The sequence below is a fragment of the Burkholderia sp. WTPI3 genome (assembly GCF_021483755.1).
Taxonomy (GTDB): domain Bacteria; phylum Pseudomonadota; class Gammaproteobacteria; order Burkholderiales; family Burkholderiaceae; genus Burkholderia.
The window spans coordinates 1-110875 of record NZ_JAGIXF010000019.1 but is presented as its reverse complement, the minus strand read 5'-3'; the positions used below and the strand labels follow the sequence as shown (position 1 = coordinate 110875).

At 65.6% G+C, this 110875-nt stretch carries 109 protein-coding genes, 1 tRNA gene and 4 pseudogenes; 43 read left to right on the top strand and 71 right to left on the bottom strand.

Annotation, left to right across the window (positions count from 1 at the left end; genetic code table 11):
• Positions 1-72: 72 nt before the first annotated feature.
• On the bottom strand, positions 73-849 hold the full coding sequence (locus J7024_RS13395; RefSeq protein WP_124828585.1) for an enoyl-CoA hydratase: 777 nt from the start codon (positions 847-849) through the stop codon (positions 73-75).
• A gap of 129 nt (positions 850-978) precedes the next feature.
• On the opposite strand from J7024_RS13395, the gene paaN reads away from it, so the two are divergent.
• The 5 genes from paaN (at position 979) to paaK (ending at position 6603) form a co-directional block, all read left to right on the top strand.
• Positions 979-2685, top strand: a complete 1707-nt coding sequence (gene paaN / locus J7024_RS13390) for a phenylacetic acid degradation protein PaaN (protein ID WP_124828586.1) — start codon at positions 979-981, stop codon at positions 2683-2685.
• Positions 2686-2772: 87 nt separating this feature from the next.
• Positions 2773-3975, top strand: coding sequence for a 3-oxoadipyl-CoA thiolase (pcaF, locus tag J7024_RS13385; protein ID WP_124828587.1), 1203 nt, complete (start codon positions 2773-2775; stop codon positions 3973-3975).
• A 45-nt stretch (positions 3976-4020) separates the two neighbouring features.
• Positions 4021-4812, top strand: coding sequence for a 2-(1,2-epoxy-1,2-dihydrophenyl)acetyl-CoA isomerase PaaG (paaG, locus tag J7024_RS13380; RefSeq protein WP_124828588.1), 792 nt, complete (start codon positions 4021-4023; stop codon positions 4810-4812).
• 1 nt (position 4813) lies between these two features.
• Positions 4814-5266: a hydroxyphenylacetyl-CoA thioesterase PaaI gene (gene paaI / locus J7024_RS13375; RefSeq protein WP_124828589.1), complete on the top strand. Its 453-nt coding sequence runs from the start codon at positions 4814-4816 to the stop codon at positions 5264-5266.
• A gap of 38 nt (positions 5267-5304) precedes the next feature.
• A complete protein-coding gene (gene paaK, locus J7024_RS13370) occupies positions 5305-6603 on the top strand; it encodes a phenylacetate--CoA ligase PaaK (RefSeq protein WP_124828590.1) in 1299 nt (432 codons plus the stop codon).
• A gap of 135 nt (positions 6604-6738) precedes the next feature.
• Here the strand turns inward: paaK and mltA are convergent, their stop codons facing one another.
• Entirely contained in the window at positions 6739-7863 is a 1125-nt protein-coding gene (gene mltA, locus J7024_RS13365) for a murein transglycosylase A (protein ID WP_233409941.1), read from the bottom strand.
• Positions 7864-7891: 28 nt separating this feature from the next.
• On the opposite strand from mltA, the gene J7024_RS13360 reads away from it, so the two are divergent.
• A complete protein-coding gene (locus J7024_RS13360) occupies positions 7892-8035 on the top strand; it encodes a hypothetical protein (RefSeq protein WP_014898203.1) in 144 nt (47 codons plus the stop codon).
• A gap of 15 nt (positions 8036-8050) precedes the next feature.
• Here J7024_RS13360 and apaG read toward each other — a convergent pair whose 3' ends face one another.
• Positions 8051-8425 carry a Co2+/Mg2+ efflux protein ApaG gene (apaG, locus tag J7024_RS13355; RefSeq protein WP_014898204.1) on the bottom strand — a complete coding sequence of 125 codons (375 nt, stop codon included), beginning with the start codon at positions 8423-8425 and terminating at the stop codon, positions 8051-8053.
• 177 nt (positions 8426-8602) lie between these two features.
• Between apaG and rpe the strand changes: the two genes are divergently transcribed.
• The 8 genes from rpe to J7024_RS13315 all read left to right on the top strand — a co-directional run bounded on the left by rpe (position 8603) and on the right by J7024_RS13315 (position 15915).
• Positions 8603-9289: a ribulose-phosphate 3-epimerase gene (gene rpe, locus J7024_RS13350; RefSeq protein WP_011883156.1), complete on the top strand. Its 687-nt coding sequence runs from the start codon at positions 8603-8605 to the stop codon at positions 9287-9289.
• A 4-nt stretch (positions 9290-9293) separates the two neighbouring features.
• Complete coding sequence (locus tag J7024_RS13345; protein ID WP_124828592.1) at positions 9294-10049, top strand: phosphoglycolate phosphatase; 756 nt, start codon at positions 9294-9296, stop codon at positions 10047-10049.
• Between the two features lie 358 nt (positions 10050-10407).
• Positions 10408-11901: an anthranilate synthase component I gene (gene trpE, locus J7024_RS13340; protein ID WP_124828593.1), complete on the top strand. Its 1494-nt coding sequence runs from the start codon at positions 10408-10410 to the stop codon at positions 11899-11901.
• A 12-nt stretch (positions 11902-11913) separates the two neighbouring features.
• Positions 11914-12513: an aminodeoxychorismate/anthranilate synthase component II gene (locus tag J7024_RS13335; protein WP_124828594.1), complete on the top strand. Its 600-nt coding sequence runs from the start codon at positions 11914-11916 to the stop codon at positions 12511-12513.
• Positions 12514-12526: 13 nt separating this feature from the next.
• Entirely contained in the window at positions 12527-13558 is a 1032-nt protein-coding gene (gene trpD / locus J7024_RS13330; RefSeq protein ID WP_124828595.1) for an anthranilate phosphoribosyltransferase, read from the top strand.
• A gap of 29 nt (positions 13559-13587) precedes the next feature.
• A complete protein-coding gene (trpC, locus tag J7024_RS13325; RefSeq protein WP_124828596.1) occupies positions 13588-14373 on the top strand; it encodes an indole-3-glycerol phosphate synthase TrpC in 786 nt (261 codons plus the stop codon).
• Positions 14373-14999, top strand: coding sequence for a CYTH domain-containing protein (locus tag J7024_RS13320; protein ID WP_124828597.1), 627 nt, complete (start codon positions 14373-14375; stop codon positions 14997-14999). Before trpC ends, J7024_RS13320 begins: the two co-directional genes overlap by 1 nt.
• A 13-nt stretch (positions 15000-15012) precedes the next feature.
• Positions 15013-15915, top strand: a complete 903-nt coding sequence (locus J7024_RS13315) for a uracil-DNA glycosylase (protein ID WP_234745116.1) — start codon at positions 15013-15015, stop codon at positions 15913-15915.
• 121 nt (positions 15916-16036) lie between these two features.
• Here the strand turns inward: J7024_RS13315 and J7024_RS13310 are convergent, their stop codons facing one another.
• From J7024_RS13310 to J7024_RS13295, 4 genes are all read right to left on the bottom strand, one after another.
• Positions 16037-16633: an FMN-dependent NADH-azoreductase gene (locus J7024_RS13310; protein WP_124828599.1), complete on the bottom strand. Its 597-nt coding sequence runs from the start codon at positions 16631-16633 to the stop codon at positions 16037-16039.
• Between the two features lie 146 nt (positions 16634-16779).
• Positions 16780-18579, bottom strand: a complete 1800-nt coding sequence (locus tag J7024_RS13305) for a M61 family metallopeptidase (RefSeq protein ID WP_175752594.1) — start codon at positions 18577-18579, stop codon at positions 16780-16782.
• Between the two features lie 115 nt (positions 18580-18694).
• Positions 18695-19423: a DsbC family protein gene (locus J7024_RS13300; protein WP_124828601.1), complete on the bottom strand. Its 729-nt coding sequence runs from the start codon at positions 19421-19423 to the stop codon at positions 18695-18697.
• A 90-nt stretch (positions 19424-19513) separates the two neighbouring features.
• On the bottom strand, positions 19514-20692 hold the full coding sequence (locus J7024_RS13295; protein WP_124828602.1) for a UbiH/UbiF family hydroxylase: 1179 nt from the start codon (positions 20690-20692) through the stop codon (positions 19514-19516).
• A 247-nt stretch (positions 20693-20939) separates the two neighbouring features.
• Here J7024_RS13295 and ychF point away from each other — a divergent pair, with 247 nt between their 5' ends.
• Positions 20940-22034, top strand: a complete 1095-nt coding sequence (gene ychF / locus J7024_RS13290) for a redox-regulated ATPase YchF (protein WP_124828603.1) — start codon at positions 20940-20942, stop codon at positions 22032-22034.
• 788 nt (positions 22035-22822) lie between these two features.
• On the opposite strand, the gene gabP is transcribed toward ychF, so the two are convergent.
• The 3 genes from gabP to J7024_RS13275 all read right to left on the bottom strand — a co-directional run bounded on the left by gabP (position 22823) and on the right by J7024_RS13275 (position 26358).
• Entirely contained in the window at positions 22823-24214 is a 1392-nt protein-coding gene (gabP, locus tag J7024_RS13285; protein WP_175786984.1) for a GABA permease, read from the bottom strand.
• A gap of 462 nt (positions 24215-24676) precedes the next feature.
• Positions 24677-25021 carry an MmcQ/YjbR family DNA-binding protein gene (locus J7024_RS13280; RefSeq protein ID WP_124828605.1) on the bottom strand — a complete coding sequence of 115 codons (345 nt, stop codon included), beginning with the start codon at positions 25019-25021 and terminating at the stop codon, positions 24677-24679.
• Positions 25022-25110: 89 nt separating this feature from the next.
• On the bottom strand, positions 25111-26358 hold the full coding sequence (locus tag J7024_RS13275) for an MFS transporter (RefSeq protein WP_234745115.1): 1248 nt from the start codon (positions 26356-26358) through the stop codon (positions 25111-25113).
• A gap of 193 nt (positions 26359-26551) precedes the next feature.
• Here J7024_RS13275 and gcvA point away from each other — a divergent pair, with 193 nt between their 5' ends.
• The 3 genes from gcvA to ettA all read left to right on the top strand — a co-directional run bounded on the left by gcvA (position 26552) and on the right by ettA (position 29719).
• Positions 26552-27469: a transcriptional regulator GcvA gene (gcvA, locus tag J7024_RS13270; protein ID WP_175751112.1), complete on the top strand. Its 918-nt coding sequence runs from the start codon at positions 26552-26554 to the stop codon at positions 27467-27469.
• Between the two features lie 84 nt (positions 27470-27553).
• The gene (locus J7024_RS13265) at positions 27554-27862 is read left to right on the top strand and encodes a DUF3761 domain-containing protein (protein ID WP_124828608.1); all 309 of its coding nucleotides are present in this window, start codon (positions 27554-27556) and stop codon (positions 27860-27862) included.
• Between the two features lie 189 nt (positions 27863-28051).
• Positions 28052-29719, top strand: coding sequence for an energy-dependent translational throttle protein EttA (gene ettA / locus J7024_RS13260; protein WP_059236395.1), 1668 nt, complete (start codon positions 28052-28054; stop codon positions 29717-29719).
• A 62-nt stretch (positions 29720-29781) separates the two neighbouring features.
• On the opposite strand, the gene J7024_RS13255 is transcribed toward ettA, so the two are convergent.
• From J7024_RS13255 to J7024_RS13240, 4 genes and pseudogenes are all read right to left on the bottom strand, one after another.
• Positions 29782-30405 carry an HAD family hydrolase gene (locus J7024_RS13255; protein WP_124828609.1) on the bottom strand — a complete coding sequence of 208 codons (624 nt, stop codon included), beginning with the start codon at positions 30403-30405 and terminating at the stop codon, positions 29782-29784.
• Positions 30402-30610, bottom strand: a pseudogene (locus J7024_RS13250) (cysteine hydrolase); the annotation flags it as partial. The gene J7024_RS13255 and the pseudogene J7024_RS13250, both read right to left, overlap by 4 nt.
• Before the next feature lie 12 nt (positions 30611-30622).
• Positions 30623-32437 carry an aminopeptidase P family protein gene (locus J7024_RS13245; protein ID WP_124828610.1) on the bottom strand — a complete coding sequence of 605 codons (1815 nt, stop codon included), beginning with the start codon at positions 32435-32437 and terminating at the stop codon, positions 30623-30625.
• An 18-nt stretch (positions 32438-32455) separates the two neighbouring features.
• Positions 32456-32710, bottom strand: a complete 255-nt coding sequence (locus J7024_RS13240; RefSeq protein ID WP_096504391.1) for a hypothetical protein — start codon at positions 32708-32710, stop codon at positions 32456-32458.
• A gap of 171 nt (positions 32711-32881) precedes the next feature.
• Between J7024_RS13240 and J7024_RS13235 the strand changes: the two genes are divergently transcribed.
• From J7024_RS13235 to J7024_RS13205, 7 genes are all read left to right on the top strand, one after another.
• Positions 32882-33643 carry a response regulator transcription factor gene (locus J7024_RS13235; RefSeq protein WP_124828611.1) on the top strand — a complete coding sequence of 254 codons (762 nt, stop codon included), beginning with the start codon at positions 32882-32884 and terminating at the stop codon, positions 33641-33643.
• A gap of 26 nt (positions 33644-33669) precedes the next feature.
• Positions 33670-34968 carry a glutamyl-tRNA reductase gene (hemA, locus tag J7024_RS13230; RefSeq protein ID WP_124828612.1) on the top strand — a complete coding sequence of 433 codons (1299 nt, stop codon included), beginning with the start codon at positions 33670-33672 and terminating at the stop codon, positions 34966-34968.
• Positions 34969-35049: 81 nt separating this feature from the next.
• Entirely contained in the window at positions 35050-36132 is a 1083-nt protein-coding gene (prfA, locus tag J7024_RS13225) for a peptide chain release factor 1 (RefSeq protein ID WP_124828613.1), read from the top strand.
• A 7-nt stretch (positions 36133-36139) separates the two neighbouring features.
• Positions 36140-36982 (top strand): peptide chain release factor N(5)-glutamine methyltransferase, encoded by an 843-nt coding sequence (gene prmC / locus J7024_RS13220; protein WP_124828614.1) that lies wholly within the window; start codon positions 36140-36142, stop codon positions 36980-36982.
• Between the two features lie 67 nt (positions 36983-37049).
• Positions 37050-37361 carry a Grx4 family monothiol glutaredoxin gene (grxD, locus tag J7024_RS13215; protein WP_006753626.1) on the top strand — a complete coding sequence of 104 codons (312 nt, stop codon included), beginning with the start codon at positions 37050-37052 and terminating at the stop codon, positions 37359-37361.
• Positions 37362-37375: 14 nt separating this feature from the next.
• The gene (locus tag J7024_RS13210; protein ID WP_124828615.1) at positions 37376-37972 is read left to right on the top strand and encodes a UbiX family flavin prenyltransferase; all 597 of its coding nucleotides are present in this window, start codon (positions 37376-37378) and stop codon (positions 37970-37972) included.
• 220 nt (positions 37973-38192) lie between these two features.
• Positions 38193-38984 (top strand): DODA-type extradiol aromatic ring-opening family dioxygenase, encoded by a 792-nt coding sequence (locus J7024_RS13205; protein WP_124828616.1) that lies wholly within the window; start codon positions 38193-38195, stop codon positions 38982-38984.
• A gap of 121 nt (positions 38985-39105) precedes the next feature.
• Here J7024_RS13205 and J7024_RS13200 read toward each other — a convergent pair whose 3' ends face one another.
• The gene (locus tag J7024_RS13200) at positions 39106-40704 is read right to left on the bottom strand and encodes an APC family permease (RefSeq protein ID WP_124828617.1); all 1599 of its coding nucleotides are present in this window, start codon (positions 40702-40704) and stop codon (positions 39106-39108) included.
• Positions 40705-41125: 421 nt separating this feature from the next.
• Between J7024_RS13200 and J7024_RS13195 the strand changes: the two genes are divergently transcribed.
• Positions 41126-41329 (top strand): cold-shock protein, encoded by a 204-nt coding sequence (locus J7024_RS13195; RefSeq protein WP_006477070.1) that lies wholly within the window; start codon positions 41126-41128, stop codon positions 41327-41329.
• Between the two features lie 124 nt (positions 41330-41453).
• Here J7024_RS13195 and J7024_RS13190 read toward each other — a convergent pair whose 3' ends face one another.
• The 3 genes from J7024_RS13190 to J7024_RS13180 all read right to left on the bottom strand — a co-directional run bounded on the left by J7024_RS13190 (position 41454) and on the right by J7024_RS13180 (position 44945).
• Positions 41454-42704, bottom strand: a complete 1251-nt coding sequence (locus tag J7024_RS13190; protein ID WP_124828618.1) for an Hsp70 family protein — start codon at positions 42702-42704, stop codon at positions 41454-41456.
• A gap of 193 nt (positions 42705-42897) precedes the next feature.
• On the bottom strand, positions 42898-43503 hold the full coding sequence (locus J7024_RS13185) for a nitroreductase family protein (RefSeq protein ID WP_124828619.1): 606 nt from the start codon (positions 43501-43503) through the stop codon (positions 42898-42900).
• Positions 43504-43661: 158 nt separating this feature from the next.
• On the bottom strand, positions 43662-44945 hold the full coding sequence (locus tag J7024_RS13180; protein ID WP_124828620.1) for an MFS transporter: 1284 nt from the start codon (positions 44943-44945) through the stop codon (positions 43662-43664).
• Positions 44946-45164: 219 nt separating this feature from the next.
• Between J7024_RS13180 and J7024_RS13175 the strand changes: the two genes are divergently transcribed.
• Together J7024_RS13175 and J7024_RS13170 are read left to right on the top strand one after the other, a co-directional pair.
• Complete coding sequence (locus tag J7024_RS13175; RefSeq protein WP_124828709.1) at positions 45165-45788, top strand: TetR/AcrR family transcriptional regulator; 624 nt, start codon at positions 45165-45167, stop codon at positions 45786-45788.
• A gap of 78 nt (positions 45789-45866) precedes the next feature.
• Positions 45867-46439 (top strand): DUF1415 domain-containing protein, encoded by a 573-nt coding sequence (locus tag J7024_RS13170; RefSeq protein WP_124828621.1) that lies wholly within the window; start codon positions 45867-45869, stop codon positions 46437-46439.
• A gap of 55 nt (positions 46440-46494) precedes the next feature.
• Here the strand turns inward: J7024_RS13170 and J7024_RS13165 are convergent, their stop codons facing one another.
• The 3 genes and pseudogenes from J7024_RS13165 to J7024_RS13155 all read right to left on the bottom strand — a co-directional run bounded on the left by J7024_RS13165 (position 46495) and on the right by J7024_RS13155 (position 49195).
• Positions 46495-47349 carry a class I SAM-dependent methyltransferase gene (locus J7024_RS13165; RefSeq protein ID WP_124828622.1) on the bottom strand — a complete coding sequence of 285 codons (855 nt, stop codon included), beginning with the start codon at positions 47347-47349 and terminating at the stop codon, positions 46495-46497.
• An 88-nt stretch (positions 47350-47437) separates the two neighbouring features.
• Positions 47438-48571 carry a methyltransferase gene (locus J7024_RS13160; RefSeq protein WP_124828623.1) on the bottom strand — a complete coding sequence of 378 codons (1134 nt, stop codon included), beginning with the start codon at positions 48569-48571 and terminating at the stop codon, positions 47438-47440.
• A 130-nt stretch (positions 48572-48701) separates the two neighbouring features.
• Positions 48702-49195, bottom strand: a pseudogene (locus J7024_RS13155) (LEA type 2 family protein).
• A 644-nt stretch (positions 49196-49839) separates the two neighbouring features.
• Here J7024_RS13155 and J7024_RS13150 point away from each other — a divergent pair.
• Positions 49840-52023, top strand: a complete 2184-nt coding sequence (locus J7024_RS13150; protein ID WP_234745114.1) for a M1 family metallopeptidase — start codon at positions 49840-49842, stop codon at positions 52021-52023.
• A 112-nt stretch (positions 52024-52135) separates the two neighbouring features.
• Here J7024_RS13150 and J7024_RS13145 read toward each other — a convergent pair whose 3' ends face one another.
• Positions 52136-53056: a LysR family transcriptional regulator gene (locus J7024_RS13145; protein ID WP_124828626.1), complete on the bottom strand. Its 921-nt coding sequence runs from the start codon at positions 53054-53056 to the stop codon at positions 52136-52138.
• Positions 53057-53215: 159 nt separating this feature from the next.
• Between J7024_RS13145 and J7024_RS13140 the strand changes: the two genes are divergently transcribed.
• Positions 53216-54193 carry a quinone oxidoreductase family protein gene (locus tag J7024_RS13140; protein WP_234745113.1) on the top strand — a complete coding sequence of 326 codons (978 nt, stop codon included), beginning with the start codon at positions 53216-53218 and terminating at the stop codon, positions 54191-54193.
• Positions 54194-54216: 23 nt separating this feature from the next.
• Positions 54217-54369 (top strand): DUF1427 family protein, encoded by a 153-nt coding sequence (locus J7024_RS13135; RefSeq protein WP_096504356.1) that lies wholly within the window; start codon positions 54217-54219, stop codon positions 54367-54369.
• A gap of 41 nt (positions 54370-54410) precedes the next feature.
• On the opposite strand, the gene J7024_RS13130 is transcribed toward J7024_RS13135, so the two are convergent.
• Together J7024_RS13130 and J7024_RS13125 are read right to left on the bottom strand one after the other, a co-directional pair.
• A complete protein-coding gene (locus J7024_RS13130) occupies positions 54411-55439 on the bottom strand; it encodes a transporter (protein ID WP_124828710.1) in 1029 nt (342 codons plus the stop codon).
• 183 nt (positions 55440-55622) lie between these two features.
• Positions 55623-56582 carry a phage tail protein gene (locus J7024_RS13125; RefSeq protein WP_234745112.1) on the bottom strand — a complete coding sequence of 320 codons (960 nt, stop codon included), beginning with the start codon at positions 56580-56582 and terminating at the stop codon, positions 55623-55625.
• 121 nt (positions 56583-56703) lie between these two features.
• Between J7024_RS13125 and J7024_RS13120 the strand changes: the two genes are divergently transcribed.
• From J7024_RS13120 to J7024_RS13100, 5 genes are all read left to right on the top strand, one after another.
• A complete protein-coding gene (locus J7024_RS13120) occupies positions 56704-57549 on the top strand; it encodes a M15 family metallopeptidase (RefSeq protein ID WP_124828629.1) in 846 nt (281 codons plus the stop codon).
• Between the two features lie 301 nt (positions 57550-57850).
• Positions 57851-61789, top strand: a complete 3939-nt coding sequence (tssM, locus tag J7024_RS13115; RefSeq protein WP_124828630.1) for a type VI secretion system membrane subunit TssM — start codon at positions 57851-57853, stop codon at positions 61787-61789.
• Positions 61786-62775 carry a type VI secretion system-associated protein TagF gene (gene tagF / locus J7024_RS13110; RefSeq protein ID WP_124828631.1) on the top strand — a complete coding sequence of 330 codons (990 nt, stop codon included), beginning with the start codon at positions 61786-61788 and terminating at the stop codon, positions 62773-62775. The genes tssM and tagF overlap by 4 nt, the downstream gene beginning before the upstream one ends.
• A 4-nt stretch (positions 62776-62779) precedes the next feature.
• A complete protein-coding gene (locus J7024_RS13105) occupies positions 62780-63730 on the top strand; it encodes an OmpA family protein (protein ID WP_124828632.1) in 951 nt (316 codons plus the stop codon).
• 134 nt (positions 63731-63864) lie between these two features.
• Entirely contained in the window at positions 63865-64440 is a 576-nt protein-coding gene (locus J7024_RS13100) for a DUF3592 domain-containing protein (RefSeq protein WP_124828633.1), read from the top strand.
• A gap of 251 nt (positions 64441-64691) precedes the next feature.
• On the opposite strand, the gene tssA is transcribed toward J7024_RS13100, so the two are convergent.
• The 9 genes from tssA to J7024_RS13055 form a co-directional block, all read right to left on the bottom strand.
• Positions 64692-65813, bottom strand: coding sequence for a type VI secretion system protein TssA (tssA, locus tag J7024_RS13095; protein ID WP_234745111.1), 1122 nt, complete (start codon positions 65811-65813; stop codon positions 64692-64694).
• Between the two features lie 39 nt (positions 65814-65852).
• Positions 65853-68519, bottom strand: coding sequence for a type VI secretion system ATPase TssH (gene tssH / locus J7024_RS13090; RefSeq protein ID WP_124828635.1), 2667 nt, complete (start codon positions 68517-68519; stop codon positions 65853-65855).
• Between the two features lie 44 nt (positions 68520-68563).
• Complete coding sequence (gene tssG / locus J7024_RS13085; protein WP_124828636.1) at positions 68564-69664, bottom strand: type VI secretion system baseplate subunit TssG; 1101 nt, start codon at positions 69662-69664, stop codon at positions 68564-68566.
• The gene (gene tssF / locus J7024_RS13080) at positions 69628-71463 is read right to left on the bottom strand and encodes a type VI secretion system baseplate subunit TssF (RefSeq protein WP_124828637.1); all 1836 of its coding nucleotides are present in this window, start codon (positions 71461-71463) and stop codon (positions 69628-69630) included. Before tssF ends, tssG begins: the two co-directional genes overlap by 37 nt.
• Positions 71464-71540: 77 nt before the next feature.
• Positions 71541-72026, bottom strand: a complete 486-nt coding sequence (gene tssE, locus J7024_RS13075) for a type VI secretion system baseplate subunit TssE (RefSeq protein ID WP_124828638.1) — start codon at positions 72024-72026, stop codon at positions 71541-71543.
• Between the two features lie 62 nt (positions 72027-72088).
• Positions 72089-72592 (bottom strand): Hcp family type VI secretion system effector, encoded by a 504-nt coding sequence (locus J7024_RS13070; protein WP_006477093.1) that lies wholly within the window; start codon positions 72590-72592, stop codon positions 72089-72091.
• A 70-nt stretch (positions 72593-72662) separates the two neighbouring features.
• Complete coding sequence (tssC, locus tag J7024_RS13065) at positions 72663-74153, bottom strand: type VI secretion system contractile sheath large subunit (RefSeq protein ID WP_006751237.1); 1491 nt, start codon at positions 74151-74153, stop codon at positions 72663-72665.
• 15 nt (positions 74154-74168) lie between these two features.
• Entirely contained in the window at positions 74169-74684 is a 516-nt protein-coding gene (gene tssB, locus J7024_RS13060; RefSeq protein ID WP_044845930.1) for a type VI secretion system contractile sheath small subunit, read from the bottom strand.
• A gap of 44 nt (positions 74685-74728) precedes the next feature.
• Positions 74729-75361: a tetratricopeptide repeat protein gene (locus tag J7024_RS13055; RefSeq protein ID WP_124828639.1), complete on the bottom strand. Its 633-nt coding sequence runs from the start codon at positions 75359-75361 to the stop codon at positions 74729-74731.
• A 376-nt stretch (positions 75362-75737) separates the two neighbouring features.
• On the opposite strand from J7024_RS13055, the gene tssJ reads away from it, so the two are divergent.
• The 3 genes from tssJ to icmH all read left to right on the top strand — a co-directional run bounded on the left by tssJ (position 75738) and on the right by icmH (position 78577).
• Complete coding sequence (tssJ, locus tag J7024_RS13050; protein WP_124828711.1) at positions 75738-76349, top strand: type VI secretion system lipoprotein TssJ; 612 nt, start codon at positions 75738-75740, stop codon at positions 76347-76349.
• Positions 76350-76451: 102 nt separating this feature from the next.
• On the top strand, positions 76452-77798 hold the full coding sequence (tssK, locus tag J7024_RS13045) for a type VI secretion system baseplate subunit TssK (protein ID WP_124828640.1): 1347 nt from the start codon (positions 76452-76454) through the stop codon (positions 77796-77798).
• Positions 77795-78577, top strand: coding sequence for a type IVB secretion system protein IcmH/DotU (icmH, locus tag J7024_RS13040; RefSeq protein WP_096504317.1), 783 nt, complete (start codon positions 77795-77797; stop codon positions 78575-78577). The genes tssK and icmH overlap by 4 nt, the downstream gene beginning before the upstream one ends.
• Before the next feature lie 76 nt (positions 78578-78653).
• Here the strand turns inward: icmH and J7024_RS13035 are convergent, their stop codons facing one another.
• From J7024_RS13035 to J7024_RS13025, 3 genes and pseudogenes are all read right to left on the bottom strand, one after another.
• Complete coding sequence (locus tag J7024_RS13035) at positions 78654-78977, bottom strand: DUF7716 domain-containing protein (RefSeq protein ID WP_175751107.1); 324 nt, start codon at positions 78975-78977, stop codon at positions 78654-78656.
• A 204-nt stretch (positions 78978-79181) separates the two neighbouring features.
• Positions 79182-79404, bottom strand: a pseudogene (locus J7024_RS13030) (transposase); the annotation flags it as partial.
• A gap of 151 nt (positions 79405-79555) precedes the next feature.
• Positions 79556-80356, bottom strand: a pseudogene (locus J7024_RS13025) (type VI secretion system Vgr family protein); the annotation flags it as partial.
• Positions 80357-80776: 420 nt separating this feature from the next.
• On the opposite strand from J7024_RS13025, the gene J7024_RS13020 reads away from it, so the two are divergent.
• Positions 80777-81577 (top strand): transporter substrate-binding domain-containing protein, encoded by an 801-nt coding sequence (locus J7024_RS13020; protein WP_124828643.1) that lies wholly within the window; start codon positions 80777-80779, stop codon positions 81575-81577.
• A gap of 81 nt (positions 81578-81658) precedes the next feature.
• Here the strand turns inward: J7024_RS13020 and J7024_RS13015 are convergent, their stop codons facing one another.
• Positions 81659-81862, bottom strand: a complete 204-nt coding sequence (locus tag J7024_RS13015) for a hypothetical protein (RefSeq protein ID WP_124828644.1) — start codon at positions 81860-81862, stop codon at positions 81659-81661.
• 346 nt (positions 81863-82208) lie between these two features.
• Entirely contained in the window at positions 82209-82751 is a 543-nt protein-coding gene (locus J7024_RS13010; protein WP_175858436.1) for a hypothetical protein, read from the bottom strand.
• Positions 82752-83214: 463 nt separating this feature from the next.
• On the opposite strand from J7024_RS13010, the gene J7024_RS13005 reads away from it, so the two are divergent.
• The gene (locus tag J7024_RS13005) at positions 83215-84237 is read left to right on the top strand and encodes a sensor histidine kinase (RefSeq protein WP_390678825.1); all 1023 of its coding nucleotides are present in this window, start codon (positions 83215-83217) and stop codon (positions 84235-84237) included.
• A gap of 1 nt (position 84238) precedes the next feature.
• The gene (locus tag J7024_RS13000; RefSeq protein WP_124828647.1) at positions 84239-84973 is read left to right on the top strand and encodes a LytR/AlgR family response regulator transcription factor; all 735 of its coding nucleotides are present in this window, start codon (positions 84239-84241) and stop codon (positions 84971-84973) included.
• 185 nt (positions 84974-85158) lie between these two features.
• Here J7024_RS13000 and J7024_RS12995 read toward each other — a convergent pair.
• The 7 genes from J7024_RS12995 to J7024_RS12965 form a co-directional block, all read right to left on the bottom strand.
• A tRNA-Thr gene (locus J7024_RS12995) sits at positions 85159-85234 on the bottom strand.
• A 19-nt stretch (positions 85235-85253) separates the two neighbouring features.
• Positions 85254-85781, bottom strand: coding sequence for a ClpXP protease specificity-enhancing factor (locus tag J7024_RS12990; protein ID WP_124828648.1), 528 nt, complete (start codon positions 85779-85781; stop codon positions 85254-85256).
• A gap of 71 nt (positions 85782-85852) precedes the next feature.
• The gene (locus J7024_RS12985; protein WP_006400565.1) at positions 85853-86464 is read right to left on the bottom strand and encodes a glutathione S-transferase N-terminal domain-containing protein; all 612 of its coding nucleotides are present in this window, start codon (positions 86462-86464) and stop codon (positions 85853-85855) included.
• A 94-nt stretch (positions 86465-86558) separates the two neighbouring features.
• Positions 86559-87317 carry a cytochrome c1 gene (locus J7024_RS12980; RefSeq protein ID WP_175761248.1) on the bottom strand — a complete coding sequence of 253 codons (759 nt, stop codon included), beginning with the start codon at positions 87315-87317 and terminating at the stop codon, positions 86559-86561.
• A gap of 21 nt (positions 87318-87338) precedes the next feature.
• Positions 87339-88721, bottom strand: a complete 1383-nt coding sequence (locus J7024_RS12975; RefSeq protein WP_124828650.1) for a cytochrome b — start codon at positions 88719-88721, stop codon at positions 87339-87341.
• Positions 88721-89341: a ubiquinol-cytochrome c reductase iron-sulfur subunit gene (gene petA, locus J7024_RS12970; protein ID WP_124828651.1), complete on the bottom strand. Its 621-nt coding sequence runs from the start codon at positions 89339-89341 to the stop codon at positions 88721-88723. The genes J7024_RS12975 and petA overlap by 1 nt, the downstream gene beginning before the upstream one ends.
• A 218-nt stretch (positions 89342-89559) precedes the next feature.
• Complete coding sequence (locus J7024_RS12965; RefSeq protein WP_124828652.1) at positions 89560-90306, bottom strand: Nif3-like dinuclear metal center hexameric protein; 747 nt, start codon at positions 90304-90306, stop codon at positions 89560-89562.
• Between the two features lie 21 nt (positions 90307-90327).
• Between J7024_RS12965 and J7024_RS12960 the strand changes: the two genes are divergently transcribed.
• Positions 90328-91533, top strand: a complete 1206-nt coding sequence (locus J7024_RS12960; RefSeq protein WP_124828653.1) for a S1C family serine protease — start codon at positions 90328-90330, stop codon at positions 91531-91533.
• A 193-nt stretch (positions 91534-91726) separates the two neighbouring features.
• Here J7024_RS12960 and tatC read toward each other — a convergent pair whose 3' ends face one another.
• The 26 genes from tatC to thiE form a co-directional block, all read right to left on the bottom strand.
• On the bottom strand, positions 91727-92509 hold the full coding sequence (tatC, locus tag J7024_RS12955; RefSeq protein ID WP_124828654.1) for a twin-arginine translocase subunit TatC: 783 nt from the start codon (positions 92507-92509) through the stop codon (positions 91727-91729).
• Between the two features lie 41 nt (positions 92510-92550).
• Complete coding sequence (gene tatB / locus J7024_RS12950) at positions 92551-93084, bottom strand: Sec-independent protein translocase protein TatB (protein ID WP_124828655.1); 534 nt, start codon at positions 93082-93084, stop codon at positions 92551-92553.
• 25 nt (positions 93085-93109) lie between these two features.
• Positions 93110-93340, bottom strand: a complete 231-nt coding sequence (gene tatA, locus J7024_RS12945; protein ID WP_124828656.1) for a Sec-independent protein translocase subunit TatA — start codon at positions 93338-93340, stop codon at positions 93110-93112.
• A gap of 93 nt (positions 93341-93433) precedes the next feature.
• The gene (locus J7024_RS12940) at positions 93434-93799 is read right to left on the bottom strand and encodes a histidine triad nucleotide-binding protein (RefSeq protein WP_124828657.1); all 366 of its coding nucleotides are present in this window, start codon (positions 93797-93799) and stop codon (positions 93434-93436) included.
• Between the two features lie 29 nt (positions 93800-93828).
• Entirely contained in the window at positions 93829-94221 is a 393-nt protein-coding gene (locus J7024_RS12935; protein WP_096504261.1) for a DUF4870 family protein, read from the bottom strand.
• Between the two features lie 71 nt (positions 94222-94292).
• Positions 94293-94658, bottom strand: coding sequence for a phosphoribosyl-ATP diphosphatase (locus tag J7024_RS12930; protein WP_044845953.1), 366 nt, complete (start codon positions 94656-94658; stop codon positions 94293-94295).
• The gene (gene hisI, locus J7024_RS12925; RefSeq protein WP_124828658.1) at positions 94655-95071 is read right to left on the bottom strand and encodes a phosphoribosyl-AMP cyclohydrolase; all 417 of its coding nucleotides are present in this window, start codon (positions 95069-95071) and stop codon (positions 94655-94657) included. Before hisI ends, J7024_RS12930 begins: the two co-directional genes overlap by 4 nt.
• A complete protein-coding gene (gene hisF, locus J7024_RS12920) occupies positions 95071-95844 on the bottom strand; it encodes an imidazole glycerol phosphate synthase subunit HisF (protein ID WP_096504259.1) in 774 nt (257 codons plus the stop codon). Before hisF ends, hisI begins: the two co-directional genes overlap by 1 nt.
• Before the next feature lie 121 nt (positions 95845-95965).
• Positions 95966-96721, bottom strand: coding sequence for a 1-(5-phosphoribosyl)-5-[(5-phosphoribosylamino)methylideneamino]imidazole-4-carboxamide isomerase (gene hisA / locus J7024_RS12915; protein WP_124828659.1), 756 nt, complete (start codon positions 96719-96721; stop codon positions 95966-95968).
• 310 nt (positions 96722-97031) lie between these two features.
• Positions 97032-97673 carry an imidazole glycerol phosphate synthase subunit HisH gene (gene hisH, locus J7024_RS12910; protein ID WP_124828660.1) on the bottom strand — a complete coding sequence of 214 codons (642 nt, stop codon included), beginning with the start codon at positions 97671-97673 and terminating at the stop codon, positions 97032-97034.
• Positions 97670-98290, bottom strand: a complete 621-nt coding sequence (locus J7024_RS12905) for a YchE family NAAT transporter (RefSeq protein ID WP_124828661.1) — start codon at positions 98288-98290, stop codon at positions 97670-97672. Before J7024_RS12905 ends, hisH begins: the two co-directional genes overlap by 4 nt.
• Before the next feature lie 60 nt (positions 98291-98350).
• Positions 98351-98938, bottom strand: a complete 588-nt coding sequence (gene hisB / locus J7024_RS12900; RefSeq protein ID WP_006477126.1) for an imidazoleglycerol-phosphate dehydratase HisB — start codon at positions 98936-98938, stop codon at positions 98351-98353.
• Between the two features lie 65 nt (positions 98939-99003).
• Positions 99004-100077 carry a histidinol-phosphate transaminase gene (hisC, locus tag J7024_RS12895; RefSeq protein ID WP_124828662.1) on the bottom strand — a complete coding sequence of 358 codons (1074 nt, stop codon included), beginning with the start codon at positions 100075-100077 and terminating at the stop codon, positions 99004-99006.
• Between the two features lie 120 nt (positions 100078-100197).
• The gene (hisD, locus tag J7024_RS12890; protein WP_124828663.1) at positions 100198-101514 is read right to left on the bottom strand and encodes a histidinol dehydrogenase; all 1317 of its coding nucleotides are present in this window, start codon (positions 101512-101514) and stop codon (positions 100198-100200) included.
• Positions 101515-101538: 24 nt separating this feature from the next.
• The gene (hisG, locus tag J7024_RS12885; protein WP_006751807.1) at positions 101539-102192 is read right to left on the bottom strand and encodes an ATP phosphoribosyltransferase; all 654 of its coding nucleotides are present in this window, start codon (positions 102190-102192) and stop codon (positions 101539-101541) included.
• The gene (murA, locus tag J7024_RS12880) at positions 102189-103538 is read right to left on the bottom strand and encodes a UDP-N-acetylglucosamine 1-carboxyvinyltransferase (RefSeq protein WP_124828664.1); all 1350 of its coding nucleotides are present in this window, start codon (positions 103536-103538) and stop codon (positions 102189-102191) included. The genes hisG and murA overlap by 4 nt, the downstream gene beginning before the upstream one ends.
• A gap of 13 nt (positions 103539-103551) precedes the next feature.
• Positions 103552-103791, bottom strand: a complete 240-nt coding sequence (locus J7024_RS12875) for a BolA family protein (protein ID WP_006477131.1) — start codon at positions 103789-103791, stop codon at positions 103552-103554.
• Between the two features lie 50 nt (positions 103792-103841).
• Entirely contained in the window at positions 103842-104681 is an 840-nt protein-coding gene (locus J7024_RS12870) for an ABC transporter permease (protein ID WP_233409937.1), read from the bottom strand.
• Complete coding sequence (locus J7024_RS12865; protein WP_124828665.1) at positions 104678-105604, bottom strand: ABC transporter ATP-binding protein; 927 nt, start codon at positions 105602-105604, stop codon at positions 104678-104680. The genes J7024_RS12870 and J7024_RS12865 overlap by 4 nt, the downstream gene beginning before the upstream one ends.
• A 191-nt stretch (positions 105605-105795) precedes the next feature.
• The gene (locus tag J7024_RS12860; RefSeq protein ID WP_124828666.1) at positions 105796-106071 is read right to left on the bottom strand and encodes an STAS domain-containing protein; all 276 of its coding nucleotides are present in this window, start codon (positions 106069-106071) and stop codon (positions 105796-105798) included.
• On the bottom strand, positions 106068-106697 hold the full coding sequence (locus tag J7024_RS12855; protein WP_124828667.1) for an MlaC/ttg2D family ABC transporter substrate-binding protein: 630 nt from the start codon (positions 106695-106697) through the stop codon (positions 106068-106070). The genes J7024_RS12860 and J7024_RS12855 overlap by 4 nt, the downstream gene beginning before the upstream one ends.
• A gap of 110 nt (positions 106698-106807) precedes the next feature.
• Positions 106808-107716 (bottom strand): MlaA family lipoprotein, encoded by a 909-nt coding sequence (locus J7024_RS12850; protein WP_124828713.1) that lies wholly within the window; start codon positions 107714-107716, stop codon positions 106808-106810.
• A gap of 32 nt (positions 107717-107748) precedes the next feature.
• Complete coding sequence (gene mlaD / locus J7024_RS12845; protein WP_124828668.1) at positions 107749-108300, bottom strand: outer membrane lipid asymmetry maintenance protein MlaD; 552 nt, start codon at positions 108298-108300, stop codon at positions 107749-107751.
• Positions 108301-108324: 24 nt separating this feature from the next.
• A complete protein-coding gene (gene mlaE / locus J7024_RS12840; RefSeq protein WP_096504237.1) occupies positions 108325-109092 on the bottom strand; it encodes a lipid asymmetry maintenance ABC transporter permease subunit MlaE in 768 nt (255 codons plus the stop codon).
• Positions 109089-109910 carry an ABC transporter ATP-binding protein gene (locus tag J7024_RS12835; RefSeq protein ID WP_124828669.1) on the bottom strand — a complete coding sequence of 274 codons (822 nt, stop codon included), beginning with the start codon at positions 109908-109910 and terminating at the stop codon, positions 109089-109091. Before J7024_RS12835 ends, mlaE begins: the two co-directional genes overlap by 4 nt.
• An 84-nt stretch (positions 109911-109994) precedes the next feature.
• Positions 109995-110875 (bottom strand): thiamine phosphate synthase (thiE, locus tag J7024_RS12830; protein WP_234745110.1); only part of this gene is annotated, 881 nt, incomplete at its 5' end.

The following is a 110875-nucleotide window of genomic DNA, read 5'->3' as shown; positions in this document are numbered from 1 at the left end:
ATCTCAGCATCGCGAGATCGCGCCGGCGACTGCTGCCCGCCGCTCGCGCTGCAACGCCCCGCCGCAGCCGAATCAGCGGTTCTTGAACTCCGGCTTGCGCTTCTCGACGAATGCGGCCATCCCTTCCTTCTGATCTTCCGTCGCAAACAGCGAATGGAACAACCGCCGCTCGAAATGGACGCCTTCGGCCAACGTCGTTTCGTACGCGCGGTTCACCGACTCCTTGACCATCATGACTGCCGGCAGCGAAAACTCGGCGATCGTCGTCGCAGCAGCAATCGCCTCGTCGAGCAGCCTGTCGGCCGGCAGCACACGCGACACGAGCCCCGCGCGCTCCGCCTCGGCTGCATCCATGAAGCGCGCGGTCAGACACATGTCCATCGCCTTCGCCTTCGACACCGCGCGCGGCAGACGCTGCGTACCACCGGCACCCGGCATCACGCCCAGCTTGATCTCTGGTTGGCCGAACTTGGCGGTATCCGCCGCGAAGATGATGTCGCACATCATCGCAAGCTCGCAGCCGCCGCCGAGCGCGAAACCCGACACGGCAGCAATGATCGGCTTGCGGATCTCGCGGATGGCCTCCCAGTTGCGGGTGATGTAGTCGCCGCGGTAGACGTCCATATAGGAATAGGTCGCCATCATGCCGATGTCGGCACCGGCTGCGAATGCCTTCTCGCTCCCCGTCACGACGATCGCACCGATGCCGTCGTCCGCATCGAACGCCCGCAGTGCGGCGCCCAACTCATCCATTAGCGCATCGTTCAGCGCATTCAGCGCCTTCGGACGATTCAGCGTGACCAGCCCGACTCGCCCCCGGGTCTCCACCAGGATGTTCTCGTAAGACATCTATTTCTCCTCGATCAATGAAATGAGAAACGCCTCGCACATGCGAATAGTTTGATGCTACCATTCTCCGACCAACCGGTCGGTTAATTAATCGATCCAATTCCTCTCAACGTCCATCAGGCCGCCGTCATGACCCATGCACTGTTCACGAAGCACGAAGACACGCTGAAACACGCCCTCGCCGCCATCGAGAGCCGCGGGTACTGGAGCCCGTTCGCCGAAATGCCGAGTCCCAAAGTGTACGGGGAAAGCGCCAACGCCGATGGTGAGGCCGCATTCAAGGCGCATCTCGACAACACGTTCGCACTCGACCAGCCGGCGTCCGGCGAGACGGTCGGCGCGGAGCAATCGCCGTACGGGATCAAGCTGGGCATCCGCTATCCGAAATCGACGCCCGACGAGCTCATTGCCGCGGCAACCGCCGCTCAACGCGTGTGGCGCGAAGCCGGCCCCACGGCCTGGATCGGTGTCAGCCTCGAAATCCTCGCCCGCCTGAATCGCGCGAGCTTCGAAATTGCCTATAGCGTGATGCACACCACCGGCCAGGCATTCATGATGGCGTTCCAAGCCGGCGGCCCGCACGCGCAGGATCGTGCGCTCGAAGCAGTGGCCTACGCATGGGACGAGCTGCGCCGTATCCCGGCCGACGCGCATTGGGAAAAGCCGCAAGGAAAGAACCCGCCGCTCGCGATGCACAAGCGCTACACGATCGTGCCGCGCGGCACCGGTCTCGTGCTCGGCTGCTGCACGTTCCCGACGTGGAACGGCTACCCCGGCCTGTTCGCGGACCTGGCGACCGGCAACACGGTGATCGTCAAACCGCATCCGGGCGCGATCCTGCCGCTCGCGATCACGGTCCGCATCGCGCGCGACGTACTGCGCGAAGCCGGCTTCGATCCGAACGTCGTCACGCTCCTCGCGACCGAGCCGAACGACGGCGCACTCGTGCAGGATCTCGCACTGCGCCCGGAAATCAAGCTGATCGACTTCACGGGCAGTACGCAAAACGGCACGTGGCTCGAACGCAACGCTCATCAGGCGCTGGTGTATACGGAAAAGGCAGGCGTCAACCAGATCGTGATCGACTCGACCGACGACCTGAAGGCCGCGGCCAAGAACATCGCGTTCTCACTTGCGCTGTACTCCGGTCAGATGTGCACTGCGCCGCAGAACATCTACGTGCCGCGCGACGGCATCCGCACTGCGGACGGCCACGCGAGCTTCGACGAAGTCGCCCAGGCAATCGCCCTCTCCGTACAAAAGCTCACCGGCGACCCGGCACGCTCGGTCGAACTGATCGGCGCGATCCAGAACGACGGCGTGACTGCGCGCATCGACGACGCCCGCAAGCTCGGCCGTGTGCTCGCCGACAGCCAGGCGCTTCAGCACCCCTCGTTCCCTGACGCCCGCGTGCGCACACCGCTCGTGCTGCAGCTCGACGTGGCCGACCGCGAAAAATTCACGCAGGAGTGGTTCGGCCCGATCTCGTTCGTGATCGCGACCGACTCGACCGCACAGTCGCTCGATCTCGCCGGCGAGATCGCCGCCGAGCACGGCGCACTGACGCTCTCCGTCTACAGCACCGACGACAGGATTCTCGACGCCGCGCACGATGCAGCAGTACGCGGCGGCGTTGCGCTGTCGATCAACCTGACGGGCGGTGTGTTCGTGAACCAGTCGGCCGCGTTCTCCGACTTCCACGGCACCGGCGCGAACCCGGCCGCCAACGCGGCGCTGGCCGATCCGGCATTCGTCGCCAACCGGTTCCGTGTGGTTCAAAGCCGCGTCCATGTTGCGCCGAAGGCAGCGCCTGCGGAAGCCGGCCAAACGGCATAACCCGAATGGCCGACGTGCAAACGCCGCCACGTTCTCTACCATGAACGAATCCGCCAACCGGCGAGTTCGTTGCCCATCGATACGCCCATGACTGACGCCTACATCTGCGACGCGATTCGCACCCCCATCGGCCGCTACGGCGGCGCCCTGAAAGACGTTCGAGCCGACGATCTCGGCGCGGTGCCGCTCAAGGCGCTGATCGAACGCAACAGCAACGTCGACTGGTCGGCGATCGACGACGTGATCTATGGCTGCGCGAACCAGGCCGGCGAGGACAACCGCAACGTCGCGCGCATGTCCGCACTGCTCGCGGGTCTGCCGACTGCCGTGCCCGGCACGACGCTGAACCGCCTGTGCGGCTCGGGCATGGACGCGGTCGGCACGGCCGCGCGCGCAATCAAGGCAGGCGAGGCACGCCTGATGATCGCGGGCGGCGTCGAAAGCATGACGCGTGCGCCGTTCGTGATGGGCAAGGCCGCGAGCGCGTTCGCGCGCCAGGCCGCCATTTTCGACACGACGATCGGTTGGCGCTTCGTCAATCCACTGATGAAACAGCAATACGGCGTCGATTCGATGCCCGAAACGGCCGAAAACGTCGCGCTCGACTACAACATCAGCCGCGCCGACCAGGATCTGTTCGCGCTGCGCAGTCAGCAGAAGGCCGCCCGCGCCCAGCAGGACGGCACGCTCGCCGCGGAAATCGTGCCGGTCACGATTGCGCAGAAGAAAGGTGACGCGCTCGTCGTGTCCCTCGACGAGCATCCGCGCGAAACGTCGCTCGAAGCGCTCGCGAAACTGAAAGGCGTCGTGCGCCCGGACGGCTCGGTGACGGCCGGCAATGCGTCGGGCGTCAACGACGGCGCGTGCGCGCTGCTCCTCGCCAACGCGGAAGCCGCCGAACAGTACGGGCTGCGCCGCCGCGCACGCGTCGCCGGCATGGCGACCGCCGGTGTCGAACCGCGCGTGATGGGCATCGGCCCCGCGCCGGCCACGCAGAAACTGCTACGCCAGCTCGGTATGACGATCGACCAGTTCGACGTGATCGAGCTGAACGAAGCATTCGCGTCGCAAGGTCTCGCGGTGCTGCGCATGCTCGGCATCGACGACGACGATCCGCGCGTGAACCCGAACGGCGGTGCGATCGCGCTGGGCCATCCGCTCGGCGCATCGGGCGCCCGGCTCGTAACTACGGCGCTTCACCAGCTCGAGCGTACGGGCGGCCGCTTTGCGCTCTGTACGATGTGTATCGGCGTCGGCCAGGGCATCGCGATCGCGATCGAACGCGTGTAACCGTCGCGCCGCGCGCCTATAACGAAGTCATGAAGGAGACACTGCATGTCATATCAGGCGATCCAGTTGGATATCGATCAGGCTGCCCGCGTGGCCACGATCACGCTCAACCGTCCGGACAAGCTGAACAGCTTCACGCGGGCGATGCACCGCGAACTGCAGTCGGCACTCGATGAAGTCGAAGCAGCCGGCGCGCATGCGCTGATCCTGACGGGTGCAGGGCGCGGCTTCTGCGCGGGCCAGGATCTGGCCGACCTCGACTTCACGCCGGGAGCCGCCACCGACCTCGGTACGCTGATCGAAGAGCACTTCAATCCGCTGATCCGCCGCCTGCAGCGCATGCCGATTCCGGTAATCGCCGCGGTCAACGGCACGGCGGCCGGCGCCGGCGCGAATCTCGCGCTCGCATGCGATCTAGTGTTCGCCGCGCGCTCGAGCAGCTTCATCCAGGCCTTCGTCAAGATCGGGCTCGTGCCCGATTCGGGCGGCACATGGTTTCTGCCGCAACGCGTCGGCATGGCGCGCGCACTCGGGCTTGCTCTCACCGGCGACAAGCTCGGCGCCGAACAGGCCGAGAAATGGGGCTTGATCTGGCGCGCGGTCGACGACGACGCGCTCGCCGCGTCGGCCCGTCAGGTCGCGACCCAGCTCGCGCAGCAGCCGACGCTCGCGATTGCATCGATCAAGCAGTCGATGCGCGACAGCGTCACGAACACGCTCGACCAGCAGCTCGACCTGGAACGCGACCTGCAACGCAAGCTCGGCCAGTCGCACGACTACGCGGAAGGCGTCCAGGCATTCATCGAGAAGCGTGCACCGCGCTTCGAGGGGCGTTGACATGACAAACGCCACCAACACGCTCGACCCCGATTCGCTCGCCCTCGCCACGGCGCAGGCCATGTACGACGCGGACGCCTGCAGCCGCGCTTTCGGGATGGAAATCGCCGAGGTGCGTGCCGGGTACGCCCGCCTGCAGATGCGCGTGCGGCCGGAGTTCCTGAACGGGCATCAGACCTGCCACGGCGGAATCATCTTCACGCTCGCCGATTCGACCTTCGCGTTCGCATGCAATTCGTACAACCTGAATACCGTTGCGGCCGGCTGCTCGATCGAATACCTGCGCCCCGTACACGGCAACGACTTGCTGACGGCCGAGGCGATCGAGCAGACGCGCAGCGGCCGGCACGGGATCTACGACATCCGCGTCACGAACCAGGCCGGCGAAACCGTCGCGATGTTTCGCGGCAAATCGGCCCAGATCAAGGGCACGGTTCTTCCGGAAGATCGCTGACGTCCACGGCTCGCTCACAACAAACACTGGAGACACGCATGACAACCCCGCTACCGCTCGAGCCGATCGAGACCGCCTCACGCGACGAGCTGACCGCGCTGCAGCTCGAACGCCTGAAGTGGTCGCTCCGGCATGCGTATGAACATTCCCCCGTCTATCGCCGCAAATTCGACGAAGCGGGCGTGCACCCCGACGACCTGAAGACACTCTCCGACCTGTCACGCTTCCCGTTCACGACCAAGAGCGACCTGCGCGACAGCTATCCATTCGGAATGTTCGCGGTGCCGCAGGACCAGATCTCGCGCATTCATGCGTCGTCGGGCACGACCGGCAAGCCGACCGTCGTCGGCTATACGGCGCGCGACATCGACACGTGGGCGAATCTCGTCGCGCGCTCGATCCGCGCGGCCGGCGCGCGCCGCGGCGACAAGGTCCACGTCAGCTACGGCTACGGGCTGTTCACCGGCGGGCTCGGCGCACACTACGGCGCCGAACGCGCGGGGTTGACGGTGATTCCGTTCGGAGGCGGCCAGACCGAGAAGCAGGTGCAACTGATCCAGGATTTCCGTCCCGACATCATCATGGTGACGCCGAGCTACATGCTGTCGATCGCCGACGAGATCGAGCGGCAGGGCCTCGATCCCGCGCAAAGCTCTCTGCGCATCGGTATTTTCGGCGCGGAGCCGTGGACGAACGACATGCGCGTCGCGATCGAGCAGCGGATGGGAATCGACGCGGTCGACATCTACGGGCTGTCCGAAGTGATGGGCCCCGGCGTCGCTTCGGAATGCGTCGAGACCAAGGATGGCCCGACCATCTGGGAAGACTACTTCTACCCGGAAATCATCGACCCCGAAACCGGCGAAGTGCTTCCGGACGGCGAACTCGGTGAACTGGTCTTCACGTCGCTGACGAAGGAAGCACTGCCGATCATCCGCTACCGCACCCGCGACCTGACGCGGCTGCTGCCCGGCACCGCGCGCACGATGCGCCGGATGGAAAAGATCACCGGCCGCTCGGACGACATGATGATCGTGCGGGGGGTCAACGTCTTCCCGACGCAGATCGAGGAGCAACTGCTGAAGCAGCGCGCACTCGCCCCGCACTATCAGATCGTACTGACGAAGGAAGGCCCGCTCGACGTGCTGACGCTCAACGTCGAACCGTGCCCCGAAACGGCCCCGGACACGGCGGCGATCGACGCGGCCAGGCAGGCGCTCGCGTACGACGTCAAGTCGCTGATCGGCGTGACGGCCGTGATCAACGTGCTGCCCGTCAACGGGATCGAGCGCTCGGTCGGCAAGGCGCGTCGCGTCGTCGACAAGCGCAAGGGCTGACGCACGCCGCGGCACGCCGATCGCACGGCGCAATATTCCGCACCCCAAGAAAAAACAGCCCGATCGGGCAGGCCGATCGGGCTGTTTCGTTTTGACGTGCCTACCATACGTCGTATCGGCCGGCACCACCGCGCATCACGAGTTCGGGAACAGCAGCCACATCCGGCCGATCTGCTTCATCCGCCCGGCCAGATCGCCAGCGTCGTCGCCGAGCCCCCAGAAATAGTCGGCCCGCACGCCGCCCTTGATCGCAGATCCCGTGTCCTGCGCGAACACGAGCCGGTTCATCGGCGTATTCGTGAGCGGACGCGTGGTCTGCAGGAACACGGGCGTACCGAGCGGAATCGACGACGGATCGACCGCGATCGAGCGCTCGGGCGTGAGCGGCACGCCGAGCGCGCCGATCGGACCGTCCGCGCCGCCGTGCGGCGCATCCTCCTTGGTCGGCATGTCGCGGAAGAACACGAATCGCGGATTGGTGTCGAGCAACGCGTCGACGCGGGTCGGGTTCGCCTTCGCCCAGGCCTTGATGCCCTGCATCGTCGCCTGCGCAGGCGTCAGCTCGCCGCGATCGAGCAGCCACCTGCCGATCGAACGGTATGGCTGGTTGTTGGTGCCGCCAAAACCGACCCGCATCACCGAGCCGTCGTCGAGCAGCACGCGCCCAGAGCCCTGCACCTGCAGGAAGAACGCTTCGATCGGATCGTCGACCCACACGAGTTCGTTGCCGTTCAGGATGCCGGCGCGCTCGAGCTGTGCGCGAGGCGGCAGCGCGGCGCCGGCACGATAGCCGGCAGGCCAGCGGTAGAGCGCGTACTGATACGGACCGCGACGCACGCGGGAACCGTGCAGCAACGGTTCGTAATAACCGGTCACGAGCCCGTCGAGCGTGCCGTCGGTATTCGCCAGTTGAAACGGCGTGAAATACGTTTCGAAGAAAGCGCGCGCGCTGCTGACGTCGAGCTCGTCGAGGCGGTCGACGGCCGCGCAAGCGCGCTGCCACGCCGGCTGGCGCGCGAGCCGCACGCAGTTCTGCCGCAACGCGGCCGTAGCGCCGATCAGCGAATCGTCCTGCCAGCCCGGCACCTGCTGCCAGGCAACCGGCGTGAGCCGCTTCGCGGCGATCTGCCCCGGCACGATCGCCGCGCCAGTCGGCGGCTTCAGCGCGGACGTCCGTGTCGGCGCGACGCCACATGCGGCAAGCAGTACCGCCGCTGCGGCTGCCGCCATCCAGCCGGCCACCCGGGGCCCAAACCACATACAATGTCCGTTCTTGATGGAAACCGCCATGTCAGATTTTCTCGACCAATATCCGATGCTCATCTTCGCGCTCGAAGCTTTCGTAGCGCTTGCTCTGCTGATCTTCATCGTCGTGTGGACGTCGTCGGGCAGGAAGAAGCACGCCCGCAACAACGACCGCCAGCCGCGCTGACCCGCGCCCGCACGCTCAATGCAGCGTGCGCGGCATGTGCAGCGCGAACTCGTCGACCGGCGCGTCGAACCGCTCGCCATCCTCCGCCACGCAGAAGTACGCGCCACGCATCGTGCCGACCGGCGTCGCGATCACGGCCCAGCTCGTGTATTCGAACTGTTCCCCCGGCTGCAGCAGCGGCTGATGCCCGACGACGCCGAGCCCTTTCACTTCCTGCACGTGGTTGTCGCTGTCCGTGATGATCCAGTGACGCGCGATCAGTTGCGCCGCGACCTGTCCCGTGTTGCGGATCGTCAGCGTGTACGCGAATGCGTATTGACGTCGATCGGGGTCGGATTGTTCCGGCAAGTAGCTGGTTTTCACCGAAACGGTGAATTGATACTGACTCATGGTGTTTCCGCTGTAGGTAACCGCCCGCGCCGACTCGAGCGGCGGGGCCGCGGGCGCGCCGCACTGGTTCGGCATTCTATGCGGAATCGGGCCGCAACCGCACGGCCTGTCGCCGCGCACCGGGTCGCCGGACGGTAGAATGGCGGTTTTGCGCCGCAGCGTCCCCGCTCCCCTGTCATGACTCAATTCCGCATCGCTCCCAGCATCCTGTCGGCCGACTTTGCACGGCTCGGCGAAGAAGTCCGCAACGTGGTCGCCGCCGGCGCCGACTGGATTCATTTCGACGTGATGGACAACCATTATGTGCCGAACCTCACGATCGGCCCGCTCGTCTGCGAGGCGATCCGCCCGCACGTGCAGGTGCCGATCGACGTGCACCTGATGGTGCGCCCGGTCGACCGGATCGTGCCCGATTTCGCGAAGGCCGGCGCCAACCTGATCAGCTTCCACCCGGAAGGCTCCGATCACATCGACCGTACGCTGTCGCTGATTCGCGATCACGGTTGCAAGGCCGGGCTCGTGTTCAATCCGGCCACGCCGCTGAACTACCTCGACCACGTGATGGACCGCCTCGACTTCGTGCTGCTGATGTCGGTGAACCCGGGCTTCGGCGGCCAGTCGTTCATTCCGGAAACGCTGAACAAGCTGCGCGAAGCGCGCGCCCGCATCGACGCGTACACCGAGCGTACCGGCCGCGAGATCCTGCTCGAAGTGGACGGTGGCGTGAAGACCGACAACATCGCGGAAATCGCAGCGGCCGGCGCGGACACGTTCGTCGCAGGTTCGGCGATCTTCGGCAAGCCCGATTACCGCAAGGTAATCGACGAGATGCGCGCCGCGCTCGCGACCGTCGAGCGGAGCTGACGCCGTGGCCGATTCCTCGCTGGCCGGTCACGCACCGGTCGAAGCCGACGGCCCGATCCGTTTCGCGGCGCCGCGCATCGACGCGGCGCTGATCGACCTCGACGGCACGATGGTCGACACGGTCGACGATTTCACGGCAGGGCTGAACGGGATGCTCGCGCAGCTCGGCGCACCGGCCACGTCGCGCGACGAGGTGATCGGCTACATCGGCAAGGGCTCCGAGCACCTGATCCAGAGCGTGCTGAAGCCGCGCTTCACGCCCGACGAAGCGCACGCGCGCTTCGACGACGCGTTCGCGATCTACCAGACCGAATACGCGAAGATCAACGGCCGCCACACGCGCCTCTACCCCGAGGTTGCCGCCGGCCTCGACGCATTGCGCGCGGCAGGCATCCGGCTCGCGTGCGTGACGAACAAGCCGCACCGGTTCGCAGTCGAGCTCCTCGAGCAATACGGACTGATCGATCGCTTCGGGATCGTGCTCGGCGGAGACAGCGTCGCGCGCAAGAAGCCCGATCCGCTGCCGATGCTCACGGCGTGCGATGCACTCGGCGTCGCGCCCGACGCAGCGGTCGCTATCGGCGACTCGGAAAACGATGCGCTGGCGGGCCGAGCGGCCGGCATGGCGACACTGACGGTGCCGTACGGCTACAACCACGGCAAAGCTATACAAACGATAAATTCGGATGGTATAGTCGATTCGTTGCTGGTCGCAGCTCGCGCGATCACCGCGCACAACGCCGGCCGGCCAACCATCTGATTATTTCTTCCATCCGCATGTTTCTGAATAAAAAACGGAGTCTGAGCAGCATCGACCGGGGAGCCTGGCCCTGGCGTCGCTGGTCGCGCTAACCTCTTCGATGAGGTACGCTGAAGCACGTCTTCAGCACCGTTTTTTATCTCGCTGCGCATCCGCGCTTCGACCGTCGCACTACCTCGAGTTCTACCGCGCCCGAACGCTTGCGTTCAGGATCGGCCGCAGGCTCGCGACGTTCACGCCCGGAGTGCCGGCCGGCAACAGGCACTTCTCGATCGACCGCCCTTTCGCCGACGGCAGCCCGCGCAGCGTCAAGTGATCCCTGGCGCACTCCGCCGCTCGTCCCGAACAGGACCGGAACATGACCGAACTCGAATTCCAATCGCTTGCGAACGAAGGCTACAACCGCATCCCGCTGATCGCGGAAGCGCTCGCCGACCTCGAAACGCCACTGTCCCTCTACCTGAAGCTGGCCCAGCCCGAACGCGCGGGCGCCAACTCGTTCCTGCTCGAATCGGTGGTCGGCGGCGAACGCTTCGGCCGCTATTCGTTCATCGGCCTGCCCGCACGCACGCTCCTGCGCACCCGCAACGGCGTGTCGGAAGTGGTGCGCGACGGTCAGGTCGTGGAAACCCACGACGGCGATCCGTTCGAATTCATCGAGTCGTTCCAGGCGCGCTTCAAGGTAGCGCAGCGTCCTGGCCTGCCGCGTTTTTGCGGCGGCCTCGCCGGCTATTTCGGCTACGACGCGGTGCGCTACATCGAAAAGAAGCTCGCGAACACCGCGCCGCGCGACGATCTCGGCCTGCCCGACATCCAGCTGCTGCTGACCGAGGAAGTCGCGGTGATCGACAACCTCGCCGGCAAGCTCTATCTGATCATCTACGCAGACCCGGCCCAGCCTGAAGCCTATACGAAAGCGAAGCAGCGCCTGCGCGAGCTCAAGCAGCGCCTGCGCACGACCGTGCAGCCGCCCGTGACGTCGGCAAGCGTGCGCACCGAGACGTTCCGGGAGTTCAAGAAGGAAGACTATCTGGCCGCCGTGCGTCAGGCGAAGGAATACGTCGCGGCCGGCGAGCTGATGCAGATCCAGGTCGGCCAGCGACTGACGAAACCGTACCGCGACAATCCGCTGTCGCTGTATCGCGCGCTGCGTTCGCTGAACCCGTCGCCGTACATGTACTACTACAACTTCGGCGACTTCCACGTGGTTGGCGCGTCGCCGGAAATCCTGGTACGCCAGGAAAAGCGCGGCGACGACCAGATCGTCACGATCCGCCCGCTCGCCGGCACGCGTCCGCGCGGCAACACGCCCGAGCGCGATGCGGAACTCGCGACCGAGTTGCTCAACGATCCGAAGGAAATCGCCGAGCACGTGATGCTGATCGACCTCGCGCGCAACGATGTCGGCCGCATCGCCGAAATCGGCTCGGTGCAGGTAACCGACAAGATGGTGATCGAGAAGTACTCGCACGTGCAGCACATCGTCAGCTCGGTGGAAGGCAAGCTGAAGCCCGGCATGACAAACTACGACGTGCTGCGCGCAACGTTCCCGGCCGGCACGCTGTCCGGCGCGCCGAAGGTGCGCGCGATGGAGCTGATCGACGAGCTCGAGCCGATCAAGCGCGGGCTGTACGGCGGTGCCGTCGGCTACCTGTCGTTCTCCGGCGAAATGGATCTCGCGATCGCGATCCGCACGGGCCTGATCCACAACGGCAACCTGTACGTGCAAGCGGCAGCCGGCGTCGTCGCCGACTCGGTGCCCGAATCCGAATGGCAAGAGACCGAGAACAAGGCGCGCGCGGTGCTGCGTGCGGCCGAACAGGTCCAGGACGGCCTCGATAGCGACTTCTGACGGAGACTGACCATGCTGCTCATGATCGACAACTACGACTCGTTCACCTACAACCTGGTCCAGTACTTCGGCGAACTGGGCGAGGACGTGCATACGTACCGCAACGACGAAATCACGCTCGACGACATCGCGCGCCTGAATCCCGACACCATCTGCCTGTCGCCGGGCCCGAGCAACCCGCAGCATGCGGGCATCACGCTCGATGTGCTGCGCGAATTCGCGGGCAAGAAGCCGATCCTCGGCGTCTGCCTCGGCCATCAGGCGATCGGCGAAGCATTCGGCGGCCGCGTCGTGCGCGCGAAGACCATCATGCACGGCAAGGTAAGCCGGATCGAAACGGATTGCCGTGGCGTGTTCGCGGATTTGCCGAAGCATTTCGACGTCACGCGCTATCACTCGCTCGCGATCGAACGCGAATCGCTGCCCGACTGCCTCGAGGTATCCGCATGGACCGAAGACGGCGAAATCATGGGCGTGCGTCACAAGGCGCTGCCTATCGAAGGCGTGCAGTTCCACCCGGAATCGATTCTCTCCGAGCACGGCCATGCGCTGCTCGAGAATTTCCTGAAGCAGCATCGCGCAGCGTCCCGTGCGGCCGCGCCGGCCGCCTGACGGGAGACGCACGATGACGATTACCCCGCAGGAAGCGCTGCAACGCACGATCGAACACCGCGAAATCTTCCACGACGAGATGCTGCACCTGATGCGGCTCATCATGCGCGGCGACATGTCACCCGTGATGGCGGCCGCGATCATCACCGGATTGCGCGTGAAGAAGGAGACGATCGGCGAGATCGCCGCCGCCGCGACCGTGATGCGCGAATTCGCGCATCACGTCGAAGTGCAGGACAACTCGAACTTCGTCGACATCGTCGGCACGGGCGGCGACGGCGCGCACACGTTCAACATCTCGACCGCGTCGATGTTCATCACTGCAGCGGCCGGCGCGAAGGTCGCGAAGCACGGCAACCGCGGCGTATCGAGCAAGTCCGGCAGCGCCGACGTGCTCGAGGCGCTCGGCGTGAACATCGACCTGCAGCCCGACCAGGTGGCCGCGTCGATCGCCGAAACCGGCATGGGCTTCATGTTCGCGCCCAACCATCATCCGGCGATGAAGAACATCGCGGCCGTGCGCCGCGAACTCGGCGTGCGGACGATCTTCAACATCCTCGGCCCACTGACCAACCCGGCCGGCGCGCCGAACCAGCTGATGGGCGTGTTCCACCCCGACCTCGTCGGCATTCAGGTCCGCGTGATGCAGCGTCTGGGCGCGCAGCACGTGCTCGTCGTGTACGGCAAGGACGGAATGGACGAAGTGTCGCTCGGCGCCGCGACGCTCGTCGGCGAATTGCGCGACGGCAAGGTGCACGAATACGAAATCCATCCGGAGGACTTCGGCCTGCAGATGGTGTCGAACCGCACGCTGAAGGTCGAAAATGCCGAGGAATCGCGCACGATGCTGCTCGGCGCGCTGGACAACCAGCCGGGCGTCGCACGCGAGATCGTCACGCTGAACGCGGGCACCGCGCTCTATGCGGCCAATATCGCGGAATCGATCGCAGACGGCATCCAGCTCGCCCGCGAAGCAATCGCGAGCGGCAAGGCTCGCGCGAAGGTCGACGAACTCGTGCGCTTCACGCAGCAGTTCAAGCGTTGACTCCCCTTACGAATCAGGCAGGAACCCACATGAGCGACATTCTCGACCGAATCATTGCCGTCAAGCGCGAAGAAGTCGCGGCGGCCATGCGCAGCACGCCGCTCGAGGCACTGAAACTGGAAGCATCCGCGCGCGATCTGCGCGATTTCGTCGGCGCACTGCGCGCGAAGAACGCGGCCGGCAACGCGGCAGTGATCGCGGAAGTCAAGAAGGCGAGCCCGTCGAAAGGCGTGCTGCGCGAGCATTTCGTGCCGGCCGACATCGCACGCTCGTATGCGACGCACGGCGCCGCGTGCCTGTCGGTGCTGACCGACGAACAGTTCTTCCAGGGCAGCGTCCGCTATCTGCAGGAAGCACGTGCGGCCTGTATGCTGCCGGTGCTGCGCAAGGACTTCATCGTCGATGCGTACCAGATCCTCGAAGCGCGCGCGATGGGCGCCGACGCGATCCTGCTGATCGCGGCCGCGCTCGACACGCCGCTGATGCAGGAACTCGAAGCGTATGCCCACTCGCTCGGCCTCGCGGTGCTCGTGGAAGTACACGATCGCAACGAGATGGAACAGGCGCTGACGCTGAAGACGCCGCTGCTCGGCATCAACAACCGCAACCTGCGTACGTTCGAGACGACGATCCAGACCACGCTCGACATGCTCGACATGATTCCGGCAGACCGGATGGTCGTGACCGAGTCGGGCATCCTGTCGCGGACCGACGTCGACACGATGCGCGCGGCGAACGTCAACGCGTTCCTCGTCGGCGAAGCGTTCATGCGTGCCGAGCAACCGGGCGAAGAGCTCGCGCGGATGTTTTTCTGATGGCGATCGAAAAGGAAATCAAGCTCGCGCTGCCGGCCGGCCAGGCCGACGCGGCGCGACGCTTTTTCGAGACGCTGACCGGCGAACCGGGCGACGTCATCGCACTCGCGAACGTCTACTACGACACGCCCGATCTCGCGCTCGCCCGTTCGAAGAGCGCGGTGCGCGTGCGCCGCACGCCGCACGGCTGGCTGCAGACGTTCAAGACGGTCGGCAGCGCGCAAGCCGGCCTGCATCGCCGCCATGAATGGGAACTGCCGGTCGCCGGCGACGCGCTCGAAATCGACGCGCTCGTCGCCGCATGTGACGTGCCGGAGGCCGCCATCGCGCTGCGCGACGCGGCAACCGCGCTGCACGCGCTGTTCCGGACGGATTTTTCGCGTACGCTGTGGCGTATCGCAATCGCCGGCGCAACCGTCGAAGCCGCGGTGGACGTCGGCGAGATCGTCGTCCAGACAGACAACGACACGCGCCGCGAACCGATCAGTGAAATCGAACTCGAACTGATCGACGGCCCGGAAGCGGCGCTCGCGACGCTCGCCGCCGAACTGCAGCAAGCGCTGCCGGGCCTCACCCCCGAAAACATCAGCAAGGCGCAGCGCGGCTACCGGCTGCGCGCGCAATAAACACGCATCACGCATGGCAACCCGCAAGACTCTCCGCACGCCGCAGCAGGCGTCGCTGTTCGACGATCTCGTGCCGGAAACGGCACGCGACGATGTTCCCGCTCCGCCGTCCGAGCCGCTGTCAACTGCGCGCAAGCCGGCGAAGAAAGCCGCGGCAGCCGCCCCGACTCCCGCTGCGCGCCCTGCCGCCGTGGACGTCCCGCACCTCGCCGCCCAATTCGACGCGCTGCCGGCCGTCTGGCGCGACGTGCTGAAACCCTTCACCGACAGCGACGCATACACGCCGCTGTGCCGCTTCGTCGACGACGAGCGCGCGGCCGGCAAAACGGTCTACCCGACCGACGTGTTCCGCGCGCTGCGCCTGACGAGCCCGGACGACGTGAAGATCGTGATCCTCGGCCAGGACCCTTACCACGGCGACGACCGCGGCACGCCGCAGGCGCATGGCCTTGCGTTCTCGGTGCCGCCGGCAGTCCGCACGCCGCCGTCGCTGCGCAACATCTTCAAGGAAATCGCCGCGAATTTCGGCCACGACACGCCGCGTCACGGTTGCCTCGACACTTGGGCGCGCCAGGGCGTGCTGCTGCTCAACACCGTGCTGACGGTCGAGCGCGGCGCGGCCGCGAGCCATGCGAAGCGCGGCTGGGAACAATGCACGGACACGCTGATCCGCGAACTCGCCGGCCGTCATCGCGGGCTCGTGTTCATGCTGTGGGGTGCGCATGCGCAGGCGAAACGCGCACTGTTCGATGCGAGCGCGCATTGCGTGCTCGAGGCACCGCATCCGTCACCGCTGTCCGCGCACCGCGGCTTCCTCGGATGCCGCCACTTCGCGCTTGCGAACGACTATCTCGTCAAAGCTGGCCGCTCGCCGATCGACTGGCGCCTGCCGGAAGTGGCCGAAACGCTCGCGTAGCGGTCTCCCCGCTTTTCAGCATTCGGCTTTCGCCGCACCACGCAAAAACGCCGCGCCCCTTTCGGGACGCGGCGTTTTTTTCACCGGGCGACTCAACGGGTGCGACGCACCCGCATCGACCTTACGCTGCAGCGATGGCTTCGCGTGCGCTGGCAAGCGCGGCGCTCTGCGCATCCGGCCCGAGGTTCAGGCCTTCTGCGTGGATGAAGTTCACGTCGGTCAGGCCGATGAAGCCGAGGAACGAGCGCAGGTACGGCGTCTGGCTGTCGTTCGGCGTACCCAGGTACTTGCCGCCGCGTGCCGTCACCACGTGAACCTTCTTGCCCTTGATCAGGCCTTCCGGACCGTTCTCGGTGTAGCGGAACGTGACGCCGGCACGTGCGATCCAGTCGAAATACGTCTTCAGCTGCGACGACACGCCGAAGTTGTACATCGGTGCGCCAATCACGATGATGTCGGCGGCTTGCAGTTCGGCGATCAGCGCATCGCTCTTCGCGACGATCGCATTCTGTTCCGCGCTACGCTTGTCGGCCGGCGTGAAGAACGCGCCGAGCACCGATTCGTCAAGGTGCGGCAGCGCGTCAGTCAGCAGGTCGCGAACCACGACCTTCGAACCGGGGTTCGATTGTTGCAGCTTTGCCGTCAGTTCGTTGGACAGCAGCGTGGACTGCGCACCTTGCGAGCGCGCGGCGGAATTGATTTGCAGAATGGTCGTCATGTCAGGCTCCAGTTAGGTTGCGCTTCGGTAGCGCGAGTGAAGCCATTGTGCGTGTCCGCATGGCCGCGAAAAAGCGGGTTGCGGGCGACGGATTGTTGCAGCAGCAGAACAATCCGTGGTCGCGCCCCGAAACCCGCCCTCCGCGCTCAGCCCTTCAGCCAGGCTTCCCGGGCCTTGTATGCGGCGGCCGGTTTCGCCGCCGCCGTCAGCCGGTAGCGTGTGACTTCCGGCCCGTCCAGCTTCAGTTTGGCGGTCCGCAGCTCGTCGCGACGGAATGCGTGGATCTCGACCTTGTCGCCCGGCCGGTAGCGCGCAAGCAGCGTGTCGAGGTTCGTGCCCGTGACGCGCAGCCCGTCGAGCGCGATCAGCGTATCGCCCGCCGACAGTCCGGCGCGATGCGCTGCGCCGCCTTCGTAGACGGCCGCCAGCGTGCAGTCCGCGCCGCCGCGCAGGCGTGCGCCGATGGTCGGCTTTGCGGCCGCACCGTGCGCGAGTTCGGGCGTGAGCGTCACGCCGAACGGCGCGAGCAGTTCGCCAAGCGGCAGGTCGCGCGTGCCGTGCACGGCGTCGGCGAACAGGCGGCCGAGCGTGACGCCCGTCGCTTCCTCGATCAGCGTCTCGACCTCGTTTTCCTCGACGCCCGCCTGCTTGCCGCGATAGAAATCGCGGCCGTAACGTTGCCACAGCAGACGCATCACGTCGTCGAGCGACTTGCGGTTGCGGGTCTGTGCGCGAATCGCGAGATCGAACGCGAGCGCGACCAGCGAACCCTTCGTGTAGTAGCTGACGATCGCGTTGGTCGCGTTTTCGTCCTGGCGGTAGTACTTGATCCACGCGTCGAACGAGCTGTCCGCGACGCTCTGCTTCAGGCGCCCGGTGCCGCGCAGCACGCCGCCGACCGTGCGGCCGAGCGCCGCGAAATATTCGTCCTGCGACATCAGCCCGCTGCGCACGAGCATCAGGTCGTCGTAATACGACGTGAAGCCCTCGAACAGCCACAGCAGCGACGTGTAGTTTTCCCGCGCGAGGTCGTACGGTACGAACGCGGCCGGCTTGATGCGCTTCACGTTCCACGTATGGAAGTACTCGTGGCTGCAGAGGCCGAGATACGTGCGATAGCCTTCCGTCGTTTCGGGCCGCCCCTTCACCGGCAGATCGGTGCGATTGCAGATCAGCGCGGTCGATGCGCGATGCTCGAGGCCGCCGTAACCGTCGCTGACCGCGAGCGTCATGAACACGTAGCGCTCCATCGGCGCTTGCTTCGATTTCGGCTCGAACAGTGCGATCTGCGCTTCGCATACGCGCTTCAGGTCGGCGCGCAGCCGCTCCATGTCGAGTTGCGTCACGCGCCCGGCGATCACGATGTCGTGCGGCACGCCGTGCGCATCGAACGTCGCCAGCGCAAATTCGCCGATCGTCACCGGATGGTCGGTGAGCTCGTCGTAGTTCGATGCGCGATACGCGCCGAAACCGTAGCGTTTGGTGCCGCGCGCCTCGGGCAGCGAGGTGCCGACGCGCCACGTGCGGAATGCCGGGCCGGCCGGCTTCGCGATGTCGACTTCGCACGGCGCATCCTCGCGGCCGGCGACGCTCAGGAACACGGCCGTCGCGTTGAAGAAGCCTCCCGATTCGTCGAGATAGGCGGAGCGCACCGACAGGTCCCACGCGTACACGTCGTAGCGCAGCGTCAGCGTGCCGTTCACCGGCGCGGCCTGCCACGTGTTCTTGTCGGTCTTCGCGATCCGCACCTTGCGACCGGCGTCGTTGAACGCGGCGAGCGTCACGATGTTGCGCGCGAACTCGCGCACGAGATAGCTGCCCGGAATCCACACCGGCAGCGAGAAGCACTGGCCCTCGGGATCGGGATCGGCAACCGTCACCGACACTTCGAACAGGTGCGCGGCGAGATCTTTCGGGACAATCGAATAGCGGATCGGCTGGGTCATCGTGGCAATCGGTCGAAAATCGAACGGAATACGGCGGCGGAAACGAAGAGAGGCGCCGGCAGGTACCGCGGGCGCCCCTCGCTGGCCAGACCATGCGGCCCGGCTTGTCGGTCGGTTACTTGCTCGACGCGAGCGCCTGGTTGAGCTGCTCGGCCGACACCGCGCCCGGCAGGCGGCGGCCGTCGGGCAAGAAAATCGTCGGCGTGCCCGTGACGTTCATCCCGCGGCCGAGCGCGAGATTCTTGTCGAGCGCGCTGGTATCGCAGTTGCCGGCACCGGACGGCGTGCGATGGTCGAGCATCCAGCTCTGCCAGGTTTTCGCGCGATCGGTCGCGCACCAGATCGCCTTCGACTTCAAGGTCGAATCCGGCGACAGCACCGGGTACAGGAACGTGTAGACGGTCACGTTGTCGATCGACTGCAGCGTCGTCTCGAGCCGCTTGCAGTACGGGCAGTTCGGATCGGAGAACACCGCGATCTTGCGCGCGCCATTGCCCTTGACGACCTTGATCGCGTTCGCGAACGGCAGGCTCGTGAAGTCGATCCTGTTGAGATCGGACAGGCGCGCGTCGGTCAGGTTCTTGTGCGTCCTGGTGTCGACGAGATCGCCGAGCAGCACGTAGTCGCCGGCTGCATCGCTATAGATGATCTGCGAGCCGAGGTTCACTTCGTACAGCCCCGCGACCGGCGATTTCGACACGCTCTTGACCGGTGCGTCGCTGCCCAGACGCGCTTGCAGCGTCGCTTTCAGCTTGTCGGTGGTTTGGTCGGCCTGCGCGGTGCAGCCAAGCGTCGCCATCGTGACGGCCAGCGCCAGCGACGCGATGCGGATAGTTTTTTTCATCCAGTCGTTCCTTCAGCTCAATCGGAGTGCACGGCACAGTGTACGCCGTAACGGAACCCTGTCCGACCGGCACCGTGCGTGAAGGTTCGCTCAACCGAGCGCGGCCGACACGAGCCAGCGCTTCACGAGCGGTTGCGCGCCGACGAACGCCATGCCCGCGTTGCGCACCGCCTTCGCGAACGAACCCGGCACCGCGAACAGCCGCTGCAGCCCGTCGGTCGCGACCATCAGCGCGCGGATGTCCTCGCGGCGCGAACGCTCGTAGCGGCGCAGCAGCACGGTATCGCCGAGGTTGCGGAAGCTTTCCTTGTTTGCGATCGCATCGGCGAGCGCCGCGACGTCCCGCAGCCCGAGGTTCATCCCTTGCCCGGCGAGCGGGTGGATCAGGTGCGCGGCATCGCCGACGAGCGCGACGCGCGGGGCGATCAGCTTGTCGACGGTCTGCAGCGCGAGCGGGAAGCCGGCGGCCGGCGTCACGCATTCGAGCGTGCCGACCTGGCCGTGCGACACGCGCTCGACTTCGGCAGCGAGTTGCGCGGGATCGAGCGCGAGCAGTTCATCCGCGTGCGCGGTGTGCGCGGACCACACGAGCGACACATGGCCGTCCGGCAACGGCAACAGCGCAATGATCTCGCCTTCATGAAACCACTGGCAGGCCGTCTCGCGGTGCGGCAGCGACGCCTTGAAGTTCGCGACGATGCCCGTCTGCCGGTAATCGCGCCGCTCGATCTTGGCCCCCATTTGGGAACGCACCCACGAATGGGCACCGTCCGCGCCGACCACGAGGTCCGCTTCGAGCACCTGCCCCGACGACAGCGTGAGCACGGCCGCGTCGTTGCGCACGTCGAAGCCTTGCGCACGCGCATCGAACCACGTGAGATTCGGCTGGAACCGCAGCGCGGCATCGAGGGACGCCTCGATCAGCGACGATTCGGCAATCCACGCGAGTTGCGGCACGGACGCCTGGTACGCGGAGAAATGCAGTTCCGCGTGCGCATCGCCGTACACGCGCATGTCGTACACCGGCGCAAGCCGGCCGTGGTCCAGCGCCTGCCAGACCCGCAGCCGCTCCAGCAATGCCTGCGAGCTGGACGACAGGGCATAGATGCGCGTGTCGAACGCGAGATCGGCGGGGCGCGGCGCGGCCGGCTGTGCCAGCAACGCGGTCTTGTAGCCGGACTGGGTCAGCGCGAGCGCGGCTGTCTTGCCGACGAGCCCGCCGCCGACCACGGCGACGTCGAAGATAGGGTGGGCAGTCATGGCGGGCATTATAGCTGCGGGGCCAATCCCTTACGCGGCCGGACTTTGCGGGAAATCAGCAGAATCGCGGGCGCGGCCGGCAGCGCGGCGGCCCGTCGCATCGGCCGTTCGGGTCGAGCCCGGAAACCGGTGCGCCGGCACGGTACAATAGCGCCTCTGAACGTCGGCTCGCCGCGCCCCAAGCGCCGGCCGTCCCTATTTTCCCGCGCCGCCGTGCATTGTCCGGCCGCGCCGCCTCACCCGTTCGAAGGATTCCATGAGCCTCAAATGCGGCATCGTCGGCTTGCCCAACGTCGGCAAGTCCACCCTGTTCAATGCGCTGACCAAGGCCGGCATCGCCGCCGAGAACTACCCGTTCTGCACGATCGAGCCGAACGTCGGCATCGTCGAGGTGCCCGACACGCGCCTGAAGGCGCTGTCCGAAATCGTGAAGCCCGAGCGCGTCGTGCCGGCCGTCGTCGAATTCGTCGACATCGCGGGCCTCGTCGCGGGCGCGAGCAAGGGTGAAGGCCTCGGCAACCAGTTCCTCGCGAACATCCGTGAAACCGATGCGATCACGCACGTCGTGCGCTGCTTCGAGGACGACAACGTCATCCACGTCGCCGGCAAGGTCAGCCCGATCGACGACATCGAAGTGATCAACACCGAACTCGCGCTCGCCGACCTCGGCACCGTCGAGAAGGCGCTCACGCGCTACTCGAAGGCTGCGAAGTCGGGCAACGACAAGGAAGCGGTGAAGCTCGCCGCGGTGCTCGAGAGGGTGCGCGCGCACCTCGACCAGGGCAAGGCCGTGCGCGGCCTCGATCTGTCGGACGACGAGCAGGCGCTGCTCAAGCCGTTCTGCCTGATCACCGCGAAGCCGGCGATGTACGTCGCGAACGTGAAGGATGACGGCTTCGAGAACAACCCGCACCTCGACGTGGTGCGCAAGTACGCGGAAAGCGAGAATTCGCCGGTCGTCGCGGTATGCGCGGCCATCGAAGCGGAAATCGCCGATCTCGACGATGCCGACAAGGAAGCATTCCTCGCCGACATGGGCATGGAAGAGCCGGGCCTCGACCGCGTGATCCGCGCGGGCTTCAAGCTGCTCGGCCTGCAAACCTACTTCACCGCCGGCGTGAAGGAAGTGCGCGCGTGGACGATCCATATCGGCGACACCGCACCGCAAGCGGCAGGCGTGATCCACACCGACTTCGAGCGCGGCTTCATTCGCGCGCAGACGATCGCGTTCGACGACTTCGTCACGTACAAGGGCGAACAGGGTGCGAAGGAAGCCGGCAAGATGCGCGCCGAAGGGAAGGAATACGTCGTGCACGACGGGGATGTGATGAACTTCCTGTTCAACGTCTGATGCATCGACAGACACTGCTTCTCGCAGTGTCGCCGCACCCAGGAAAGGCCCGCTGAAGTAGCGGGTCTTTTTTCATTCCGCTAACCCGTCCTGAAATAGGTTGACACTTTTTCGCCGAAGCGAAGAGGTACCAAGTGGAGCAAGGGATCAAGCGGGCCAGCGGAACTACCGCCTGGCTTTAAAATTGTCGGCTGGCGCCGGACCGGCAAATGCATTCGTCGACACCAGCACGAACAAACCGATCATGGCCCGTCCCACTGCGCCCTCTGTTGTGGCTGAAACGGCGCCGATTCGAGCCGATGCCGATTGGCAAGGCCGTTCGAACGGACGGGTGCCAGGAAACGCCCGTTCTCGTCTCGCGGCTGAATCCAGACGAGCTGACTCATGTGTGAACACCACGCCAGCATCATCGCTCTGATTCGCCGAACGCAGCGCGGACCAGCCCGCTTCACTCAAGCGCATGCTCTCATTCGCCATCGGTCACCCTCCCGGCACGACCGCTAATCGCGAGTCGACTTCATCATTCACTTCGGTTGTCGAAGCAAACAATGTATGAAGTTGCCGTTGCCGTGCCGATGAAATCAGACGAGTTCGATTTTTGTAAGTCCAGATGTCGATGACACGCCATGTTGCGGAACGGCCTGCATCGCCAGGGGCAAGCACATCTGCTTACTCGCGAAAGACAAATGGCCCGACCGGCACATGCCGATCGGGCCATTTCACGGCGGGCCCCCCCGCGCCGGCCGGCAGCGAACGCTCAGAGCAGCCGCCGCTCCGTCACGTCGTCGTTACATCGCCGACACCCGCCGCCCCGCACCCGCTTGCGCGTCGCGGCCGCGTTTGTTCAGCCACGAAGCAAACAGCACGATCAGCGCGAGCACGGCCGTCGCACCGACTTCCATCCGGTGCTCCTCGCTGACGAACATCACGGTCAGCGTGCCGCAGATGAACAGGATTACAGCCCACGTGAGCCACGGGAACAGCCACATCCGCAGCGTCAGGTCCGCGCCGCTCGATTCGAGCGTCTTGCGCATCCGCAACTGCGAGATCGCGATCACGAGATACACGAGCAGCGCAATCGCACCCGACGTCGCCAGCAGGAAGCCGAACACCTGCTCCGGCATCAGGTAGTTCGCGATCACGGTCAGGAAACCGAATGCGGTCGATGCCAGCACGGCCGCACGCGGCGTGCCGGTCGCATCGGTGCGATGCAGGAAGGCCGGCGCGTCCTTGCGCTTGGACAGCGAGAACAGCATCCGCGACGCGGTGTACAGCGCCGAATTCAGGCAGCTCGCGACCGACACGAGCACGATCACGTCGATGATCGCCTTCGCGTTCGGAATGCCGATCAGCTCCATCGCGCGCTGATACGAGCCGTGCTGCGGCAGCAGCGGATCGTTCCACGGCACGATGGCCGCAACGACCAGAATCGAGCCGAGATAGAACAGCGTGATACGCCAGATGACCGAATTCGTCGCGCGCACGATCTGGCGTTGCGGATTATCCGATTCGGCGGCCGCGATTGTCACGATCTCGGTGCCGAGGAACGAGAACATCGTCGTCAGCATCGCCGCAAGCACGGCGCTCGCGCCGTTCGGCATGAAGCCGTGGTGCGCAAAAAGGTTCGACACGCCCGACACGGCCGGTGCCGGCACGATGCCGACGATCGCCGCTCCGCCGATGCACAGGAACACGACGATCGCGACGACCTTGATCAGCGCGAACCAGAATTCGAATTCGCCGTAGTTCTTGACCGAGAAAAGGTTGGTGATCGTCAGCAGCAGCGTGATGCCGAGCGCGAAGATCCAGGTCGCGATGCTCGGGAACCACGCGTTGAGAATGGTAGCGGCGGCCGTCGCCTCGATTGGGATCACGAGCACCCAGAACCACCAGTACAGCCAGCCGATCGAGAAGCCGGCCCAGTGGCCGATCGCGCGATCGGCATAGGTCGAGAACGAACCGCTGTCCGGATGCGCAACGGCCATCTCGCCGAGCATGCGCATCACCAGCACGACCAGTACGCCCGCGATCGCATACGCGAGGATCGAAGCCGGGCCGGCTTCCGCGATCGCATGGCCGGAGCCGACGAACAAGCCCGCGCCGATGACGCCGGCAATCGACATCATCGTCACGTGACGCTGCTTCAGACCGGTGCCGAGGCCTGTCTTGCTTCCACTCATGTGTCTCTCTCCAAAAAACGGTTCCGGTACGACCGGTAGTCGCTGAAGGCGGCGCGGGGAGTTATCGTTGTCGAATCCGGCTGCCCGCCGCGCGTGCGCGGCATACGGGCATGGAGCCAGATCAAGCCTGTTCCGGTGGGTGCGCGACGCAGTCTGCGAAGCTGCGGGTGCGATGCGGCGCACGGGGCGCCGACGCATCGCGTGCGCCCTTTTCGTCGGCTGTGTCGGTCAGCCGCCTTCGAAGCGAAGGAGTGTAAGCATCAAACGGTTCTTCACTAAGAACCAATTGAAGAATTTCGATAGAACCACTTGTTGCATCGATGCGAAACGATGCAACGCCTGGTCCAGTCTGGCCCCTGATTGTGGGCCGCTGGAGCGACCGATTGCCGTCGGCCGGCATCGCCGCGATCGCGTAGCACCAGTGACGTTCGCGTGTCCCGCAGCGCGCGCCGCACCACGCACTCAGTTCGCGCCGCCCGCCCCTTCGTCCTGCCACTTGGCCGGCACGATTGCACGCCATTCTCGCAGAAGCAGGTTTTTCACGGCGTCGGGATGCGCCGCCGACAGGCGCACCAGCACGATCGGCCAGCCTGCATAGTGATCGGTCATGTAATACACGTCGGGCTCCGATTCGATCAGCCACGCGCGCTCATCGGGGCCGACGCCCTTCACGACGAGCGTGTCGCCGTCCTCGCGCAGGCGCGCGAGCATCTTGCCCTTCACCCTGAGTGCGGGCGTGCCGTACGACGTGCCTTCCTCGACACCCCGCCACGCGAGCACGATCCGCCGGACTTCGTCGAATGTCACGATGCGCCTCCGTGCGTCGATGATCGACGTCCCGGCCACCGTAGCGGAAATCACCGGCAGCGCCTAGCCGACGGCCGCGCCTGATTCGTCTAGCGACCGGCCGCGCGCGCGGCCACCGATGCGCGCCCGGTGGCGGCAACGATCGCGAACGCAATCGCATTCGCGGCGGCGCTCGCAAGGATCGGCACGAGGTAGCCGCCGCCTGCGTCGTAGATGAAACCGGCCGCGGCCGGCCCGATCAGCGTACCGAACGCGACGCTCGTGTAGAGAATGCCGATGATCGCGCTGACGTTGCGCCCGCCGAAGTAGTCCATCACGACGGCGGGCAGCACGGCAACCCAGCCGCCGTAGAACACGCCGAATACAAGGGCGAACGCGGCAAGCGTCGCTACGGTGCCGGCGCCGGCCCATGCGACAAGGGCGACGGCCATGCCGGCGAACATCGCGAGCAGCGATGCGCGACGACCGAAGCGATCGGCGAGGCCGCCGAGGAAAAAGCGTCCTGCCGTGCTGCCCACGCCGATCGCACCGAGCAGCAATACCGCCGTGGACGGCGCGACGCCGTGATCGAGCGCGTACGGCACGAGGTGCACGAACGGCACGAAGACGCCGAACGAACAGACGCGGCACGCCGCGTAGAGGCTCGCGAACGGCCGCGACGTGACGGCCTCGCGCACGGTCGCCGCGGCGGCACCGCGCCGATCCTCGCCCGCCGGCGCACGCGCCGCATCGCCATCGGGCGACAAACCGCGCCCGCGCGGGTCGTTCTCGATCAACAGCGACATGCCCGCGCCCACCACAACGGCGATCACGGCCAGCGCGACATACGCGCCACGCCAGCCGACGTGCGCAATCAGCGCGGATGCGAGCGGTGGCATCACGAGCGTACCGACACCGATCCCTGCGACCGCGAGCCCCGACGCGAAGCCACGCCGGCGCACGAACCAGCGTTGCACCGCGCCGACGGCCGGCACGTACGCGCAGCCGACACCGAGGCCGACACCCAGCCCGTACGCGACATAGACCTGCAGCAGCGTATGCGCGGCACCGGCGGCCGCAAGCCCAGCGGCCGTCAGCAGCATCCCGACGACGGCAAGCCGCCGCGAGCCGAAGCGATCGGCGAGCGGGCCGCTGACGATGCCGAAACCGAAATACAGGAAGCCCGCCAGCGAAAACACGAGCGAGATCCGCCCGCGCGACGCGGCGAAATCCCGCTGCAGCGACTCGACGAACGCACTGAACGAGTACGCGCAGCCAAATCCGACGAACGTGACGGCGAACGCGGCTGCCACCACATACCAGCCGTAGAAGACGCGCGATGCTCGCGGGCGGTTCATGACATTGCTCCTGTCGGTGACGCACCGGCCGCCGGGCGGCGTCCATTTGCGTCGTGGATATAGTTGAACTATGTTGATCGCACAGGCTGCGAGAAGCCTCGCCATGGCAATACGATCTTCTGCAACAACGGTACTCGCGCCTGCTCATCGTCTCAAACGATATTTCGTCGGTCTTTCAATTTAGAAAAACTTAATGAAACGTTCCCGCTTGCCGCCGCTGAATGCGCTGCGTGCATTCGAAGCGGCCGCCCGTCATCTGTCGGTGAAATCCGCGGCCGAGGAGTTGTCGGTCACGCCCGGCGCGGTGAGCCAGCTGATCCGCACGCTCGAGACGCATCTCGGCGTGGAGCTGTTCGAGCGCGTGAACCGCGGCATCCTGCTGACGGCCGCGGGCCGCGACTACCTGCCGCCTGTGCGCAACGCGTTCCGGCAGATCGCCGACGCCTCGCAACGCGTATCGGGCGCCGCCGACAGCGGCGTGCTGACGGTGAGCGTCACGCCGTTTTTCGCGTCCGCGTGGCTCGTGCCGCGCCTCGCGCAGTTCCGCGACGCATGCCCGGACGTCGATCTGCAGATCGTCACGAGCCACGCACTCGCGGATTTCTCGCGCGACGGCGTCGACGTCGCAATTCGCCACGGCCTCGGCCGCTACCTCGGGCTGTGCAGCGAACGTCTGCTGACGGTGGAGATCGTCGCGCTCGCGGCGCCCGATCTCGTCGCGCGGCTGGGCATGCCGGCGACGCCCGCCGACCTGACCGGCTGGCCGCACCTGCACGACGCCGAGCGCAAAGGCTGGCACATCTGGTTCGACGCGCAGCGGATCGACGACTTCGGTCCGCCGCGCGGCCCCGCGTTCGACGATTCGGGCCTGTTGCTGCAGGCGATCCTCGCCGGCCAGGGCGCCGGGCTGCTGCCGGCGGCGATGGTGCGCAACGAGCTCGCGAGCGGCCGGCTCGTGCAGCTTGCCGATATCGCATGGCTCGACGATTTCGCTTACTACCTCGTCTATCCGCCACATCACGCGGAACGCACGAAGGTCGCTGCGTTCCGCAGATGGATTCTCGACGCCGCGCGGGCCGACGGCGCCGCATCGATGACGGGCGCGGCGTAGCGGCAACAACGACAGGCTGCCGATCGGCTAACATGCGGCGCGGGCCGCCAGCCCGCGATCGACAAGAACATGCGGAGAGAGACCATGCCTGCCCTGCTGCGCCGCGCAACGCACATCGCGACCCTGTCGGCCGCGCTGTTCGTCGCATGCGCCGCACTGCCGACTCCGGCACACGCGTACCGCGCATCACCCGGCTACGGCAACGAAGCCGACCTCGACCGTCACGACACGTACCGCAATCGCGACGGCGACACCGTGCATGCGCCGGCCCATTCGAAATCGGGACGCGCGCCCGACGGCGCGAGCGCGCGCTGCCGCGACGGCGCGTACAGCTTCAGCCGCCATCGGCGCGGCACCTGCTCGGGGCACGGCGGCGTCGCCGCGTGGCTGTGAACGCGGGTCGGCCGAATGGCCAGTGCGGTGTCAGCGACAGCCGGCGGCGAAGTACAATACGCGCTCGCGTCGCCGCACGCGGCGACACCGCCGCGCCCTGCGCGGCACGCTCCGTACCGAATCACCCGATGCCGCCACGCCCGCGCGCGCTGCGCGGCAGTCTCAACCATTTCTGACTTTCACATCCAAATGGCCCAATACGTTTTCACGATGAACCGGGTCGGCAAGATCGTGCCGCCCAAGCGCCAGATCCTGAAGGACATCTCGCTATCGTTCTTTCCCGGCGCGAAGATCGGCGTGCTCGGCCTGAACGGCTCGGGCAAGTCGACGCTGATCCGCATCATGGCGGGCGTCGACAAGGACATCGAAGGCGAAGCGACGCCGATGCCGAACCTGAACATCGGCTACCTGCCGCAGGAGCCGCAGCTCGACCCGACGAAGACGGTGCGCGAAGCCGTCGAGGAAGGCCTCGGCGACCTGTTCCAGGCCAACAAGAAGCTCGAAGAGATCTACGCCGCATATGCGGAACCGGACGCCGATTTCGACGCGCTCGCGGCCGAGCAGGCGAAATACGAAGCGATCCTCGCATCGAGCGACGGCGGCAGCCCCGAGCAGCAGCTCGAAGTGGCGGCCGACGCACTGCGCCTGCCGGCGTGGGACGCGAAGATCGAGCATCTGTCGGGAGGCGAAAAGCGCCGCGTCGCGCTGTGCAAGCTGCTGCTCGAGAAGCCTGACATGCTGCTGCTCGACGAACCGACCAACCACCTCGACGCCGAATCCGTCGACTGGCTCGAGCAGTTCCTGGTGCGCTTCCCGGGCACCGTCGTCGCCGTCACCCACGATCGCTACTTCCTCGACAACGCAGCCGAGTGGATTCTCGAACTCGACCGCGGCCACGGCATTCCGTGGAAGGGCAACTACAGCAGCTGGCTCGACCAGAAGGAAGAGCGCCTGAAGCAGGAAGAAGCGTCGGAATCGGCACGCCAGAAGGCGATCAAGAAGGAACTGGAGTGGGTGCGCCAGAACCCGAAGGGCCGCCAGGCGAAGTCGAAGGCGCGCATCGCCCGCTTCGAGGAGCTGAGCAGCCAGGAATACCAGAAGCGCAACGAAACGCAGGAAATCTTCATTCCGGTCGGCGACCGCCTCGGCAATGAGGTGATCGAGTTCAAGAACGTCAGCAAGGCGTTCGGCGACCGCCTGCTGATCGACAACCTGAACCTGAAGATTCCAGCCGGCGCGATCGTCGGCATCATCGGCCCGAACGGCGCCGGCAAGTCGACGCTGTTCCGGATGCTGACCGGCAAGGAACAACCGGATTCGGGTGAGGTCGTGATGGGCCCGACCGTGAAGCTCGCGTATGTCGACCAGAGCCGCGACGCACTCGACGGCTCGAAGACGGTGTTCGAGGAAATCTCGGGCGGCGCCGACGTGCTGACGGTCGGCAAGTACGAAACGCCGTCGCGTGCGTACATCGGCCGCTTCAACTTCAAGGGCGGCGACCAGCAGAAGATCGTCGGCAACCTATCCGGCGGCGAACGCGGCCGTCTGCACCTCGCGAAGACGCTGATCTCCGGCGGCAACGTGCTGCTGCTCGACGAACCGTCGAACGACCTCGACGTCGAAACGCTGCGCGCGCTGGAAGATGCGCTGCTCGAATTCGCGGGCTCGGTAATGGTGATCTCGCACGATCGCTGGTTCCTCGACCGGATCGCGACGCATATCCTCGCGTTCGAAGGCGATTCGCAGGTCACGTTCTTCGACGGCAACTACCAGGAATATGAAGCCGACAAGCGTGCGCGCCTCGGCGAGGAAGCCGCGAAGCCGAAGCGCCTGCGCTACAAGCCGATCAGCCGTTAAGCGGCGTGGGCCCGACATCCGGCCGCGCGACAACGCGGGCCGGATGCCGAAAGCGGCCGCCCCTATGCGAGCGCGCCCAGTTCGCGCAACCGCGCCGCGGTCGTCGCCGCGCTCGTGTGATGAATGCCGTGCCAGCCGAGCGCTGTCGCAGCCGCGGCGTTCTTCGCGTTGTCGTCGATGAACACGAGTTCGTGCGGCGCGATGCCCGGCAGGTACGGATCGATCCGCGCATGCATCGCGCGATAGATCGCCGGATCGGGTTTCACGAGCTTCACGCGCCCCGACACGACGATGTCCTTGAAGCGCCGCAGGATCGGGAAGTTGTCCCATGCATACGGGAAGGTCTGCGCGGACCAGTTCGTCAACCCGAAGAGCGGCATCCCCTGCCCGTCGAGCCGCTCGACGAGTGCCGCACCGTCGTCGAGCACCCCGCCGATCATCTCGTGCCAGCGCGCGTAGAACGCGCGAATCAGTGCCTCGTGCCCGGGAAACTTCGCGACGAGTTCGCTCGTCCCTTCGTCGATCGTCTGGCCGCCGTCCTGACGGACGACCCACTCCATCGCGCAAACGTGCGTCAGAAACCAGCGACGCTCGACCTCGTCCGGAATCAGTTGCCGGTACAGGTACTCGGGGCTCCAGTCGATCAGCACGCCACCGAAATCGAACACTACCGCCTTGATTGTCATGCGAACTCCGTGGCAAGCACGTCGGCGAGCGGGCGCGGCGTCACTGCGTTGCCCGACAGCGAGTTGTTTTCCCAGATGAAGTGACTATGCGCGACGATCTGCGCGGCCGACAGATGCGCATGCTCGTTCGTCGTATACAGATCTCGGACACGACGGTCGCCCGGTAGCCGAGCAGTGCCGGCCGTCGTCCGGCCGGCGTTGCGCATTGCGCGTTGCGTCAGATCGGTTGCGTGCGTGCGTCGAGCCACGCCTTCGCGTCGCCGCTCACGTGCCGGCCGACGCGCTCGCGCACCGTCGCGTGGTACGCGTTCAGCCACGCGCGCTCTTCCTCATGCAGCATCTCGACCAGCACGCAGCGCGTGTCGATCGGGCACAGCGTCAGCGTCTCGAACGCGAGGAAGTCGCCGAACTCGGTCTGCCCGCCCGCGCGGTTCACGACCAGGTTCTCGATCCGGATGCCCCACTTGCCGGGCCGGTACACGCCCGGCTCGATCGACGTGATCATCCCCTCTTCCATGGCCGTGTACGGTTCGGCCGGCGCATAGTGCGAGATGACCTGCGGACCTTCGTGCACGTTCAGGAAATAGCCGACGCCGTGCCCGGTGCCGTGGCCGTAGTCGAGCCCGGCCGCCCACATCGGCGCACGCGCGATCGCGTCGAGCATCGGCGAGCGGATGCCGCGCGGAAACCGTGCACGCGACAGCGCCATCATCGACTTCAGCACGATCGTGAAATCGCGGCGCTGCAGGTCGCTGACCGTGCCGACCGGCACCACGCGCGTGATGTCAGTCGTGCCGGTCGTGTACTGGCCGCCCGAATCGACGAGCAGCAGGCCGTCGCCGGCGATCGTTGCATGCGACTCGGCCGTTGCGCGGTAGTGCGGCATCGCGCCGTTCGCGTTGAAGCCGGCGATCGTCGCAAAGCTCGGCGATACATAGCCGGGGCGGCGGGCGCGCGCGGCCGTGAGTTGCTCGTCGATCGTCAGCTCGGTGATCGTCTCGCGGTTCACGGCCTGCTCGAACCACGCGAAGAATTCGGCGAGCGCAGCACCGTCGTGCTCCATCGTCACGCGCACGTGCTCGATCTCGGCGGATGTCTTGCGCGACTTCGCGAACGTCGACGGATTCACGGCCTCGACCAGCTTCACACCGGCCGGCACTGCCTCGAGCGTGCCGAACGTCACGCGGCGCGGATCGATCAGCAGCGTTGCACCGTCGGGCAGCGCCGCGAGCGACGCGCGAGCCGCGTCGTATGCACGGACCTCGACGCCGTCCTGCGCGAGCGACGCGGCGAGCGCCGGCGACACCTTGCCGTCGGCGACGAACAGCGTCGCGCAATCGGGACCGATCATCGCGTGCGCGACGAACACGGGGTTGAAGTTGACGTCGGCGCCGCGCAGGTTGAACAGCCATGCGAGATCGTCGAGCGTCGACACGAAATGCCATTGCGCCCCCTGCGCGTGCATCGCGCGGCGCACTTCGGCGAGCTTGGTTGCGCGCGTCGCATCGGCCTGCGGTGCCACGTGCTCGAACACGGCGTCGCCGGGCAGCCCCGGCCGCTCGGGCCAGATCGCGTCGAGCAGATCGCAATCGGTACGCAACGCGATGCCGCGCGCACTCAACGCGGCCGTCAGCGCGCGGGCCGCGGCGACGCCGAGCACGGCGCCGTCGACGCCGACCGTCGCACCGGCCGGCACATTCTGCGCGAGCCAGTCGACGTGCGGCGCGCTCTGCTGGCCGCCCATCATCTTCATCAGCTGGACGCCGGTGCCCGCGAGCTGCGCCTCGGCCTGCACCCAGTAACGGCTGTCGACCCACAGGCCCGCGAAATCCGCAGTCACGACCAGCGTGCCGACCGAGCCCGTGAAACCGGACAGCCAGCGGCGTGCCTGCCAGCGTTCGGGCAGGTACTCGGACAGGTGAGGATCGGCGGACGGCACGAGATAGGCGGCCAGGTCCTCGCGGACCATCGCGCCGCGCAGCAGCGCGATGCGAGCCGGCACCGACGAGACTTCGGGGAGACGGGCATTCATGATTTCACCTGAGGGCATTCAGCGACGGGCCGACAGTGCGACCGTCACGGCTACGGCAAGGAACGCGACGCCGGTGCAGACCGGCCATTCGAGCGTCTCGCCATCGTAAAACAGTCCCGAGAGATTGCCGGCGATGCGCGCGATGACCGCGCCCGCGATGCCGACCAGCACCGCGATCCACCATGCCGGCCGCCCCGTGCGCCGCATCGGATGCAGCCATCGGCCGAACAGCCCGACGGCCGCTCCCAGGACAAGGATTCCAAACCAGTTCATTCGACGCCTTCTATAAATTCAGATTCGTCCCATAGGCGTGAACGTTGCCAGCGGCTAGCATCGATTCATCCATCGAACCCTGGACCAGCCGGGCGCCGCGAACATTCGAGTGTAGGGGCCGAGCCGACATTATGGCAAGCGCGCACCGGCAGCCGTACTGAAGAAATCCACATGCGAATCGCCCTGATCGATCCCGAGGTACGTCATGCTGCGCTCCTGAACCGCCTGCTCTTCGCCGGCGGTCACGTGTGTCATGCGTTTTCGTCCAGCGCGGCGTTTTTCGCGTGGCTCGCCAACGATACCTGCGACATGCTGATCACCGGCAGCTGGGCCGGCGATCAACCGGCCGAGGAAGTCATTCCACGGGCGCAGATGGTCCTGCCCGGGCTGCCGGCCATCGCCGTGATGCAACTGCCGCGCGAAAGCGAAATCGTGTCCTGCCTGCACGCGGGTGCCGACGATTGCCTGGTGCGCCCGGTGAGCGGGCCCGAGCTGCTCGCGCGGGTCAATGCGCTGAGCCGCCGCGCCGGGGTGCGGCGGCCGCCGAACCGTTCGCGCGAAATGTATGGAGAATACGCGTTCGATGCGACCCACGGCATCGTGCGCTTCGGCGACGCAGCCGTCGCGCTCACGCCGAAGGAATTCCGCTTCGCGCAATTGTTGTTCGCGAACCTGTCGCGGCCCGTGTCGCGCGCCCATATCCTCGAGACGGTCTGGGGGCGCCGCCGCGACATGAAGTCGCGTACGCTCGACACGCATGCGTCCCGGCTGCGCAGCAAACTGCAACTGCTTCCCGAACACGGCTACCGGCTCCTGCCGCTCTACGGCTATGGCTATCAGCTCGATCGCGTGCCGATCGAGCCCCCAAATTCGAGGCCACGCCACGCTGATGCTCAGTATGCCGCGGGTGAGGAAATCGCCGAAACGCTATAATATGGGGCTAAACGATAGCCCTCGATATGCAACTCCTCACGATCGGAATCAATCACCACACTGCGCCTGTCGCCCTGCGCGAACGCGTGGCGTTTCCGCTCGAGCAAATCAAGCCGGCTCTCGTCACGTTCAAGAACGTGTTCCTCGGCCCCCAGGCGCCCAACGCGCCTGAAGCGGCGATCCTGTCGACCTGCAACCGCACCGAGCTCTATTGCGCGACCGACGACCGGGCCGCGCGCGAAGGCGCGATTCGCTGGCTATCCGAGTATCACCAGATTCCCGTCGACGAGCTCGCGCCGCACGTGTATGCGTTGCCGCAGTCGGAAGCGGTCCGGCACGCGTTCCGCGTCGCATCGGGCCTCGATTCGATGGTGCTCGGCGAAACGCAGATTCTGGGCCAGATGAAGGACGCGGTGCGCACCGCGACGGAAGCCGGCGCGCTCGGCACCTATCTGAACCAGTTGTTCCAGCGCACGTTCGCCGTCGCGAAGGAAGTGCGCGGTACGACCGAGATCGGCGCGCAGTCGGTGTCGATGGCCGCCGCAGCGGTCCGTCTTGCGCAGCGTATTTTCGAAAAGGTGTCGGATCAGCGCGTGCTGTTCATCGGCGCCGGGGAGATGATCGAACTGTGCGCCACGCATTTCGCCGCGCAAGGCCCGCGTGAACTCGTGATCGCGAACCGCACCGCCGAACGCGGGCAGCGGCTTGCCGAACGCTTCAACGGCCGCGCGATGCCGCTGTCGGATCTGCCGACCCGCATGCACGAATTCGACATCATCGTGTCGTGTACCGCGTCGACGCTGCCGATCATCGGCCTGGGCGCGGTCGAGCGCGCGGTGAAGGCGCGCCGCCACCGGCCGATCTTCATGGTCGACCTTGCGGTGCCGCGCGACATCGAGCCGGAAGTCGGCGAGTTGAAGGACGTATTCCTCTATACCGTCGACGATCTCGGCGCGATCGTGCGTGAAGGCAACGCATCACGCCAGGCCGCGGTCGCGCAAGCCGAGACGATCATCGAGACGCGCGTCCAGAATTTCATGCAATGGCTCGATACGCGCAGCGTCGTGCCGGTGATCCGTCACATGCATACGCAGGCCGACGCGCTGCGCCGCGCGGAAGTCGAGAAAGCGCAGAAGCTGCTCGCGCGCGGCGACGATCCGGCCGCCGTCCTCGAAGCGCTGTCGCAGGCGCTGACCAACAAGCTGATCCACGGCCCGACGAGCGCGCTCAATCGCGTGAACGGCGCCGATCGCGATTCGCTGATCGACCTGATGCGCGGCTTCTACCAGCACGCGCCGCGCTCGAACGACCAGTCCGGCCACTAGCGCCGGCCGGTTGCCCTGCCGCCGGCCGCGAGCCGGCCTATCCTTTCCGAATATCCTTGCCCGGGAGCGTCGCTCCACACCATGAAGACGAGCATGCAACGCAAGCTCGACCAGCTGTCCACCCGGCTGGCCGAACTGAACGACCTGCTGAGCCGCGAAAACGTAACGGCCGACCTCGACCAATACCGCAAGCTGACGCGCGAACACGCGGAACTCGGCCCGGTCGTCGAGCAGTACGCGCTGTGGCGCCAGTCGCGCAGCGACGAGACAGCCGCGCAGGAGCTGCTCACCGATGCGTCGATGCGCGATTTCGCCGAAGACGAGATTCGCAGCGCGCGCGAGCGCATGGTCCGCCTCGAAGGCGAGTTGCAGAAAATGCTGCTGCCGAAGGACCCGAACGACGACCGCAACATCTTCCTTGAAATCCGCGCGGGCACCGGCGGCGACGAATCGGCGCTGTTCGCGGGCGACCTGTTGCGCATGTACCTGCGCTTCGCGGAGCGCCAGCGCTGGCAGGTCGAGATGATGTCGGAAAGCGCGTCGGACCTCGGCGGCTACAAGGAAGTGATCGTGCGGATCGCCGGCCAGGGCGCGTATTCGCGCCTGAAGTTCGAATCGGGCGGCCATCGCGTGCAGCGCGTGCCGGCGACCGAGACGCAGGGGCGCATCCACACGTCCGCGTGTACGGTCGCGGTGATGCCGGAAGCCGACGAGATCGGCGAGATCGAAATCAATCCGGCGGACTTGCGCATCGATACGTTCCGCGCGTCGGGCGCAGGCGGCCAGCACATCAACAAGACCGACTCGGCGGTGCGCGTCACGCACATCCCGACCGGTATCGTCGTCGAGTGCCAGGACGACCGCTCGCAGCACAAGAACAAGGATCGCGCGCTGAAGGTGCTCGCCGCGCGGATCAAGGACAAGCAGTATCACGAGCAGCACGCGAAGGAAGCCGCGACACGCAAGAGCCTGATCGGCTCGGGCGACCGCTCGGAACGGATCCGCACGTACAACTTCCCGCAGGGCCGGATGACCGATCACCGGATCAATCTGACGCTGTATCGCCTCGAGGCACTCATGGACGGCGATCTCGACGAACTGATCGGCGCGCTCGTCACCGAACACCAGGCCGAACTGCTTGCGTCGCTCGGCGACGCCGACTGAGGCCGCGATGTCCGACGTTACCGCCGACCAACTGCTGCGGGCTTCGCCGCTCGACGCGGTCGATGCGCGCGTGCTGCTCGCGTACGCGCTCGGCTGGACGCGCACGCAGCTGATCACGCGCGGCGACGCCCCGCTCGAGCCCGCCGCGATCGAACGCTATCGCACGCTCGAAGCACGTCGCATAGCCGGTGAGCCGGTCGCGCAGCTCGTCGGCATGCGCGAATTCTTCGGCCGGCCGTTCGACGTGACGCCCGACGTGCTGATCCCGCGCCCCGAAACCGAACTGCTCGTCGAAGCCGCGCTCGATGCGATCGACGGACGGCCGCATCCGGCCGTGCTCGATCTCGGCACCGGCAGCGGCGCGATCGCCGTGTCGATCGCGGCCGAACGCCCCGACGCGCGCGTGTGGGCGCTCGATCGTTCGCCGGCCGCGCTCGACGTCGCGCAGCGCAATGCGGACAAGCTGCTCGACGCGCACCGCCCCGGCGGCCCGCTGCACTGGCTGCAAAGCGACTGGTACGCAGCGCTCGACCCGGTGCTCGCGTTCGACACGATCGTCAGCAACCCGCCTTACATTGCACAGCACGACCCGCATCTCGCGCAGGGCGACCTGCGTTTCGAGCCGCGCGGCGCACTCACCGATGACGCCGACGGCCTCAGCGCGATCCGCACGATCGTCGCGGGCGCCGGCGCCTACTTGAAACCGGGCGGCACGCTCTGGATCGAGCACGGCTACGACCAGGCCGAAGCCGTACGCGCGCTGCTCGTGTCGCGCGGCTTCGTCGCGGTCGAATCGCTCGCCGACCTGGCCGCGATCGAACGCACGACAGGTGGCCGCCTGCCCGGCTGATGGTCGGCCCGTGCGGTTGAAATCCGCTATCATTTCGTTCTAACGCCCCGCAAACGCAAGGTCAGTCATGGACACCCAACAACGTATCAAGCAAATCGTCGACGAAAACCAGGTCGTGCTCTTCATGAAGGGCAACGCGCAATTCCCGATGTGCGGCTTTTCGGGCCGCGCCGTGCAGGTGCTGAAAGCCTGCGGCGTCGACCAGTTCAAGACGGTCAACGTGCTCGAGGACGACGAAATCCGCCAAGGCATCAAGGAATTCTCGAACTGGCCGACCATCCCGCAGCTGTACGTGAAGGGGGAATTCGTCGGCGGCTCGGACATCATGATGGAGATGTACCAGTCGGGCGAACTGCAGCAACTGTTCGCCGCCGCGTAATACCCATCTTTCCGATGGCATCTCCCAGCGCGCCGCCACGTCGGCTGATCGTCGCGATCACCGGCGCCACCGGCGCGGTCTACGGCGTCCGGCTGCTCGAACTGCTGCGCGCCGCCGGCGGCGTCGAAACGCATCTGCTGGTTTCGAACGCCGGCTGGCTCAACATCCAGCATGAACTGAAGTTGTCGAAGGCCGACGTCGAAAGCCGTGCGGATGTCGTGCATTCCGTGCGCGATGTCGGCGCGACAATTGCGTCCGGTTCGTTCGCAACCGACGGAATGGTGATCGCGCCCTGCTCGATGAAGACGCTCGCGAGCGTCGCGCACGGGCTGTCGGACAACCTGATCACGCGCGCGGCCGACGTCACCCTGAAGGAACGTCGCCGTCTCGTCCTGATGGTGCGCGAAACGCCGTTCAACCTCGCCCATCTGCGCAACATGACGGCCGTGACCGAAATGGGCGGCATCGTGTTTCCGCCGCTGCCGGCGTTCTACGCAATGCCGAAGACGATCGAGGAACTCGTCGACCAGACCGTCACGCGCGTGCTCGACCTGTTCGCACCCAACACGCCGATGACGACGCCGTGGGCCGGCATCCGCCCCGCGCAGTAAGCCGCCGCACGCACCCTATGGGCGCCATCGCGCGCGCATCTTCGTCGATTCAACCGTCTATCGGCTCGAACCCTCAGCCACGAGGCCACTCGGGCTTCCGTGCGCCCGGAATCTCCTCAATTATCAACACATACGATTCAATCAAATTCCTCCGAACGCGTTTATCAATGCTCGATACACGCCTATAGTCACAGGCAACTCGTTCTCGCAGGCTTCCCTGATGAACCGCTTGCCCTCGCTCTACCTGTCTCACGGCGCCCCCACGCTGCCGATCGACCCGACGCTGCCGTCCGGCGCATTCACGCACCTCGGCGCCGAGCTGCCGCGCCCGCGCGCGGTGCTGATGCTGTCCGCGCACTGGGGCACGCAGCAGCCGGTCGCGAGCGTCACTGCGCACCCGGAAACGATCCACGACTTCTACGGCTTTCCGCAAGCGCTGTACGAGATCCGCTATCCGGCCCCTGGCGCACCCGATGTGGCCGAGCGGGCAGCCGCACTGCTGAACACGGCGGGCATCGCGACCGCGACGACCGAGCACGGCCTCGACCACGGCGCATGGGTGCCGATGCTGCTGATGTTCCCGGAAGCCGACGTGCCCGTCGCGCAGTTGTCGATCCAGCCGCGTGCGGACGCGGCCCATCACTTCGCGCTCGGCCGTGCGCTGCGACCGCTGCGCGACGAAGGCGTGATGGTGATCGGCTCCGGCCAGATCACCCACAACCTGCGCGCGGCCGATTTCGGCGCGGCGCCGGAAGATGCGGATCCGCGTGTCGCCGAATTCACCGACTGGTTCGAGGCGAGGCTTGCCGTGCACGATGTCGACGCGCTGCTCGACTATCGCCGGCAGGCGCCGCATGCGGCGCTGATGCACCCGACCGACGAGCACCTGCTGCCGGTGTTCACCGCGCTCGGCGCGGCCGACGACGATTACCGGCTCGGAATCCAGTCGCTCGGCACGTACCAGCGCGTGCTCGCGATGACGAACTACGTGTTCGCCAGCGCGGCCGCCTGAGTCCCGCCGCACCGTCGGCGCGCCCAAGCGCACCCAAACAAAAAGCCCGCCTGAGCAATGCTCAGGCGGGCTTTTTTGGCGCTTCCTGCCGCTGCCGATTCCAGCGGCAGGTCGGGTGTCGTCAGGCACCGACCCCTTCGAGGATCTCGTCGTGCGACTCGCGCTCGTCGAGATACTGGGTCCGGTAGCCCGTGTTCACGCCCCAGAAGTAGAACACCAGCGCGATCGCCGCGACGACCAGCATGTCCCAGCCGTACGGCAGATAGCCGAGGCCGCCGAATTCCTTGCTGCCGATCACCGACAGCACGGCCATCGTCGGCAGGTAGGCGACCAGCCACCATGCGGCCTTCAGGTCGGCACCCCAGCCGGTCCAGCCCGAGCGCGCCTGGAAGAAGAAGTACACCGGCAGCGCAACGACCATCAGCAGGATGATTTCGCCCGTCAGCGGCCACTTGGCCCAGTACAGGATCAGCGACGCGCAGACGAATGCGAACGGCGCGATCAGCGTCATCAGCGGGATCGACAGCGGACGCTCGATGTCGGTTGCCGAACGGCGCAGCGCCATCAGGCTGATCGGGCCGGTCAGGTACGAGATGACCGTTGCGACCGAAATCACCGCCGCGAGCGAGCTCCAGCCGCGGAAGAAGAACAGGAAGATGAACGACACCAGCAGGTTGAACCACATCGCCTGACGCGGCACGCCGTAGAGCGGATGCACGTTGCCGAACATCTTCGGCATCGTGTTGTTGCGCTCCATCGCGTAGATCATCCGGGTGGTCGTCGCCATATAGGTCGTGCCGGTGCCGCTCGGGCTGACGAACGCGTCGACGTAGAGCAGGATCGCGAGCCAGTTCAGGTTCAGCGCGATCGCCAGCTCGGCGAACGGCGACTTGAAGTTGAAGTGCGACCAGCCCTGCGCGACGTCGAGCGGATTCACCGAGCCGATGTACGCCATCTGCAGCAGCACGTAGATCACGAGCGCGATCAGGATCGACGAGATCACCGCGAACGGCACGCTGCGCGACGGATTGCGCGCTTCACCGGCCAGGTTCACCGGACTCTGGAAGCCGTTGAACGCGAACACGATACCGCTCGTCGCGACCGCAGTCAGCACGGCCGACCAGCCGTACGGCGCGAAGGTCGCATTCGATGTGGTGCCGAGGTTCTCCGAATGGAAGCTCGTCAGCATCAGGCCGAGGATCGTGAGGCCGGGGATCAGGAACTTGAAGATCGTGATCGTCGTGTTCGCTCGCGCGAAGGCCTTCACGCCCCAGTAGTTGAGCATGAAGTAGATGACTACGAGCACGGCCGACAGCAGCAGCCCTGGTACCGTCAACTCGCCGTTCACGAACAGCGCATGCGCCCATGGATACGGCCACGTGCTCATGTACTGGATCGACGCCTCGGCCTCGATCGGGATCACGGATACGATCGCAATCCAGTTTGCCCACGCGCTGATGAACCCCACCAGCGAGCCGTGCGAGTAGCGCGCGTAGCGCACCATGCCGCCCGACTCCGGGAACATCGCGCCCAGTTCGGCGTACGTCAATGCAATCGCGAGAATCACGACCGCGCCGATGATCCATGCGCAGATCGCCGCCGGACCGGCAATCTTGGCGGCCTTCCAGGCGCCGAACAGCCAGCCCGAGCCGATAATCGAACCCAGCCCCGTCAGCATCAATGCAAACGGGCCGATGTTCCGTTGAATAGAACTCTTCACATCCTCTCCTGTGTCTCAAAAAGCATGGTCGGCCCGCAGTCCGGGATCGGCTCGGACAGCACCGCGCACGCATTCTTGGGGGGACCCGTCATCCGATCGGGGCAACCGGGTCCGCGCGGCGCGTAGTTTAACGGTTGCACCTGCAAGTTGGCGGCAAAATCGTTCGGCCCCTACAAAAAATCCGCATCGCGTGCAAGCTTTGTAAACCTGAGCTCCGCAATAACCCTGACAGTATGGAAATACGGTTGACCGCCGATCCAATAAGCCGTATAAATGACTTTGCAGGATTTCAAGCGGCGAGTGAATTGGTTCTTTCGTAGTTCGCCCATCAACGGTACTCCGGTTGGTCCTATTACCCCCTTCCTTGATTTTCCGCACCCATGGGCCTCGGCCCCGTTTTATTTTTTTAGGAACAAGTAACATGGCAACCGGTACCGTCAAGTGGTTCAATGACGCAAAGGGCTTCGGCTTCATCACCCCGGAAGGCGGCGGCGACGATCTGTTCGCGCACTTCTCGGAAATCCGCGTCGAAGGCTTCAAGACGCTGCAAGAAAACCAGAAGGTTGAATTCGAAGTGAAGACGGGCCCGAAGGGTCTGCAAGCTGCGAACATCCGTCCGGTCTAAGTTCGGCGCGATATTTCGTGTAAAAAAGCCCCGCTTCGGCGGGGCTTTTTGTTTTCCGGCGCGCCAATCATGGCGCCGCCGATAATCCGAACGGCCGTCGGCCGTGTTGGATTTTTGCACACGTTCAGCCGAACAGCCGTTGCGCGTGAATGCCGAGCCCCGTCGCGACACTCGCGAGACGGTCGCCGAACACCGGCTGCGCGTCCGGGAACGCGCCCGCCAGCGCGCCCGACAGGAACGCGAGGCCGGTCGAGCCACCGGTAAAATACAGCGCGCCGACGTCGCGCGGCGCGACGCCCGCGAGCCGCACCGTCTCGCGCGCGGCCTCGACGATGCGCGCGGTGTCGTCGACGCTCGCATCGACGAGTCGATCCGCATCGAACGCAATCTGCAGATCCTCTTCCACGTCGTTCAGGTCGATCATCGTCTCCCCGCCCGCCGCAACGCCGATCTTCGCCTCTTCCGCGCGCGCCATCAACGCATGCCCGAGCCGCTGCTCGACCACACGCGTGAGCCGGTCGTACTGCCGGACCTCACGGTACAGGTGCTTCATCAGCTTCAGCTCGCCCAGCCGCTTCGGCGTGTAGACCGTGTTGATCAGGTGCCAGGTTGCCAGATCGAAGTAGATCCGGTTCGGCAGTTCGCGCCCTTCGGGATCGAGCGAGCGATAGCCGAACGCGGGCAGGATTGCCGCGAGCTCGACGCGCCGGTCGTAATCGGTGCCCGCGACGTGCACGCCGTGGTGCGCGAGCACGTCGTCCTTGCGCTCGAGGCGCGCCATCCGCTCCGGGCCGACCCGGACCAGCGAGAAGTCCGACGTACCGCCGCCGATGTCGGCCACCAGCACGAGCCGCTCGGCCTGCTGGCGCGACTCGTAGTCGAACGCGGCCGCGATCGGTTCGTACTGAAAATGCACGTCCTTGAAACCGACCGACTGCGCGGCCGCTTCGAGCTGATTCTGCGCGAGGCTGTCGGCGCGCGGATCGTCGTCGACGAAGAACACCGGCCGGCCGAGCACCGCACGGCCGATCGGCGCGCCCGTGCGTGTCTCGGCCTTGCGCTTCAGGTGCGTCAGGAAGCGCGCGATGATCTCCGTGTACGCCATCGCGCTGCCGTCGCCGAGATCGGTCGTGGTCTCCGCGAGCGGCGACCCGAGGATGCTCTTCATCGAACGCATCAGGCGGCCGTCGAAGCCGTCGATATAGGACGCCAGCGCCGCACGGCCATACTCGACCGTCTGCTCGTCGTTGTTGAAGAAGATCGCGGTGGGCAGGGTCAGGTGGTCGCCCTCGACGGGCGCGAGGCGCATGCCATCACCATCGGGCAGCGCCACGGCGGAATTGGACGTGCCGAAATCGATCGCGCAGTAAGTCATGGGAAGGTGCCGCAGCATGGCCGGCGCGAAAACGGAAAGGACGGGCTTTTTATCATGAAGCCCGCCGGATCACAACCGGGGACGACCGCCGGTGCCGCGCGACCGGCTCGCGGACACCGCGATCGCGCACGGGTAACGCGCGGCCGCGGCAGGCGCGGACGGGTGCGAGGTGCGGGTCCGCCCGCTTGCGGAATCAGGCTGCGGCGTCGAAGCCCTTCTTCCATGCACCCGCGTAGACGACTTCGCCGAGCGCATGCCGCGTGCGCGGCGCCTTTTCGCGGTCGCGCAGCACCGGATCGAGCTTGTCGACGTTGCCGTAATGGCCGAGCGAGATGAGCGCCGGAATCGCGACATCGGCCGGAATCTCGAATGCATCGCGGAACGCCTTCGGGTCGAAGCCGCTCATCTGGTGCGCGGCGAGGCCCAGCGCGTACGCCTGCAGCACCAGCGACATCGCAGCCGCGCCCGCGTCGTACAGTGCCGTCGGCGCCGGCTCGCCCTTCGACGTGAGCGTATGCGCGGTCACCGCGATCAACACCGGCGCCGGTGCGTTCCAGCCCTGGTTGAACGGCACCAGCGTCGCGAAGGCGCGCTTGAATGCAGCTTCGTCCTGGGTGCGATCGAACACGATGAAGCGCCACGGCTGCGCGTTGTAGGCGGACGGCGCCCAGCGCGCGGCTTCGAGCACCGCATGCAGATCGGCGGCGCCGACCGGCTCGTCCGAATACGCGCGCGGACTCCAGCGGCCCGCGATCAGGTCGTGGATCGAAACAGTGGTGGGTGCAGGTTTGACGGACATGCGGTTCCTCGCTGACATCGATGAAGGGGCGCGAACGCCCGGCGAACCGCAAGCATAACCGCTTGAGCCGCCACGCGCCCACCGATCCCCCGCAATGCAAATCACCGATCCTGCATTGACCGGCCACGCCCCGCACGCGGCCGGCCGTGCGGCTGCGTTCAGGCGGCCTGCGCCGCCGCGCGGGACGAGCCGCGATTGATTCGCAGCACGATCAGCGCACCGACGATGCACAGCCCGCCCGAGATCATCGACGCGACCGTGTAGGTGCCGAGGCTCGCGCGCAGCAGCCCCGCGCCGAGCGCCGCGAACGCCGCGCCGAGCTGGTGGCCGGCGACGATCCAGCCGAACACGACCGGCGCGGCGGCCTTGCCGAACACGTCGGTGGCGAGCCGCACGGTCGGCGGCACGGTCGCGATCCAGTCGAGCCCGTAGAACATCGCGAACAGCGGCAGCCCGAAAAAATCGATGCCGAACGCATGCGGCAGGTAGATCAGCGACAACCCGCGCAGCCCGTAGTACCAGAACAGCAGCACGCGGTTGTCGTAGCGGTCGGACAGCCAGCCCGACAGCGTCGTCCCGAACAGGTCGAACACGCCCATCGCGGCCAGCAGCGACGCGCCCTGCACTTCGGTCATCCCGTAGTCGCTGCACATCGCGATCAGGTGCGTGCCGACATAGCCGTTGGTGCTCGCGCCGCAGATGAAGAAGCTGAAGAACAGCAGCCAGAAATCGCGCGAGCGGCTTGCCGTCAGCAGCGTGCGGAACGCGACCGCCAGCGGGTTTTCCTTCGTCGCATCGGGCGCGGGAGGCGCGTCGGCCGACTCGCCGTACGGGCGCAACTGCACGTCGGCCGGCCGCTCCGGCAGCAGGAACGCCACCAGCGGAATCACGATCGCGGCCGCCACCGCGACGACCAGCACGACCGGCCGCCAGCCGTGGTGCTGCGCGATCGCCGCGAGCATCGGCAGGAACACGAGCTGGCCGGTGGCCGTACTCGCGGTCAGGATCCCCATCACGAGGCCGCGCCGCGCATGGAACCAGCGCGTGACGAAGGTCGCGGACAGCGTCAGCGCGACGACACCCGTCGAGCAGCCGACCATCAGGCCCCAGATCAGCACCATCTGCCAGCTCTGCGTCATCAGCGACGACAGCGCGACGCCCGCGCTCATCGTCACCAGCGCGGTCAGGATCGTCGGACGCAGCCCGAAACGCTGCATCGCCGCGGCCGCGAACGGGCCCGTCAGGCCATACAGCGCGATGTTCACCGAAATCGCCAGCGAGATCGTCGCGCGGCTCCAGCCGAGCTCGCGCTCGAGCGGCACCATCAGCACGCTCGGCGTCGCGCGCGTGCCGGCCGCCGCCAGCAGGATCAGGAAAACCACCGCCGCCGCGAGCCATCCGTAGTGGAAGCGCCCTCTGCATCGTGTCACTGCCCAGTTCATGCTCTCATTCTCCAGTTGGCGCGCCCGGCGCGCATGTGCCGGCCTCACCCCTCCACCAGGCCACCTCCGCCGCACGCTGCATCGGCTGACCCGGGGCCGACACCTGGCATTTGTCTGTCGATCCGGGCGGCATTGTTACCGATCGGTCACAAGTGTGTTGCGATCGTAGTTACCAGTCGGTAACATGTCAAGCAATTCATCATGCAGTCGAGGGTCATCATGTCGGGCATCGAGGCCGCCAACAAGCCGCCGGCACGCCGCACGCGCCGGCCGATTGCTGCCGCCACCGCGCACGAACACCTGCTGCGCGCCGCCGAGGAGCTGTTTTACAAGGAAGGCGTGCGCGCGGTCGGCGTCGAAGCGGTCGTGGAGCTCGCGGGCGTCAACAAGATGAGCCTGTACCGGCAGTTCTCGTCGAAGGACGAGTTGATCCTCGCGTATCTGGAGCGGATGGATGCGTGCTTCTTCGAGCGTCTCGATTCGAGCGTCGCGAAGCATCCGGGCCAGCCGAAAGCGCAGTTAATCCAGTATTTCATCGATCTCGCCGAGCGCGCGACGCAGAAGGACTATCGCGGCTGCCCGTTCGTCAACATCGCGACCGAATTTCCGGATACGTCGCATCCGGCGCGCGAGCGCGTCGCACAGAACAAGGAACAATTGATGAGGCGGCTCGTCGAGCTCTGCGAAGGCGCCGGCGCGCGGCAGCCGAAGGCGCTGGCCGACGCGCTCGCGCTCGTGATCGAAGGCATCTACGCCGCCAGCCAGACCTACCGGCACGGCGAAACGCCGATCGGCACCGCGCCCGCGCTGGTCACGCAGTTGATCGAAGCCGCGTGCGCGTGACGGGCGGCACACGCCCGAGCCCGGCGTGCCCGCTACAATGCGGCCCTCGCCGCGCTTCTCTGCCCCACTACCTTCGCCATGACCGACACCCGCCCCGACTCGCACGACGACATCCTCGCCGCCACGCGGCACTGGCTCGCGCGTGCGGTGATCGGACTCAATCTGTGTCCATTCGCGAAAAGCGTCTACGTGAAGGAGCAGGTGCGTTATGCGATCAGCGAAGCGACGACACTCGAGGACGCCCTGGCCGACCTCGAAGCCGAATTGCGCGCGCTCGAAGCGACGGATCCGCAGCGGGTCGACACGACGCTCGTGATCTATCCGCGCACGTTCGCGGATTTCGTCGACTACAACGATGCGCTGTTCTTCGCCGACCGGCTGGTGCGGCAACTGCGGCTCGACGGCGTGCTGCAGATCGCGAGCTTCCACCCCGAGTACCGGTTCGAAGGCAGCGAACCCGACGACATCGAGAACTACACGAACCGCGCACCGTACCCGATCCTGCATCTGCTGCGCGAGGACAGCATCGCGCGCGCGGTCGACGCGTTTCCGGATGCGTCCGCGATCTACGAAAAAAACCAGGAAACGCTGCGCCGCCTCGGTCACGACGGCTGGCAGGAATGGATGCGCCGACCGGGCGACGACGTCTGAAGCGTCGCGCGAAGGCCGGCTCGTGCGCGGCGGACGTGCCGCGCGTCGGCTCGAGTCAGTCCAAGGACGGCGCGAAGAAGCGCTCGTTCAGTTCGGCCAGCCCGAACATCCCGAGGATCTCGTTCAGCCGCTCGCCAGGCTTGCGGCGCGGCAGGTTCTTGTACTGCGCGATGATCAGCTCGTTCTTCATCGAATGCTCCCAGCCGACCAGTTCGGTCACGCTGACCTGATAGCCGTGTGCCTCGAGCTGCAGGCAGCGCAGCACGTTGGTGATCTGGCTGCCGAATTCGCGCGTGTGCAGCGGATGCCGCCACACTTCCGTCAGCGCGTTCGCGAGCGACTTGCCCTTGTTCTTGCGCAGCACGCCGGCGACTTCCGCCTGGCAGCACGGCACCAGCACGATGTGCTGCGCGCGCTTCGCGAGCGCGAAGCGGATCGCGTCGTCGGTCGCGGTGTCGCACGCATGCAGCGCGGTGACGACATCGACCGTTTCGGGCAGTTTCGGCGACGTGATCGAATCGGCGACGGACAGGTTCAGGAACGACATGCCGCCGAACCCGAGCCGTGCGGCGAGTTCGGTGGAACGCGTGACGAGCTCTTCGCGCGTCTCGATCCCGTACACGTGCGACGCGAACGCCGGCGTGCCGTGCCCCGGCTGCTGCTTGAAGAACAGGTCGTACAGGATGAAGCCGAGATACGACTTGCCGGCGCCGTGATCGACGAGTGTCACGCTGCCCTTGTCGGCCTGCACGCTCGCGAGCAGCGGCTCGATGAACTGGAACAGGTGATAGACCTGCTTCAGCTTGCGGCGGCTGTCCTGGTTCAGTTTGCCGTCGCGGGTCAGGATGTGCAGTTCCTTCAGCAGCTCGACGGACTGCTCCGGACGGATTTCGTAGGTCTTGTTCGACATCGTGATGCGGCGCCGGCCACGGTCGGTCGACCACGGCCCGGCGGCGGGAATTCGTGAGGAATGGCGACAGTTTACCGAAAATGGGCGATCAGGCCCGCGTGCCGAGCCGCCAGAGCGACGTGACCTCGGCGCGGCGCGCCGCGTGCAGCGGATCGTCCGCGTCGGCCGCCTTCGGGTGCGCGGGTCGAATGTCTTCGCGGCCGAGCACGGCGAGGCCCGCTTCGTCGATCCATTGCAGCAGCGTGTCGCGCGGCCGCAGGCCGAGATGCTCGGCAAAATCGGACAGGATCAGCCAGCCTTCGCCCCCCGGTTCGAGATGGTCGACAAGCCCGGCGAGGAAACCGCGCAGCATCCGGCTGTCGGGATCGTAGACCGCGTATTCGATCGGTGCGCTCGGACGGGCTGGCACCCACGGCGGGTTACAGACGACGAGCGGCGCGCGGCCGGCCGGAAACAGGTCGGCTTCAATCACCTCGACGCGATCGGCATGGCCGAGCCGCGCGACGTTCTCTCTCGCGCACGCGAGCGCGCGCGGATCCTGGTCGGTCGCGACGATGCGCGCGACGCCGCGCGATGCCAGCACGGCCGCGAGCACGCCGGTGCCCGTACCGATGTCGAACGCGAGCGACGTCGCCGGCAGCGGCGTGCGCGCGACCAGTTCGACGTATTCGCCGCGCACCGGCGAGAACACGCCGTAATGCGGATGGATCGGCGCGCCGCCAAGCGCCGGAATCGGCACGCCCTTCTTGCGCCATTCGTGCGCGCCGACGAGACCGAGCAGTTCGCGCAGCGACACGACCGACGGCGCACCGCCCGGCCCGTATGCTTCCTCGCACGCCGCGCGCACGTCGGGCGCGCGGCGCAGCGCAATCGTGTAATCGGCGTCGAGCGGGATCAGCAGCATCCCGAGCGTGCGGGCTCGCTGCGATTGCGCGAGACGGTGCAGATTGAAGGCGTCGACGCCGGCCGCGGCCTTCGCCTTCTTCGGCTTGCGTTCGACGCGGCGCGCCATCGCCTGCACGAGCTGGCGCGCATTCTGGAAGTCGCCCTGCCAGACGAGCGCGGTGCCCTCGCATGCGAGGCGGTACGCCGCATCGGCGGTCATGCGGTCGTCGGCGGACACTGCGCGTTTGGGCGGCTGCACGCCGGCCTCGGAGCGCCAGCGCACGGCATGTTCGGCGCCGTCGGCGTCGGTCCAGTGGAAAACGGGGAAATCGGTCACGCGAGCTCTGCTACGGTTGGCTTCAGATAGGCGGCGGGATGGCGCCGCGCGGACCACACCATACCGCGCTTTGCCCGCGCGGCAAAGCGCGCGTTCCCGCCCCTTTCAGCGGGTTCGGCCGGTGCGCCACCTACCCGCCCCAGGCCGGCATCGCGGGCATGCGCAACGTACCAGCGTCGTTGAAGTGCACGGTGCCGAGCACGCCGCCGGCGAGCCGGCCGCGCAGCGCATATGGCAACTCGCCGTTCGCGGCCGCGCCGGGGAGATTCCACGCCTGCCGCGCGGCGGCGAAGGCCGATACCGAGACGGGCACGTCGATCACGGTTTCGCCAAAGCGCGGCACGCTGCCCGTCCGGTCGCTGACCCCGCTCGCGAACGGCGTACCGTTCAGGTCGAGCGCGACCGCATGCCGTCATATTCGATCGGCGCGTCGTTCGGGTTCTGCACGCGCAGCTTCAGGCTGAATCGCATCTCGAGGCCCTGCCCGACGAGCGGGTCGAGTCCGACGACGGTCACGCTCACGGGCTCGCGCGTGAGCCCCGCACAACCGCCGAGCATGAGGACGGCGGCGAACAACAGCAGCGCGGCGCGCAGCGGCGCGATACGGAACAGGGCTCGTGGCACGGCAGACCTCCTCGACAGAATCGATCGACGAATCATCGATGCATTGTACCGAGCGCGCCGGGCCGCACCATGATTCGTAGTTTTCGGTTATCGGCGAGATCATTAATAGATTAAAACTACGAAAACGACAGCCAAACAGAAAGCCGATTAATGCCTTTCGCCATTCAATCACGCACAAAAAAACCAATAGACACACCTTTTAATTTTTTCGTTTCCTTTACTCAATACCATCAAGTATATTTACGCATCCTTCGAGCAGGCCGACAAACCTTGAAACCGCATGACGGCGATTTTACGAAACGGCGACACGCCGTCCTTCCGTCGCGCGGCCTGGTGCGGCCAGCCCCGTGGGTCGTCGGCTCAAAGGGAATGCGCGCCCGCAGCAGGCGTGCAGCCCTGTGTCGTGCGCGCGAAATCAATTCAGTACAACACGCGCCCGGCCATTTTTAACCGGCAAGTTAACCGATATCCGGAAAACACAGAGGGGGCAGTAAACCATGATTACCTTCACGTAGTCGGTCGACCGTCTTTTTCGAATAATCCGCCACTGGCATTTCGCGTCGCCGTTGATTAACGGCGGGGGATTGCTTTTGCCGGAGTTTTCGCAGCACTGAACGATTCTTTCAACAATCGAGGTTTCAGTCATGTCGATCAACATTCACAAGATGCGTTATCTGCCGCTCGTCGCCGCACTGGCACTTGCCGGTTGCGGCGGAGACGACGGCGGCATGGGCTCGGCTTCGGCGCTCAGCTCCGCCGGCGCACCGCAGCCGGGCTCGACGCCCACCGTCACCACGCCGCCGAGCGCACCTCCGCCGGCCACCGCCAACGTCGACAAGAGCGTGCCGCCTGTCGAACTTCCGGACACCGTCGTCCCGGTCAACTACCGGCTATGGTTCCGCCCGAACGACGCGCTGAACGCCTTCGACGGGCGCGCCGACGTCGAGATCAAGGTGTTGAAGCCGGTCAACAACATCGTGATCGCCGGCCACCGGATCAAGTTCGCGAACGGCCGCGTCACGCTGCAGCCGGGCAACATCCAGCTGATCGCGACGCCGCAGGACAAGGGCGACTACTACCAGTTGCGCCCGGTCAGCGGCACGATCGCGGCGGGCAACTATTCGCTGCACATGGAGTGGTCGGGCATCATCAACTTCAAGTCGTATGACGATCCGGTCACGAAGACCGGTGGCAGCTGCGGCGACGACCCGTATCCGGGCTGCTCGGCCGCGGAAGGCGTCTTCCGCGTCGACCTGAAGGGCACCGACGGCAAGACGAGCGGCGCGATTCTCACGCAGGGCGAAACCAACCTCGCGCGCCAGTGGTTCCCTGGCTGGGACGAACCCGCGTTCCGTCCGACCTATGAAGTGACGGCCGAAGTGCCGCAAAGCTGGCGCGTCGTGTCGAATGCGGCCGAGAAGCCGTCGACCAACGTCGGCGGCGGCTACAAGCTCGTGCAGTTCGAGAAGACGCCGCCGATGCCGTCGTACCTGCTGTTCTTCGGCGGCGGCATGTTCGACACCTACGAGGACAATTTCACGAGCCCGCTGCCGGGCGGCAAGGGCGGCCTGCACCTGCGCGTGTTCACGCCGCCAGGCATGAGCAACTGGGCGAAGCCGGCAATGGACCGCACCAAGCAGGCACTCGACTTCTACTACCGCTACACGGGTATCCCGCTGCCGCTGACGAAGTTCGACACGGTCGCCGCGAACGACGCGTTCAAGGAACAGAAGGACCTGAACTTCGGCGGGATGGAGAACTGGGGCTCGATCCTCGAGTTCGCCGACGACATCCTGCCGCAGCCGGGCCAGCCGATGTCGCAGTACGGCAATGAAGTGCTGACGCACGAAGTCGCGCACCAGTGGTTCGGCGATCTGGTCACGACCGACTGGTGGGACGACGTGTGGCTCAACGAGTCGTTCGCGACGTTCTTCGAAACGAAGACGACGATCCAGTTCTTCCCCGACCAGTTCAGCTGGCTCGACCAGGTGAAGAACAAGTACCGCGTGATCAACCGCGACATCGGCCCGAACGCATTCCCGGTCGCACCGAACTTCAACGACTGGGCGTCAAACGACTTCGTGCTGAGCGCGAGTGCGTTCACGTACGACAAGGGCGGCCACGTGCTGAAGATGCTCGAGAACTATCTCGGCGAGCAGACATTGCGCCACGGCCTGCAGCAGTACCTGGTCGACTACTCGTTCGGCAACGGCACGCCGAAGCGTCTGTGGGATGCGCTGTCGAAGGCGAGCGGCCAGCCGGTCGGCCCGATCGGCGACAGCTACGTGCGCCAGACGGGCGTGCCGCTGATCTCGCTCGACACGCAGTGCGACCTGACGAAGAACCAGACGGTCGTCACGCTGAAACAGCAGCCGTTCCCGAACAAGAACGCGTATCCGGGCCTGCAATGGACGGTGCCGCTCACGCTCGCATACGGCCAGGGTCTCGCGAAACACACGACGCTCGCGCTGAAGGGCACGCAGACGCAGACGCGGATCGAAGGCTGCACGGGCGTGGTCGCGGATCCAAGCGGCCTCGACTACTACGTCGTGAACTACAGCGACGCAGCATGGAGCGGCCTGCTCACGCAGATCAACACCTCGACCGATCCGGTGCTGCTCGCGAACCTGAAGAGCGAGGCCGCGCTGCTCGTCGCGAACAACCTCGCGCCGGCTTCGCGTTCGACGTCGATCGGCTCGGTCGCTTCGCCGGCCGCGATGAAGCTGCGCCAGACGCCGAGCTTCGGCGGTATCGCGCCGGTGGAGAAGGAGCGCCCGACGCTGCGCTACCAGGGCATGTTCAAGCCGCGCAAGACGGTGGCTCAGTAACCTTGTCGTTCGACCGGCCGCGCCGCGCATGCGGTGCCGGCCGGCACTTCCCGCCGTTCGATGGGCCCCGCATGCGGGGCCCGTTTCTCATTGCACGTCGTCGATCACGTCGTCACGTCCACGCGGCATCCCACGCCGGCTGCGCGAACCACGTGGCGAGAAACGCAACCAGCCGCGACGCGCGTGCGCTGCCGCGCGCCTGCTGGCGCAGCACGTGGATCGTCGCCGGCTCGGGCGCTGCCGCATAACGCGGCAGCAATGCACGCAGCCGACCGTCGCGCAGCGCGTCCCCCGCGAGCCAGGTCGGCAGGTGCGCGATGCCGAGCCCGTCGATCGCCGCTTCGAGCAGCGCCTCGGAATGGTTGCTGCGAAACCGCGGCTGCGACGGCACGTGGCGGCGGCCGTCGAAGCGCCATGCGCCCGGCGGCGGCGCCCCGTGCCATGCGAGGCAATCGTGCCCGGCGAGCGAGTCGGGCGATTCGGGTTCGCCGCGCCGCGCGACGTAGTCGGGGCTGGCGCACAGCACGCGGCGTTGCGGTGCGAGCACGGTCGCAACGAAGCGCGTGTCTTCCAATGGACCGATGCGCACCGCGAGATCGACGTCGGAGCCGAGCCGCGTGCCCTGGGGATCGACCATGCTGTCCGTCAGCAACAGGTCGACCTGCAGCGCCGGATGACGCTGCATGAACGCAGCCAGCGCGGCCATCAGGTGCCTTCGGCCGAACGGTGCCGGACAGTCGACGCGCAGCAGCCCGCTCGGCTCGTCGTGCTGGCTGTGCAGGTCCTCCTGCAGCCCGCGCAGTTCGGCGAGCATCCGCGTCGCGCGCCCATACAGCAGCAGACCGGCCTCGGTCGGCCGAAGCGCGTGCGTGGTGCGATGCAGAAGGCGGATACCGAGCTGCGCCTCGAGCCGGTCGATGCGCCGCGTGACCGACGATGCAGCGACGCCCTGCCGGCGCGCGGCTGCCGAAAAGCTCTGCTGGTCGACCACGTCGACGAACAGGGCCAGATGCGGAGAAAGAAAGTCGTCCATACCGGCTCTCGAGGTCGCTATGCAATAAATGCAAAACAATCATCCGCCTTTGCGCATTTCCATGTCAAATCCGGCCGACTAGACTCCAGTCATCCTCTTCCACCGCTGCATGCGCCGACCCGCCGGGCAGCGCGCCAGCCGCTCTTCACGGAGATCATCATGCGTAGCATCCGCTTCGACGCCCCCGCTCCCGACATCGAGTCGCTCGACGCACGCGTCAGGGAAATCGACCCGCTCGTGCCGGGCGACGGTCAGATGCTGATCGAGGTTCGCGCGGCCGGCGTCAATCCGAGCGACGTGAAGGCCGCGCTCGGGCGCATGCCGCATGCGGTGTCGCCGCGCACGCCCGGCCGCGACTGGGCCGGCATCGTGAGCGTCGGCCCCGACGGCTGGATCGGTGCGCCGGTGTGGGGCTCGGGCGGCGACCTAGGCGTCGGGCGCGACGGCTCGCATGCGCAATGGCTGGTGCTCGATGCTGCGCAAGTACGCCGCAAGCCGGCCGTGCTGACGCTCGACGAAGCGGCCGGCATCGGCGTGCCGTTCGTCACCGCGTACGAAGGGCTGCGGCGCGCCGGCATGCCCGAGGCCGGCGACGTCGTGCTCGTGTTCGGCGCAAACGGCAAGGTCGGCCAGGCCGCGATCCAGCTTGCGACCGCGCGCGGCGCAACGGTGATCGGCGTCGAGCGCGGCCCCGGAGAATATCGCGGCCACGCTTCGGGCGACGTGCGCGTAATCGACGCTTCGCGCGCAGCGGTGGCCGACGCGGTGCGCGCCGCGACCGGCGGGCACGGCGCGGACATCGTCTACAACACGGTGGGCAGCCCGTATTTCGAGGCGGCGAACGCATCGATGGCGATCGGTGGGCGCCAGATCTTCATCTCGACGATCGACCGCAGCGTGCCGTTCGACATCTTCTCGTTCTATCGCGGCCAGCACACGTACGTCGGCGTGGATTCGCTGCAGCTCGGCGGCACCGCGGTCGCGAACATCCTCGATACGCTCGCGCCCGGCTTCGGCAACGGCACGCTGCGCGCGTTCCCGATCGAGGATGCGTACACGTACCCGCTCGAGCGCGCGCACGATGCGTATCGCACCGTGCTGGCCGGCGCACGCGAGCGCGTGATCCTCAAACCGTGACGCCGCCCGGCACGGAGACCGCCATGATGAATTACCTGCTTTCGCTTGCGGTGGGCCTCGGCGTGGGCGTGCTGTACGCACTGCTGCACGTGCGCTCGCCGGCCCCGCCGCTCGTCGCGCTCGTCGGCCTGCTCGGGATGGTGATCGGCGAGCACGCGATCACGCTGCTGCGCTGACGCATTGCCCGCGTGCTGCGGCCTGCGTGATGCCGCCGCCGCTAGCGATCGTCGCGCCGGCGAAACGCCCACCATGCGGCGAGCCCGGTAAAGCCCGCCACCAGCAGCACCATCAGCCAGAACCCGTGCTTGTTCTCCGAGAACGGCACGCCGCCGACGTTCATCCCGAAGAAGCCCGCGACGATGTTGATCGGCAGCGCGATCACGGTCACGAGCGTCAGCGTGAAGAGCGTCCGGTTGTTCTGCTCGTCGAGCCGCGAGCCGATCTCTTCCTGCAGCAGCTTGATCCGCTCGTTGAGCCCCGACAGATCGGCGAGCACGAGCGAGAACTCCTCGGTCGACTCGCGCAACTCCTGCACGTCTTCAGCGTGCAGCCACGCGGGCGGCTTCGCGAGCAGCCGGAAGATCGATCCGGGCTCGGGCGCCAGCATGCGTTGCAGGCGCGTCAGCGTGCGGCGCATCGCCCCCAGCTCGACGCGATTCGACGTGAGCCGCTGCGACAGGAAGCGATCCTCGATGCGATCGACGTCGACGCTCGTGCGTCGCATGATCTGGATCAGAAGGTCGGCCTGGTCGTGCAGCAGGTGCACGAGCAGTTCTGCCGGCGACCGGAACTGCTCGCCGTCGCGCACGCATGCGCGCAGCGTGTCGACCGAGCGCAGCGGCTTGAGCCGCGCGGTGACCATGATGCGCCGCTCGACATGGACGAACAGCGTCGCGATTTCCGACGGCGTCAGTTCGAGATTGAACATCACGTCATTGACGATCGCGCGCAGCGCGCCGTCCTCCTGCTCGATGCGCGTCGAACGCGATCCTTCGTGCAGGAATTCGAAGAAGCTGTCGGGCAGCCCGAGGTGCGTGCGCATCCAGCGCTCGCTCGCGCCGTGCGCGAGATTGAAGTGCAGCCAGACGAAATCGTCCGATGGCACCGCCTCATGCTCGCGGCACGCATGCAGCCACGCGGCGGCCGCGTCGGCATCGAGCATTGCGCCCGACCCGCCCGGGACGAAGCGGAATCCGCACACCATGCCGGACGTATCGGCGCCGTAAGTCTGTACGATCAGATCCATCGTGTCGAAGGTCATGCGGCGCGCGCCGCGCCGCGCCGGGAAAAGAAAGGAAACGTATGCACGACGCGCGTGACACTCGCGTGACACCGTCACACACGACGGTGCGCACGCGGCCTGCGGCCCCAAAAGCAACGCGCCGCTCGATGGCGGCGCGTGTGCGATGAACGGGTGGCGTGACGCCGCTTACTGCCGCGTCTCGGACTGCGCGGCGGTCGGGCATGCCGGATCCTTGCCCCAGTGGCCCTCGCAAACGCGCCAACGGCACAGCTGATCCTCGAAGAAACCACGCTCCGAGCAGTCCTTCACGCGCGATGCGAGCGAGCCGCCCGTCGCGGCCGCCGTCTTCGTCGGCCCGGCCTGCGCCTTCTGCGCGGCGGCCTTCTTGTCGGCCGGCTTCGTGCGTGCGACGAGCGCCGCCAGCAAATCGGCATCCGGATCGTCCTTCCCGGACGATCGCGCGCCGCCGGTACGGGCCGCCGTTTCGCGACGCTTCTTCGCCTGTGCGAGCTCTACCTGTTCCTTGTGATGCTTGCGGGCCTCCGCCTTCGCGTCGGCCCTGGCCTCTGCCTTGCTGCGTGCCGCGACCTTGTCGTTCTTCGCTGCATCGGCTTTCGCGGTTTTCGTCGTAGCAACCGCGGCTGCCGTCGCCGCGGCGGCTGCGCCTGCGGTGGCGGCGCCCGGGGTATCGTCCGCCCCGTCCGCGAGCGCACGCGACAGACGGCTGTTGTCCGTGGCGGAAACGGACGATGCGGACGCAACGGTCGAGGATGCGGCATCCTCGTTGACGATCGTCGCCGGTTGAACGGCGGACGCCGCCGACGCGGCATTCTGCGCGACCTGCGCGGCGCCGCTGGCCGGTTCGGCCTTCGCGGTTGCCTGCGCGGGCGCAGCGGCCACGACGGCCGTCTCACCGGATTGCTGCTGCCAACGCCATGCGCCCCAGCCGCCCACGGCGACCACGAGCGCGACCACAGCCGCGACGGGCCCCTTCAGCGAACGGCGCGACGATTCGGCCGGCGGCGTGACACGTCCTTCCAGATTCGCGAGAATGCGCGATTGCTGCGGTCCCCCCTCGCCTGCCGGCTTGCTGTCGGACAGCAGGCTAGGCGGGGTTTTCGAATTTGAATTTTCCGGCGCACTCATTCAGCGTCTCATTGAATCCTGGTTTAATTCACCGCGATAATATAGCCCGGCCTCTCAAAGCAGCCTGATTCTAAGAGCAAGCATTGCAAAACACAATCAATTCCAATTTCCGGGGATTTCGTTGATTGCCGTCGCACTCGTCGCCTATTTCGCCCTTGCCGTCGCGGTCGCGGCACTGTTGCTTTTACCGGGTATCCGCGCGACTGTTTTCGAATCCGTCGCCCAGTTTCATGGCCGTCTAACGCGCCGTGCGAACGATCGCGCCGCGCGTACACGAAGTCAAATTGTTAAATCGGCAAGCATTACCCGCGGCGCATTAAGTGATGTGCAAAATTTACTGATTCGGCGGCGCTTGATGATTATGGTATCGGCAGGTATTCTTGCGACGCCGCCATTGGTGGCCATTGCGTTACGCGGTCGGCAATTGTTTCAGTACGACGACACGGCGCGCGTGCCCGACGAGAAGATCGCCGCGCTGCTGCAGGGCGAGCAACTCGTCCCGCCTCCGCCGCTGCCGCCGGAAGTCTTTGCCACGAAGGAAGTCGAACAGGTGCGGCCGGCGCTGAAGGACGCGAGCCGCGACTGGAACCTGCTGGATCCCGACTTCCGCACGCGTTTGCTGCTGGTCTACAAGATCATGCACGAACAATATGGTTATGAAATGGCGCTGCTTGAAGGTTATCGGAGTCCGGAACGCCAGAACCGGCTCGCGCAGATGGGCACCAACGTGACCAACGCGGCGGCCTTCCAGAGTTATCACCAATTCGGGCTGGCGGCCGACAACGCATTCCTGCGCGACGGCAAGCTGGTCATTTCCGAGAAAGATCCCTGGGCGATGCGCGGCTACCAGTTGTACGGACAAGTTGCCGAGCAGGTCGGCCTGACCTGGGGGGGCCGCTGGAAGATGATGGATCTCGGGCACGTGGAATACCATAAACCCGGTTTTAAACTGGGACGCGGCAGCTAGTCAGGGCTACCGTACAAGAAATAATGAGGGCGGCATGGGGCTTTTTAATCACCCGGCAGGAAACTATTTGGGCGGCGCAATCGATCGGGCATTCCGTTGCACGATTTTTTCAGGCCGCCGCTTCCGTTTTAATTCTCACAGCGTCCTTTCATTAATGCGCGCGCCTTCTCCGATGCCGCGAGCGCATTGATGCCAGCCCCCTTCATCCTGCCTGACAGCATGGCGACACATCGCGGCGCCACCCTTGCCGCTCGACGCGCCTGCGTCGCCTCACCGAATCGCACCGGAACCTGAACGTCCTATGCAACGCATCCTCAACGTGCTGACTCATCCGCGTACGCTCTCGATCGTCGGGATCGTCGCGCTAGCGGCGATTCTCTTCATCGCCGCCGACATGCTGCAGCTGCCTCTCCTGTGGGCGGCGATAGCCTTCGCGGCGATCCTCGTGCTGTGGCTCGGCGTCGCGTTGTGGCGCCGCTGGCGTGTGAAGCGCGCGAACCAGCAGCTCGGCCAGGTGCTGGAAGAGCAGGCGGAAACCGGCAAGATCGCCGCACCGGCCGCCGCCGCGATCGCAGCCGATGCGAAGACGGCAGACCTCGACGTGCTGCGCACGCGCCTGTCCGACGCGGTGAAGACGATCAAGACGTCGAAGATCGGCCAGGTATCGGGCGGCTCCGCGCTGTACGAACTGCCGTGGTACATCGTGATCGGCAATCCGGCCGCAGGCAAGAGCAGCGCCGTGCTGAACTCGGGCCTGCAGTTCCCGTTCGCGGACAAGAACAGCGCCGTGATCCACGGTATCGGCGGCACGCGTAACTGCGACTGGTTCTTCACGACCGAAGGGATCCTGCTCGACACGGCCGGTCGCTATTCGGTACACGAGGAAGACCGTAGCGAATGGCTCGGCTTTCTCGGCCTGCTGAAACGCTACCGTCCGAAGGCGCCGATCAACGGCATCATCGTCACCGCCAGCATCGCGGAACTCACCGGCAACCGCCCCGAATTTGCGATCAACCTCGCGAAAAACCTCCGCCAGCGCGTCCAGGAACTGACGGAAAAGCTCGAAGTGTTCGCACCGGTCTACGTGATGTTCACGAAGGCCGACCTGATCACTGGTTTCACCGAATTCTTCAGCAGCAGCGACAAGCACGAGTACGACCGCGTGTGGGGCGCTACCCTGCCCTACGAGCCGGACGAGAAACGCGACGTCGTCACGCTGTTCGACGAGCGCTTCGAGGAACTGTACGAAGGGCTCAAGGAGATCAGCGTCGCGCAGCTGTCGCTGTCGCGCGGCAACCAGTTGTCGCCGGGCCAGCTGAGCTTCCCGCTCGAATTCTCGACGATCAAGCCGTCGCTGCGTGCGTTCCTCGCGACGCTGTTCGAAAACAACCCGTTCCAGTACAAGCCGATCTTCCGCGGCTTCTATTTCACGAGCGCACTGCAGGAAGGCGAAACCAACAGCGCCGCCGCGCAGCGCATCGCGAGCCGCTTCGGCCTCGATGCGAACGCGCTGCCGAAGCCGCACAGCGCATTCTCGAAGAACGGCTTCTTCCTGCGCGACCTGTTCTCGAAGGTGATCTTCGCGGACCGCCAGACCGTGCGCCAGTTCGCGAGCCCGACCAAGACGCGGCTACGCTACGCGACCTTCTTCGGCTTCGTCGCCGCACTCGCGCTCGCGCTCGGCGGCTGGACCTGGTCGACGATCGGCAACCAGCAGCTCGTCACGAACGTGCAGGCCGACCTCGACAACGTCACGCGCCTGCAGCAGGGCCGCAACGACCTGCAGTCGCGCCTGCAGGCGATGGACATCCTCGAAGACCGGATCGAACAGCTCGAGCAGTTCCGCCGCGACAAGCCACTGTCGGTGTCGCTCGGCCTGTACCAGGGCGACCGTCTCGAACAGCATCTGCTGACCGAGTACTACAACGGTGTGCGCCAGATCCTGCTGGCGCCGGTCTCGCAGAATCTCGCGTCGTTCATGAAGGACGTGAACGCACACCCCGAACAGCTCGTGCCGATGACGCGCCCGCCCGAATCGGGTGCCGTGCAGGGCGGCGCGCTGCCTGTTTCGACGAACCCGCCAGGGGCTGCGCCGCTGGCCGGCGCCGCCCCTGGCGCGTCCGCGACGGACACCGCACAGCAACAGCCCGCGGCACCGCAGGGCGGGCTGTACAGCGATGCATCGCCGACCAACGTGCAGGATGCGTACAACGCGCTGAAGACGTACCTGATGCTGTCCGACAAGCGTCACGTCGAACAGGCGCACCTGACCGACCAGCTCGCGCGCTTCTGGCGCGGCTGGCTCGAGACGAATCGCGGCAACATGCCGCGCGACGAGATGATCAAGAGCGCCGAGCGCATGATCTCGTTCTATCTGTCGCGCGTGAACGACGACGACTGGCCGATGATCGACGCGAACCTCGCGCTCGTCGACCAGACCCGCGAGAACCTGCGCCGCGTCGTGCGCGGGATGCCGGCCCGCCAGCGCGTCTACGAGGAAATCAAGGCACGCGCATCGACCCGCTTCGCCCCGATGACCGTCGCGCGCATCGTCGGTGACGGCAACCAGGGTTTGATCGCCGGCAGCTACGCGATTCCGGGCACGTTCACGCGCGAAGCGTGGTTCGACTATGTGCAGCCGGCGATCCGCGACGCGGCGACCAAGGAACTGCAGGCGAAGGACTGGGTGCTGAACACGTCGACGCAGGACGACCTGACGCTGGAAGGCAGTCCCGAGCAGATCCAGAAAACGCTCGTCGGCATGTACAAGACCGAGTACGCACAGCACTGGCAGAAGTTCATGCAGGGCATCGCGGTACAGGGCTTCAGCAGCTTCGGTCAGGCCGTCGACGGGATGAACCGCCTCGGCGACCCGCAGGATTCGCCGATCCGAAAGATCCTCGAGACCGCGTACGACCAGACGTCGTGGGACAACCCGTCGCTCGCCAACGTGACGATCAAGAAGGCGCAAACGGGTGTCGTGAACTGGGTCAAGCAGCTGTTCTCGCGCTCGCAGGCCGGCCAGGTCGCGGCCGCGAACATCGACATCAACGGCAATCCGGCCGAGGTGCCGATGGGTCCGATCGGCCAGGAGTTCATCGGGCTCGCGCGGATCGTCGCGACGCATGACGGCACGTCGATGCTCAAGGGCTACATGGATTCGCTGTCGAAGGTCCGCACGCGCTTCAATCTGATCAAGAACCAGGGCGACCCCGGCCCCGGCGCGCGCCAGTTGATGCAGCAAACGCTCGACGGCAACGGGTCGGAACTCGCCGATTCCCTGAAATTCGTCGACGAGCAGATGCTGACGGGCCTCACCGATTCGCAACGCAAGTCGCTACGCCCGCTGCTGGTGCGGCCGCTGATGCAGGCGTTCTCGGTAGTGATCCAGCCGGCCAGCGCCGAAGTCAACAAGGTGTGGAATGCGCAGGTCTACCAGCCGTTCCAGAGCTCGCTCGCAACGAAGTACCCGTTCGCGCCGAGCGCGAAGGTCGAGGCAGGCGCCGGTGAAATCGCGCAGGTGTTCGGTCCGGACGGTGCGATCGCGAAATTCGTCGGCACCACGCTGGGCCCGCTCGCGGTGCGCCGCGGCGACACGCTCGCCGCCCGCACGTGGGGCGACATGGGCATCGGCCTCACGCCGGACTTCACGAACGGCTTCGCGCGCTGGGTCGCCCCGCTCTCCGGCGGCGCCGCAGGTGGCGCGGCCGCGACCTCCGAGCCGCAGACCGTGTTCCAGATCCTGCCGCAGCCGAGCACCGGCACGACGGAATACACGATCGCGATCGACGGCCAGCAACTGCGCTACCGCAACACGCCGCCGCAGTGGACCAACTTCGTGTGGCCGAACCCGCAGGGCTCGCCGGGCGCGACGCTGTCCGCGACGACCTTCGACGGCCGCACGGTGCAGCTCGTCAACGAGCCGGGCCGCTACGGTCTCGAGAAGCTGATCAACTCGGCGCAGCGCAAGCGGCGTCCGGACGGCACCTTCGACCTCACGTGGGTCCAGGGCAGCGTGAACGTGTCGGTGACGATGCGCATCATCAGCACGTCGCAACCGACGAGCGGCGGAGGCGACCAGCCGCAGCAGCAGAGCCTGCGCGGCCTGCAACTGCCATCGTCGGTCGCCGATGCGAGCGCGGGCGCCGCACAGAACGCGACGCAGGCCGGCACGGGCACGCCGGCCGCAGCACCGGCCGTCACGGCCGCCACCGCAAACAATGCACAGGGGGCGCAATGACGCAAACCGTTCAGGCGCAAATCGCCTACTTCGGCAAGATTCCGTCGCGCGGCGACTTCGTGAAGAGCGCGCACAATCCGCAACTGCTGCAGACGCTCGACCGCTGGATCGCGCAAGCGCTCGAACTGCTCGCGGAAGATCCGCGCTGGAAGATCGTCTACGAGGATGCGAAGCCGATGCATTTCGCGTTCCTCGGCTCGCGCAGCAAGCTCGCGATCGCGGGCCACATGGTCGCGAGCCACGACGTGTCGATGCGCCGCTTCCCGTTCCTCGGCGCGACCGCGCTCGAGGTCGACCGCCCGCTCGCGTTCCTCGCGCGCAGCCCGCTCGCGTTCGCGCGGCTGTGGTCGCGCGTCGCCGCGCAGATCCCGCCGCTGCTCGCGAAGGACGAGCCGCCCGGCGCACTGCAGGCGCTCGGCGACACGCAGGTGCCGATCGACGTCGGCGGCCCCGGCACGTCGCATGACGGCACCTTCAACGACTTCGTCGAACACCAGTCGCTGTACGGCCTGCAACAGATGCTGCTCGAGAGCGGTCATCCCGTGCGGCTGCGCGGCGCGATGCTCGCGCTCGGCTCGCTGCTGCGGCCCGTGATGCAGAGCGGCTCGTCGCACATCGAACGCGGCCTCACGCTGCCGCTACCCGTCGACCCGTTCTATCGCAGCCTCGTCGCCGCGTTCTGGCTCGAGCTGATCGCACCGTTCGTCGCGCAGGCCGACTTCGAACTCGCCATCTTCATCGGCACGATCGCCGAGCGCGAACGGCTGATCATCGGCTTCAACGGCGCGTCGTCGAAGACACTGCTGAGCGTCGTCGATCCGCAGACCTACGCCGCCCACAACATCGACATCGACGATCCCGAGTGGATCGACGCCCATGCGCAAAACGATCACCAGATCAGCAAGCTCGTCAGCTACCTCGACCAACCGCAACTCTCGCTGCGCGTCGCCATCGACGCGTTTCGCGAAGCGTTCATCGGAGGCTGACGGGATGCAACGCACGATTCACGTCCGGCGCGCACGCTTTTCGCCCTTCGTTGCCGCCCTCGTCGCCGCCGGCCTCGTCGGCAGCGGCACGGCCTACGCACAGAACACGGGCGGCGCGACCGTCACACCGGTCGGCAACGGCACGGTCACAACCGCCGCCCTGCCCGCGAACACGAACGCCGGCGCCGCGCCGGCCACGGCGTCCGGCACGGTGATCCGCGGCACGGCCGGCACCATCGTGCCGCCGCCCGCGAACGCGACGCCCGGCCAGGTGGTCGTCGGCGGCAAGGTGCCCGACGAAGCGACCAAGGCCGCCGTGCTGCAGAAGTTGCGCGACACCTACGGCGCTGCGAACGTGGTCGACCAGATCGAGGTTGGCGACGTCGCAACGCCGCCGAACTGGAGCGCGAACGTGCAGAAGCTGCTCGGCGCGCAGCTCAAGCAGATCAGCAAGGGGCAGTTGAAGATCAACGGCACCCAGATCGAGATGAAGGGCGAGGTGCACAACGAGGCGCAGCGCCAGCAGCTCGCGAGCGACATGGCGAACGCGCTGAACCCGACGTACACGATCAAGAACGGGCTGCGCGTGTCGGCGTCGGAGCAGGGGCTGCTCGACCAGACGCTCGCGAACCGCACGATCGAGTTCGAAACCGGCAGCGCGACGCTGACGCCGCAGGGCAAGCAGATCCTCGACCAGATGGCGGCCGTGCTGTCGAAGATGCCGAACCGCACGGTCGACATCATCGGCCACACCGACAACTCGGGGAACCGGACGTCGAACATCGCGCTGAGTCAGGCGCGCGCGGATGCGGTGAAGGGCTATCTGATCACGAAGAACATCCAGCCGCAGCAGATGACGACGACGGGCGTCGGGCCGGATCAGCCGATCGCGCCGAACGATACGGCGGATGGGCGGGCAAGGAATCGGCGGATCGAGTTCCGGGTGGGGCAGTAGGCGGAGATTCAATGCCGAGTGACGCGGCGCGCCCGGTAGTACCAGGCTGGGGCGGCGCCGGCACGCGGACTGCGCGTGTGCCGCCAGCAGCCGGATTGCTCGGGCATACCCGCCGATGAGTCCCGGAATCTCACATGACACTCGCGCTGCGCTGCCTGCGATCGGCCTTCATCCTGTTCTTCGGCGCCCTCTTCCTGCTGATGGGCGCCGTCTCCATCGTCAACTCGGCCGTCCTCCTGCGTGCACGGGCGTGGCCCCGTGTCCCTGTCGCGGTCGAGCAGTGCGAGCTCACTCTGCGGTACGGCAAGCGCGACGTGACATGGGAAGCCCACGCGGTATTCCGCTATGGCACTGGCCGGTCGATGGAATACGACACGACCTGGCAACCGGCCGGGTCGCCGGTGTATTCACGCGGACCGGACCCGGCAATCAGCCGCGAGCAGATCGCCACGCTGACCCACACTTACTGCGCGGCCGCGGCCAGCGACGGGCTACGCGTTTCGCCGCTGTTCCCGGGCATTGCACGCCGCAATGATGCGGTCGTGCACGGCGCGTGGACCAGCGAGCTGGGATTCGGCACGTTTGCGCTGCTCGGCGGCCTGATGTTGAGCGCCGGAAGCATTTCGATGTTGCCGTGGATCGAGGACCGGAAGAAACAGTCGGCCAGGCAAAAGGCTCGGCACACGCAGAACCGTGCCGACACTTCGTGATCCGCACCGGCAGGCCAGCTTCGGATCACACGTCGTATCGTGCTCGTTTCCGCACGGCGGCCGATAGACAAACCACGCACGCCGAATCGAAACGGACTGCGTACCCGGACTCAGGCCGCGGTCCGAATCGCCCTCCAGTACGCCGGCAGTTGCTTGCGGACCGCCCCGGCTCGATGCCGAGCAACCGTGCGCCGACGCTTTTCAGCGCACCGCTCCAGCCCGTAACGCCGGTCAATGTCTGAATTCCGTCCTCACGACTGCTCGTCGGGCCTCACCCCGAGCAGTTCGCGAATATGCGACAGCGAGCCGTCATCCTTCACGACGCTCTCGAGCCACTTGTGCAGCGGCATGTCGGCCCATTCGGCGGCCTTGTCCGCGAGATACGCGACCGGGCTGTGCGGTTCGGTCTGGCGGAAGTAGCGCGCGACCGCCCGCAGTTGGTCGACAGCCTGCGCACGGTTCTGGATGCCGGCAATCATCTGCGTCACCGGAGGACGGGGAGCGGTCTGCGGCTGCACATGGGTCTCCTCGGTATGAATGGGGTCGCCGAAGCTCGGCTCGATGCGCTCGGGCTGCGCGTGTGGCGCCGACGGCGCATGCGATGCGCTGCCCGTATAGCCCTGCTCGCGTGCAAAACGCTCGGCGAGCCGGTAGACGGTCTCGAACGCGTCGCGCGTCTGCCGGAAGCTCGGCGCCGAATCGCCAGCGCGTTCGACGAGCCGGTCCTCGAATGCATCGAGCGCGAATTCGAACGCCTTCAGGTTCGCGAGCAGCGTGGTGTAGAACGCGATCGGCGTCATGCGCCGCGACGCATCGACCTGATCGACCGACGGCTTGCCGCGCGCGATGTCGTCCGCATGCTCGGGGTCGCGCTTCACGGCCTGCGCAACGTGCTGCGCGACGTCCCAGTCGAGCGTGGTGAATGCGTTCGACGCGCCGTCCGTCACCGGAATACCGCGCAACAGCTCGGCCGTGCGGCCGGACAGCCACGCGACGTTGCCGAGCCGGTATTCGACGTCGTCGCCCTCCGGCAGCGGATGCACGGTGTCCCAGTAGTCGCGGCACAGCCCTTCCAGCAGCACATAGCCTTCGGTGAGGCCGGTGATGCCGTCTTCCAGCGCAAGCGCCTCGGTCAGCCATACGGCGAGCCGCAGGTCCTTCGTGCGCGTGCGCAGCAACTCGCCCGCATGGTCGACGACGAAGCCCCAGTCGGCCTCCTTGATCTCGGTCACCCACTCGCCCTGGTCGAGCGTCGGATCGTCGTAGCGCCGCGCATCCTGGATCGCGTCGAATTCGTTCGAGAACAGCAGGTCGTCGCCGCTGGGCGACGCATCGCTGATCGGCGTCAGCAGCTCGGGGAGATTGATCGGCATGGTTCGGTCAGTTCATCAATGCGTGTTGCGCGGCCGCGCTCATTCGACGGTGTACGCGAATTCGCCGGCCTCGTCCGCGCGCACCGCGATGCGCGCGATGGCCTCGCCGTCGGCGATCCGGCCGAGCACGTGGCCCGCGATCTCCGGCAGCAGCGTGCCGTTCAGGATATGGTCGACGTTGCGGGCGCCCGAATCGACCTCGGTGCAGCGCGCGAGCACCGCATCGACGAGCGATTCGTCCCACTCGAACGCGGCCTTGTGGTTCGCTTCGATGCGGCGGCGGATCCGGTCGAGCTTCAGCTCGATGATCTCGGCCAGCACGTCGTCGGAAATCGGATAGTACGGCACGACCTTCATCCGGCCGAGGAACGCCGGCTTGAACGTCTTGTACAGCTGCGGGCGCAGCGCTTCGGCGAGCGCGTCCGGATCGGGCAGTTCCTCGGCCGGCTTGTTCAGGCACGCCTGCATCACCGCAGCCGAACCGACGTTCGACGTCAGGATGATCAGCGTGTTGCGGAAGTCGATCTCGCGCCCTTCGGCGTCGTCCATCGTGCCCTTGTCGAACACCTGGAAAAACATCTCGAGCACGTCCGGGTGCGCTTTCTCGACTTCGTCGAGCAGCACGACGGAATACGGATTGCGACGCACGGCCTCGGTCAGCACGCCGCCCTCGCCGTAGCCGACGTAGCCAGGCGGCGAGCCCTTCAGGCCCGACACGCTGTGCGCTTCCTGGTACTCGCTCATGTTGATCGTGACCATCTTGCGCTCGCCGCCGTACAGGATGTCGGCCAGCGCGAGCGCCGTCTCGGTCTTGCCGACGCCCGACGGCCCGACGAACATGAACACGCCGCGCGGCTTGTTCGGATCCTCGAGGTTCGCGGTCGCGGTGCGCACGCGCTGCGCGATCGCTTCGAGCGCATGGTCCTGCCCGATCACGCGCGCGGTCAGCAGCGGCTGCAGGTTCAGCACGGTGCCGATCTCATCCTTCACCATCCGGCCAAGCGGAATGCCTGTCCACGCCGCGACGATCTCGGCGACGACATGGCCGTCGACCTGCAACGGCACCATCGGCTCGCCGCCCTGCAGCGCGTGCAACGCCGCGACGCGTTCAGCGAGCTTCTCGCGGGTGGCCGGCACGTCCACCGGCTCGCCGTCTTCTGACGGGCCGCGCGCCTTGTCGAGCGCTTCGCGCAGTTCGCTGATTTCGGCGACGATCGCGCGCTCGGCTTCATAGCGCGCCTCGTCCTTCGCGAGCTGTTCGAGGGCTGTGTCGCGCACGCCGCGCAGCACGCCGAGCCGCTCGTCGTGCGAGGCGCCGCCGGTCGCTTCGCGCTCCAGCGACGCAATTTCCGCGTCGATGCGTTCGATGCGCTTCTTCGTGTCGTCGATCGCCGCCGGCGTCGCGCTGTGTGCGAGCGCAACCTTCGCACACGCGGTGTCGAGCACGCTGATCGCCTTGTCCGGCAACTGGCGGCCGCTGATGTAGCGATGCGACAGGCGCACGGCCTCGGTGATCGCATCGTCGAGGATGCGCACGTTGAAGTGCTTCTCCATCAACCCGGACATCCCGCGCAGCATCGCAGCCGCAAGCGGCTCGCTCGGTTCCTCGACCTTCACGACCTGGAAGCGCCGCGCAAGCGCCGCATCCTTCTCGAAGTACTTCTTGTATTCGCTCCACGTCGTCGCGGCGATCGTGCGCAACTCGCCGCGCGCGAGCGCCGGCTTCAGCAGGTTCGCCGCGTCGTTCTGGCCGGCCTGGCCGCCCGCGCCGATGATCGTGTGCGCCTCGTCGATGAACAGGATGATCGGGTGCGCACTCTTCTTCACCTCGTCGATCACGCTCTTCAGACGGTTCTCGAACTCACCCTTTACACTGGCCCCGGCCTGCAGCAGCCCCATGTCGAGCACGTGCAGCGCAACCCCGCGCAGCGGCGGGGGCACGTCATCGGCGGCGATCCGCAGCGCGAGGCCTTCGACGACGGCCGTTTTGCCGACGCCGGCCTCGCCGGTCATGATCGGGTTGTTCTGGCGGCGGCGCATCAGGATGTCGATCGCCTGGCGAATCTCGGCTTCGCGGCCGATCACCGGGTCGATCTTGCCGTCGCGCGCACGCTGCGTGAGGTTGGTCGTGTACGTGTCGAGCGCGGGCGTCTTCGACGGGCCGGCCACGTGCGCGGCGCCCTCGGCTGCTGGGATGTCGCTGCCGTCCTCGTCCGGCTGACGCGGCTCGGCTTCGCTCGAGCCGGTCATGATCTCGTCGAACTTGTGCTTCAGGTCCGTCACGTTCATTTCGGCGAACTGCGACGACATCCGCTGCGCGAACTGCGCGAGATCGGGCGCAGTCAGCAGCGCGAGCAGCAGGTGGCCGGAACGGATGCGGCCGAGTTGCGAATCGAGCGACGCGATCAGCCAGGCCTGCTCGAACAATGCAATCAGGTGCACCGAGAACACCGGCGTGCGCGTGTTGCCCGTCTTCAGGCGCGTGAGTTCGCGCTCGAGATCGGCGTGCAGCGCATGCGGATCGACGCGGCTCGCGCGCAGCGCGAGCGGCAGGTCGCCGGTCGCTTCGTCGAGCAGCGCGAGGAACAGGTGCTCCAGATCGACCTCGTAGTGGCCGCGCGCCAGGCACGCGCTCGCCGCGCGCTCGGTCGCGTGCCGGCACAGCGGGTTCAGTTTCGTGATGAGGGTCTTCAGAGGCGTGCTCATGGCGTCGATCTCAGGTTCGATTGCGTGTTTGTTGTCGTTCGGAATCAGTGAATCACGTGCAGTTCGTAGCGAGCATCCGAGCGGTCCTCGGCCGCGTCGCGCGTGCAGAGGAACGCGTCCCAGCCAAGTCGCGAGCCCTCGCCGAGCACGCTTGCACCGACTTCGGTGCGCTTGAGCACGAGCTTGACCTCGTATTCGAGCGTGACGCCGGCAAGCAGCGTCAGCATCCGTTCGAGCGCGACGGCGTGCGCGCCGCCGGGCAGGAACGCCTCGTAGTCGCGCTTGGACAGCGGGCCGACGACGATGCGCGCGCGCATGTCGCGCTGCCACACGCGTTCGCCGACGAGCGCCGTCGCACCGAGCACCGCGTTGACCTCGCCCAGCACGCTCAACTGGTCGGGCGGCACGTCGTACCACTTGCCGACGAACTGGTCGATCTTCACCGGCACGCGGAAATAGTCGGACAGCGTGCGCTGCAGGTACGCGGCCGACATCGGCCGGTGCCGTGCGGCAAGCGCGTAGCCGGCGACCGCCTCGTCGAGCACGCCGCCCACGCCGGCCGCGAGGCTGTCGCGCACCTCGTCGCTCGGCACGCCCGCGATCGCGAGCAACAGCGGCAGGTAGCGCTCGTCGCGATCGAGTTCGTAGTGGAACGGCAGCCGGTATTTCTTCCACGCCGCGTAGAACATCGCGGTCGCGCGGTTCGAGAACACGTCGAAGAATGCGCGTGCCGCATGGTCGCGCTTCAGGTGCTCGCGCGCGACGATCTGCTCGGTGTAGTGCAGCGGCAGCGCGCCCTGCCCGCCGAGCAGCCCGAAGAACGCAGGCGTCAGCTCGACGTGGCCGAGTTCGCCGGCCGCGAGCGCCGCGCCGCGCGCGTCGCCCGAATCGAGCAGCGTGCCGTCGTGGTCGAACGAGCGCGCGCCTTCGATCTCGCTCGGCGGAAAGCCGAGCGACAGCGTGTTGCGGAATTCGATGCGCTGCGCGACGACGTCGCCGTGCCGCCACGCGCCGGGCGCATCGGACGCCTGCCGCGCGAACAGCCCTTCGAGCACGCGCACCGCCTGGAAGAACTCGAAGCGGTGCGGCTCGTCGAGTAGCGCGTCGACTACGCCAGGATCGATTCGCCGGTTCGGGGCTTGCATCGGATGATCTCCTCGCCGGTGCGCTTCGACACGACGACCAATTGAACAAAACTGTTGAGGTGAACGTAGAGCCCGAAGAAGCTGTCGAGCACGCGCACGAACGACGCGAGGCTCGCGCCGACGAAGTGCTCCTCGTCGATCGTCAGGCGCACTTCGATGCCGCGCACGAAAGTCGCGAACGGCTTGCCCGGCAGCCATTGCACGGCACTGCGCTGCTCGATTCCCGCCAGTCCGTCGATCTGGCGCATCGACACGGCGGTGCGCCGCAGGTCATACAGCGTCAGCATTTCCTTGAGCGGCGCGAGCCCGTGCGCGACCAGCGACACGTGGTTCAGCGCGAGGTGCGACACGAGCCGCCAGTGCGCGGCGCGGCCGCGCTCGAAGCGCACGCTCTGAGTCGGCCGCCGCAGCAGCGAGATCCCGCTCGTCTGGGCGCCGCCTTCCTGGAACAGGTCGCCGCCTTCGAGGCCGAACGCGAGCATCGACGGCAGGTCGCGGTTCGTGCAGGTGAGGTCGAGGCTCAGCGTGTCGGTCTGCGGCGACGTCGGCTCGAAGTCGATGTCGACGATCGAGATCTCGGTCTCGTAGCCGGGGCTCTTCTGCGCGACCCAGTCGTTGCGGCGCGCGAACCAGTAATGGCCGATCCGCGCCGATTCGCCATGATGCAGCGAATAGAACGGCCGGAACTCGATCACCGATTCATCGTGCGCCTGCTGCCGGACGAGCTTCACCGAATCGATCGAGTACACCTCGTACGCGAACGCGCGCCGCGCCTCGGCGATCACCGGATAGGACACCGCGCGGTGCGTGATGCGGATCGGCTCGCCGTGCTGGCGGAACAAGTTCACGATCGGCGTGCAGAACAGCCGGAAATGGCTTGGCGTCAGCAGGTCGAGCAGCCGCGCGACGTGCGAGTCGCTGCGCACGTCCTGCAGCACGAGATGCAGCGTCGCGCGCTGGCAACGGCCCGACGCGCGTGCGATCGCCGCCAGATCGAAATCGACGAAATCGAACTTGTCGGGGAACGCGAAGTATTCGGTGAGCAGCCGATACGCCGGGTGCGATTTCGCCGGGTAGTCGATCAGCGCGTCGTCCTCGTCGAAGCCGGCGTGCGCGATCGGCAGCTTGCGCAGCGCGGTCCAGCGGCCGTTCCGCTCCGGCTCGACGTACGCGCCGAGCACGTTGACGAACAGGCAGTCGGTCAGCGCCGCGACGAACGACTGTTCGCCGTGCAGGTGTGCACGCAGCGTGGGCAGCTTCAGCGCGCCGAGATCGAGTTGCGCGGCGAGCGATTCGAACGTGATCGAGATCACGCCCGTCGCGTTGGAAGGCAGCACCGTCGCGCTCGGCGCGAGCGCGACCGGCGTGTAGCGCGCCTCCGAGATGCGGATCGGCGCGAGCGTCACGTCGTACGCGGTGCGGAACCGGCACTGCACGCCACGGATCGGGCGGCTCTTCAGCTCGGTGCCGCGTGCGATCACGACCGGTTCGGTCTGCTGGCCGGGCGACGCCGGCGTGAACTGCGCGATCGAGCACGACGGGAACGGCCGCAGGTAGTGCGGATACAGCACTTCGAGCAGCGCTTCGGTGAATTCCGGGTAATCGTCGTCGAGCTTCTTGTTGATCCGTGCGCCAAGCAGCGCGAACGATTCGATCATCCGCTCGACGTGCGGATCCTCGCAATGCTCGCCGGACAACGCGAGCCGCGCCGCGATCTTCGGGTAACGTTCGGCGAAATCTCGCGAATAGCGCCGCAAAAACGATAATTCGCGCTCGTAATACGGCAGCAATTCTTCCATCGACGACCCCGAACCTCAATATTTCCTGCCGGACCCTGATCCACCACCGGGCGGTCCGGCCCGCTCGGCGGTTTGATTTACTGCATTCTTGCTGCGCGTGCGCGTGTGACCGAATACTGCAGCGTCGATGGCTGCAGCATCGCATCGAAATTCACCGGCTCTTCGGCCGGGTGCACGACGAGCAGCGCCTGGATCGCGAAGTAAAGCGCGTTGGTCGACTGCTCGTTCAGCTCGAACGTCACCTGCACCTGCTGCAGCCGCGGCTCGTGGCGCGCGATGGCCTGCTGGATCGACTTGCAGATGAACGCCCGGTCGTAGTGACTCGCGAGGCTCAACCCCGCGAAATCGTTCAACCCGTAGGTCAGCACCGATTTCTGGCATTCCGGCAGCGCGGCCAGCTCGATTTCGGTGTGGGCGATACGGGTGTTGAGAATCGCCTCGACGTCGCGGGCGACCGTGTTCTTGAGCTCGTCCAGCGACAATTGCCGCATCGCTGCCGAGGCCGGCAGGTGCGGTTCGTCGTCGAACAGCTTGTCGAGAAAACTAGGTTCGAATCGTTTCATCGGCCGGTGCGCACAGCGAAAACGGCAACGGGACGCCGAGCGCCCCGTTGCCGCAACCGACCTTAGACCGCGTAGGTCTTGTCGTTCTTCGTCAGGCTCCAGGCGCCTTGCGTGTTGCCGCCCTGGTTGCCGCCGATCTTCTGCTGGGTCTGCTTCCACTGCACGGCCGCGTACTTCAGCGAGAACGTCTCGAGCGGCAGACCTTCTTCGCGAACGCTCGGCGCGATGCTCGAGATGATCACGTACTTGAGCTTCACTTCCAGATACTGGACGCGCTTGCCCTCGCCGTCCGCGCGCGAGAAATGAACCGTGACTTCATCGAACGTGGTGCCGCCCGATGCGTGCTGGTACAGCAGCGGGCTCGACGAATCGATTTCCTTCGTGAAAATCATGTCGCCGTGCTCGCAGCGGGTCATCGTGTGACCGCCTGCGGTCGATGCCGTTGCCGAACGCGGCTGAACGATCGAGTGATCCCACGATTTCAGTTCGATCCAGCCCTGATGGTCCTTGTCCGCGGATTCGCCCTTCACCGCCGGACTACCAAACTGCAAGTGCATATGTAACATGGCCCTTCGACTCCCCAAAGAGGTGGTTTTAACGTCCTACCCAGGCGGCCCGCCCGGGCGATTTACTCGCTTATGAATTTGCCGGTTTGGGCAGATCAGCGACAAGTCGCAGAGAAATCGAGAGTTCGTCGAGCTGAAAGTGCGGGCGCAGGAACGCGACCGAACGATACGAGCCCGGCTTGCCCGGAATCTCCGACACTTGTATGGATGCCTCGCGCAGCGGGAATTGCGCCTTCTGTTCCTGCGATGCGTTGTCGTCGAGCAGGACGTACTGCGAAATCCACCGGTTGAGGAAAGTCTCCACGTTTTGCGCCGATGCGAAGCTACCGATCTTGTCCCGCATCATCGCCTTCAGGTAGTGCGCAACGCGCGATACCGAGAAGATGTACTGAAGCTGAGCGGACAGGACGGCATTTGCATTCGCGCTGTCGGTGCTGTATTTCTTCGGCTTCTGCACCGATTGCGCGGCGAAAAACGCGGCGTAATCCGAGTTCTTGCAATGAACGAGCGGGATGAAGCCGAGGTCGCTCAGTTCCTTCTCGCGGCGATCGGTGATCGCGATTTCGGTCGGGCACTTCAGCGCGACTTCACCGTCGTCCGTCTTGAACGTGTGGGTCGGCAGGTCCTCGACGAGGCCGCCGCCTTCGACGCCGCGGATCGCCGCGCACCAGCCGAAGTCGTCGAACGCCGCCGTCAGGCGTGCCGCGAATGCCCACGCCGCGTTGCACCACAGGTACTTGTCGTGCTCGGTGCCGTCGACGTCCTCGACGAAGTTGAAGTTCTCCGCGGTCTGGCCGTCCTTCGGATTGAACGGCAGGCGACCGAGGAAGCGCGGCAGCGTGAGGCCGACATAGCGCGAGTCTTCCGAATCGCGGAACGACTTCCACTTCGCGTATTCGACCGTGTCGAACACCTTGCCGAGGTCGCGCGGCTTGCCGAGGTCGGAGAACGACTCGAGGCCGAGCAGCTCCGGCGACGCCGACGCGATGAACGGCGCGTGCGCGGCTGCCGCGACGTGCGACATCTGCTCGATGAAGTACATGTCTTCCGGCTGGCGCGAGATCTCGTAATCGCCGATCAGCGCACCGAACGGCGAGCCGCCGAACGTGCCGAATTCCTCTTCGTAGACCTTCTTGAACAGCGCGCTCTGGTCGAACTCGCTTGCGCCCTTGAAGTCGCGCACGAGGTCGCGCTTCGGCGCGTGCAGCGCCTTGATCTTGATCGTCTGGCCGGTGTTGCTTTCCTTGACCAGGTAGTCCATCCCGCGCCACGTGCTTTCGAGGCGCTGGAATTCCGGCGCGTGCATCACCGCGGACAGCTGCGTGGAGATCAGGCGGTCGAGCTCCGCGACGCGCGCGTCGATCGTCGCCGACAGGTTGTCCGACACGATCACCGTGCCGTCGAGCACCTGATGCACGAGTTCGCCGATCAGGTCTTTCGCGCGTGCATGTTCGGAATCGGATTTCGCGACCTTGCTCTTCTCGACGATGTCGTCGAGCAGCGAAGTCCCGGCGGCATATTCCGCGCCGCTCGCTTGGGCCGCAGCCGTTTGCTGGTTCATCTCAACACTCCGTCGTCATTCGCCGTCTTTGTCGCCGCCCGTGCCCTTCGCGAGCTCCTGCAGCTGCTGCGTGTTCTTCAGCACCTCGGACAGCAGATCCTCGAGCTTGTCGTTGCCGGCGAGCTTGTTGCGCAGGTCGGCCAGCTTCGAGCGCGCCTCGAGCAGGCGGCGCAGCGGCTCGACCTGTTCGACGACTTCGTCCGGGCTGAAATCCGACAGCGAACGGAACTTCAGGTCAACCGCGAACTTGCCGCCTTCCGGGCTCAGGCGGTTTTCCACCTGAAACGCCGCGCGCGGCTCGATCGCCTTCATCACGTCGTCGAAGTTGTCACGGTCGATGTTGACGAACTTGCGATCGCGCAGCTTCGGCTGCTCGACTTCCGACTGGCCCGCCAGATCGCCGACGACCCCGACGACGAACGGCAGTTCCTTCACCTCGATCGCGTCGCCCTTCTCGACCTCGTAGGTCAGCTGGACGCGCGGCGGCCGTATTTTCTGCAAGCTTTTCTGAATGCTTTCTTTCTTGGCCATCTCGACGGCTCCCAGGTTAGTTGTGGTTTTGTCGCGTCAATCGATCAGCGAAGCGCGCTGAACGGGTCGGCGCCACCCTTCTGCGGTGCGACGGGCGGCGTCGGCGCGGTGGTTGCAGCGGCGGCTGCCTCGGTTGCCGCTGCGGCACCGGCCTTTGGACGATGAATCACACGACGCGGCGGGCGCGTCTTCGCAACCCGTTGCTCCGGCGGGAACAGCGCCGATTCGCCCAGCGTGTCGCGCAACTGCTTGGCGAGCGCCTGCGCATCCGACTTCGCGTCGCCCGCCAGCGACGAATCCTGGCGCAGTTCGCCGAGCGACTGCGTCGCGATCCGCAGACCCGCGACGGCGAGCACGCTCTTCGCCTGGCGGTCGGTCGCATCGCGCTGCAGCGCTTCCTGTGCCGCGACGATCGCCTGGCCATAGTGGTTCTGGGCAAACTGGATCTGCGCGATGCGCGACCACGGCTCCTCGCGCGTCGGATCCGACTTCGCGAGCTGCTGGTACAGGCCGAGCGCCTTGTCCTGGTCCCCCGACTTCGCAACGGCGTCCGCATCGGCCAGCGACTTGTTGAACACCTCGGCAGTCGGCGGCGCCGGCGGCTGGCTTGCACAACCGGCGATCACGCCGCAGGCCAGCACTACCCCAGACATTTTTGCGAAGAGACGGTCTTTCATCGTTATATCCACCGGCGCGTGAGTATTAAAATCGTTGAGAATCTGGTTCTTTTGCTTTGCAAGAAGCGCGCGGGTATAGTACCGATCAATTTTTCATAATTCAATCGCTGCGTGCAGAGTAATTCCTTTTAAATCCGTGCGCTACCCTCTCGAAACGCTTGTGGCAGCAGCCTCTCGCGGGCTTTCGTTTCGATCGAAATGCGCAAGTTTTACTGATTTGACGGCGTCGCGAGCTGGTTGCGGAAAAATTTTCCGGAAGCGCATCGCAGCGCATGCGCGCTTAATAGTTGAACGGCAGATAAGCGGGACATTCGCAACAACGCGGAAATACCCGGCAGTTTTGACAGGGAGCAAAAGGCGGCACGCCGGAAATACGATGAGATCGTCCATGATTCGCTATGCGCTGCCACTGATTGCCTGCGCACTTCTGGCCGGATGTGCGGCCGCTCCGTTGCTCGGCTCGGCCGCGAGCGCCGTCATGCAGGCGGCCGGCATCGGCAAGCCCGACGTGCCCGACGCGCAGAAACCCCCGCGCAACATCGGCCTCACGCTTGCGGCCGCGCCCAACCTCAACGCCGCGAACGACCACAAGCCACTAGCATTGGTCGTGAGACTCTACGCACTGAAAGATCCGACATCGTTCCAGCAAGCGCCGTTCGACGCATTCACCGATCCGACCAAGGAAAAGGCCGCATTGGGCGCCGATCTGCTGAACGTGCGCGAAATCACGCTGATTCCGGGCCAGCGCTATACGGCAACCGAAAAGGTGTCGCGTGAAGCGCAGGCGTTCGGCATCGTCGCATTGTTCCGGGATCCCGCACTCCAGCGATGGAAACTGACGTTCGACCCGGCGAAGTCGGAGAAATCCGGCATAATCATCGGCCTGCATAATTGCGCGATGACGGTCACCGACGGCTCGGTCATCGCACCGCAACAGGGTGCGCCTTCGCAACCGCTGAATTTGCTTTCGTCGGTCACCTGCGGTTAAACGTGACGCACGAATGTCAATTAACAAGAGTTAACAAATTGGCGATTAATTCGGGCACGAACAAATCGATTACATCGCAACGCCACATTAACCGGATTTGACATGAGTTATTCGGCCAAGGTGCTTTGGGGGGAAGGGCTGTTCCTCCGGCCTCAACACTTTCAGCGGCAGGACGCCTACCATGAGGCGCGCCTGTTCGAATCCATCCAGGCGATCCAGCCGTACAACTGGGGCGTGCGCTCGGTGCGCATCGACCGCGATGCGCTCGGCAGCAACGTGCTGCGTGTCGCCGACCTCGCGCTCGTGTTCCCGGACGGCGCGCTGTATGCCGCGCCGCAGGCCGACGACCTGCCACCGCCGATCGCGCTGGACACGCTGCCTGACGGCATCAACGAATTCGTGTTCTATCTCGCGCTGCATCCGCTGCGCGAGAACGGCACCAACTACAGCGACGATCCGGCCGCCGGCTTCATGACGCGCTTCGTCAGCGAGCAGACGAGCGTCGCCGACAACTTCACCGACGCCGCCGAAGCCGACATCACGTTCCTGAAGACGCAGGTCAAGCTGATCGCGCATAGCGAGCCGCGCGACCAGTTGCTGTCAGTGCCGCTCGTGCGCGTGCGCCGCACCGCGACATCCGGCTTCGAGATCGACGACAGCTTCGTGCCGCCGTGCCTCGCGATCGAGGCATCACCGATCCTGCACCAGCGGCTGCGCCAGTTGGTCGATGCGCTGCAGGCGAAGGTCAATGCGTTGTACGGTTTTCATCGTGAGCCGTCGAAGAACATCATCGAGTTCCGCTCCGGCGACATCGCGTCGTTCTGGCTGCTGCACACCGCGAACGCCGCGTTTGCGACGCTCGCGCATCTGCATCAGCACGCCGCGCTGCATCCGGAGCGCCTGTTCCAGGAGCTGCTGCGTCTCGCCGGCCAGTTGATGACCTTCTCGAAGGGCTACACGCTCGCGGATCTGCCCGTCTACCGGCACGACGATCCCGGCCCGGGCTTCGCACGTCTCGATCTGATGCTGCGCGAGCTGCTCGACACCGTGATCTCCACGCGCTACTTCGCGATCACGCTCGACGAAGTGCGTCCGTCGTTCCATCTCGGGCGCCTCGATTCGGGCAAGATCGACGACAAGACCGAGTTCTATCTGGCGGTATCCGCGGACATGCCGAACGTCGAGCTCATCGACGCGGTGCCGGCCCGCTTCAAGGTCGGCGCGCCGGACGACGTCGATAAGCTCGTGCTGTCGGCGATGCCGGGCGTGCGGCTGTCGTACACGCCGCAGGTGCCGCCCGCGATTCCCGTGCGGCCGGGCGCGTGCTATTTCTCGCTCGATTCGCGTGGCGCGCTGTACGAGCGCATGCTGCAGGCCCAGTCCGCGATGATCTACGCGCCGACTGGCATCAATGACCTGAAATTCGAACTGATCGCGGTCACATCATGAGCTACGCGCCTTCCCTGTTCGGCGACAATGCGCCGGCCCCCATGCACACCCCGGCATCGACCGACGCCGCGTTCCAGGCTCGCTCGCTGCTCGATCTGTTGTACGACGGGTTCTTCATGCTGTTCCTGCTCAAGAACGGGCGGGAGCCGGATAGCGCGAGCGAATTCAGCACGAAGATCCAGGAATTCCTGTCGGATTTCGAGCGTGGGGCGAAGAAGCTGAACATTCCCGCCGAGGACGTGTACGGCGCGAAGTTCGCGTACTGCGCGGCCGTCGATGAAATGGTGCTGTCGTCGCAGTTCAAGATCCGCACCGACTGGGAACGCCGGCCGCTGCAACTCGTGTTGTTCGGCGAGCAGCTCGCCGGGGAGAAATTCTTTCAGTATCTAGAGGAATGTCGCGCGCAAGGCGCGGCGCGGTTGCAGTCGCTCGAAGTGTTTCATATGTGCCTGCTGCTGGGGTTCCAGGGCAAGTATCTGCTCGAAGGGCCGGAGAAGCTGGCTTATCTCACTGCGCGGCTGGGCGACGAGATCGCGCATATGAAGGGCAAGCGGGCGCCGTTTGCACCGCATTGGCCGCTGCCGGATCAGATTGCGCACCGGTTGAAGCGTGAGGTGCCGGTTTGGGCGATTGGAGCGGTGTTCGCGCTCGTCGCACTGCTCGGGTATCTCGGGCTCAATACGTATCTGAAGGACAAGACGCTGCAGGCTTTGGCGCCTTACTCGCAAATCATCAAGGTCGGGCCGGAGTCGGCTAATTTGACGATTTCGTTGCCTTGAGGGGTGGGCTGCTGATACTTCATGAAAAAAGGACCGCTTGGCGGTCCTTTTTTACTGTGGCTCAGGGCGCGCGGCGTCAGAGCAGAATGAACTCATCGTTGTCGACGTAGAAGACGAATGCGTCGAAGAGTTGCGCGACGCTCGGTTCGTCGACCTGGTCATGCGCGTTGATCACGATGTCCTCGATCGTCGCGCTTTTCAGCGTGACGCGCCAGCCGGGTTGGGGGGCGGTGGTGGGAGGGGTGTCGGTGTCGGCTTCGGCTTGCCGGGCGTCTTCGATGAATGCGCCCTCTGTATCGAGCGTCCATGGCATCGGCGGCAGGCAGAGCCAACCGGAGAAGTCGCCGGGGTGCTCGAGAATGTGTTGCAGCGATGCGGTGGTCGCAGGGGTGATCGACATGGGTATTGCGGTTTTAACTGGACTGGAATCAATACGCAGGAGCGGCGATATGGCAGGTGCATGAAAGTGCCGGTGTCACAGCGCTCGTGTCAGCGAGCCGTGATTATGCCAATTTCGTGCACGCGGGTTGGCTCGGGGGTGGCCTTTCTTGCACGGCCCCAGAACCTGTCCGCATTTTTGTGGGCGAGGCGGTTGAGCAGCACGTTATCCACGCGCCTGCATAAATCGGTCTCCGAACAGGATAGCAAACTGGTTCATCGCCGATTTCCAGTCGAAGGCGGCCCGTACGGTCTTGGCCAGCACATTGCGTAGCGCCAGCCAGATCAGCTTGAGCGCGGCCTCATCTGACGGGAAGCGGCCGCGGCGCCTTGATGATCTTCCGAAGCTGCATGTGCAGCGACTCAATGGCGTTCGTAACCGGCATGATATAGCCGGTGCCTCGCGTTCCCGCGCCGAGTGGTTTGAGCGTATGGCGTGACCATCCGGGACATGGGGCACCCACCGGGAAGCACTTCGGATGGGTAGGCCGTTTCTATACGATGAGCCGCGAGCTCGTGTTAGTAGTTGGCCGCCCCTGCGACCCGCACCCAGCACGATGCATTCTCGTTGCCCGGGTTCAGCCGATCCCATACGAACTGCACACGGATCCGGTTCAACTCGTCGGTATAGACTTCCTCGCCCTGAGGCCCGACGACGATCGCCGTCTCGAGATGCATCTTCGGCTTGTAATGCTCGAACGGGCTGCGATACGGCACGTTTACGCACTGCGCCTCGACCTCGACGAGATAGAAGCCGACCGAACCGTCATCATGCGGCACGCGAAACGAGGAGTCGGCACCGTAACCTTCCTGCGCCTGCGTCAACGCTTCGCGCAGGCTGTACGGAAAATCCGCGCTACTGCTCGCAGCGGGCAGGTTGTTCTCGATCCACCATGCGATGTCGATCGCGGCGAATTCGCGCTGATCGGCCGGATCGCGATCGTGCTCCGGATGATCCGCGAGCGTGAAGCGCCGGCCGGCATCGATCGCGCGCACGCCGCCCGCGCCGTGGAAGCGCTTCGCCTGCAACTCCCACTCCTCCATCCGGATTTTCGTGAGATGGTCGCCGCGCGTCTGGTCCAGATACGTGTACGCACCAGTGTACTCGTAGACTTCAAGCTGATCCGGCAATTCACCCTGATCGCCCATCGTCGGGAGCGTACTGCCCTTCGGGTTCAACGGTTGCGCCGGATTCTTGTAGTCGAACGTTCGCGTTGACCGCGTCACGCCCTGCAACGTACGCGAGCCCGACCATTGCGTGAACGCATCGGCTTCACTCGCCGCGCCGCTACGGCAGAAGCGCACGGTTTCCGGCGAGAGCGGCGCGAACGCCTGCAGGTTAGCAGCCGGCCCTGCTGAAGCAACCCGCCGCGCAACGCGGCAACAGTGTTCTGCATGTTCATGGCAACGGCCTTTTCTTCTTCTGACGCGCCCTCGGATGGCGCGCTGAGCGATTTCGCTCGCGCAATTTTTACAGAAAAATTACTGCGCGAATCGGAAAAACAACCTGATTTAAGAGAGTATTTTCAAGCGTATTCCGAACATGCCGGGAGGACTGTTCAAGCGATCGCTCGCTGCCCGAGGGCCGGGTCGTCACACGGCATTGCCGCCCCCCGCCCCGGGAATCGACTGCAATCAGGGCCAATTCGACTTCCGGCGCGGCGCGGTTGCGAGTAGTGTCTACGTGCCCGCATTCCGGCCCAGCCCGGGCACGCTGATGCCCGGCGCCCCAACACCACACTGAACAACTGGAGATCTGTGATGAAACGTTCGAAGCTTCTGCTGTCGGGCCTGCTGCTCGCGTCGGCACTCGGTTTCACGGCCGTCGCCGCACACGCGGAAGATTTGCTCGACTCGGTGAAGAAAGCCGGCGTGCTGCGCGTCGGCCTCGAAGGCACGTATCCGCCGTTCAACTCGCGCGGCACGTCGGGGCAACTCGAGGGCTTCGACGTCGACGTCGCGAATGCGGTCGCCGGCAAGCTCGGCGTGAAGACGCAGTTCGTCCCGACCGAATGGAGCGGCATCATCGCCGGGCTGCAGGCCGGCAAGTTCGACGTGATCGTCAACCAGGTCACGATCACGCCGCAGCGCAAGGAAGCGCTCGACTTCAGCGAGCCATACACGTACTCGGCCGCGCAGTTGATCCAGCGCAAGGACGACACGCGCAACTTCAAGTCGCTCGAGGACTTCAAGGGCAAGAAGCTCGGCGTGACGCTCGGCACCAACTACGACCAGATGGCGCGCGGCGTGCCGGGCATCGAGGTGCAGACGTATCCGGGCGCGCCGGAAAAGCTGCGCGACCTCGCCGCCGGCCGGATCGAGGCGACGCTCGACGACCGCCTGATGCTGCCGTACATGATCAAGACGTCGAACCTGCCGCTGCGTGCTGGCGCGGTACTGAACGGCGGCAAGCAGGAGATGGCGATCCCGTTCCGCAAGGGCAATCCGAAGTTCGAGAAGGCGATCAACGATGCACTGGATTCGCTGCGCAAGGACGGCACGTTGAAGAAGATCTCGATGCACTGGTTCGGCAGCGACGTGACCGTGCCGGTCGCGCAGTAAGCGGTTTCCCGTGCTTTCAATGCGTCACGTTCTTCGCTGCGGCGAAGGCGTGACGCTCGTCTGCGGTTCCGCTCCCCTCCCTCAAGCCGCTTCGTCGAAGCGGGCAAGCAACAGTTGTCCGATCGGCGTCAGCGCCGGGCGCACGGCGACGGCATTCACACGCACCTGCGTATCGTCGACCAGCCGCTTTTCGACGAGCACGGCGAAGGCCGGGTTCGTCGGGTCGACGCCGTCCGGCGAGCGCGCAATGCGCAGCAGCATCGAAAATTCATGCGGACTCAACATGGCCCCTGTCTCCTGATCGGGTGCGATTCGATTCGAACCGACGTCGATCGTGTTTTCGAATGGAATGGTGCGGTACATGGTCGATGCGTCACCGGAAGCGAGATCCCGGGGACCGCGCGCGACGCGGGCACGGCGTCGTGGGCGGCAAGCGCATACCCGTTCGCGGCGTTGGCGCTGCGACGGGAACGTGCAACGTTAGGGGCGCATCGTGACGCAGGCGTGACAGGAAAACAGGGGCGCAACGGCGTGCGCTGCACGCCCATGTTTGCTCGATCCCGCCCTGGTTTCTGGTTCGTCAACACCGTCCTGTTCGCGGCCCTCGCCGACCATTTTCGGCCTCACCTACTCATCGCGAATCGACCGGATAAGTCATGCCGTTTCGATGCATCCCACCGGCCTCGCGCATGCTGCGCACGACCACGTTGACCGCGCGCCCGAGCGGCATCCCGACGAGCACGCCCCATACCGCGAACGCCAGCATCACGAAGCAGGGCGTCTCAGCCCACGGCGCGTGCACTGCTGCCGCGTAATGCAGAAAGGTTTCTGCAACAAACGTGAGCATCAGCGTGACCAGCAGGCTCGCATCACCGGGCAGGCGCACGCGCAAGCCCGACTGCGTCGCGCGGTACCGGAGCTGCCAGCGCATCGCATGCAGCCAGCCCAGTGCGGCACCCGCCGCGACGGACGCCAGCGCAAGCACGTTCGCTCCAGCTCCTGCAAACGGAAAAAGCCCGTTCAGGCTGACGAGGCCGACCATTCCGAACACAACCGGTGAGACCAGCGGTCGCGCCGCGGGTACTTCGCGCGGAAAACAGCGCTTGATGCCGATATAGAGCAGCATGCAGAACAGCACGTACGCGTATGGCTTCAGGTGAAAGAGCGTGGACATGATCGGAATCACCGGATCGGGTTGAACACGGCAACACCGTACCGCGAGGGTGCGCGGCGCGGCTGGAGTTGCGACAGGGCGCGTGAATGCGCGGACGAATCGCGCGTGACGGCGATGATTGCTCAGGGATTCGATGCGATGATCGCTCGGCTCCGGATGCCGACAGCCAGCGATGCCCGAAGACAGCACCTTTCATCGGCCGATTGCCGCGACGCATGATGCCCTTACGCCCGCCTTCCTCTACACTCGTGGCGGCAATCGGCCCATCGCCCAGTCGTCGGCACCCGGAGCGCTTCGTCGAAGCCGCGCCCCGTTCGTCGCAATTCGCCCTCGATCTATGCATGGGGCAGTAAGGTCACGCCATGCGCGTATCGTGCGTCCACCTTCATTCGACACCATGCGAACCACCCGACCGGTTACTTCGACGATACCGCCCATGCCAGCCGTCGGCGCACCGCGCTGGCTGCGCGATCCGGCAGCGCTGCTCGGGTTTGCATGCTTCAACTCGGTAGTTGGCCTGGGCTTCTGGATCATTCACGTTGACGAACCCGTCGTCCCCTATCTCGTCGTCTCGAACGTGATCGGGTTCTGTGCGCTGCTGTTGAGTACCGCCGCGAACCGGTTGCTGCCGAGCACGCCGGGGCTCGCGCTGAAGGCGATCGTGATCGCACCGGTCAGCGTCTTCGCCGGTTTCGAGATCGCGGCCGCGATCGTCGGCGGGAAGGTGCCGCATGTGTTCGGATCGGACCGCATCGTCACATGGGACAACTATGGCCCGTCGTTCCTCGTCTCGGCAATCCTGTTCGTCTGCGTGTCGCTGTTCCTGCAATCGCTGCGCATGCGCGCGACGCTGGAAACGGAGCGCCGTCAGGCCGCCGAAGCCCGCCAGGCCGAAACGACTGCACGCCTCGCGCTGCTGCAGGCGCAGATCGAACCGCATTTCCTGTTCAATACGCTCGCGAACGTGCAGAGCCTCATCGAGTGCGACCCGGCCCGCGCGTCGACGATGCTCGACAACCTGAACCGCTACCTGCGTGCGAGCCTGCGCCGCACACGCGACGCGACGTCGACGCTCGGCGAAGAACTCGAACTCGTCGAGGCGCTGCTGAAGATCGCATCGATCCGGCTCGGCGAACGCCTCTCGTATGCCATCGACGTGCCGGTGGATTTGCGTGCGCTGCCGTTCTCGCCGCTGTTGCTGCAACCGCTCGTGGAAAACGCGTTGCTGCATGGGATCGAGCCGTCGATCGCCGGCGGCGAGATCGCGATTCACGCACGCAGACACGGCGAGCAACTCGAATTGAGCGTGCTCGATACCGGCGTCGGCCTCGGGAGCGGCGTGTCGCAATTGCATGGCGGCGTCGGACTCGCCAACGTCGCCGCGCGCCTCAGGGCGCTGCACGGCGAACGCGCCCGCGTAGCCATCGAAACGAACGCCGATGCCACGCATGGCGTCGCCGCCGTCCTGCTGATTCCGCTCGACTGACATGCCGACCGCCCTCATCGCCGACGACGAACCGAACCTGCTGGCCTTGCTTGCGCAGCGACTGCGCCAACTCTGGCCCGAACTGGAGATCGTCGCGATGCCGTGCAACGGTGTCGAAACGCTTGCCGCGTTGCATGCATCGCCGCGCCCGGACATCGCGTTTCTGGATATCCGGATGCCGGGCATCGACGGGTTGAAGCTTGCGTCGCTGGTGCCCGACGTGCATGTCGTGTTCGTCACGGCCTACGAAGAATATGCGGTCGATGCGTTCGATCGTGCGGCGGTCGATTACCTGCTGAAGCCGGTTACGGACGAGCGACTGTTGCGCTGTATCGCGAAGCTGCAGCGCGGCGGGCCGGCAGCCGCACACGCCGATGCGCTCGTGCAGGCAGCGCAATCGCGCGACGCGGCGCCGATCCGCTGGTTGACGGTGGGCGTGAAGGATGCGACGCGACTCGTTGCGGTCGACGACGTGCTGTATTTTCAGGCGTCGGACAAATACACCGAAGTGGTGACAGCCGACGAGCGACTCGTGATTCGCACGCCGTTGAAGGTACTGATGCCGCGGCTCGATTCGGGACGATTCGCGCAGGTGCATCGCGGGGTGATCGTTGCATACGCAGCGATCGACCGCGTCGAACGCGACTTGCTGGGAAGGCTGCGGATTCGCGTGCGCGGGCAACGGGAGATGTTGCCGGTCAGTCGCGCGTATGCGGGGTTGTTCAGGCAGATGTGACGGACGTCTATCCCGAAGATCGGGAAACGCGTGCGTCGATTCCGGCTCTCGCCGCGCCAGCTTGAGCGTTTACCGCACATCGCGGCCAATTTGCCTTCAACCCAACGCGAATTCGACGTCTCGTAGAGTTGGGGCAGAAACGAAAAAAGGGGTTACGCAAACATCGCGTAACCCCTTTTCGGATTTGGTGCCGGCTGCAGGACTCGAACCCGCCACCTGATGATTACAAATCAACTGCTCTACCAGATGAGCTAAGCCGGCGTAAGCCCAAGATTGTACCTCATTTCACGATCTTGAGGCGAGGTCTGCTGCTGCCTTTCGACCCGTCTCCATCGGATTTCGGCGGTTCGTCGGCGCCTTCGGAGGGTTCCTCGTTCGCGCCGCTGTCGGCGACGGGTGTCAACGGGGACGAAGACGCGTCGCGCGACGCGCCATCGTCGGCCGCCTGCGCGGCATCGTCTTCGAATGCCCCCGAATCCTCGGCCTCGCCGGCCACCGCATCGACCTGGAACGCCATCCCCTGACCGTTCTCCCGCGCATAGATCGCGAGCACGTTGGCCACCGGAATCTCGATCTTGTGCGCCTTCCCGGAGAACCGGGCAGTGAACTCGATCCACTCGTTACCCATCTGCAGCTGGCTCGTCGCCTCGAAGCTGATGTTGAGCACGATCTCGCCGTCACGCACGAACTGACGCGGCACGCGCGTCGAGTTGTCGACCCTCACCGCGATATGCGGCGTGTAACCGTTATCGGTGCACCACTCGTACAGCGCGCGCAGCAGATAAGGCTTCGTTGAAATCTCTTGCATCACAATCCTCGAACCCGGAGCGAGCACGCGGCACGCCGCGCCGCCCGCTCCGTCATGCACTCATTGCATCATCAACGACGCATGACCTTTTCGGACGGCGTCAGTGCTTCGATATAGGCCGGACGGCTGAAGATCCGTTCCGCGTACTTCATCAGCGGCGCGGCATTCTTCGACAGTTCGATACCGTAGTGATCCAGACGCCACAGCAGCGGCGCGATCGCAACGTCGAGCATCGAGAACTCTTCGCCGAGCATGTACTTGTTCTTCACGAAGATCGGCGCGAGCTGCGTCAGGCGATCGCGGATTGCGAGGCGTGCCTTCTCGTGGTTCTTCTCGGCAGCCTTGCCCTTCTCGTTCTCGAGCGTGCTGACGTGAACGAACAGTTCCTTCTCGAAGTTGAGCAGGAACAGGCGCGCACGCGCACGCTGCACCGGATCGGCCGGCATCAGCTGCGGATGCGGGAAGCGCTCGTCGATGTATTCGTTGATGATGTTCGATTCGTACAGGATCAGGTCGCGCTCGACCAGAATCGGCACCTGACCGTACGGGTTCATCACCGAAATGTCTTCCGGCTTGTTGAACAGGTCGACGTCACGGATTTCGAAGTCCATGCCCTTCTCGAACAACACCAGCCGGCAACGCTGGGAGAACGGGCAAGTTGTGCCGGAATACAGAACCATCATATTTGCGTTTCCTCAAAAAAGCCGAGGGCCGGCACGCGGCGCAACCCCTTTCACGGGTTTCGCCTTGCGCCGGCCCCACGCCGGTCAGGCGTGTTTACTTGATATCTTTCCAGTACGCGGCATTGAGCCGCCAGGCCAGGAAAGTCAGGACACCGAGAAAGATCAGCACCCACACGCCGAGACGTTTGCGGGTCTGCTGTGCCGGCTCGGCCATCCATGTCATATAGGCCACCAGGTCGGCAACCGCAGCATCATAATCCGCCGGCGACAACGTCCCCGGCGTGACCTGCTGGAAGCCGACGAGCGTGTGGACCTTCTCGCCCGTCTCCTCGTCCGTCTTGTCTTCGAATTTGGCCGTCCGCTGCCCCTGCAGCTGCCACAATACGTTGGGCATGCCGACGTTCTCGAACACCGCGTTGTTCCAGCCGGTCGGCCGCGTATCGTCGCGGTAGAAACCGCGCAGATACGTATACAGCCAGTCGCGGCCGCGCGCCCGCTCCTCGACCGACAGGTCGGGCGGTGTGGTGCCGAGCCAGTTCTTCGCGTCTTCGGGCCGCATCGCAACGGACATCGTGTTCCCGACCTTGTCGGTCGTGAACAGGAGATTCGTTTCGATCTCCTTCTGGGATATGCCCAGATCCGTCAGACGGTTGTAGCGCATCAGGTTCGCGCTGTGGCAGTTCAGGCAATAGTTTACAAACAATTGCGCGCCGTGTTGAAGCGAAACGAGATTTTCCGTGTTATCGGGCGCCCGGTCGAGCGGAAAATTACCTTCCGCGCGTACGGCCGGCGCCGCGAGCAGCGCAACGGCCGTCACCCCGATCATCGCGAGCGTCGAAAGCAGTTTCTTCATGTCGTTCTCTCCTCGCTCGCGTTAATGGGGCTTGAAGCGCACCCGCTCCGGCGGCTGCTTGAACGTGCCAAGCGGCGTCCAGACGGGCATGCCGAGGAAGAACGCGAAGTAGATCAGCGCGCAGCCCTGCGCAATCAGCGTCGCAGCCGGCGATGGCGGCCGTGTGCCGAGGAACGCGAGGGTCAGGAACGCCGCGACGAAGATCCCGAGGAACACCTTGTGGAACAGCGGCCGGTAGCGGATCGACTTCACCGGGCTGCGGTCGAGCCACGGCAGGAAGAACAGCGTGATCACCGCCGAGCCCATCACGACGACACCCCAGAACTTCGACTCCGTCAGGAACATGAACACGACGATCGCCGCGGCCAGCACCGGCAGCCCGGCCTTCCATTTGCCGCGCGCACGGATCAACGCCAGCACGCCGAGCAGCGCGATCACGATCATCAGCACGATCTTGAACGGGTCGGTGGTCGCGCGCAGCATCGCGTAGAACGCGGTGAAATACCAGACCGGCGCAATCTCCGGCGGCGTCTGCAGCGGGTTCGCCGGCACGAAGTTGTTCGACTCCAGGAAGTAGCCGCCCATCTCCGGCGCAAAGAACACGATCAGCGCGAACACCATCAGGAACACGCAGACGCCGAAGAAATCGTGCACCGAGTAGTACGGATGGAACGGGATGCCGTCGAGCGGAATGCCGTTCTCGTCCTTCTTCGCCTTGATCTCGATGCCGTCCGGATTATTTGACCCCACTTCGTGAAGTGCGACCAGATGCGCTATCACGAGGCCGACCAGCACGAGCGGGATCGCGATCACGTGGAATGCGAAGAACCGGTTCAGCGTGACATCCGACACGACGTAGTCACCGCGAATCCACAGCGACAGGTCCGGGCCGACGAACGGGATCGCCGAGAACAGGTTCACGATCACCTGCGCGCCCCAGAACGACATCTGGCCCCACGGCAGTAAGTAGCCGAAGAACGCCTCCGCCATCAGACAAAGGAAGATCGCGCAGCCGAAGATCCACACGAGCTCGCGCGGCTTGCGGTACGACCCGTACATCAGCCCGCGAAACATGTGCAAGTACACGACGACGAAGAACATCGACGCACCGGTCGAGTGCATGTAGCGGATCAGCCAACCCCATGGCACCTCACGCATGATGTACTCGACCGACGAGAACGCGAGCGTCGAGTCGGGCTTGTAGTTCATCGTCAGGAAAATGCCCGTGACGATCTGGTTGACGAGCACGAGCAGTGCGAGGGAGCCGAAGAAGTACCAGAAGTTGAAGTTCTTCGGCGCGTAGTACTCGGAAACGTGCTTTTTCCAGGTAGACGTGAGCGGGAAGCGCTGGTCGATCCAGCCTGTGAGACCTGTCGTGGAGACTTCTTTATTGTCGGCACCCATCACGCTTCTCCTTTCTCGTCCTTGCCGATCACGATGGTCGTCGCCGACGTGAACATGTAGGGCGGGATGTCGAGATTCTGAGGCGCCGGCTTGTTCTTGAACACACGGCCGGCGAGGTCGTAGGTCGAACCGTGACACGGGCACAGGAAACCGCCTGGCCAGTCGTCCGGCAGGTTCGGCTGCGGACCCGGCGTGAAGCGTTGGCTTGGCGTGCAGCCGAGGTGCGTACATACGGCCATCACGACGAGAATGTTCTTGCGATCGGTGCGCGAACGGTATTCGTTCGCGCAATACGCGGGCAACGGCATCGAATACGGGGATTTCGTGGTCGGATCGGCCACTTCCTTGTCGGCCTTGACCACGTCGGCCAGCATGTCGTCGGTGCGATTCAGGATCCAGACCGGCTTGCCGCGCCACGGCACGGTAACCATCTCGCCGGGTTTCAGGCTGCTGATGTCGACCTCGACCGGCGCGCCGGCCGCTTTTGCTTTTGCGGACGGCGCCAGCGACGCCGCGAAAGGTATGACGGTGGCCACGCCTCCTACGCCACCTGCTACGGATGTCGCAATCAGCCAGGTACGGCGGCCGCTGTCGACGCGTTTCTCTTCCTTGTCTCGCATCACACGCCCCACTTCTGAGTTGGATTTTCCGTCACGACTTTCCATTCCGTCGCTAGTTTGCTCGAATGGAGTCGCCATTTACAAGGCCCGGAGATGAAAATCCGTTCGAAGTGGTTGATAGTCAAGGGTTTTCCCCCACTACCGAAGCGATTAAATCATTTCACTTTTAAGCATTCGCTACATTGCAAAATTTCGATGCGCCGCCGCAAATCCGGCTTTCAGACCGGATTATGAATATCGATAAAAAGGTGTTCGATATCGAATTCTTCGGACAAGTGCGCACCGAGCGCCTGGATTCCGTAGCGCTCGGTCGCATGGTGCCCTGCCGCAACGAATGCGACGCCGCTTTCGGCCGCCGCATGCGTAATGGATTCGGATACCTCGCCGGTGAGGAACACATCGGCGCCGGCATCGATCGCCGCGTCGAAATAGCTCTGCGCGGCACCCGTGCACCACGCGATCCGGCGTAGCTGCATGTCGCGGTCGCCGAGCACGAGCGGCGTACGACCGAGCGTGTGCTCGACTTTCGCGACGAAGTGCTCGAGCGAGACGGGCATCGGCAGCGTCGCCATCCAGCCGAGGTCGCCGTCGCCGAAACGCTGCTCGCCGATCAGCCCGAGCTTCTCGCCGAGCTGCGCGTTGTTGCCGAATTCCGGGTGCGCGTCGAGCGGCAGGTGGTACGCGAACAGGTTCAGGTCGTTCGCGAGCAGCAGCTTCAGGCGCTGGTACTTGCGGCCGGTGATCTGCGGCGCCTCGTTGCGCCAGAAATAGCCGTGATGGACGAGCACCGCATCCGCTCCCCATTCGAGCGCCGCCTCGAGGAATGCGACCGACGCCGTGACGCCGGTGGCGATCTTCTCGATCTTGCGGCGCCCCTCGACCTGAAGGCCGTTCGGGCAATAGTCCTTGAAGCGCGCGGTTTCAAGGGTATTGTTCAAGTACAATTCAAGTTCGATCCGATCCATATAAACCTCTAATCCATTCAGATGCTTAGACGCTTCTGGCTGTTCTTCGCGCAGGCGGTAACCGTACTGCTCGCGCTGATGTTCATCGTCGTGACGCTCAAGCCGCAATGGCTGCAACGGCAAGGACAGCTCGGCAAGCAGCTCGCCACGCCGATCGTTGCACTGCGGGAGGTCGCGCCGGGCATCGGCGGCGCACCGGCGACCACGTCGTACGCCGAGGCAGCGCAAAAGGCGATGCCGGCCGTCGTCAATGTATTCTCCAGCAAGGACGGCTCTTTGCCGCCCGATCCGCGCGCGAAAGACCCGCTGTTCCGCTACTTCTTCGGCGACCGCAATGCCCGCAAGCAGCAAGACGAGCCGGCCGCCAACCTCGGCTCGGGCGTTATCGTGAGCCCGGAAGGTTACATTCTAACGAACCAGCACGTCGTGGACGGCGCCGACCAGATCGAAGTCGCGCTCGCCGACGGCCGCACGGCCACCGCGAAGGTAATCGGCAGCGACCCGGAAACCGATCTCGCGGTGCTGAAGATCAACGTGACGAACTTGCCGACGATCACGCTCGGCCGCTCCGACCAGGCGCGCGTCGGCGACGTCGTGCTCGCGATCGGCAACCCGTTCGGCGTCGGCCAGACGGTCACGATGGGCATCATCAGCGCGCTCGGCCGCAATCACCTCGGCATCAACACGTTCGAGAACTTCATCCAGACCGATGCCCCGATCAACCCCGGCAACTCGGGTGGCGCACTGGTCGACGTGAACGGCAACCTGCTCGGCATCAACACCGCGATCTACTCGCGCTCAGGCGGCTCGCTCGGCATCGGCTTCGCGATCCCCGTTTCGACCGCACGCACCGTGCTCGAAAGCATCATCACGAGCGGCTCGGTCACGCGCGGCTGGATCGGCGTCGAGCCGCAGGACGTCACACCGGAGATCGCCGAGTCGTTCGGGCTGTCGCAGAAATCGGGCGCGATCGTCGCGGGCGTGCTGCAAGGCGGCCCGGCCGACAAGGCCGGCATCAAGCCGGGCGACATCCTCGTCAGCGTGAACGGCGAGGAAATCACCGACACGACAAAGCTGCTGAACACCGTCGCGCAGATCAAGCCGGGCACGCCGACCAAGGTGCACGTCGTGCGCAAGGGCAAGGAGTTCGACGTGAACGTCGTGATCGGCAAGCGCCCGCCGCCGCCGAAACAGACGCTCGACGATCAGGACAGCGACTCCGAATGACGCCCGCCGGGCGGTGCGGCCGCGTCGCCTGCCGGATGTAGCCGGACATGAAAAAAGGGCAGCCGATCCGGCTGCCCTGTTGCTTTGCATCGCATGTCTTTCCCGGCGGCGGTGAACCTCTCCGCCCGCGCACCGTCCGCGCCACACCCGGCTTTGAAACATGGCCCAGGGGGCGTCGCACAAAGCGCCTTGGTCAACCCGCTGCGCCGTTCTCCGCTTCGCTCTCTTCCGTCGGCTTCGGCACGAAGAACCGTGCGGCCAGCAGCCCGACCTCGAACAGCACGATGAGCGGCAGCGCGAGCATCAGTTGCGAGAATACGTCCGGCGGTGTGACGACTGCCGCGACGATGAAGGCGCCGACGATTACGTACGGCCGGATCTCCTTCAGCTTCTTCACCGTCAGCACGCCCATGCGCACGAGCAGCACGACGATGATCGGCACTTCGAACGTGACCCCGAATGCGATGAACATCCCGAGCACGAAGCTCAGGTAGTTGTCGATGTCGGTCGACATCTCCGCACCGAGTGGCGCGTTGTAGTGCGCCATCACGCGGAAGATCGTCGGGAAGACGAGGAAATACGCGAACGCCATCCCGCACAGGAACAGGAAGTAACTGCTGCCGACGAGCGGCGCAACGAGCTTCTTCTCGTGCTGATACAGCCCTGGCGCGACGAACGCCCAGATCTGGTACAGCACGACCGGCAGCGCAATCACGAGGGCGACGAGCATCGTGACCTTCATGGGCACGAAGAACGAGCCGGTGACGTCGGTCACGATCATCCTGCCGCCCTTCGGCAGGTTCTCCATCAGCGGCCGCGCGAGCAGCCTGAAGATCTCGGGCGCCCAGTAGACGAGCCCGAGGAACACGACGATCACGGCCAACCCCGCGCGAATGATGCGATCGCGAAGCTCGACGAGATGGGAAATGAAGGTTTCTTCCGGGGCGTCGCCCGGGTTCTGCTGGGGGTCGCTCACACCGGCCCTCGGTAGGATTGACGAGCGAGCATGCGCTCGGCTCAGAAGAAGCGCGTCGGCCGGCGCAGGCTGGCCGGCTGATGGCGCGCGACACGCGCGGCGCCCGACTGCACGTGCGTGCGGCGGGTGGTCGCGCGCTTGTACCAGACAGGCGTCGCCGCCTGTTTCACGCGCCAGTTGCGACGCTTCGGCGCGAGCGGACCCGCGCTGCCACGCCACGACGACGGCGCTGCGGGCGTGTCGGAGCCGTACGCGCCGGCATCGACCGAGCCCTCATTGAGGCCGCCGACTGCGGAATGCCACGTGTCGTTCAGTTCCTTCTCGTGCTCGCGCAGGTTGTCGTGAATCGTCGTTTCGACATTGCGTGCGGCCGCCTCGAAATCAGTCTTCATCGTGCGCAGCGCGTCGAGCTCGATTTCACGCGAGACCTCGGCCTTGACGTCGTTGATGTACCGCTGCGCGCGACCGAACAATGCACCCGCCGTACGCGCGACGCGCGGCAGGCGCTCGGGGCCGAGCACCACGAGCGCGACGACGCCGATCAGCGCCATCTTCGAAAGACCGAGATCCAGCATCGCGAATGCCTGTCAGCGTGGCGGCTTACGCCTTGTTCGAGTCGGAACGCGTCGTTTCCTTCGCGTCGACGTCGACCGAGCCAGAGCGCGGCAGTTGCTGCGCATCCGCCGGCGTTTCGCCTTCCTTCATGCCGTCCTTGAAACCCTTCACGGCGCTGCCGAGATCGTTGCCGATGTTGCGCAGCTTCTTCGTACCGAAAACCAGCGCAACGATCAGCAGCACGATCAGCCAGTGCCAAATGCTCAATCCACCCATGATGAAACCTCTCCTCAACCGCGCCGCGTCGCGGCGTAAATCGCCGGCGGCGCGCCGGCTTCGACTATCGATACGGGGAAACGCCCCGCTGCGTCAACCCATCCGCTGCCACGGGCGCGGGCCGGCCAGGATGTGTGCGTGCAGGTGGTAGACCTCCTGCCCGCCACCGGGGCCCGTATTGATCACCGTGCGAAACCCGGTTTCGCCGCCCGTGTACGCGACGCCGAGCTGCTCGGCCAGACGCGCGACGAGCAGCATCAGCCGGCCGAGCATCGGTGCATCGGCATCGCCCGCCGCCGACAGCGTCGGCAGGTGCCGGCGCGGAATCACGAGCACATGCGTCTCGGCCGCCGGGCGGATGTCGCGGAACGCGACGAATTCGTCGTCCTCGTGCACCTTCGTGCTCGGGATCTCGCCCGCCGCGATCTTGCAGAACAGGCAATTCGGATCGTGACTCATGTTGCTCCTGCGAAACGCCCGCTCGCCGGTCAGAACCAGGCCTGCGGATCGAGCGTCTTGTTGTCGTTCAGGTACAGCCAACCCTTGATGATACGGTACAGCGTCCAGATCCATGTGACAAACATGATGACGAACCCGACCACCACGAACATCAGCGCGAAGCCGATCACGTAAGCGATCAGCGCGCGCCAGAACGTGCGGATCTGCCACTCGAAATGGTCGGCGTACGGCGTGCCGGCCACATCGCCGCGCTTCACGTAGTTGATGATGATCGCGATGATGCCGGTGACGCCGCCCGTCAGCCAATGAATCGCGTAGAGGCCGTACAACACGTGCGTCAGCGTGCGCAACCCGTTCAGCCGCTCGGCCTCCGCTGCGCCCTGCACCGACGGCGTCGGAAACTGGCTCGGCGTATCGGTCATGATGCTACCCTCGTAAGATGACAATTCTTACAGCTTACCGCACTGTTGCCGGTGCAGCAGGCCGTCGGCCGTCACCCGCCGTTTTCCTCGCGCTCGCGGCGCTTGCGCAGCGCCTTTTCCTCGATGCCCGACAGCCCTTCGCGACGCTCGAGTTCGGCGATCACGTCGGCCGGACTCAGGTCGAAATGCGACAGCATCACGAGGCAGTGGAACCACAGATCGGCCACTTCGCCGACCAGTGCCGTCGGAGCGCCGCCCTGGCGCACGTCCTTCGCGGCCAGCACGACTTCGGTCGCCTCTTCGCCGATCTTCTTCAGCACCGCGTCGTCGCCCTTGTGGAACAAGCGAGATACATACGATTGCTCGGGGTCGCCGCCCTTGCGGCTATCGATCACGGCTGCGAGGCGCAGCAGCGTGTCTTCGGTCGATTGCGTCATTTGTAGATGTGTTCGGGATCTTTCAGCACCGGATCGACCGCGACCCAGTCGCCGCCGTCCACGGTACCTTCGAATTTCTGGAAGAAGCACGAATGCCGGCCGGTGTGGCATGCGATGCCCGACACCTGCTCGACCTTCAGCAGCACGACGTCCTCGTCGCAGTCGAGCCGCACCTCGTGCACGTGCTGCACGTGGCCCGACTCCTCGCCCTTGAACCACAGGCGCTTGCGCGAACGCGAATAGTAGACCGCGCGCTGCGTCTCGATCGTCTTGGCCAGCGCCTCGCGGTTCATCCACGCGAACATCAGCACGTCGTTCGTCGACGCTTCCTGCGCGATCACCGGCACGAGGCCGTTGTCGTCCCAGCGGACCTTGTCGAGCCACGCTGGCAGGGATTTCGTTTCCGTATTCATCACAGCCTCACAGGGATGCCCTGGTCGGACATGAAGCGTTTCGCCTCGCCGACCGTGTGCTCGCCATAGTGGAAGATGCTCGCGGCCAGCACCGCGTCGGCGCGGCCGTCCTTGATGCCGTCCGCGAGATGCTGCAGCGAACCGACGCCGCCCGACGCGATCACCGGCACCGGCACCGCGTCCGACACGCCGCGCGTGAGCGCGAGGTCGAAGCCCGACTTCGTGCCGTCGCGGTCCATGCTCGTGAGCAGGATCTCGCCCGCGCCGAGTTCGGCCATCTTGCGCGCCCATTCGATCGCGTCGAGGCCCGTGCCCTTGCGGCCACCATGCGTGAACACTTCCCAGCGCGGCGTCTCGCCGTCGGCCGACACACGCTTCGCGTCGATCGCGACGACGATGCATTGCGAGCCGTACTTGTCGGCCGCGTCGCGCACGAGCTGCGGGTTCGCGACCGCCGACGAGTTCATGCTGACCTTGTCCGCGCCCGCGTTCAGGAGGCGCCGCACGTCTTCGACGGCGCGCACGCCGCCGCCGACGGTCAGCGGAATGAAGACCTGCGATGCGACGGCCTCGATGATCGGCAGGATCAGATCGCGCTGGTCGGAGGTCGCGGTGATGTCGAGGAACGTGAGTTCGTCGGCGCCCTGGTCGTCGTAGCGGCGAGCGATTTCGACGGGGTCGCCGGCATCGCGCAATTCAACGAAGTTGACGCCCTTGACGACACGCCCGGCAGTCACGTCCAGGCAGGGGATGATGCGTTTAGCTAGAGCCATGATGTTGCGCCAAATGCCGCGATGAGATGGCCGGTTGCGGACGGCCGGTTTCGGACGCCTCGCGCGAGGCGCCCGGTCGGGGCTGCCGGCAGGCAGCCCCCGGCGAGCGGAACGACCGCGCTTACGCGTCGTCGAGTTCGCCGTTCAGTTCGTCCGCGCGCTTTTGCGCGGCCGCGAAATCGAGATCACCGGAGTAGATCGCACGGCCGCAGATCACGCCTTCGACGCCGTGTTCTTCCACTTCGCAGAGGTTCTCGATGTCGGTGAGGTTCGACAGGCCGCCGCTTGCGATGACCGGAATGCCGACCGCCTGTGCGAGCTTCACCGTCGCCTCGATGTTGATACCCTGCAGCATCCCGTCGCGGCCGATGTCCGTGTAGACGATCGATTCGACGCCGTAGTCCTCGAACTTGCGCGCGAGATCGATCACTTCGTGGCCGGTAAGCTTGCTCCAGCCGTCGGTCGCGACCTTGCCGTCCTTCGCGTCGAGGCCGACGATGATGTTGCCCGCGAACGCGGTGCATGCGTCCTGCAGGAAGCCCGGATCCTTCACGGCCGCGGTGCCGATGATCACGTAGGAGAGGCCGGCGTCGAGATACTTCTCGATCGTCTCGAGGCTGCGAATGCCACCGCCGAGCTGCACGGGGATTTCGTCGCCGACTTCTTCGAGGATCGCTTCGATCGCTTCGAGATTCTTCGGCTTGCCGGCAAAAGCGCCGTTCAGGTCGACCAGATGCAGCCGCCGGGCGCCGAGATCGACCCACTTGCGGGCCATCGCCGCCGGGTCCTCGGAGAAAATCGTGGCCTGGTCCATATCGCCCTGTTTGAGGCGCACACACTGACCGTCTTTGAGATCGATGGCCGGAATCAGCAACATAGCAATCGGGTGTCGTCGTGGAAGAAGAAAAGAATCCGGCGCGCACCGGCCAAACCGGTGCCGCGCCGTCTCGCTAGTTTAGTACAACTCTTTCAGCGCTTAGGGCCTGCTCCCGCCGATAACGGGCTCGCGAACGTGCATTTCCGGTTCCACTGCAAGGCGCGAGGAGCGCCGTTTGACCAAACCGGACCAGCAACGATCGACGCCGCAATGCAGCAGGAAAGACACACTCCCCAAGCTAACAAATCATGCGCGGGACGGCCGCAACACGGGCCTTTCAGCCCCGCGAATTGTGGCACGCATGCGACGTTTACGGTTTCCAGTGTACGAAGTTGCGATACAGACGCAACCCGACCTCCGCGCTTTTCTCGGGGTGGAATTGGGTTGCGAAGAGGTTGTCCCGCGCGACCGCGGACGTAAACGTCGCACCGTACGCCGTTTCGCCCACCGTGTGCGCCGGGTTCTCCGGGCTCACGTAATAGCTGTGCACGAAGTAGAAATAGGCGTCGTCGGGCACGCCGTCCCACAACGGGTGCGGCTGCGATTGATGCACGCGGTTCCAGCCCATCTGCGGCACCTTGAAGCGCGAACCGTCGTCCTGCAGCTGGCCGTCGAGCTCGAACCGCACGACCTTGCCGGGCAACAGGCCGAGGCCCTTCGTGTCGCCTTCGGCGCTCCAGTCGAACAGCATCTGCTCGCCGACGCACACGCCGAGCAGCGGCTTCGTGCGCGACGCCTCGATCACCGCTTCCTGCAGCCCCGATTCGCCGAGGCAGCGCATGCAGTCCGGCATCGCGCCCTGGCCTGGCAACACGACGCGGTCGGCCGCGCGAATCGCGGCCGGCGTGTCGACGATCGCCACGTCGGCGGCCGGCTCGGCCTTCTTGAGCGCCTGCGCGACCGAGCGCAGGTTGCCCATCCCATAATCCACAATCGCAATCGAAGTTTTCATCTCAGTGCAGGCAGTAGCGCCCTCAGTCCATTGACGATGAATTCCACCGCCAGCGCCGACAGCATCAGACCCATCAGCCGCGTGGCGATGTTGATGCCGGTGCGGCCGACCCAGTTCGCGATCGGCTCGGCGAGCCGCATAGCGATAAAACACAGCAAAGCCAGGACCGCGCCAATCGCGACGAGCCCGGCTCGCTCATACCAGTGATGCGAGTTCGCCGCGTAGATGATCACCGTGCTGATCGAGCCGGGGCCCGTAAGCAGCGGAATCGCCAGCGGCACGACCGCGACGTTGTCCTTCATCTCGGCTTCGTGGCGCTCCTCGGGCGTCGATCGCGTGTTGCCGATCTGCGCGTTCAGCATGTTGATCGCCATCAGCAACATGATGATCCCGCCGCCCACTTCGAGCGAACCGACCGAAATGCCGAAGAAGTTAATGATCTGCTGCCCGAGCAGCACCGTCACCGTCATCACGCAGAACACCGACACCGAAGCGATCCGGATCGTGCGGCGCCGCTCGTCGTCCGTCTGCTGCGCCGTCAGGCTCAGGAAGAACGGCACCGCGCCGACCGGATTGATCAACGCAAGCAGCGAAATGAACGATTTGAGCAGATCCATCGCAAGCCGGCGCAGCGCGCCGAAGCCGTGAGATTGTCCCGGGCGCAGTCCGTCACGAAATCAGAGGCTGCCCTTCGTCGACGGAATCTGCCCCGCCGCTCGCTCGTCGAGCTCCACCGCCGCGCGCAGCGCCCGGCCGAAGGCCTTGAACACCGTTTCGAGCTGATGGTGCGCATTGATCCCGCGCAGGTTGTCGATGTGCAGCGTGACGCCCGCGTGATTCACGAACCCGCGGAAGAATTCGATCGACAGGTCGACGTCGAACGTGCCGATCCGCGCGCGCGTGAACGGCACGTGGAATTCGAGGCCCGGGCGACCCGAGAAGTCGATCACGACGCGCGACAGCGCCTCGTCAAGCGGCACGTACGAATGGCCGTAACGGCGGATGCCCTTCCTGTCGCCGATCGCCTTCGCGACGGCCTGACCGAGCGTGATGCCGACGTCCTCGACCGTATGGTGATCGTCGATGTGCGTGTCGCCATGCGCTTCAACCTCGAGGTCGACCAGACCGTGTCGCGCGATCTGGTCGAGCATATGGTCGAGAAACGGCACGCCGGTAGCCAGCTTCTGCTGGCCCGTGCCGTCGAGATCGAGCTTCACACGGATCTGCGTTTCGCTGGTATTGCGAACGACTTCCGCCACACGCATGGCAATTCCTTGAATGAGTCTGATTTAAATGGGGATTGATCGTCGCGCGCCACCGCGCCCTGGGCTCAACCGGGCAGCGCGAGTTTCAAAGCAGCCAGCAAGCGTGCATTTTCGTCGGGAGAACCGACGGTCAGCCGCACGCATTCGGCCAGCAACGGATGCATTTTACTCACGTTTTTGATCAACACCCGCTCGGTGAGCAGCGCATCGAACACGGTCGCCGCGTCCGGCACGCGCACCAGCAGGAAGTTGCCGGCGCTCGGATACACCGTCGTGCCCGGCAGCGCGGCCACGGCCTGTGCGAGGCGTGCGCGTTCCGTGCGCAGTTCGGCCGCCTGCGCATCGAGCACGTCGAGGTGATCGAGCAGGAAATCGGCGGTCGCCTGGGTCAGCACGTTGATGTTGTACGGCGGGCGCACCTTGTCGAACTCGTTCAGCCAGGCGGGCTGCCCGGCGAGATAGCCGAGGCGGATGCCGGCGAGGCCGAGCTTCGAGACCGTGCGCATCACGACGACGTTGTCGAACTCGGCGGCGCGCGGCAGCCACGAACGCTCCGCGAACGGCTGGTACGCCTCGTCGATCACGATCAGGCTGTGACGCGCGGCCGCGATGATGCGCTCGACGTCGGCTTCGTCGTACAGCGTGCCGGTCGGGTTGTTCGGATAAGCGAGATAGACGAGCGCGGGACGGTGCGCGTCGATTGCCGCGATCATCGCGTCGGCGTCGAGCGTCAGGTCGGCCTTCAGCGGCACGCCGACGAATTCGAGCTGCGCGAATTTCGCGGACAGTTCGTACATCACGAAGCCCGGCACCGGCGCGAGCACCTTCGCGCCCGGCTTCGCGCATGCCACCGACATCATGCTGATGATTTCGTCCGACCCGTTGCCGAGCAGCACGTCGCAGGCGGCCGGCACACCCATCGCGTGGCGCAGCTTGTCGAGCAGCGCGCCCGGGCGCGGCGCCGGGTAGCGGTTCAGCGCGACCTGCGCGAGGCGCTCGCCGAGTGCCGCGGCGAGCGGCGCGGGCAGCGAATACGGGTTCTCCATCGCGTCGAGCTTCACGAACCCGCTCGCGTCCGGCACCGGGTAGCTCGTCATCGCGAGCACATCGCGGCGGATGATGTCTTGTGGCGTCGTCATGGTCTCAAGCCGGCGTGCGTCGCGCCGGCGTCAAATGGTCGGCAAGGCGGCGGCTGCCGCCCTGCACCGGTCTCCAGACCGACCGGAACCGATGCTTCGGCATCGGCTCCGGCGCGCGTGTCACCCCTTCATCCGGAGTTCGGCGCTGCGAGCGTGCGCCTGCAGGCCCTCGCCGTACGCGAGCTCGGAGGCGATTTCGCCCAGCGTATGCGCCCCTTCGGCGCTGACTTCGATCAGGCTCGAGCGCTTGATGAAGTCGTACACGCCGAGCGGCGACGAGAAGCGCGCGGTGCGCGACGTCGGCAGCACGTGGTTCGGGCCGGCGCAGTAGTCGCCGAGGCTCTCGCTCGTGTAGCGGCCGAGGAAGATCGCACCCGCGTGGCGGATCTGCTGGCCCCATTGCTGCGGCTCCAGCGCGGAAATCTCGAGGTGCTCGGGCGCGATCTCGTTCGCGATCCGGCACGCTTCGGCCATGTCGCGCACCTTGATCAGCGCACCACGGCCTTCGAGCGATGCGCGGATCACGTCCTGGCGCGGCATCGTCGGCAGCAGCTCGTCGATTGCCTTCTCGACGCGCTCGAGGAACGCGGCGTCCGGGCACAGCAGGATCGACTGCGCGAGCTCGTCGTGCTCGGCCTGCGAGAACAGGTCCATCGCGACCCAACTCGGATCGGTCGTGCCGTCGCACAGCACGAGGATTTCCGACGGCCCGGCGATCATGTCGATGCCGACCGTGCCGAACACGCGGCGCTTCGCCGATGCGACGTATGCGTTGCCCGGCCCGCAGATCTTGTCGACCGCCGGCACCGTGGCCGTGCCGTACGCGAGCGCGCCGACCGCCTGCGCGCCGCCGATCGTGAACACGCGATCGACGCCGCCGAGCAGCGCCGCGGCTAGCACGAGGTCATTCTTCACGCCGTCCGGGGTCGGCACGACCATCACGATCTCGCCGACGCCCGCTACTCGCGCGGGAATCGCGTTCATCAGCACCGACGACGGATAGGCCGCCTTGCCGCCCGGCACGTACAGGCCGACGCGGTCGAGCGGCGTGACCTTCTGGCCGAGCACCGTGCCGTCGCTTTCCGTGTACTGCCAGCTATGGGTGCCGCACTCGATCTTCTGCTTCTCGTGGTACGCACGCACGCGCGCAGCCGCGGCTTCCAGTGCCGCGCGCGCCTTCGGCGCGAGGCCGTCGAGCGCCGTCTGCAGCGCGTCCTGCGGCAGTTCGAGCGCGGCGACGCTGTTGGCGTTCAGCCGGTCGAAGCGGTTCGTGTACTCGAGCACCGCGGCGTCGCCGCGCGACTTCACGTCGGCGAGGATCTGCGCGACCGATTGCTCGATCGCTTCGTCCTCGCTCGCCTCGAATGCGAGCACCGCACGCAGCGCGGCATCGAAGCCTTCGCTCGTCGAATCGAGTTTGCGGATGGTGATGGCCATGGGAGTTCCGTTACGGTGATGCGCTCAATTGCCATTCTGCGACGCGCGTTCGAACGCGTCGAGAATCGGCTTGAGCGCCGCGCGCTTCAACTTCAGCGCAGCCTGGTTCACGACGAGGCGCGACGAGATCGCCATGATCTCCTCGACCTCGACCAGATTGTTCGCCTTCAGCGTGCCGCCCGAGCTAACGAGGTCGACGATCGCGTCGGCCAGCCCGACCAGCGGCGCCAGTTCCATCGAACCGTACAGCTTGATCAGGTCGACGTGCACGCCCTTCGCGGCAAAGTGTTCGCGAGCCGTTTCGACGTACTTGGTCGCGACCCGCAGGCGCGCGCCCTGGCGCACCGCGTTCGCGTAGTCGAAACCGGCCGGCACGGCCACCGACATCCGGCAGCGTGCAATGTTCAGATCGATCGGCTGGTACAGGCCCGAGCCGCCGTGCTCGACCAGCACGTCCTTGCCGGCCACGCCGAAATCGGCCGCGCCGTATTCGACATAGGTCGGCACGTCGCTCGCGCGCACGATAATCACGCGCAGGTTCGGATCGGTCGTCGGCAGGATCAGCTTGCGCGACGTTTCCGGATCCTCGGCCACCTGCACGCCGGCAGCCGCCAGCAGCGGCAGGGTTTCCTCGAAAATCCGGCCCTTCGACAGGGCGAGGGTCAGCGGCGCGGTCATGCTTGGCTCCCGGAAAGGCGGCGCACGCTCGCGCCGACAGCGGTCAGTTTGGCTTCCATGCGGTCGTAGCCGCGGTCCAGATGGTAGATGCGGTCGACGAGCGTTTCGCCTTCGGCACGCAGCCCGGCGATCACGAGGCTCGCCGACGCGCGCAGGTCGGTCGCCATCACGGTTGCGCCGGACAGCTTGTCGACGCCGGTCACGAGCGCCGTGTTGCCGTCGACCGTGATGTTCGCGCCGAGCCGGTTCAGCTCCTGCACGTGCATGAAGCGATTCTCGAAAATGGTCTCGACGACCTGCGCGGTGCCCGTCGCGATCGAATTGAGGGCCATGAACTGCGCCTGCATGTCGGTCGGGAACGCCGGGTATTCCGACGTGCGGATCGTCACCGCCGACGGGCGGCGGTCCATCTTCACGCGCAGCCAGCTGTCGCCTTCCTCGATCGACACGCCGGCTTCGCGCAGCTTGTCGACCACCGCGTCGAGGATCTGCGGGCGCACGCCCGTCAACATCACGTCGCCGCCGGCCGCTGCGACCGCGCACAGGAACGTGCCGGCCTCGATACGGTCGGGAATCACCGAATGGTGCGCACCATGCAGGCGCTCGACGCCCTGGATCACGAGGCGGTCGGTGCCGATGCCGTCGATTTTCGCGCCCATCGCAACCAGCAAGTGTGCGAGATCGCTCACTTCCGGCTCGCGCGCCGCGTTTTCGATCACCGTCTCGCCGTCGGCCAGCGTCGCGGCCATCAGCAGGTTTTCGGTGCCCGTCACCGTGATCATGTCGGTCACGATGCGCGCGCCCTTCAGACGCTTCGCGCGCGCTTCAATGAAGCCGTGCTCGATGCTGATCTCGGCGCCCATCGCCTGCAGGCCCTTGATGTGCTGATCCACCGGACGCGCGCCGATCGCGCAGCCGCCCGGCAGCGACACCTTCGCTTCGCCGAAGCGCGCGAGCAGCGGCCCGAGCACGAGGATCGATGCGCGCATCGTCTTCACGAGCTCGTACGGTGCGACGAGGTTGTCGACGCGCGACGCGTCGAGCTGCACGCGGCAGCCGTCCGTTTCGCTCTTCACGCCCATCTGGTTCAGCACCTTCAGCGTGGTACGCACGTCCTTCAGGTTCGGCACGTTGTCGAGCTCGACCGGATCTGCGCTCAGCAGCCCCGCGCACAGGATCGGCAGCGCGGCGTTCTTCGCGCCGGACACGACGATCTCGCCGGACAGCCGGCGACCGCCTTCGATCACGAGCTTGTCCATCCCCTGTCCCTGCGATTCCCCGTTGGCGGCCGGGTGTGCCGTGGCGACGCTCTGGACGGCGTCGCGCTCGTTGACGGTGACTTGCACTCAGTGGTTCCGGTTATGCGTTCTGCCATTCGGCGGGCGTCAGCGTCTTCATGCTGAGCGCGTGGATTTCCTGCTTCATGCGATCGCCGAGCGCCGCATAGACGAGTTGGTGCCGCTGGATCGGCCGCTTGCCTTCGAAGGCCGCCGACACGATCGTCGCGAAGAAATGCTGGCCGTCGCCTTCGACTTCCAGATGAGTGCAGGCGAGACCGCCGGCGATGTATTGCTTGACCTGTTCGGGAGTCGGCAACATGAGGGGCTCCTGTCGGCGCGCGCCGCCTGTGGCGGCCGCTGCCGTCGATATCAATGACGCAGTTTGTAGCCGGTCGCGAGCAGCCGCATCGCGAATATCGCGAGCAGCACGAAGAAACCGGTGACGATGGCGAGGCTCGCGAGCGGGTTGATGTCGGACGCGCCGAAGAACCCGTAACGGAAACCGTCGATCATGTAGAAAAACGGGTTGAGACGCGAAATCTCACGCCACACGGGCGGCAGCGAGTGCGTCGAATAGAACACGCCGGACAGGAACGTCAGCGGCATGATCAGGAAGTTCTGGAACGCGGCGAGCTGGTCGAACTTCTCGGCCCAGATCCCGGCGATCAGCCCGAGCGTGCCAAGGATCGCCGAACCGAGCAGCGCGAACGCGATGATGAACAACGGCGCCGCGAAATGCATCGGGATAAACCAGATCGTCACGACGAACACGCCCGTGCCGACCGCCAGCCCGCGCACCACGGACGCGAGCACGTACGCGCCGAAGATGTCCTTGTAGGACAGCGGCGGCAGGAGCACGAACACGAGGTTGCCGGTGATCTTCGACTGGATCAGCGACGACGAACTGTTCGCGAACGCGTTCTGCAGCACGCTCATCATCACGAGGCCGGGAACGAGAAAGCTCACGTACTCGACGCCCGGATACACCTCGACGCGGCCCGACAGCGCGTGACCGAAGATCGTCAGATACAGCAGCGCCGTCACGATCGGCGCACACACCGTCTGGAACGACACCTTCCAGAAACGCAGGAGTTCCTTGTAGAACAGCGTGCGAAAACCGCTTCCCGCTACTCGCCGAGCCGCCCCAAGAGTGGCGGGCGCCCCCTCGGGGGGCAGCGAACGAAGTTCGCGTGGGGGTTGTTGATTCATGCCAATCCCTCGATCACCTCGGCCCCGTTCATCACCTGGACGAACACATCTTCGAGGTCGGCCTTGCGGACCTCGATCTCGTCGAACGTGCAGCCCGCCGCACGACACTGCGCGAGAATGCGTTCGACATCGTCGTAGCTCGTGAGACGCAGCAGGTGCTCGCCCGGCGCGCGTGCGGCCGGATCGGTCTCCAGCCCGCGCAGCTCGGCGGGCAGCGCGCCCGCCGCCAGGCGCAGGTACAGCTGCAGCCCCGCGAAACGACGCAGCAGCGCGTCGGTGCGGTCGAGCGCGACGACTTCACCGCGACGCAGCATCGCAATGCGGTCGCACAGCGCCTCGGCTTCCTCGAGATAATGGGTGGTCAGGACGATCGTGTGGCCCTCGCGGTTCAGTCGCGAGATGAATTTCCACAGCGTCTGGCGCAGTTCGACGTCGACGCCGGCGGTCGGCTCGTCGAGCACGATCACGGGCGGCCGGTGCACGAGCGCCTGCGCGACCAGCACGCGGCGCTTCATCCCGCCCGACAGCGCGCGCATGTTCGCGTCGGCCTTCTCGGTGAGATCGAGATTGGCCATCACTTCGTCGATCCAGTCGTCGTTGCGGCGCAGTCCGAAATAGCCGGACTGGATCCGCAGCGTCTCGCGGACGGTGAAGAACGGATCGAAGACGAGTTCCTGCGGCACGACGCCGAGCGCGCGGCGCGCGCCGCGGAAGTCCTTGACGACATCGTGGCCGCGCACCGAGATGCTGCCTTCATCGGCCCGGGCGAGCCCGGCGAGGATACTGATGAGCGTGGTCTTGCCTGCGCCGTTCGGGCCGAGCAGACCGAAAAACTCGCCTTCCTCGACCGACAGACTGACGCCCTTGAGCGCCTGAAGCGATTTGTAGCGCTTCTTGACGTGACGGATTTCTATGGCTGACATGACTGTGCGCGGCGCAATGGCCGCGACGCCTATTCTGGTGCTTGCTGCGAAAGAAAATGGGGGACGGACGCCGATTGGCTGCCCCGCAAAACGCTTGATTATAGGGCAAACCGGCTAGCGGAGCCGGTGCCGGAGGCACGCGGCCTGAAGCTTGCGCGCCGGGCGGCGCGGCAGGCTTCGGTCGGACAGGGTCAATGTCGCCCGGTGCCTTCGATGAGCGCGTCGACGCCGTAAGCGCGCGCGAGGCTGGCGAGCTTCGGGGGGAGATTGAGGATGTCGAGGGTCGCGCCGCGCGCTTTGGCGGCGCGTTGCCATGCAAGCAGCACGGCGAGCGCGGACGAATCGAACTGCGTCAGCGCCGCGCAATCGACAGCGGTTGCGCCCGCGCCGATGCGCGCGAGACCGTCCGCGAGCGCGGACTTCGCGCTCGCGACGGTCAGCGAGGAGCCGGCCGCGAAGCCGCTCACGACACCTGCTTGCCGGCGGCAAGTTCCTGGTTGCGCTGCGTCAGGAACTTGATCAGGCCGTCCACACCGCTTTGCTGGATCTTCTCGTTGAACTGCTGCTGGTACGTCTGGATCAGCCACGCGCCGAGCACGTTCAGGTCATAGACCTTCCAGCCGTTGGTCGACTTGTACAGGCGGTAGTCGATCTGCACCGGCTGGCCGTTGTTCATCGCAACCGTCTTGACCACGACGTCGGTATCGGCCGGATCGGCACGGAACGGCGGGTACTGGATCTGCTGGTCCGGCTTCAGTTGCGCGAGCGCGCCCGAATACGTGCGGATCAGCAGCAGCTTGAACTGCTCCTGAATCTGCTGCTGCTGTTCGGCCGACGCCGTGCGCCAGTTGCGGCCCATCGCGAGCTGCGTGGTGCGGCGGAAATCGGTGTACGGCAGGATGTCCTTGTTGACGATCGTGATGATGCGGTTCGTATCGCCCTGCTTGATCGTCTGCTGCTTGACTTCGTCGAGCACCTGCTGCGTCGCCGTCTTGATCAACGCCTGCGGGTTCGACTGGTCGACTTGCGCGTGAGCTGCGCTGCCGAACGAGAACAGCGCCGCGAAAACGGGGATCAGGAACAGTTTTTTCATCATAGTGACCTGCATGAATGAGTCGATGCGGAGGTTGGAGCCGGTAGCTTACGCGCAAGTTCGCGCCCGCTACCGACTGAATCGTTTCCGGCTGTAACGAATGTATCCGCTCAGAACCGGATGTTCGGCAGATGCAGGCCGCCCGGTGACGGCGGCGCCACCTGCATCGGCGGCACGGTCGTCGCGCTGGCCGGATTCGGCGATGCGGCCGGACCCGAAGCCGGCGCCGCAATCGCCGCGCCCGATGCGCCGGCCGGCGCCGGTGCCGCGCCGTCGTCCGGCAGGTCGTACTTCGGCAGCGCATCGTTGCCCGATGTCGTGGCGGCCTCGCCGCGCGCGTTGTCGATCAGCATCTGGCGGCGCTGCAGGTATGCGTTGCGCACAAACGAATACTTGTCGAGCGCCGCAGCATCCAGCACATCGCCCGCACCGAGCAGGTTCGCCCGCGCGTTGACGAGGTTCACGCCGAACAGGCCCCAGCTCAGGCCGTCCGGCTTCACGTAGGTAAGCGGGTTGCCGACGTAGTCGACGCCGAGGCCCGCCGTGTCGCGCAGCGTGCTCGGGCCAAGCAGCGGCAGCACGAGATACGGGCCCGACGGCATGCCGTAACGGCCCATCGTGATCCCGAAGTCGGCCGTGTGCTTCGGCAGCTTCGCGATCGTCGCGACGTCGAACAGGCCGCCGACGCCGAACACCGTATTGATCACGACGCGCATGATGTCGCCGACGCCGTCCGCGATCCGCAGCTGCACGATGTTGTTCGCCGCAATGTAGACGTCGCCGATGTTCGAGAAGAAGTTCGTCACGCTCTCGCGCACCGGCTGCGGCACCACGTATTGGTAGCCCTTCGCGACCGGCTTCAACGCGTACGTGTCGACCGTATCGTTGAACTTGTACATCGTCCGGTTGAAGCCTTCGAGCGGATCACCCTTGGTCGGCGTCTGCACGGTCGCGCAGCCGCTCAACGCGGCGACTGCCGCAACCGCAAGCGCGGCGTGCCTGATGCGGATCGTCTGCATGGTCATTACCCTCTTGTCTTTCTCTCGTGTGGTTATTGGGCGCCCGAAGCGGACACCGCGGACGCCGGTACCGCCACCGGTGCGGGCGCGGCCGGCGCACCGGCCGCCGGCTTCGCGCCGCCCGCGTCGGCTGCCTTGCTGTACAGGAACTGGCCGATCAGGTTCTCGAGCACGATCGCAGACTGCGTCATCGTGATCGTATCGCCCGTCTTCAGCATTTCGGTGTCGCCGCCCGGCTCGAGGCCGATGTACTGCTCACCGAGCAGGCCCGACGTCAGGATCTTCGCCGACGAATCCTTCGGGAACGGGTACTGGCCGTCGATATCGATCGTCACCAGCGCCTGATAGGTATTGGTGTCGAAGCCGATCGTCTTCACGCGGCCGACCACGACACCCGCGCTCTTCACGGCCGCGCGCGGCTTCAGCCCGCCGATGTTGTCGAATTTCATCTTCACCGAATAGGTCGGCTGAAACGACAGCGAGCTCATGTTGCCGACCTTCAGCGCCAGGAACAGCACCGCAAGGAAGCCCACCACCACGAACAGGCCGACCCAGAAGTCGAGAGCAGTCTTTTTCATCGTCATTCCAAAATTTGGCTTGGCTGAGGCTTAGCTGAACATCAGCGCGGTCAGCAGGAAATCGAGGCCGAGTACGGCGAGCGACGCGAACACGACCGTCTTGGTCGTCGCGCGCGACACGCCTTCGGGCGTGGGCTTCGCTTCATACCCTTGATACAGCGCAACGAAGGTCACGGCGAACCCGAACACGATGCTCTTGAGCACGCCGTTGCCGACGTCGGCCCAGACCTGGACCCCGCCCTGCATCTGCGACCAGAACGCGCCCGGATCGACGCCGATCAGCACGACCCCGACGAAATAGCCGCCGAGCACGCCGACCGCGTTGAAGATCGCCGCGAGCAACGGCATCGCGATGATCCCGGCCCACATGCGCGGCGCGATCACCGTCTTGATCGGGTCCACCGCCATCATCTCGAGCGCGGTGAGTTGCTCGCCGGCTTTCATCAGGCCGATCTCCGCGGTGAGCGACGTGCCCGCGCGCCCCGCGAACAGCAGCGCCGTGACCACGGGCCCGAGCTCGCGCACGAGCGACAGCGCGACCAGCAGGCCGAGCGCCTGCTCGGATCCGTAGCGATTCAGCGTGTAGTAGCCCTGCAGGCCGAGCACGAAGCCGACGAACAGGCCCGACACGGCGATGATCACGAACGAATAGTTGCCGAGAAAGTGGATCTGCTTCGTGACAAGCCGCGGCCGGCGCAGCAGCGGGAAGAATTCCAGCACGAGGCGCACGAACAGGCGCGTGCCGTAGCCCGCGCGCTCGAGGCCGCCGATGACGTAACGTCCGATCGCGCTGATCATGCGCGCCCTCCGCCGAGCCCGAAATCCGCCGCCAGCGGCGGGCTCGTGTAGTGAAATTTGAACGGGCCGTCCGGCGCGCCGTCGATGAACTGGCGCACGCTCGGATCGGTCGATGCGCGCAGCTCGTCAGGCGTGCCCTGCGCGAGCACGCCGCCGTTGGCGAGAAAGTACACGTAATCGGCGATCGCGAACGACTCCGGCACGTCGTGCGTGACGAGGATCGACGTCGCGCCGAGCGCCTGGTTCAGCGTGCGGATCAGGTTCGCGGTGATGCCGAGCGAAATCGGGTCGAGGCCGGCGAACGGCTCGTCGTACATGATGAGCTGCGGGTCCAGCGCGATCGCGCGGGCGAGCGCGATGCGGCGCGCCATCCCGCCCGACACCTCGGACGGCATCAGGTCGCGCGCGCCGCGCAGGCCGACCGCGTTCAGCTTCATCAGCACGAGGTCGCGGATCAGGTCTTCGGGAAGATCGGTGTGTTCGCGCAGCGCGAACGCAACGTTCTCGAACACCGACATGTCGGTAAACAGTGCACCGAACTGGAACAGCATGCCCATCTTGCGGCGCAGCGCATACAGGCCCTCGCGGGTCTGCGCGCCGACGTCGGCGCCGCCGAACAGCACCTGGCCGCGGCGCGCACGCACCAGGCCGCCGATCAGGCGCAGCACGGTCGTCTTGCCGCAACCCGACCCGCCCATGACAGCGACGACCTGGCCGCGCCCGAAGCGCATGTTCAGGTTCGACAGGACGAGGCGGTCGCCGTAGCCAAAGTCGACGTCGCGAAGTTCCAGCAGTGTCTCGGTAGGAGTGGGGCTCACGGAGCTGACAGTCCTTTTACGCAGAACGCCGAATTATAGGGCCTGCCTTGGAATGATGTCGTGACGCCGTTCCGAGCCCCGCGGTCAATGATTGTCAAATTGTCGGGCAAAACATTGCTGCAACGCAACAATCGCCGCCCGATAATCGATAGCCCCCGTCACCGCACTGACCACCGCAACGCTGCCCACGCCCGTCGCGAGTACGTCCGGCAACGCGTCGAGTCCCACGCCGCCGATCGCGACGAGCGGCGCCCGCTCGCCCGCGAAGCGCGCATAGCGGGCAATCCGCGCCAGGCCCTGCGGCGGTGCCGCGACCGCCTTGGTCGCGGTCGCGTACACCGGGCCGAGCGCGAGATAGCTCGGGCGCTCGTGCAATGCCCGCAACATTTCGTAATAACCGTGGCTCGACAGCCCGAGCCGCAGGCCGGCGCGCGCGATCGCGGCGAGGTCGGCCGTCTCGAGGTCTTCCTGACCCAGATGTACGCCGTACGCACTCTCTTCTACTGCGATCTGCCAGTGATCGTTGATGAACACGCGCGCATCGGGGTAACGGCGCCCCGCCGCGACCGCACGCGCGATCTCCCGGCGCAACGCATCGGGATTCGCGTCTTTCACGCGCAGTTGTACGGTCCGTGCGCCGCAATCGAGCACGCGCTCGACCCATTCTGCATCCGGTACGACCGGATAGAGGCCGAGTTGCGGCGGGCATGGCGGGAACGCCGGCTCCGGCGCGGCAGCCAGGCCGGCGACGCGTGGAAACCGCGCGGCGTCGACCGGCCACGCGTCCGCGCCGCGCGCCTCGTCGCCGTCGCGCCACGCCAGCGCGAGCACCAGCGCGTCGATCGGCGCGAAACCGCAATCGAGGAATGCGGCGAGCGCCGCGATCCAGTCGTCCGCGAGCGGATGCGCGGCTTCGAGCGCGTGGCGCACACCCGAGGCATGCAGCGCCGCGCCGTGTTCATCGA

What these genes read in the sequence shown, in the direction of transcription:
- J7024_RS12870 (WP_233409937.1), bottom strand. Translation starts at nt 104,681, where the DNA reads ATGAATCAACAACCCCCACGCGAACTTCGTTCGCTGCCCCCCGAGGGG.
- ettA (WP_059236395.1), top strand. Translation starts at nt 28,052, where the DNA reads ATGGCCCAATACGTTTTCACGATGAACCGGGTCGGCAAGATCGTGCCG.
- tssM (WP_124828630.1), top strand. Translation starts at nt 57,851, where the DNA reads ATGCAACGCATCCTCAACGTGCTGACTCATCCGCGTACGCTCTCGATC.
- J7024_RS13170 (WP_124828621.1), top strand. Translation starts at nt 45,867, where the DNA reads ATGACCGACACCCGCCCCGACTCGCACGACGACATCCTCGCCGCCACG.
- J7024_RS13320 (WP_124828597.1), top strand. Translation starts at nt 14,373, where the DNA reads ATGGCGATCGAAAAGGAAATCAAGCTCGCGCTGCCGGCCGGCCAGGCC.
- J7024_RS12865 (WP_124828665.1), bottom strand. Translation starts at nt 105,604, where the DNA reads ATGTCAGCCATAGAAATCCGTCACGTCAAGAAGCGCTACAAATCGCTT.
- tssJ (WP_124828711.1), top strand. Translation starts at nt 75,738, where the DNA reads ATGAGATCGTCCATGATTCGCTATGCGCTGCCACTGATTGCCTGCGCA.
- pcaF (WP_124828587.1), top strand. Translation starts at nt 2,773, where the DNA reads ATGACTGACGCCTACATCTGCGACGCGATTCGCACCCCCATCGGCCGC.
- J7024_RS13035 (WP_175751107.1), bottom strand. Translation starts at nt 78,977, where the DNA reads ATGTCGATCACCCCTGCGACCACCGCATCGCTGCAACACATTCTCGAG.
- J7024_RS13130 (WP_124828710.1), bottom strand. Translation starts at nt 55,439, where the DNA reads ATGGATCTGATCGTACAGACTTACGGCGCCGATACGTCCGGCATGGTG.
- J7024_RS13105 (WP_124828632.1), top strand. Translation starts at nt 62,780, where the DNA reads ATGCAACGCACGATTCACGTCCGGCGCGCACGCTTTTCGCCCTTCGTT.
- hisG (WP_006751807.1), bottom strand. Translation starts at nt 102,192, where the DNA reads ATGACCGCGCCGCTGACCCTCGCCCTGTCGAAGGGCCGGATTTTCGAG.
- tssH (WP_124828635.1), bottom strand. Translation starts at nt 68,519, where the DNA reads ATGAGCACGCCTCTGAAGACCCTCATCACGAAACTGAACCCGCTGTGC.
- J7024_RS13020 (WP_124828643.1), top strand. Translation starts at nt 80,777, where the DNA reads ATGAAACGTTCGAAGCTTCTGCTGTCGGGCCTGCTGCTCGCGTCGGCA.
- mlaD (WP_124828668.1), bottom strand. Translation starts at nt 108,300, where the DNA reads ATGACGATGAAAAAGACTGCTCTCGACTTCTGGGTCGGCCTGTTCGTG.
- J7024_RS13015 (WP_124828644.1), bottom strand. Translation starts at nt 81,862, where the DNA reads ATGTTGAGTCCGCATGAATTTTCGATGCTGCTGCGCATTGCGCGCTCG.
- J7024_RS13235 (WP_124828611.1), top strand. Translation starts at nt 32,882, where the DNA reads ATGCGAATCGCCCTGATCGATCCCGAGGTACGTCATGCTGCGCTCCTG.
- tssB (WP_044845930.1), bottom strand. Translation starts at nt 74,684, where the DNA reads ATGGCCAAGAAAGAAAGCATTCAGAAAAGCTTGCAGAAAATACGGCCG.
- J7024_RS13070 (WP_006477093.1), bottom strand. Translation starts at nt 72,592, where the DNA reads ATGTTACATATGCACTTGCAGTTTGGTAGTCCGGCGGTGAAGGGCGAA.
- prmC (WP_124828614.1), top strand. Translation starts at nt 36,140, where the DNA reads ATGTCCGACGTTACCGCCGACCAACTGCTGCGGGCTTCGCCGCTCGAC.
- paaG (WP_124828588.1), top strand. Translation starts at nt 4,021, where the DNA reads ATGTCATATCAGGCGATCCAGTTGGATATCGATCAGGCTGCCCGCGTG.
- tssK (WP_124828640.1), top strand. Translation starts at nt 76,452, where the DNA reads ATGAGTTATTCGGCCAAGGTGCTTTGGGGGGAAGGGCTGTTCCTCCGG.
- J7024_RS12965 (WP_124828652.1), bottom strand. Translation starts at nt 90,306, where the DNA reads ATGGATCGGATCGAACTTGAATTGTACTTGAACAATACCCTTGAAACC.
- J7024_RS13255 (WP_124828609.1), bottom strand. Translation starts at nt 30,405, where the DNA reads ATGACAATCAAGGCGGTAGTGTTCGATTTCGGTGGCGTGCTGATCGAC.
- J7024_RS13165 (WP_124828622.1), bottom strand. Translation starts at nt 47,349, where the DNA reads ATGTCGAACAAGACCTACGAAATCCGTCCGGAGCAGTCCGTCGAGCTG.
- J7024_RS13240 (WP_096504391.1), bottom strand. Translation starts at nt 32,710, where the DNA reads ATGAACTGGTTTGGAATCCTTGTCCTGGGAGCGGCCGTCGGGCTGTTC.
- tagF (WP_124828631.1), top strand. Translation starts at nt 61,786, where the DNA reads ATGACGCAAACCGTTCAGGCGCAAATCGCCTACTTCGGCAAGATTCCG.
- tatB (WP_124828655.1), bottom strand. Translation starts at nt 93,084, where the DNA reads ATGCTGGATCTCGGTCTTTCGAAGATGGCGCTGATCGGCGTCGTCGCG.
- J7024_RS13395 (WP_124828585.1), bottom strand. Translation starts at nt 849, where the DNA reads ATGTCTTACGAGAACATCCTGGTGGAGACCCGGGGGCGAGTCGGGCTG.
- J7024_RS13140 (WP_234745113.1), top strand. Translation starts at nt 53,216, where the DNA reads ATGCGTAGCATCCGCTTCGACGCCCCCGCTCCCGACATCGAGTCGCTC.
- rpe (WP_011883156.1), top strand. Translation starts at nt 8,603, where the DNA reads ATGACTCAATTCCGCATCGCTCCCAGCATCCTGTCGGCCGACTTTGCA.
- J7024_RS13180 (WP_124828620.1), bottom strand. Translation starts at nt 44,945, where the DNA reads ATGAACTGGGCAGTGACACGATGCAGAGGGCGCTTCCACTACGGATGG.
- gabP (WP_175786984.1), bottom strand. Translation starts at nt 24,214, where the DNA reads ATGAGTGGAAGCAAGACAGGCCTCGGCACCGGTCTGAAGCAGCGTCAC.
- tssG (WP_124828636.1), bottom strand. Translation starts at nt 69,664, where the DNA reads ATGCAAGCCCCGAACCGGCGAATCGATCCTGGCGTAGTCGACGCGCTA.
- J7024_RS12985 (WP_006400565.1), bottom strand. Translation starts at nt 86,464, where the DNA reads ATGATGGTTCTGTATTCCGGCACAACTTGCCCGTTCTCCCAGCGTTGC.
- J7024_RS12975 (WP_124828650.1), bottom strand. Translation starts at nt 88,721, where the DNA reads ATGGGTGCCGACAATAAAGAAGTCTCCACGACAGGTCTCACAGGCTGG.
- J7024_RS12855 (WP_124828667.1), bottom strand. Translation starts at nt 106,697, where the DNA reads ATGAAAAAACTGTTCCTGATCCCCGTTTTCGCGGCGCTGTTCTCGTTC.
- J7024_RS12990 (WP_124828648.1), bottom strand. Translation starts at nt 85,781, where the DNA reads ATGCAAGAGATTTCAACGAAGCCTTATCTGCTGCGCGCGCTGTACGAG.
- J7024_RS13055 (WP_124828639.1), bottom strand. Translation starts at nt 75,361, where the DNA reads ATGAAAGACCGTCTCTTCGCAAAAATGTCTGGGGTAGTGCTGGCCTGC.
- J7024_RS13245 (WP_124828610.1), bottom strand. Translation starts at nt 32,437, where the DNA reads ATGAATGCCCGTCTCCCCGAAGTCTCGTCGGTGCCGGCTCGCATCGCG.
- J7024_RS13310 (WP_124828599.1), bottom strand. Translation starts at nt 16,633, where the DNA reads ATGACGACCATTCTGCAAATCAATTCCGCCGCGCGCTCGCAAGGTGCG.
- J7024_RS12850 (WP_124828713.1), bottom strand. Translation starts at nt 107,716, where the DNA reads ATGCAGACGATCCGCATCAGGCACGCCGCGCTTGCGGTTGCGGCAGTC.
- J7024_RS12875 (WP_006477131.1), bottom strand. Translation starts at nt 103,791, where the DNA reads ATGTTGCCGACTCCCGAACAGGTCAAGCAATACATCGCCGGCGGTCTC.
- J7024_RS13185 (WP_124828619.1), bottom strand. Translation starts at nt 43,503, where the DNA reads ATGTCCGTCAAACCTGCACCCACCACTGTTTCGATCCACGACCTGATC.
- trpE (WP_124828593.1), top strand. Translation starts at nt 10,408, where the DNA reads ATGACCGAACTCGAATTCCAATCGCTTGCGAACGAAGGCTACAACCGC.
- J7024_RS12935 (WP_096504261.1), bottom strand. Translation starts at nt 94,221, where the DNA reads ATGACCGATACGCCGAGCCAGTTTCCGACGCCGTCGGTGCAGGGCGCA.
- grxD (WP_006753626.1), top strand. Translation starts at nt 37,050, where the DNA reads ATGGACACCCAACAACGTATCAAGCAAATCGTCGACGAAAACCAGGTC.
- hisA (WP_124828659.1), bottom strand. Translation starts at nt 96,721, where the DNA reads ATGTTGCTGATTCCGGCCATCGATCTCAAAGACGGTCAGTGTGTGCGC.
- J7024_RS13265 (WP_124828608.1), top strand. Translation starts at nt 27,554, where the DNA reads ATGCCTGCCCTGCTGCGCCGCGCAACGCACATCGCGACCCTGTCGGCC.
- J7024_RS13190 (WP_124828618.1), bottom strand. Translation starts at nt 42,704, where the DNA reads ATGACTTACTGCGCGATCGATTTCGGCACGTCCAATTCCGCCGTGGCG.
- gcvA (WP_175751112.1), top strand. Translation starts at nt 26,552, where the DNA reads ATGAAACGTTCCCGCTTGCCGCCGCTGAATGCGCTGCGTGCATTCGAA.
- hisC (WP_124828662.1), bottom strand. Translation starts at nt 100,077, where the DNA reads ATGACGACGCCACAAGACATCATCCGCCGCGATGTGCTCGCGATGACG.
- trpD (WP_124828595.1), top strand. Translation starts at nt 12,527, where the DNA reads ATGACGATTACCCCGCAGGAAGCGCTGCAACGCACGATCGAACACCGC.
- J7024_RS13360 (WP_014898203.1), top strand. Translation starts at nt 7,892, where the DNA reads ATGTCAGATTTTCTCGACCAATATCCGATGCTCATCTTCGCGCTCGAA.
- J7024_RS13195 (WP_006477070.1), top strand. Translation starts at nt 41,126, where the DNA reads ATGGCAACCGGTACCGTCAAGTGGTTCAATGACGCAAAGGGCTTCGGC.
- J7024_RS12930 (WP_044845953.1), bottom strand. Translation starts at nt 94,658, where the DNA reads ATGACGCAATCGACCGAAGACACGCTGCTGCGCCTCGCAGCCGTGATC.
- prfA (WP_124828613.1), top strand. Translation starts at nt 35,050, where the DNA reads ATGAAGACGAGCATGCAACGCAAGCTCGACCAGCTGTCCACCCGGCTG.
- J7024_RS13295 (WP_124828602.1), bottom strand. Translation starts at nt 20,692, where the DNA reads ATGCCCGCCATGACTGCCCACCCTATCTTCGACGTCGCCGTGGTCGGC.
- tssF (WP_124828637.1), bottom strand. Translation starts at nt 71,463, where the DNA reads ATGGAAGAATTGCTGCCGTATTACGAGCGCGAATTATCGTTTTTGCGG.
- J7024_RS13150 (WP_234745114.1), top strand. Translation starts at nt 49,840, where the DNA reads ATGTCGATCAACATTCACAAGATGCGTTATCTGCCGCTCGTCGCCGCA.
- J7024_RS13010 (WP_175858436.1), bottom strand. Translation starts at nt 82,751, where the DNA reads ATGTCCACGCTCTTTCACCTGAAGCCATACGCGTACGTGCTGTTCTGC.
- J7024_RS13305 (WP_175752594.1), bottom strand. Translation starts at nt 18,579, where the DNA reads ATGACCCAGCCGATCCGCTATTCGATTGTCCCGAAAGATCTCGCCGCG.
- paaN (WP_124828586.1), top strand. Translation starts at nt 979, where the DNA reads ATGACCCATGCACTGTTCACGAAGCACGAAGACACGCTGAAACACGCC.
- J7024_RS12960 (WP_124828653.1), top strand. Translation starts at nt 90,328, where the DNA reads ATGCTTAGACGCTTCTGGCTGTTCTTCGCGCAGGCGGTAACCGTACTG.
- J7024_RS13205 (WP_124828616.1), top strand. Translation starts at nt 38,193, where the DNA reads ATGAACCGCTTGCCCTCGCTCTACCTGTCTCACGGCGCCCCCACGCTG.
- tssE (WP_124828638.1), bottom strand. Translation starts at nt 72,026, where the DNA reads ATGAAACGATTCGAACCTAGTTTTCTCGACAAGCTGTTCGACGACGAA.
- J7024_RS13000 (WP_124828647.1), top strand. Translation starts at nt 84,239, where the DNA reads ATGCCGACCGCCCTCATCGCCGACGACGAACCGAACCTGCTGGCCTTG.
- hisB (WP_006477126.1), bottom strand. Translation starts at nt 98,938, where the DNA reads ATGCGTGTGGCGGAAGTCGTTCGCAATACCAGCGAAACGCAGATCCGT.
- J7024_RS13335 (WP_124828594.1), top strand. Translation starts at nt 11,914, where the DNA reads ATGCTGCTCATGATCGACAACTACGACTCGTTCACCTACAACCTGGTC.
- hisI (WP_124828658.1), bottom strand. Translation starts at nt 95,071, where the DNA reads ATGAATACGGAAACGAAATCCCTGCCAGCGTGGCTCGACAAGGTCCGC.
- icmH (WP_096504317.1), top strand. Translation starts at nt 77,795, where the DNA reads ATGAGCTACGCGCCTTCCCTGTTCGGCGACAATGCGCCGGCCCCCATG.
- paaK (WP_124828590.1), top strand. Translation starts at nt 5,305, where the DNA reads ATGACAACCCCGCTACCGCTCGAGCCGATCGAGACCGCCTCACGCGAC.
- J7024_RS12905 (WP_124828661.1), bottom strand. Translation starts at nt 98,290, where the DNA reads ATGGATCTGCTCAAATCGTTCATTTCGCTGCTTGCGTTGATCAATCCG.
- J7024_RS13100 (WP_124828633.1), top strand. Translation starts at nt 63,865, where the DNA reads ATGACACTCGCGCTGCGCTGCCTGCGATCGGCCTTCATCCTGTTCTTC.
- J7024_RS12980 (WP_175761248.1), bottom strand. Translation starts at nt 87,317, where the DNA reads ATGAAGAAACTGCTTTCGACGCTCGCGATGATCGGGGTGACGGCCGTT.
- petA (WP_124828651.1), bottom strand. Translation starts at nt 89,341, where the DNA reads ATGCGAGACAAGGAAGAGAAACGCGTCGACAGCGGCCGCCGTACCTGG.
- paaI (WP_124828589.1), top strand. Translation starts at nt 4,814, where the DNA reads ATGACAAACGCCACCAACACGCTCGACCCCGATTCGCTCGCCCTCGCC.
- tatA (WP_124828656.1), bottom strand. Translation starts at nt 93,340, where the DNA reads ATGGGTGGATTGAGCATTTGGCACTGGCTGATCGTGCTGCTGATCGTT.
- J7024_RS13135 (WP_096504356.1), top strand. Translation starts at nt 54,217, where the DNA reads ATGATGAATTACCTGCTTTCGCTTGCGGTGGGCCTCGGCGTGGGCGTG.
- mlaE (WP_096504237.1), bottom strand. Translation starts at nt 109,092, where the DNA reads ATGATCAGCGCGATCGGACGTTACGTCATCGGCGGCCTCGAGCGCGCG.
- hisD (WP_124828663.1), bottom strand. Translation starts at nt 101,514, where the DNA reads ATGGCCATCACCATCCGCAAACTCGATTCGACGAGCGAAGGCTTCGAT.
- hisF (WP_096504259.1), bottom strand. Translation starts at nt 95,844, where the DNA reads ATGGCTCTAGCTAAACGCATCATCCCCTGCCTGGACGTGACTGCCGGG.
- tssA (WP_234745111.1), bottom strand. Translation starts at nt 65,813, where the DNA reads ATGCCGATCAATCTCCCCGAGCTGCTGACGCCGATCAGCGATGCGTCG.
- mltA (WP_233409941.1), bottom strand. Translation starts at nt 7,863, where the DNA reads ATGTGGTTTGGGCCCCGGGTGGCCGGCTGGATGGCGGCAGCCGCAGCG.
- ychF (WP_124828603.1), top strand. Translation starts at nt 20,940, where the DNA reads ATGAGCCTCAAATGCGGCATCGTCGGCTTGCCCAACGTCGGCAAGTCC.
- hemA (WP_124828612.1), top strand. Translation starts at nt 33,670, where the DNA reads ATGCAACTCCTCACGATCGGAATCAATCACCACACTGCGCCTGTCGCC.
- J7024_RS13300 (WP_124828601.1), bottom strand. Translation starts at nt 19,423, where the DNA reads ATGAAAAAAACTATCCGCATCGCGTCGCTGGCGCTGGCCGTCACGATG.
- apaG (WP_014898204.1), bottom strand. Translation starts at nt 8,425, where the DNA reads ATGAGTCAGTATCAATTCACCGTTTCGGTGAAAACCAGCTACTTGCCG.
- J7024_RS13315 (WP_234745116.1), top strand. Translation starts at nt 15,013, where the DNA reads ATGGCAACCCGCAAGACTCTCCGCACGCCGCAGCAGGCGTCGCTGTTC.
- J7024_RS13175 (WP_124828709.1), top strand. Translation starts at nt 45,165, where the DNA reads ATGTCGGGCATCGAGGCCGCCAACAAGCCGCCGGCACGCCGCACGCGC.
- J7024_RS13125 (WP_234745112.1), bottom strand. Translation starts at nt 56,582, where the DNA reads ATGAGTGCGCCGGAAAATTCAAATTCGAAAACCCCGCCTAGCCTGCTG.
- J7024_RS13275 (WP_234745115.1), bottom strand. Translation starts at nt 26,358, where the DNA reads ATGAACCGCCCGCGAGCATCGCGCGTCTTCTACGGCTGGTATGTGGTG.
- tssC (WP_006751237.1), bottom strand. Translation starts at nt 74,153, where the DNA reads ATGAACCAGCAAACGGCTGCGGCCCAAGCGAGCGGCGCGGAATATGCC.
- J7024_RS13145 (WP_124828626.1), bottom strand. Translation starts at nt 53,056, where the DNA reads ATGGACGACTTTCTTTCTCCGCATCTGGCCCTGTTCGTCGACGTGGTC.
- J7024_RS12940 (WP_124828657.1), bottom strand. Translation starts at nt 93,799, where the DNA reads ATGAGTCACGATCCGAATTGCCTGTTCTGCAAGATCGCGGCGGGCGAG.
- J7024_RS13210 (WP_124828615.1), top strand. Translation starts at nt 37,376, where the DNA reads ATGGCATCTCCCAGCGCGCCGCCACGTCGGCTGATCGTCGCGATCACC.
- trpC (WP_124828596.1), top strand. Translation starts at nt 13,588, where the DNA reads ATGAGCGACATTCTCGACCGAATCATTGCCGTCAAGCGCGAAGAAGTC.
- hisH (WP_124828660.1), bottom strand. Translation starts at nt 97,673, where the DNA reads ATGAAAACTTCGATTGCGATTGTGGATTATGGGATGGGCAACCTGCGC.